The organism is Halomonas sp. ALS9, from assembly GCF_001651035.1.
Classification (GTDB): Bacteria; Pseudomonadota; Gammaproteobacteria; order Pseudomonadales; family Halomonadaceae; genus Vreelandella.
The window spans coordinates 112,979-224,095 of the sequence record NZ_LXRG01000065.1; the positions used below are offsets into that span (position 1 = coordinate 112,979).

A 111,117-nucleotide genomic window follows, 5' to 3' on the forward strand; every position below is an offset into this window, starting at 1 on the left:
GTTGGAAACGATCAGTCAGGTTATCTGGGAAGACCACTTCAACTTCAATGCCGGTATCTTCGAGGAACTGCTCGGCCACGAGCTGAATGCCTTCCTGGCCTTTGTTATCGCCCATCCAGATGGTTAACCGATTATCTTCAAAGGCGAAGGCGGGCAAGGTAGCGCTGGCAGCCAGCGTGGCGGAGAGTAGGGGTCTGATAACATAGCGTAGTGATGCCATTAAATAATAGCCTCGTTGTTGTTGTGGTCATTTTGGTGTTGTGGTCATTGATGTATCAACTTCCGCAGCGTGGCCAATTCTGCTCAAGGCTGCCTCCTCCTTAGGGGGCGTAGTAGTGGCGTATGTGAAAGGCGTAGAGTAAAAGTGGAAAATGGCATGAGGGGGAAGCGGAGTGTGCGTTGAAAGCGCAGCAGGCATGGTTATTTTGTAGTAAAATTACACGAAATATTGCGTATAATGCCCCCTTTACGGTAGATTTTAGGTAATCTAACTACATTAGATGCCTAATTATAAATAGGAGCGACGATGAGCCAGTCCACTGCTTCCCAAGGTGCACCGCTGGGCGATCCGAATCACGCTATTGATTTAGCGCTGTTTGGGGCGCTGGGTGATCTTGCCATGCGTAAGTTATTTCCTGCCTTATACCATCTTGATCGCGAAGGCTTGATGCCAGAAAGTACGCGCATTATGGGGCTGGCTCGCCATGAGCACGACGCAGCGTCATTTCGCAAAATGGTTAACGATGCGCTGCAAAAACGGCTAAAAAGTAACGAGCAGGATAAGCAGAGCCTTGAACGTTTTCTTGCCCGCTTGGATTACTTAAAACTAGATTTCTCCAGCGTTGAAGGGTACGACGCTATTCGTCAGTGGCGTAAAGGCTCACCGCGCCCCATGGTGGTTTATCTCTCCGTTGGTGCGCCCATTTATGGCGATATCTGCCGTCACTTGCAGGCCAGTAAAAGTCTGGATGATGAGTCCCGCGTGGTGGTTGAAAAACCCATCGGCTACGACCTGCACTCATCCATTGAAATTAACGACGCCATCGGTCAAGTGTTCCCTGAATCGCGGATTTACCGTATCGACCACTATTTGGGCAAAGAGACTGTCCAAAACCTGATTGCGCTACGTTTTGCCAACCCGCTGTTCGGCACCCAGTGGAACCAGAACAATATCTCCCACGTGGAGATTACCGTTGCCGAAAAAGTCGGCATCGAAGGGCGCTGGGGATATTTCGATGAGGCAGGCCAGCTGCGCGATATGGTGCAAAACCACTTGCTGCAACTACTGTGCTTAATCGCTATGGATCCGCCCTCGAATCTAGATGCCGATGCCATTCGCGATGAGAAAGTGAAGGTGCTTAAAGCGCTCAAGCCCTTTGTGGGCGAAGCGCTTGGCCGCGATGTGGTGCGCGGCCAATATATTGCCGGTACTAGTGACGGCCAGTCGGTGCCGGGTTACCTGGAAGAAGAGGGCGCCAACACCCAGAGCCAGACCGAAACCTTTGTGGCCATGAAAACCGAAGTGGCTAACTGGCGCTGGGCGGGCGTGCCGTTTTATCTGCGCACCGGCAAGCGCATGCCGGATAAGCTCTCGCAGATCGTCATTCACTTCCGCCAGCAGCCGCACTATATCTTCGATCCGGATCAGCGCGGCATCGCCTCGAATAAGCTGATTATTCGCCTGCAGCCGGAAGAGGGGATCGCTCTGCAGGTGTTGACCAAAGATAGCGGCTTGGATAAAGGCATGCGCCTACGCCCCGGCCCGCTGCATTTGGACTTCAACAATGCATTTCCCAAATCGCGGATACCTGATGCCTACGAGCGACTGCTGCTTGAAGTTATGAAAGGTCAGCAATATCTGTTTGTCCGCCGCGATGAAATCGAACACGCCTGGCGTTGGTGCGACCAGCTTATTGACGGCTGGAAAAAACGCGACACGCCGCCGCGCCGCTACCCGGCAGGCTCTTGGGGCCCGGTCGCCTCTATTGCCATGATTACCCAGGATGGCCGCAGCTGGTACGAGGATTATTGATATGAGTCAAGCACGTCAACAGTTGGCCGAGCAGCTTGCCGAAGCCGTTTTTCAGGCGCTGCACGACGACTTAAACCATCAAGAGCGCGTCCTGCTGGTGGTTTCAGGAGGTTCCACCCCGGTGCCTTTCTTTAAGGCGTTGGCGGCCAAACCGCTACCCTGGGAGCGCATTGACGTGACGCTTGCCGACGAGCGCTGGGTAGATGAGCAGAGCAGTGATAGCAACGCCAAGTTGGTGCGTGAGCATCTCCTTCAGGGCAAAGCAGGAGCGGCCACTTTTATACCGTTAACTTGCGGTGCAGCCACCCCCGAAGAGGGCGTAGATGAAGTGGCCAGGCAAGCGGAATCACTGGCGTGGCCTGCCAGCGTGGTGATTTTAGGTATGGGGGGGGATGGCCACACCGCATCACTGTTTCCCGATAGTCCTGAACTGACCCTGGCGCTCGCCACGGACGAATTGTTAGTGGCGGTAAGAACGCCTAGTCAGCCGCAGCCACGGATTACCTTTTCGGCCGACCGCCTGCATCAGGCGCGGCGGCATATTCTGCATATTACCGGTGATGATAAACGCGCCGTATTGGCCAAGGCATTAAACGGCGACGATGTCCGTCAGTTGCCTATTCGTGCTTTCTTAACCTGCCCACTGGCCATTTATTGGGCGCCTTGATCGTTTGCTGGCTTAGCCAATAATAAGTTGCTTGGAGACTCACTAATGACTATCGATAAACAGTTACCTTCTACCCGTACCGCAGAGCTGGATAGCATCTGCTTGAAAGCCGAAGTGATTCCGGTCATCACCATTGAGCGCTTGGAAGACGCAGTGCCGTTAGGGCGCGCTCTGGTGGAAGGCGGCTTAACCGTGCTGGAGATTACCCTGCGCACCGATTGCGCCCTGGACGCCATCAAGCGCATGAAAGAAGCGCTGCCGGGCGCCAGCATTGGGGTGGGTACCGTGTTAACACCCGCACAATATCGCCAAGCCGAGCAGGTAGGCGCTGATTTCGTTGTCACGCCGGGCGCAACGGAGGCCCTTTATCGCTATGGCGTGGAAAGCCCAGTGCCGATGCTGCCAGGCGTATCGACCATTTCTGAGCTGATGACCGGCTGGCAGTATGGCTATCGTCGGTTTAAGTTCTTCCCGGCGGAATCCAGCGGTGGTGCCAATGCCATCAAAGCATTTGGCGCGCCGATCCCTGAAGCACGCTTCTGTCCTACCGGCGGCATTACCGTTGACAATGCAGACTCTTATCTGTCCCTGCCGAACGTGATGTGTGTAGGTGGCTCCTGGTTGACGCCGAAAGCGATGGTGGAAGCCGAAGATTGGAACGGCATTCGTGAACTGGCCCGTCAATCGGCGGAGCGCTTTCATCACTAAACAGGCATTACCGAATAGGCATCCATAAGCAACCTATTGAAGATTACGTAAATGCTGGCCCTAGTTATGGTTTTTAACCATTGCTAGGGTTTTTTTATAGCGAAATTTTGTCATTCGCGTATCGTAGCCGCCTGCGTACGACCAAAGACGTATAACGGGCTATATTCAGCTCAACTAAAATGACGGCACGATTTGTCTGACATTTCGCTATACGCGCATACAGTAACGTGCGTGCCACTTACAATGATCATGAGGTGAGTCAAAATGCACGCTTTGACCCTGGCGTCCTTCCTGTTTTTTACAGGGCTTGTCGCCTTTATCACTTGGCAAATCACTCGCCGAGATGACCACTCAAGTACCAGCGGCTACTTTCTGGCAGGGCGTACGCTAACTTTCCCGCTGATCGCTGGCTCTTTGCTAATGACCAACCTCTCCACCGAGCAAATGGTGGGGCTCAATGGGGCAGCGTTTTCCGATGGTTTAAGCGTGATGGCCTGGGAAGTGGTTGCGGTTATCGCACTGGTGGCATTGGCGCTCTTCTTCCTGCCGCGGTTTTTGAAAAGTGGTATTGCCACGCTGCCACAGCTACTCGAAATTCGTTTCGATAAGACCACCCAGCTAATCACCAATATCATTTTCCTAATTGCTTATGCAGTGGTTCTGCTGCCGATTATTCTCTATTCCGGCGCCATCGGTCTGCAGGGGATGCTCGATCTTCAGGGGCTTACCGGTATCGAGTCTTCGGCGACGCTGCTTTGGTTAACGGTGTGGATCGTCGGTATTATCGGCGCGGTGTATGCACTGTTTGGTGGACTACGCACGGTTGCGGTTTCGGATACGCTTAACGGCGTTGGGCTATTGATCGGCGGTTTTGTGATCGTCTATTTCGGCCTCCAGGCCGTGAGTGACGGCAGCGGCATTATGGAAGGCTGGAGCATCCTCAAAGAAAGCGACCCGGATAAGCTTAATTCGATTGGCGGCGCTGATCAGCAGGTGCCGTTCTTTACTCTGTTTACCGGCGTTTTCCTGATTAACTTGTTCTACTGGACCACCAATCAGCAGATTATTCAGCGTACCTTTGCGGCCAAAAACCTGGCTGAAGGTCAGAAGGGCGTGCTGCTGACCGGTCTGTTTAAACTACTGGGGCCACTCTATCTGGTGCTGCCCGGCATTATTGCTTATCACCTTTATGCTGATCAGGGCGTGCGTGCCGATGAAGCCTACGGCCATTTGGTGTTTAACGTACTGCCGCCGTATCTCACCGGGTTTTTTGCCGCGGTGATGGTAGGCGCGATCCTGTCGTCGTTTAACTCTGCACTTAACAGTACCACCACGATTTTCAGCTTGGGCATCTATAAAGGTGTGCTGAACAAAGAGGCGACGGAAGAGCAGGTGGTTAAATCGGGTAAGGTGTTTGGCTGGATCATGGCCATCATTACCATGATTATCGCACCGTTGCTGGCCGGTCAGGATAGCCTGTTCGGTTACCTGCAGAAGATGAACGCGATCTACTTTATTCCGATTCTAGCAGTAGTGCTGGTAGGGCTATTAACCAAGCGTGTTCCACCGATGGCGGCCAAGATTGCTCTTGTGGGCGGCTGCTTGTTGATTGCCGCCGGTTACTTTGTGCCACCGTTTACACTGCTGCCGCAGATCATGCACGAGTTCCACTTCGTGGCGCTGGTCTTTGTGCTGCTAGTAGTCGTGATGCTGATTATTGGCAAGCTGCGCCCCAGGGAAACCGACTGGATTCAGCAGCACAGCGGCGATGTGGATCTAACACCCTGGAAAGGCGCAGTACCCGCCGGTATTGTCCTGGTCGTGTTAGTGATCGTGATGTATATAAGCTTTGCGGGTTAAACGGCTTTCTGAAGCATTTAGCTTGTGTAGCACCTAATTAGTTTGACCTCTATGTCGTCTTTGAACGCCCGCTGCATTGCAGCGGGCTTTCTGTCTTTCAGGGGCCAGATTAATGCGGGCTCGGCTATAACATTTGATTCATTCGTTGATCATGCTGCGTGCCTAGTTCAGTATTTTGAGATTTTCTGACTTTTCCTAGCCATAGTGGATACTCGTTTAAGAGTTTAAAGAGCACTTGACCGGTGCGTCGTGTACCAGCTTTAAAGGCACCTGCCTTTGCCGATAATCGAGGACGAGAGAATGACACAAGCCGGTGGGCCTGCTGCGATCAATGGCTTCCTTTACCAGATTCTCCATCACTTAGGATGGATTACGGAAGTTTCGCTCTCCGGCACTATAGATGGAGCGCTGATCGATGATGCATGTCTGGTTCTTGAGCCGCGCAATGGCGGTGACGCAAGAGCTGAGGCGGCTGGCGTATATCTCGTTGAGCAGTACAAGTCACGTAAAAATGGCACATGGTCTGTCAAGGATATCGTCTCTGTTCTTGTTGATCTGCGAAAGTCAATACCATCCCAGTATCCAGCTTATGCACGTTATCGATTTGTCACTGATGGTCAGGAAGGCCGTTTAGAGCCTTTAAAACTGTTTCTCACGGATGTTGAATCAGCAGTGGCACCTGATGATCTAGATCAGTTGATAAAAAGGAAATTCAGCTCAGAGCTAATCTGTACCAATAGCGAATTCTTCGACCATATTGTTGTGGCTAGCCGCGCAATTGGAAAACTACTGGAGGACGATGAGCGGATACAAGTATTTCATCTTCTTCAGCACCTGCAGCTAGAGTTTGAATCGGATGGCACTAAACAGGCTTATGCTGTAGATAAATTGCTGCGCCGCTATGCTCCTAACCTGGGAGACGAAAGCGGTATTAGGGAACGGCTTGTAGGTATTCTTGTTGAGAAATTAAGTAAGGGAGAAGCAAAGCTTGATCGCCAAGAGATAAACGATATGTTTCGCAATGTAGGGCTCAATCCCGATAGGATTGTTCGTCTTGAGCAACTAGCTGAAACGATGGGTGAGCGGACTCGCAATCGTCTTGATCGTATGGGTTATCGCCCTGAGTGTGATGTGCGGAACCCTCCGGATTGGCCAGATAGTAAGCCCGTTCTTTTGATCGCTGGCGCAAGCGGTATGGGAAAAACTTGGCAACTGGGTCGGCTTCTGGAGACTCTGGCGAAAAGCCGTGAGATAGTCACACTCGTACCTTCTAACAGCGCTTCGGAAACAGTGCTGAAAGATGCAGCACAGGATATCTGGCAAACCGGGCTCGACGAAACATCTGAGAAATCACTTGTTGCGGTTGCGCGATTCCTTTGCGAGCTTGTTCCAAACGCTGAGGGTCGAAAGATCACGATCGCCGTGGATGATGTTCAGGACGTGGATGTTGCCCGTGCTCTCATTCGACAGGATTGGGCCGAGTGGGGCATGCGTCTTGTCATTACAGTACCGCTTGAGTTGAGCGGAACGCTAAAGTTAGCTGACAGTGAACGTATTCATCTGCATCAGGTCGGGGATTTCTCGATCAATGATCTTGATTGCCTCTTGAGCCGGAATGGTAAAAGGTGGACTGAACTCCCTCCCGACCTTAAGAAGCTTCTGCGCGCTCCAATTTTGGCCGGCCTTTTACTCAAACTTCCTTATAGCTCCATACAACGTGCTCCTCGAAGCGAGTATGAAATCTTTGAGTCCTTTTGGGAGCGCATTGCTTCAAGGGGAGTTCTTAGTGATGTAGGCATCGTGCTCGCGCTCGCTGCTTTATACGTCGGTGGGGAGGTTTATCCGCTTCCCCGGCAGAGATGGAACGAAATCGATCTGAACGGTGAGAGTCGCGCCCGGTTGGAAGCGGCTGGATGGCTTCGAACCACTGAATATGGCGAAGTTGCATTTGCGCATGACCGTCTGCTGAATTGGGCTGTCGCTCAAGAGTTTGTCCGCCAGTATCAGCACAAACAACTTAGCGAGGAAAAGCTTGGTGAATTTTTTTCAGGTGGCAGTAGCAAAGACCAGTCACAGTGGCGTCGCCTCGGATATGTGCCGATGGATGCGATCTGGCTGCTCGGGAAAAACGATCAAAGCGCCGAACCGCTGGGCGTGATCGTCGCACGAATGGAACAAAGCCGAGAGTTCGGAAGCTATGGAGGAGAGCTGTACAAGTACCTGCTTCCGACATTGGGTCAGCGTGCGGTTCCAATTCTTCTCTCTCGCTTGCATTCTGTAGTTTCCTATGAGGCTGGAGATTACCGTGTGAGTCTGATCGGCCAAGCCTTTGCCAGTTTGGCTCGGCAGGATCATGTTGACCTGACGAATGTTGTAAGATCACTTCTCCGATCCAACTCATGGGATCTTCAGAGTGTGGCGATAGCGGTGTTAACAGTCGCACCGGATGCCGATTGGCTCGACAGGATTTGGGAAATTCACCAGCGTTGCGTCGCTATTTTAGAAGATCGATCGAACAGCGTACCGCACGATGGCTATCAAGCCAGTATGGCCGCCTTGCGCGCCGGGGTTGCCCAGAACCCCGCATGGCTTCAGCTACGAATCCTCTCTGTCAATCCCAGTACGGAATCCGTCTGGGATCTTGGATATTTATTAAATACCCTAGAACATCCCGATGCGCTGAATATCTGGAGAAAAACACGGGATCGTTTGATTGAAATGATGCCTGCGAGTAAGCCGCGTAGCCTGCTGCATTGCATCGCACGCTTTGGCGACCGAGAAAAGATAGATTTCGTTGCGCAGCATTTATCACTGCAGCAAGACTTCGCCAGCGGGGCCGCTCTCTACGCTCTGTCCGTTCTTGATCCGGGTGCCGCAATTAATCGGTTCATGGAGGTCAGTGAAGCGGAACGCTACTTATCTCGAAATCAATGGTTCCCTGGTTTACTAAACGTCGAGCCGGAATTGACCCGGCATCGCGTGTTTGAGCTAGCTAAAGCGCAGCCGAAAGGCCGCCACATTATTGAAATACTTTTCGGTGACCGGCCGGATGAAATCAACGAAGAAATGCTGCGGTTTGTGCTGCGCACCCTTGAGCAAGACTTGCGGGAAGATCTCGATGCGATCACCGTGGGAGATCTGCGCTGGCCTGATCGACCGCTAAGTTTTTTGGGGAGTATCACGCGTCCGGATCTTCTTTCCATCATAATGGCGGAGGAAGGGGGTGAGCTAGAAGCAATGCTCGTTACCATCGGCTGCTGTCGGCCACGAATAAATAGTATGGGTAACGAGCCTGTGCATGAGGGCCTGCGTAGGCTTCTCATCCTGATAGGCGGTGAAGGGATCACTACGCTACTCAAGCACGAGCTAGAGTCTGAGCACTACTGGGTACGCCATGGCGGTTTAAAGTGGGCTTTTGTACGTCAAGATTCTGGAGTTATAGAGCGATTAGCTGCCATCGCCCTCCGACCAATTCCACGAGATGCTATTGGAAAACTGGAATCGGAACCTTATAGCGATTTCCATAAAGCAGTAAGCGGACTGGCTGCATTAGGTGCTGATACCAGTTTGGTCGATGCTATTTTCGAGATCGGAATATCTGAAGTACCACTCGAACTTTTTCTTCTTAGATTACATCAAGGGCCAATGCCGATTGCTCTCCTAAACAGAGCTATTTTGACTCTGAAAAATAGAGCAGCAGTAGAAAATGAGCTTTGTGTCGCTGTGATTACTGCTTGGTTCAGCAATAATGAGGAGCTCATACCTATTGTGCGCGACTTGTTGGGGAGAACTGATCCTGCCAGTCGTTTGGCAATATATCTTTGTATCGCGCTCCGCGAGCTTGGTGATCAATCCGAAGAATTTGCCCAGTTTGCTTTTTTTGTAGCGCAAACGAAAGAGAATGTTCGGTGGGGTATTGATGCTCTTACAAGCGTAGGGGATGGCGGTGAGGAATTACTGCTGGAATGGCTACAAAATCAGAGCGTGGGTTTATGGAGCCGCTATGAGGTTTTCGTTATTCGTATGCTATATAGGCGTTCGGAGACGCGAGATCAAGCCATAGCAGCTGCAGGAATAGCCTGTGAGCGGGTTAGCTATTTCGATGAGACCCCTTATGACATAGCAGCTGAAGCGAATGATCCTGGGTTGCGGGATACAATTCTTGAAAAGGCGTTTTCTGAAAACTCTTTCTTCGTGACAGAGCCACTGAACGCCATCGAAGGCCTAGCCAAATTTAATATGCCGCGCGCTGTTGATGCAATTGAGTTGGCTTTCCAAACCCACCCAAAGATTGAGCGAGAGTTGGCGAGGCTGCTCGTTCGCCTCGCACCAGATGTAGCAGCCGAGAAGCTGATTAATGCGGCTGTTATGATTGAGCGGGATTCGATTAGAAGTGCCGTCGGACGAGCTCTGCGACAGCTCGATCCTGCAATAATTGCCCCGCTGTTTGCCGAGCGCGTAAAGGGTACAGCTTCCGAGAGAAAGGTCATCGCTGAATTAGCTGCTTGGTTGCCACTTCCTCAAATTAATAACGTCCTCGTCGGACTTGCTGACCAAGATAGCGCTAGCGAAGTCAGGCATTCGGCACTGCAGGCGCTCGAATACCATCGTAAGGAAGCAGGCCTAAGAGCGCTGCTAGAGGCCTTTAAAACTGCAGGTTATGACAAGCGGTGGAGTCTGCTAACGGCCATCCTGAATGGTGCTGATGCTCATTTGTTGAAGAGCCGTGATGATCCACTTTGGTTAGGCCACATCCTAACGGACGAACTCCCATTTATATTTGAACACCATGCTAATAATGTGCTGAAGCAAAGAGTCCAGCGAGGCAAGTAGTGGCAGACCCTAGTCCGCCAACAGTACGTATCGCCTTAAGGCAACACACTGAAACAAGGTCAACATGGCAAGCAGCTTCAATGAAGAAGGCCTGATCTTTTAAGTGGCTGTTCAAATTGATCGCGTAATTAGATCCGTAACGACCGAGTAGGTGATCGATTGTGCTGCAGGGGCAGTCAAATAAGAGATTCGCACTCAATAGTAGCCCCGCGATTGCGGGGCTTTCTCATATCTGGCTAAGCCAAGCGTAGCGGTGGCTCGGCGAGTCCAGTGATGCCGGTCTCGACCACATAAAGTGAGCCCGCGGTGGGCTCTTGGGCTAGCTGCTCTGCACTAAACCCCTCTTGCGCTGTGGTGATATAGAGTGTTTTTAGATCAGGGCCTGCAAAAGCCGGGCAGGAGGGTTGGCTGACGGGCAGTTCAACCCGGCCAATAATTTGACCATCGTGATCCAAACGCACCACCTGCCCAGCTCCCCACAGCGCTAGCCATAGGCAGCCTTCGCTATCCATGACTGCGCCATCGGGATTGCCCAGGCTGGAGAAAAAATCCGCCCAGGGCTGCGGCTCGCCCTGGGGCCAGCCGTCGCTATCCAGCGCCCAGCGCATTACTACCCCGGTCACCGTATCGGTAAACCAGGCAAACTCACCGTTTTCAGCAAAGCAGATAGCATTGGGAATCGTCAGCCCTGTACGCAGCCGCGATAGCTCACCGCGATGGAGGCGATAAAGGCTTCCCGCGTTTCTTTCCGCGCTTTTGCCCATGCTGGAAAGCCACAGGCTGCCGTGGCGATCAATGCGGGCGTCATTGCTGCGGGTGACCGGGTTATCGGCCTCGAAATCACACAGCTTTTCTGCCTTGCCGCTGTCTGGGTCGAAGCGGCTTAGGCGGTCTTCGCCGACTAACAGCAGGCCACCCTCTTCAAGGGGTGCAGCCAGTGACACTCGATGATCAAATTGAAAGTGGCCGCTCTCACCGCTGGCGGGGGAGAGCCAGTGCAACTGCTTTTCTAGAATGTCGCACCAATAGAGGCGTTGATTTTTGGCGTCCCACTGTGGGCCTTCACCCAGAGTGCAACGGCAATCAACCGCTAACTCTGCTTGCCACGTTGAAACATGCATACCTGTGCTCATTGTTGTTAGTTCTCCTTATTGTTCTCCTGCTAACCAAGCATCGACAAGGGCTTGAGCCTGTTGCCCTACTTGAGAAGCGCTTTGGCCGGGTTTATATAACGCGCTGCCCAGGCCTGCACCATCGACACCTGCTGCGCGCCAAGCGGCGAAGTTATCGACCCCAACGCCGCCAACCGCATACAAAAGGGTGCCTGTGGGCAGTACTGAGCGCACTGCCTGCATGCCCTCTAATCCTACCTGCACCGCGGGGAAAAGTTTAAGTCCGGTGGCACCTGCATCGAGTGCCTCGAAGGCTTCAGAGGGTGTCACAATCCCTGGCCAACTCGCCATACCGAGTCTATGCGTCTCTTCAATGACCGCAGGCCGACAGTTGGGAGAAACGATCAGGCGTCCACCAGCAGCGTGAACTTCACGCACCTGAGCCGGAGTGAGCACCGTACCTGCACCAATGACTGCGCTCTCGCCAAATGCGTCTACCAAGCGGCGAATGCTTTCCAGCGGGTTGGGTGAATTAAGCGGCACTTCAATCTGGGTAATACCCGCGTCCAGCACCGCTTTAGCAATATCAACCACTTCGTCGGGCGCCACGCCGCGCAAAATACCGATTAAGGGCAAGGTCATAGTCACTCTCTCCATTAACAGTTAGCCGCCTTAAGCGCTTGATGGGCAAGCCGAAGGCCAGCGAGTACCGCGGCGTCACCATCCACATGCTGCGCCTGATGGCCGATCGTATTGAGCGCCAGCGTATAGCGCTGGCTTAGGGCTTGGTTGCCAATCAGCATGATCGGCTTATCGGTGGGACATTCACGGCAGGCACCGGCAAGTTCAAGGCCAATAGCAAGTCCTGAGAGCCTGGCCGCCAGTACGGCGCCACGCGTGTCGCCAGTAGGTAGTCGACCATCGAGTAAATCCTGGGCGCGTAGGCCGAACAAGCGACTACTAAAGGTTTCGGGCGCCGCGTAGATCTCGCTAACGGCCGCAATAAACGTTTCACGGCAAACAGGGTCTTGAAGCCCATCGCTGCCGATTGAGTGGCGCAAAACTGATTTGTTGGCCAATAGCTGGTAGAGCTCGCCGGTTAAGTAGGTCGAAAACCCACTCACCGCGCCCGCTTCAAGAGTGGCCCATTTGGCGTGGGTGCCGGGCAGGCAGGCGAGACCCGTAAAGTCAGGTGAGTCAGCGACGAGGCCTGCTAGCTGTGTCTCCTCGCCACGCATTACATCAAAGTGAGTCGCCGTGCTGCGGATTTGGCTTAAACCGGGCAGTAGATAAACACGTAGCTGGTCGCCTGAAAGCGTTGGTGTGACTGCGCCTTGGCTAAGTTGGTCAAGCCGGGTAGGCACTGGCAAATAGGCGGCTTCCAGCCAGCCCTGGCGGGCGCCTGCCATACCGCACACCAGGACATCAGTCTGGCCGGTGGTGGGCAGCCAGTCGCCCACCAGCCGCAGCAGTTCGGCTTCGTATTCATCGGCTTTCAACGACAGCATACCTTTGTCGCTAGTGGCTTGGGTAATCACTTGGTCGTGTTGATCCAGCCCCCAGGCGCGCAGGTTGCTAGAGCCCCAGTCCACGGCAATCCACGCCAGCTGTTGCTCTAACGTTGCAGTCGTCGTGCTCATTGGGTAAGCCTCATCGTTGATTGCATGGCTTACCACTCCGCAATAGAGCCGTCTTCGTGGTTCCACACCGGGTTGCGCCAGCGGTGGCCCACTTTGGCGCGTTCTTCAACGAACTCTTCGTTAATCTCAACGCCAAGCCCTGGGCCTTGGGGAATGGCGCAGAAGCCGTCTTCAATCGCCAGGGCGGACTTATCGACCAGGTAGTCGAGTACATCGTTACCTTGGTTGTAATGAATGCCCATGCTCTGCTCTTGGATAAAGGCGTTGTGGCTGACCGCATCCAGCTGAAGCGAAGCGGCTAAGGTCAATGGGCCGAGCGGACAGTGGGGCGCCAGGGCGACATCGTAGGCGGATGCCAGCGCGGCAATTTTGAGGCCTTCGCTGATGCCGCCGCAGTGGGAAATATCCGGTTGGATAATATCGATCATGCCGTCGGCCAGCAGATCGCGGAACTGAAAGCGAGTGTGCAGCCGCTCGCCGGTGGCCAGCGGGTAGCCCAGACCTCCAGCAATGTCTTTCAGGCAGGGCAGGTGCTCGGGAGCAACCGGCTCTTCCACAAACATGGGGTGGAAGGGCTCTAGCTCGCGCAGCAGCGCTTTGGCCATGGGGCGGTGCACGCGGCCATGAAAGTCGATGCCAATGCCGACATCCGGCCCCACCGCATCGCGGGCTTCCGCAACACGAGCGACGGCTTCATCAACCTTGCGGTGAGAATCGACGATTTGCATCTCGGGGGTGCCGTTCATTTTGAAGGCCGTAAAGCCTTTTTCGACCAATGCTTTGGCACCTGCGCCCACATCGCTGGGGCGGTCGCCGCCCGTCCAGGCATACATGCGCATTTTATCGCGCACAGCACCGCCAAGCAGTTGGTGAACGGGCACACCCAGGTCACGACCTTTAAGATCCCACAGCGCCTGATCAATGCCGGCGATCGCACTCATTAAAATCGGCCCACCGCGATAAAACCCGGCGCGGTACATCGTGTTCCATAGGTGCTCAATTCGGTGTGGGTCCTGGCCAATCAGGTAGTCAGAGAGCTCATGCACGGCGGCCTCAACGGTCGCCGCACGGCCTTCAATCACGGGTTCTCCCCAACCGTAGCAGCCTTCGTCGGTTTCGATCTTGAGAAACAGCCAGCGTGGGGGAACTTGCCAGGTCTTGAGTTTGGTAATTTTCATGTTCGATTATCCTTCTGAATAGAAGTATTGATTGAATTTTTAACTGACGATGCCAAGGTCGATAGCCGTGCGGCGCAGTACTTCTCTCGCGGCGGTTTCTGCGGCGTTGGCATTGCGGCTACGGATAGCGTCAAGTACATGACGGTGCCGTGTAAGGCTGTCGTCTAAGGTGTCCGTGCGATCTTGCGAGCGGTGTATCAGCGCCATAATGGAGGGGCGCAGCAGATGCCCCATTTGCCGCCAGACTAAATTGTGGCTGGCCCGGTAAGTGGCATCGTGAAACGCGACGTCGTACTCGGCATGCTCGGCACGGGCTTCCACGCTGCTGGCCGTTTTTTCCATGCCTGTAAAGGCGCTCTCAAGGCGTTCAATGTCTTCAGCCTGGGCCTCCTGTGCCGCCAAGCCTGCCACCACGGGTTCGGCTGAGTAGCGGAACGCGTAAATAGCCCTGACCAGTTGCGGGTCAAGATTGACTAGGCCGGTCATCCATTCGCTCATCAGCGGGTCTAGCAGGTGCCAGTCGCCGATCTCGCGCACCATCGTGCCGCGCCCTGCGGTGCGCTCTAAGAGCCCCGCCGCGGTGAGGCTGGTCAGTGCATTGCGTACCTGATTACGGCTGACGTCAAAATGAGCGCCGATATCCAGCTCGCGGGGAAAAACATCACCGGGTTGCCAATGGCCTGCCAGTAGTGCCTGGGCGAGTAGGCGCGCTAATTGTTCAGCGCCACCTCGATGGGGCGGCAGAGCGTCTAGCGTCATCGGTTGTCTCTTATTATGTGTTCGATGACAGCTAGTCTAGTAAATGTCTGACATTTAGACAAGGCGTGCTGTGGTCGCCTTTAGGCTAACGATGAGTCTTGATCCAAGCAAAAAAAGCCCACATCTGTTGGCAACAGATGTGGGCAAATCGTGGTTAGTAAATCGTAGTTAGTAAGTCGTGGCTGAAACGTTATCCCTTAACGGCACCTGCGGTCATACCTGTAACGATATAGCGGTTGGCGAGCAGCGCAAAGATAATCACGGGCAGCACAATCAAGCTGGCATAAGCGGCAATAACCCCGTACTGGGCACCGGCTTCAACGCCGCCCATAAAGCGAGTAATCCCCACCGTGAGTGGCTGGGCGTCGCTGCCTGCAAGGAACAGCGCAAACAGGTACTCGTTCCAGGACATGATAAAAATCAGAATCGCCAATGCGTTTAGGCCTGGGCGAACGACAGGGAGCGAAATGCTCCAGAAAAGCTTCCAGGGGCCGCAGCCATCAACGATGGCAGCTTCTTCCATCTCTTTGGGCACGTTTTCAAAAAAGCCCACCATCATCCATACGGCGAAGGGTATATGAATCGCCAAATGGGCAAACAGCAGCCCCGTGCGTGAGCCAGATAACCCTAAGTCGACAAAGATCAGAAACAGCGGCAGCGCCAGCACCACGTGAGGAAGGAAGCGCATGGCCAGTATCGCAAACGACAGCGCGCCGCGTATTTTAGGGCGTAGTTTGTTAAGCCCATAAGCCATAGGTACGCATACCGCCACCGAAATAATCACCGATGCTACGGCGATAATCACGCTGTTACGGAAATAGAACCAAAAATCGCCAGCGTTAAAGGCAACGCTAAAGTTGTTAAGGGTAAAGTCGCTTAACGTTAGTAGCGCTAGCGGAGAGCGAAACATGGCGGTTTCGTTAAAGGCCGCCGCGAGCAGAATAACTGGTGGCAGCAGTGAAATAATCAGCCAAATGGTTAAGCCGACATACTGACCAGCGAGTTTTGCGTTGGCTTTGTTACGATCATTCATGCGCTGGCCTCCTTATTTACCTTGTAGACTTTAATATACAGCCAGGCCACTACCGCCATAATCATAAACATGGTAAAGGCGATGGTGTTGGCCATGCCCATATCTTGATTGGCGATGCCGCGGTTATAAGCCAAGATACTCATCACGGTTGTCGAGCGCCCTGGGCCACCGCCGGTCATGGTGTAGACCATGTCAAATTCGCGGAATGCACTGGTCATGATGATGATGGAGACAAACAGAATGTGTGCCCGAATCATGGGTAGTACCACGTACCATAGGGTCTGGAATGCACCGGCCCCGTCGACCTTAGCGGCCTCATACATATCGTCGGGAATCGTGGTAAGCGCCGCGTAGAGCACTAATATTGCCATCGGCGTTAAGTGCCAGGCATTGGTAAGAGCGGTGGCAAACAGGGCCGTTGAACTATCGGTTAGCCAGTAGGGGCCGGTAATGCCGAAAAAGCCTAGCAGTTGATTAATCACCCCAAAGTCCGGTTCCCACATAAATAGCCGCCAGGTGATCCCGACAATTACCGGGGTCATTACAAAGGGCAGCAGAAATAACGCCATCCAACCGGCTTTAAAGCGAATGCGCTTGCCGCTTAATAAAAAGGCAACCAGTAAACCGACGATTAAGCAACCGAGAGTATTGGCGAGGGTAAAGAGTAGCGTCACCTTGACGGAGTTAATAAAGAGGGGATCTGTCCAGGCGCGCGTGTAGTTTTCCAGCCCGACAAACCATTGGTTACTGAAATCATAAAGAAATACGTCGTGTAAACTGAAGCGTGCGGCGATGCCAAGGGGAAACGCCACAATCAGCAACATAACGATTAAGCCGGGCAATACAAAATACCAGCCCCGGGTATAGCGATTAAGGAGATTGTTTTGCATAGCGCAAACCTCGTTAAAGCATCAATTCAAAAGCAGTGGCGGCTTAGCCGGGTGTAGGCCAAGCCGCCACCGCCAAAGAGGTTAGGGTACGAGGTCGCCTAGCGTTCGAGGTAGCCTGCGCGCTGGAAGGTACGGGTCATGTTATCTACCCAGCGATCCTGCGCTTGCTCTGGGGTTAGGTCGCCGCTGAGCACTTCGGTGGCGAAGTCAACGGTGCCCTGCCACATAACGGTGCCGTATTCAGGAATGCCCTGACGAACAAATACGTGTTCAAGGGTCTGCTCGTAGGCGGGCAAGAAGTCAGCATAATGAGGCTCTAGGCTGCGCAGTTCTTCGCTGTTGAAGTGGGCTACGCGTGAAAATTGCTTGGTGCGTTTGCCCCACTCGATTTCGTTATCCTGCAACATCCATTTCAGAAATTTAAACGCTTCTTCGGAATTCTCAGTATCCATAACGAAGACCCCGCCGCCGCCTAAGAAGGGCACGCCTTGGGGGTAATCCTGCAGGTTACCTTCAAAGGCGGGGAGCGGCTGATAGCCCACGTTACCGGCGGCTTCGCCTTGAGGGTCTTCAACCGTAGAAAGCCCTTGGGGCCACATAGTGGCCATGGCTAAACGGCCATCGCGGAAGTAGCTTAGCCCTTCAAGAAAATCCCAGTTACGGGCAGCGCGGGGCGCCACGTCATTGGCAAGATCGACAAACAGGTTGGCGGCCTCGACTAAGATGGGGTGATCAAGGTCGGGTTGGTAGTTTTCGTCCCAGCCTTCAAGGCCCGTGGAGTAGAGCATGACGATAAAACTACGTGCCACGCCGCTGCCCGCACCTAAGGCGTCGGTCCAGCCGTATAGATCCTCTTCGAGAGTTTCACCGGCCACCGTTTCACCCGCTTCACGCGTGAAAAATTCCCCCACTTCGTAAAGCTCTTGCCAGGTGCGCGGGACTTCAAGCTCGCGCCCGTACTCTTCCTCGAAAGCTGCCTGCTCGTCCGGGTGTGAGAAGAAATCTTCGCGGACAATTAACATCGGCGCTGCGGGGGTGGTGGGCAGGGCGATAATTTCACCAGGGCGAGCGCTGCTCTCCATATGCGATTCGCGAATTCGCTCAGGGTAAGCGTCGATATCAAAATCATATTTTTCGATGTAAGGCGTTAAGTCGACCACATGGTCTTTGAAACTGCCAAACCAGCCGGGGCTGTGGTAGCCCATGTCCCAACGCCCGGTGCCGCCAATGGCTTCGATCGACATACGGTCACGTAACTGATCGGGTGGCAGTATTTCACCAATCACTTTAACGCCGGTTTGGCGCTCATATTCGGGGGCGAAGTAGTTCACTACGGCATCGGCTTCTTCACCCGGGTGAAGCGCCCAGCGGATGGTAACGTCTTCCGCCATTGCTGTAGCGCTGGCCGTGGCTATGGCCAGGCCTAATCCGGTGGCGGTGAGCATGCGTGTTGTTGTCATGTGTCAATCTCCTAAGGCTCTTTATTGTTATGCCCTTTCTCTCGAAAGTAAGCATCGCCGCTGCAAGGTTGAATCGCTAGAACCCACTATGATTATCGGTCAGGAATTGCTTCAAGACACTTTGTTGGCAGAGAGGGTTGATTTGAACTTCAAGCTAACCGACGTCCAACATAAAGGATTTGCAGAATCGTGTCACCTAGCGTAATTAATAGCTACAGGGTGAGCCGAGAATAAGTAACACTAGTGTTCTTTGATCGGTAACACAATAGCAGGATATGAATATAAAAATCATAAAAAACATGTGCTTATGTTTTTTATGGGGTTGAGGGAAGAGGCGATAATGATCTTTTTAAACATTGAGTATTTAAGTTTAAATAGATAATTCTTTGGACTAATGTCTAACGCTAAACATTGGATGCCGATACTTTTAGCCGTTTTACTGCTCTTATTAGACCAAAGAAGGATATAACAACGATGGCTAACATTACGCTGGAAAATGTGCAGAAACGCTTTGGGGAAGAACGGGTGATCCACGGTGTGGATATCGAAATTAACGATGGTGAATTTGTCATTCTGGTGGGGCCTTCCGGCTGCGGTAAGTCCACGTTGCTGCGCATGATTGCCGGGCTCGAGTCGATCAGCGACGGTAATGTGAAGATTGGCGGGACGGTGGTGAACGATATGTCACCCAAAGCGCGGGATATCGCCATGGTATTTCAGAGCTACGCGCTCTATCCGCACATGACGGTCGCTGACAATATGGGCTTCTCACTCAAGCTCTCCAAAGTGTCGAAAAGTGAGATAAATGACAAAGTGAATGCTGCCGCTGAGATTCTCAATTTAGAGCCCCTGCTAAAACGTTTTCCCCGTGAACTTTCCGGTGGCCAGCGCCAGCGGGTGGCGATGGGTCGAGCGATTGTGCGCGACCCGCAGGTGTTCCTGTTTGATGAACCGCTCTCCAATCTGGATGCCAAACTGCGTGTTTCCATGCGCACAGAAATTAAAGAGCTACATCAGCGGCTTAAAACCACTACCGTGTATGTTACCCACGACCAAATTGAAGCCATGACCATGGCTGACCGAATTGTTGTTTTACACCAAGGCTACGTTCAACAAATGGGCACGCCGCTGGAGCTTTACGACCATCCCGCCAATTTATTTGTGGCCAGTTTTATCGGCTCGCCGGGCATGAACTTGATTCATGGCCAAGTGGGCGACGGTGGGCAGTTCCAGGTGCGGGGCGGTGGCCAATTGCCGTTGGGGGATATTGATATCTCCAACTCGGCGGGCGACGCGGTCTACGGTATTCGCCCTGAGGATATGACGCTGGCAGATCAAGGCGTTCCGGTAGAGGTGATCACGGTGGAGCCCACCGGCGCTGAGATTCATGTAGTCGCTAAGTTAGGCGATCAACATATCACCATTGTGTTTCGCGAGCGCCATCAGGTTAAGCCCGGCGATACCATCCACCTGGCCATCAACGTGAATAAAAACCATCTGTTTGATGCGGCGAGTGGCGAACGCATTGCCTGGCACGCCTCCTCCCGGGCAGCCTAACCACAAGGCGGAAGGCCCCAATGAGTATGCAGACGTATTTAGGCTTGGATATTGGTACTTCAGCGGTAAAAGGCGTGCTGGTTGATACCCATCAGCTGTGTTTGGCTACCGCAAGTTCGGCTTACAGCGTTACCCACCCCCGCGCTGGCTGGGCGGAACAAGACCCTGAGCTGTGGTGGCAAGCCGTTGAGGAGGTGGTCGCGCAATTAATGCAGCAGGCTGGCGCTGCCATGGCCAAAGTAGCCGGGATAGGTCTCTCCGGCCAAATGCATGGGCTGGTGGTTCAGAACCAACACGGTGAGGTTATTCGCCCGGCTATTTTGTGGAACGACAGCCGGGCGAGCCAACAGTGTCAGCAGCTTAAAGAGCTCCTACCTTCCCTGGCAACGATAACCAGCGTTGAGCCCATGCCGGCCTTTTGGGCGGCCAAACTGTTGTGGTTAAAAGCTCACGAGCCGGAAACGCTAGCCAATGCCCACCACTTCCTTTTGCCAAAGGATTACGTGCGTTGGCGGATGAGTGGTGAGCGTATCACCGATATGTGTGATGCGGCGGGCACCCAACTGCTTGATCAAGCCAGGCGAGCGTGGAGTCCGGAAATATTGGCAGTGTGTGGGGTCGCAGAGCGCCAGTTGCCGCAATTGGCGGAGGGCAGCACCGCTTTGGCCACGCTCAAACCGGATATCGCAGCTCGATGGCGCATTGAGTGGGGTATTGAAAACCAGGTTCCGATTGCAGCCGGCGCGGGAGATGTAGCAGCAGGGGCGATAGGGTTGGGAGCCATTAACGAGGGGGATGCCTTCTTTACCCTGGGAACGTCGAGTCAGCTGTTTATCGCCACCTCTGGCTATCGCCCTGCGCCTGAGCATGCGTTACACGCCTTTGCACATGCGCTTCCGGAACGATGGTTTCAAATGGCGGCCATGCTCAATGGGGCAAGTGCTCTGGCCTGGGCAGCGAAGTTGATGGGAGTCTCAATTGACGAGGCGCTGACTGCCGCTGAGGAGCAACAGGGGAGTGCGTCGTCGCTACTGTTTTTGCCGTATTTAAACGGCGAGCGAACCCCGCATAACAACCCTGATGCCCGCGGTGTACTGTTTGGCTTACACCCTTCCAGTGGCGTCGGCGAAGTGATTCAGGCGGTATTGGAAGGTGTGGGCTTTTCGTTGCGGGAGGCGCGAGATGTCATCGAGCAGGCCGGTACGCCGATAGCGCGATTAACTGTGATTGGCGGGGGCAGCCGTAGTGATTATTGGCTACAGCTTCTGGCGGATATTTTAGAGCGACCAATTGCGCGTTGTGAAGAGAGTGAGTCGGGGCCTGCCTTTGGCGCCGCACGTCTAGCGCGCTTGGCGGTCACCCAGGAAAATCCCGAGGTGGTCTGTCAGCCGCCGCGAATTGAAAAGGTGTTTCAGCCGAACCTGGAAAATCATCGGCATAGCCATAATTTCGAGCGTTACAAGCGGCTATACCGTGCTCTAGCACATGAATTTGCCATAGCATCCAAACTTGATAATTAACCAGCCGCTAGCAAACGCCACCCGAATTAGGTGGCGTTTTAGATTAAGGGCTTTCAGCAGCCATAGCCTGACTTGATATCAACCTGCACGCAACGCTTCAATATCCGCGTGAGTAGGGAGTGAGGCGTAAGCGCCTGGGCGGGTAACCGCATGGGCGCCGCAGCGGCAGGCGGTATCTACTGCCCGATGAAGGAAATCGGCATCGCTCTGCCAGTTTTCATTGATGCCGTGGGCTGAGAGCTCAGCCAACAGCCCGCCAATAAAAGCATCGCCACCGGCGGTGGTATCGACTGCCTCCACTTTAGGTGGCGCAATGCGCTGGTCGATGCCGACGCCTTTGAGCAGGACGTCGTTGGGTCCATCGGTAATCAAGATAACTTTAACCCCAGCTGCCAGCCGTTCTGAAAGCCATGACTCTGCGGGGTGATCGGCGCGCAAATAGTCGAGCTCTTCCTGGGAGAGCTTGAGCAGCTCGGCGCCGTCCAGCAGCTGTGTGACTAAGCTGGCATCCGCTTCACCGCCGGGCCACAGGTTATGGCGTAAGTTGGCGTCTACGCTGACCAGGCAGCCTGCGCGCTTGGCCATGGTGGCCATCGCCAGGGTGACGTCGGCGATCTCAGGGTCAGTCAGGCTGTTACTGCACAAGTGCAGAATGGCCGGGTTCTCGAAGACGCCATGGGGTAGATGCTCAAGGCGATAGAGCAGATCAGCGGCGGGTGGGCGATAAAAATCAAAGGTGCGTTCGCCAACGTCATCCCGGGAAACGAACGCCAGCGCCGTGCGTGACTGTTTTGTGAGCATAACGCCGCTGGTGTCGACGCCATGACTTTTAAGTTCACGCAGCAAAAAATGCCCAAAGGTATCGTCACCCACCATACCCAGAAACTGGCTAGGTACACCCAAGCGGGCGCAGGCGACCGCCACGTTCGCGGGCGCGCCACCGGCGTAGGGGGTAAAGGTTTCCTGGGTATCAGTCGCGGCTCCCAAACGACTGGAGAGCATATCGACCAGCGCTTCCCCAAAGGCAATAACGGGTGTCATTTGTGGCTCCTTATTGTGATTAATGTATTTGTTTTAAAACAGGCAGTTTTGCACCGGGCTGTTTTTTACCTGACAGTGTTGCACTGGACAACTTTATGCCACGCAGTGGCCGCGTGCAGCTTCAAGCAGTTCGTACCACGCTTCCCGGGGGAGCGTTGCGGGGCCATTAAGCATATCGCTGATGCGCTCAGGTTTAACGCTGCCAATCACCGGTACCGGCGAGTTGGACAGGCTGCGCAGCCATGCCAGCGCTAAAGCGCTGGGAGCGCACTCAAGCTTGGTTGCCCACTTATCCAAACAGTCGCTAACAGCGCCTTGCATCAATTGCCCGCTTGCCAGAGGTGACCACGCCATGGGAGCGTGGCCATCGGCACATAGATCGTCAAAGCTACCGTCAAATAGCGGGGCTGTGTGAGCAATCGAGAGCTCAATCTGGTTGGCGGATAAGCGGTGATGCATGGCGCCTTGCAAGCGCCGCCACTGGCTGGGCAGGTGGTTGGAAATGCCTGCAGCGCCAATTTTGCCTGCTTCAATGGCATCGTCCAGCGCGCGACCAGTGGCGTCAGCGTTCATGAGCAGATCGGGGCGGTGGATCAGGAAATGATCGAGGCGTTCGACGTTTAAACGCCCAAGCGATGCGTCGATGGCGCTACTTAGATAAGCGGGGCTAGCGTTGTAGTGCTTTACCTTACTCGACCCGGGGGCTGGGTTGTCGTTGGCGATGCTTGCTTTAGTGACGATATGAACCCGCCGAGCCAGGGCAGGGCGGGTTTTTAGCGCGGCGCCAAACAGCGTTTCACCCTGGTTGCCGCCGTAGATATCGGCATGGTCAAACCAGTTTAGGCCCTGTTCCAGGCGTGCTTCGATCCAATCGGCCAACTGTTTAGGGTCATGCATGTCAGACGCTTCGTGCAAACGCATCATGCCGAGTACAAACGGCACATCAAAGGTGGCGGCGGGCATAGCAGGTTCCCTGTTGATTTTATTAGAAATGCTGTTAGAAAACTTCTTCGTTATGCAGCGCTTCGGCGGCGCCTAGCAGCCCCGTCCAGGGCGCGGTCACCACCCACACGGGAATGTCGGCGTTATAGGCGCCCATGCGGCCTTTATTGACAAAAGCGTCGCGTAGTTCGCTTTTTGGCAGCCACTCCAGTAGGCGTGGAAGAATGCCGCCGCATAGATAGACCCCACCCCTGGCGCCCATGGTTAAGGTGGCATCGCCGCACACATCGCCGAGTATTTTTAGAAAGCGCAGCAAGGCTGCGGTGGCCAGGCTATCGCCCTCGTTGGCCGCTGTGGTCACTTCTGCCGGGCTGGTAAGGCGTGGTTCAACTCCCTCAAGGCTACAGTGCGCTTGGTAAAGCTCCAGTAAACCCTGGCCGCATAGGATGCGCTCTACGCTCACCCGTTTGTGACGCTGGAGAAATACCTCCAACAGCGCCCGCTCGGTGCTATCTGTGGGCGCGAAAGTGACGTGGCCGCCTTCGGTGGGCAGCGGAATCCAGGCGTGCTGCCCAGGAAATACCCCGGCAACGCCCAACCCGGTGCCAGGGCCGATCACCAACCGCGTCGAGTGGGCTTGGGTCTGACCTGGCTGGATTTCCACTAAATCACTTTCAGCCACATGAGGTACGCCCAATGCCTGTGCGGTGAAGTCGTTGATGACTTTAAAAAGGGACAGATTCAGCGTCTGTCGAACGTCACTCTTTAAAAAGTCCCAGTGGTTGTTGGTCATTTTGACCCGCTCGTTATGTACGGGGCAGGCAAAAGCTAAGCACGCCTCTTGAGGCGCGTTGTCACCGGTGGCGCCCACGCGACTCAAGTAATCTTGAACGGCTTCTACAACGCCAGGGTAGTCGGCGCAGGGTAAGTTCAAAATATCACGCGGGGTTATTTCACCTGGCGACACCAACGCCAGACGTGCGTTGGTGCCGCCGATATCGCCGATTAAAGCCGGTCGCATCAGGCATCCTCTTGTGAGATTTGCCCCTGCTGGCGGGCGAGATCATCGGCTTCAAAACCACCAAATACTCCAGCGCCTTCTTCACCGCGCATGGCCAGGTGGCGAAAGCCTGAAAACAGCTCACGGCCCAGGCCGACGTGGTAGTGATCTAGGTTGCCAATTGCCAGTTCACGTTCTGCCCAGGTGGAAGGGGCAACTTTGGCTTCCAGCGTACCGGCGTTGGCATCCAGACGCACGATGTCGCCATCGCGGAGTTTGGCCAGCGGGCCGCCGTCCAGGGCCTCCGGGCTCATGTGAATGGAGGCAGGCACCTTGCCCGACGCGCCCGACATGCGGCCGTCAGTCACTAGCGCTACTTTATAACCACGATCTTGTAACACGCCCAGGAACGGCGTCAGTTTATGCAGTTCTGGCATGCCGTTGGCTTTGGGGCCTTGGAAACGGACGACCACGATCACGTCACGATCCAAATCGCCGGACTCGAAGGCCGCTTTCATTTCGTTCTGGTCTTCGAAAATCTTCACCGGTGCTTCTACAATGCGATGCTCCTCGGCCACCGCGGAGACTTTGATCACACCACGGCCCAGGTTGCCTTTCATAACGGTTAAACCACCCGTCGGCGCAAAAGGCGTGGCGACGGGGCGCAGCACGTTCTCATCAAGGCTGTTTTCGGGGCCTTCGTGCCAGACGACTTTGCCGTCTTCCAGAAAAGGCTCCTGGGTGTAGGCGGTCAGGTCGGTGCCAAACACGGTGGGAATATCGCCGTGGAGCAGGCCAGCGCCAAGCAGTTCGCGGAACAGGTAGCTCATGCCGCCAGCGGCCTGGAAGTGGTTAATATCCGCTTGGCCGTTGGGGTAGACCTGCATCAGGCTGGGGGTGACCGCAGAAAGCGCGGTGAAGTCATCCCAGTTCAGGGTAATACCGGCAGCGGCGGCCATGGCGATCAAATGCAGCGTGTGGTTGGTCGAACCGCCAGAAGCAAGAAGCCCAACGACGGCATTGACGATGGCGCGCTCGTCGATTTGCTTGTAGAACGGGCGGTAGTTGCCACCGGGCTCGGTGTTGCGAATCGCCTGCTCGGTGGCATAACGGGTCAACGCTTCACGCATCTCGGTGCCAGGGTTGACGAAGGAAGTGCCCGGCAGGTGCAGGCCCATCACTTCCATCATCAGCTGGTTGGAGTTGGCCGTGCCGTAAAAGGTGCAGGTGCCGGGGCTGTGGTATGAATCCGACTCTGCTTCAAGCAGCGCATCGCGACCCACCTTGCCCTCGGCATACAGCTGACGAACGCGGGCTTTTTCCTTGTTGGGCAGGCCGCTGGGCATGGGCCCTGCTGGCACAAACATCGCGGGCAGGTGGCCAAAGCGCGCGGCGCTAATAAACAGCCCGGGGATAATTTTATCGCACACGCCCAGGTAGAGTGCAGCGTCGAACATGTTGTGGGAAAGTCCCACGGCGGCGGCCATGGCAATCACATCCCGTGAGAATAGCGACAACTCCATGCCCGGCTGGCCCTGGGTCACGCCATCGCACATGGCCGGTACACCACCGGCAAACTGGGCCGTTGACCCCATCGCGTTGGCAGCGGCTTTGATAGTGGCCGGGAAAGTTTCGAACGGCTGGTGGGCCGAGAGCATATCGTTGTAGGCCGAAATGATCCCCAGGTTGGCACTGTTCATCAGCTTGAGGGAATCTTTGTCCTGCGGGTTGCAGGCAGCAAAGCCGTGGGCCAGATTACCGCAGCTTAACTCAGCACGGTGCACACCGCGTTTATGCTGGTCAGCCATGCGCTGTTCGTAGAGGGCGCGACGCTCTGCAGAACGCTCACGAATACGCTGGGTAACCTCAGCAACGGTAGGGTTTAAAGTGGCGGGTGTTGAGCTCGGCATAGGAACCTCTGCATGATAGAGACGGTGAGTAAATATTGTAGTTATTTTACATTTTTTAGCGTCGATTTAAGAGACTTTACGGTAATAAAAACCACATTTGTAGTTTTATTACCCGAATGTAGGGTGCCGGTCGCCTCACGTAAAGCACGCGATGGTATACATGGAACCCAACGAGGGTGGAATGATGGCCAGTGAAATAGCAAGTATAGCATCCAGGCTTTTGCTACCATTTTGAGCTTTAACTTTGAATGTTTGATGACCCTTACTGGGCCGGAGCCTGCATGCACGCCATTGTTGACCAGATTCAGTCAGTTGATCCCAGGGCTGGAGAAGCGACGCGACGCTACTTGGATACGTTGACCAAACCGCAAGGTAGTTTGGGGGCCCTGGAAGAATTGGCTATTCAGCTGAGCGCCATCACCGGTGAGCTTAAGCCCATTGTGATGCCGCCTGCGGTAATCGTGTTTGCTGCGGATCATGGCGTTGCCATTGAGGGAGTATCCGCCTTTCCCCAGGCAGTGACTGCCCAGATGGTGGCCAACTTCGACAACGGTGGGGCGGCAATTAATGTGTTTGCCCGGCAAATAGGTGCGCAGGTCGAGATAGTAGACGTAGGCGTAGCTTCGTCCTTAACAATGTCTGGCGTGACTTCTGCCAAAGTGCGCGCGGGAACCGCCAATATGGTGGTGGAAGATGCCATGCAGGCTGATCAGGCATTGGCCGCTATAGAGGTAGGTGTCGCCGCCGTTGAACGGGCAAAAAAGGCGGCAGCAAAGTGCCTTATTGTCGGCGAGATGGGCATTGCCAATACCACTGCCAGCAGTGCCATGCTGGCGGTGCTAACAGGTGAATCGGTAGCCAGCGTCGTTGGTGCGGGTACCGGGATTAACCCACAGCAGCAGGCACACAAAGTAGCCGTGATTGAGCGCGCCATCGCGGCGCGTAACGCTGATCCCCAGACCCCTCTAGAGGTGCTGGCCAAGCTAGGCGGCCTGGAAATTGCCGCGATGACCGGCGCTTATTTGGCAGCCGCGGCCAATCAGATGCCTGCGATTGTGGATGGCTTTATTGCCACCGTGGCCGCGCTCACCGCCTGCCGAATATGCCCCGCTGTGCGCGGTTATCTGATTTTTGGCCACCGTTCCCAGGAGCCAGGGCATGACGTAGCGCTAACGGCTCTAGAGGCTAGGCCGCTTCTCGATATGGGCATGCGGCTAGGGGAGGGCAGTGGTGCCGCGCTGGCGTATCCATTGCTGCAGGCGGCGACAGCGATGGTGGCGGAGATGGCGACCTTTAACGATGCCGGTGTTAGCGATAAGGCAGCGCCATGATGGTCGGCGATCCACTCGCTGGGTTGGCGCTGGTTGTTCTGGCGATAGTGATTGACTTAATGATTGGCGATCCGCGCTCATTGCCGCATCCAGTGGTATTGATAGGACGTTTTATCAGCGCCTTTGAGCGGCTATGGAACCGTGGCGTGGCGCAGCAGCGCAGAGTCAGTGGCTTCCTGCTAACCACTATTGTCGTCGGTGGCGTATGGGGGATTAGCTGGCTAGCGCTAGCGCTGCTAGAACGATTGCACCCAGGACTAGCGTTAATCGCCGAGCTTTGGCTGCTGTCTACTACGCTTGCGATTAAAGGTCTAGGCGATGCGGCCCGCGCCGTGGTTGAACCGCTGACAAAAGGCGATCTGCCCTCCGCACGCAAGGCGTTGGGAATGATAGTGGGGCGCGATACGCATAGCTTGGATGAAGCAGAAATCACCCGAGGTACGGTGGAAACTGTGGCGGAAAACACCGTTGACGGCATTACCGCACCGCTATTTTTCGCCCTAATCGGCGGGGCGCCGCTAGCGCTGGCGTATAAGGCGGTGAATACCCTGGATTCGATGGTAGGCTACAAAAACCAGCGCTATGCCGATTTTGGTTTCGCCTCCGCGAAGCTGGACGACCTAGCCAATTGGATTCCCGCACGCTTAACCGCACTGTGTTTGTGGCTCGCTGGTTTGCTATTGGATGTTTCAGGTGTTTTGAATCTGCGCTGGAAAGGCGCACTGAACGGCACCTGCCGTGATGCGCCGCGACATCCAAGCCCCAATGCGGGCTGGCCGGAGGCCATGGTGGCAAGGCTGCTCGGCGTTCAGTTGGGTGGCACTAATTACTATCAAGGCGTGGTGTCTCAGCGCGCTACCCTAGGTGAGCCGCTTGAAGTGCTGCAGGTAACGCATATCACTGCTGCGGTGCGTTTAATGCACGGCGCTTGGCTACTGTTTATGGTGCTGTCAGTGGTGGTGATAGCAGCACTTATGTTGATTAGAGGGCTGTTATGAACATGTCCCCATGGCCCGCGCACGGCGGCCAAGCTGAGGCGCTACTCGCGCACTTCGGCTTGCCCGCCGACCACCGCCTGGAAGACTTTAGCGCTAACCTTAACCCTTTGGGGCCTCCGGCCTGGGTAAGCGATTGGTTAGTGAAGCAGTTGGCAGGTCTCGAGCGTTATCCTGCGCCGGATTACTCCGTTGCTCGCCACGCTATTGCGGCCCACCACCACCTCCAGCCCGAACAGGTGCTGCTAACCAACGGCGGCGCCGAGGCGATTTTCCTCGCCGCTGCGCTGCATGCCGGTAAACGGGCGGCGGTTCTTACTCCCAGCTTTGGCGAATATGCCCGCGCTTGCCGCGCCCATCGGCTCGCGGTCACAGACATCGCGCTGTCCGCGCCGCACTTTGCGCTGGACGTTGACTCTCTATTGGCAGAGGTTGACGGCATTGATGTGCTGTTTCTATGCCGGCCCAATAACCCGACGGCGACGCTTATCGATGCCCCGGCAATGGAAGCGCTGCTGGATGTCACCGCTTCAATTGGCTGTCGCGTTGTTGTCGATGAAGCGTTCGTGGATATGGTGGGCGATACCCAACTGCAGTCGTCACTAGCACCTTTGCTGGCCCGCTATTCACATCTGATTCTGCTGCACTCGATGACCAAGTTTTATACTCTTCCGGGCTTGAGGCTGGGCTATATGCTGGCAGATGGGGCGACTATCAAAGCAGCAGAGTCTCACCAGCCGCCTTGGAGCGTTAACCATTTGGCGGCAGAGCTGGTGGCGCCGCTGCTGGCAGACCGTGGCTTTGCTCAGCGTACCCACCAATGGATCACCAATGAACGCCCGCGCATGGAGCAGGCGCTGACACAGTTGGGCTTGGAAGTCGTCCCTAGTCTCGCCTGTTTTTTCCTTATCCGCCCTGGTGCTGAACATGCAATGACCAGCGATGTGCTGTTTGAACGGCTGCTACGCCAAGGCATGCTGGTACGTCATACCCATAGCTTTGCTGGATTAGACGGCGGCTGGCTGCGCATCGCACTGCGCGATGGGCCCGCCAACCAGCGGCTATTAGAGGTGATACATGATTGTCTTTGTTAGCGGCGGCGCACGCTCCGGTAAAAGTGAGGCTGCCGAGCAGCTGGCGCTCAGCGCGGCTGGTACGGATAGCTGTTACTACCTTGCCACCGCCAACGTGTATGACGATGAGATGGCCGAGCGAGTGGCACGACACCAGCAGGCGAGGAACGCGCAAGGGCAAAGCGTCAATTGGATAACGATTGAGGCGCCGCTAGCGATTGATCAAGCGTTGGCAGGCGTGCCTGATGGCAGTGCGGTGCTGCTGGATTGCCTAACCCTATGGGCCAGCCAAGTGCTATACGCCAGTTCCCTTAGCGCAGAGGAGGGCTTGGAGCTGCTGCAACGGGCCATGCAAAGCGCTAAAGCTCGCCATATTCAGTTGGTGATTGTCTCCAACGACATTAACGAATCGCTACCGCCTAGCGATAATGAGACCTGGCGCTACCTGACGTTTCTTCAGCGTGCTCACCGCTGGGTAGCGGCAGAGGCGGACTCAGTGCTAGAAGTGGTCGCGGGCTGTGCCATTGAATGGAAAAATGACGGAAAGCTTCTTTGGAAGAGAGCACTGTGAAAAACGTTCTATTCGGTTTTGTGCTGGCCCTTCAGTTTTTGACGCGCATCCCGATTCCCATTGCCGCCCCCTGGACACCCGACACTCGTCGCTGGGCGGTACGCGCTTATCCCTTGGTGGGTCTGTTGATCGGCAGTTTGCTGGTGATGCTGGCATTTGCGATGCACAACGCTCCCACACCGATCACCGCGCTGGCGATATTAAGCGTCTGGGTGGCCCTCTCAGGTGGGCTGCACCTGGATGGTGTGATGGATGTCGCCGATGCCCTGGGCAGCAATCAGCCCCTGGCGCGCCGCTGGGAGATTATGAAAGACCCGCAAATCGGTAGCTTTGGTATCCTGGCGCTGGTGTTTCTACTCGCCTGGAAGGGGGTATTGCTATGGGCATTGCTTACCTATCAAGCGCCGCTCTGGTGGCTGCTGGTGGTGCCCGCGCTAGGGCGCTGGGGGGGCGTTGCCTTGCTAGTGCTGACGCCCTGCGCCCAGCCGAAAGGCCTGGCGAGGAGCTGGCAACAGTCGCTTAGCGGCCAGGATGTGGCACTGGGGCTGGTACCGCTGGCGGTTATCGCGCTATTAGCCTCCAGTCTGGTGCTGTGGGGGCTAACGGTCATGGTTTTTGTGGTACTAATGCGCTGGTTTATGTTGCGACTGTTTAATGGCATTAACGGCGATATGGTCGGTGCCACCATTGAAGGAGGAGAGCTTTGGCTACTGATCTTAATGTGGAGCTGGTGGCAGTTCGCCACGGTATCACCGCTTGGAATTTAGAACGCCGTTATCAAGGCCAGCAAGATATTCCGCTGCTGTTTCCCGATGCAGAAACAGGGTTGCTGGCGCTGCGTGATGCGCTGTTTGATGAGCGTTTAGATGCTATTTACTCTAGTGATCTGCAACGCTGCCAGCAAACCTTGGAATGGGCCCAGGCCGCAAAAGAGGGGCTTCCAGTAATGCTGGAGCCACGCCTGCGGGAGCTCGATTTTGGTGAATACGAAGGCAAGGTTTACGACGAGCTAAAGGATTTACCCCATTACCGCGCCTGGATTGATAGCGTCGGCGAGTTGCAGATTCCCAGCGGCGAATCGGCGGCTCAATTGCGTAAGCGTCTAGACGCTTGGCTGGATAACGTGGCAATAAATGCCCAAGAGGGTGGCCACAAAAAAATTCTAGTCGTTACCCACGGTGGCGTGATTCGTGAGCTGCGCCGCCGCTTTGAAACCATTCATTTTTGGGATGGCACGGTAGCTCAGGCCCAAGGCAGGCGCTGGCAACTGATTTATAAGCAAAACGAACAAGGCAAAGAGGAATGGCAATGCAGCTCTTCATCGGCGGTGCCTGCGCTGGAAAGCGCGACGCCGTAGCGGCTCGCTTTCCCGACGCTTTATGGCATCGGCTAATGCCGGGTCAGCAACTGGCGGCGTGCCAGCAAACGCTGATTGCTGATAGACCGCTGGTGATAAGCGGTGTGCTTGCCTGGCTAGAAGCCGCGTTAGTAAACGCGGAAAACGACCCTTTGCGCCAGCAGTGGCAGGGCGATATGACACAGCTCTGCCAGCGTGCCAAACAGTTAAATGCGGCGTTAGTTATCATCACTACCGAAGTCGGCCGCGGCATTGTGCCCATGCAGCCCGAACAGCGCCGCCTGCGTGATTTAAACGGCTGGTTTAACCAAGACGCCTCTGTTCAGGCCAAGCAGGTGTGGTATGTGCGGCATGGGCTGCTGATGGCGATTAAGTAGCCACTGAAACTTTTGCTTAACAGTGTCATGCCACCTCCAATTGACCGCCCCCCAACAAGTTGCTAGCTTACGCCCACTCTCAGGTGCTGGCGGTGTAAAAAGCCTCTAGTGAAACGGGAAGTTGGTGATTTACGTGATTCCAACGCTGCCCCCGCAACGGTGATCGAGATAACAACGGCTATAACGCCACTGTGCTTATGCACGGGAAGGTGGTCGTTCGGAAAGAATGGTTCTTTGCTAGAGACATCTTTCGCTCGTCAGCCCGGAGACCGGCCCGAGAGTAACGGTTCTCGCCTGAACCGATACATGCCGAGACGCGGTGGGTGCTCTCAGGGCGATTAACGGTGGCACGACGCAATTATGCAGTGCGACCGTGATTTCCTTGTCTTGTCCTGCGCTCGGTCAATAAAACGACGTTGTGCGGGTGAGCACGACGAGCAAGGGATCCTCCATGAACCACCGTTTCCACACCACCGCCAAACGGGCGGCGTTTAGTATGGCTGCTTTACCGCTAGCCTTTCACATCCAGGCCGAGGCCCAATACGCCGAAGCGACGACCGAATTAGCCACGCTTGATCCTGTCGTAGTGACCGCTGTGTTAGCGCCGCGCACTGCCAACGAGAGCCTTTCATCGGTTAGCGTGCTGGACGAAGCCACTTTTCGCCGCCAAGATCCCACCAGCTTGAGCGATCTTCTGCGCGGCCAGCCGGGTGTTGATATCACCAGCAACGGCAGCTTTGGTAAAAACAGCAGCGTTTACCTGCGTGGTACGCCCAGCGATGCCTCCGTGCTGATGATCGACGGTATTCGCCTGCGATCTGCCACGGCGGGCGGCGCCGCATTTCAGTATCTAGACCCACGCATATTTGATCGCGCGGAAATCGTACGCGGCCCACGCGGTAGCCTTTACGGTGCGGATGCGGTCGGTGGTGTCATTCAGCTGTTTACCCCTGATGGCGACGAAGAGGGCCCGCGCCCCAGAATCTCAGTGGGCGGTGGTTCCTTTAATACCCAGCGTTTAAGCGCAGGCGTTTCTGGCCGTGAGGGGGGCACACGCTACAGCTTTGCCGCTAGCCATTTCAATACCGATGGCCAGCCCGTTCGTCGCGGCGGTGACGACAAAGGCTACGACAATACGTCGGCGCTGGCCCGCGTTGCACATACCTTTGAGAGTGGCGCTGAAGTCGGCATGCTGGCGCTGCGCGCGCGCGGTAACAACGAATATGACGGTGGAGAGAATGACTTCGTCCAGCAGGTGACTGGCATCTACGGCGAGGTGCCGGTAACCGATACCTGGCAGAGTCGCCTGACCCTTAGCGAAGCCCGCGACGAGCTGGATACGCTAGATAATTTTGGCGACTCGATCATTGATACCCGCACCCGAGCCGCCCGCTGGCAGAACAACCTTCAGTTTGGCGCCCATGAATTGATCGCTGGCGCTGAAATCAGTGAAGACCGCGTTTCAAGCACCAACGATTTTGATGTCACCAGCCGCGATAACACCGCTGTGTTTACCCAAGGGCTGCTCGACTTCTCATCGTTTGCTATTCAAGCCAGCCTGCGTTACGACGACAACGAAGCCTATGGCGATGAAGTCACCGGCAGCTTGGCGCTAGGCTACGAGCTGGATAACGATCACACACTGCGTGCCAGTGTAGGCACTGCGTTCAAAGCGCCGAGCTTTAATGATCTCTATTGGCCGGATTCGGGTAACCCCGATCTCAATCCGGAAACCTCTGAAACTGTTGAAGTGGGTGTTCGCGGCCAATACAGCCAGTGGTTCTGGGATTTGGCCGCCTTTCAAAACGACTACGATGATCTGATTGCCTGGGCACCAACATCGAGCGGTTTATGGGCACCGCAAAACGTTAACCGTGCGCGTATACGTGGTGCCGAGCTAGCCAGCGGAGTCGAGGTCAACGATTGGACACTCCAGGCTGCCTTTACCTATCTGGATCCGGAAGATCGAGATACCGGTAATCGCTTAGCCCGCCGTGCCAGTCAAAGTGTGCGCCTGGATGCAGACCGCGAGCTTGGCGATTGGTCGTTGGGCGGCTCGTTAGTGGCGCAGAGTTACCGCTACGATAACGTCGCCAATACGCAACGATTAGGGGGCTATGGGCTGGTTAACCTGCGCGCAGGATGGCGGTTTGCGCCACTCTGGAGCGCTCGTGTTACGCTAGAAAATGCCTTTGATAAAGAGTATTCGACGTCACGTGACTATATTAACGCTGGTCGAGCAGGATTCTTGAGTGTTCACTTTGGCCAATAGAGCAAGGAGTGTTGCGCGTGGGGCCTTGGGCCTCGCGCTGTTGCTAATGTCGGCAGCGTCGTTGGGTCACGATCACTCGCGCTGCGTTGTGGATGATCGTGACCGTGAAGTGTGTCTTCATAACGCTGCCCAGCGCATCGCCACGCTCTCGCCCGGCGCCACTGAACTGACCTATGCGGCGGGCGCAGGGGATCAAGTGGTCGCCGTCGTCTCTTTTAGCGATTACCCGCCGGAAGCCCAACAAGTGGTCTCGGTGGGCAGCCATACCCGAATTGATCTAGAAACGCTGGTGAGGTTGGCACCTGATCTAGTCATTGGTTGGGTGACCGGCAACCCCGCCGAACAACTTGAAACCCTTGAAGCCCTGGGCATGCCTGTGTTCTATATCGAACCCCGCGATGTAGCAGGCGTGGCCAGTGCCATTGAGCGCTTGGCGCGATTGGCAGGCACTGAGGTGGTCGGGCAGACGGTGGCCGATAATTTCCGCGACACCATGGCCGCGCTTGCGTCGCGCTACCGAGATCGCGACCCAGTAACCACGTTCTACCAAGTGTGGGATGAGCCGCTAATGAGCATTAACGACCAGCACCTGATCGGTCAGGTGATCGAGATTTGCGGTGGTCAAAATGTGTTTGGCGGGCTGTCGCGGCGGGTGCCGCGTATCGATGATGAGGCCGTGTTAGCCGCGAATCCTGAAGCAATTGTTGCCGGGGGTATGGGCGAAGAGAATCGCCACTGGCTGACCCACTGGGAGCAGTACCCCAATCTGAAGGCCGTGGCCGAAGACAATCTCTTTTTTGTGCCGCCTTCGTTGATCCAACGGCCTACGCCGCGGCTGATGGAGGGCACACAGATACTCTGTGAGAAGCTGGATATTGCACGCCAAAAGCGTGGGCGCAGTTAATGCTTTCACGCTTGGGTCTGCCGCTTAGCCTGCTATTACTAGCGGCGTTGGCGTCGCTGATCATCGCCCTTGGAGTTGGCAGTGCGCAGATTTCTCCGGCGCAAATTTGGGACGTTGCACTTGGTCATATAGGGCAGAGTGGAGATGACGCTCTGGCGCGCACCATGGTGATGGAGTTGCGCCTACCTAGGGCACTCTCGGCGTTTGCTGTCGGCGGTTTGTTGGCGGTCGCGGGCGCCTTGATGCAGGTACTACTGCGCAATCCTCTCGCTGACCCTTATGTGCTGGGGCTTTCCGGCGGTGCCTCGATTGGCGCGCTGGCGGCCATGCTGGGTGGTCTCGGCGGGCTGGCGATTTCAGGTTCGGCCTTTGGCGGTGCGCTTTTTTCTACTTTTTTAGTGTTTGGCTTGGCCCACGGCAGCGGAAGTTGGACGCCTTCGCGATTACTGCTTACCGGCGTAGTGGTCGCGGCGGGGTGGGGCGCGGTGATTACGCTAATGCTGGCGATGAGCCCCGCCGAACGCCTGCCGGGCATGCTCTACTGGCTGATGGGCGATCTCTCCTACGCGCGAACACCTTGGCCGCCGCTTCTACTATTATTGGCTACCTGCGTGGTACTGATTCCGCTGGGGCGTAGCCTGAATGTGCTGGCCCGTGGCCCGCAGCAAGCCGCCGCGCTGGGCGTTGCGGTTAGGCCGCTGGAGTGGGGTATTTACGTTGCCGCCAGCCTGCTCACCGCTGCGGCCGTGACCACCGCAGGCAGCATTGGTTTTGTCGGGTTGGTGGTGCCGCATATGTTGCGCCTGCTGTTAGGCAACGACCAGCGACTGATACTGCCTGCCTGCGCACTGGCGGGCGGCACGCTTTTAGTGCTGGCCGATACTCTGGCGCGCACCATGATCGCCCCGGAACAGCTGCCCGTTGGGGTAATCACGGCACTATTGGGCGTGCCCACCTTCCTGTTCCTGCTCTACCGGAGCCGCTGATGAGCGTACTGGCTACCCGAGACCTCATCATCGACGTGCCCGAACGCGCAGGAGGTACGCCGTTAAACCTAGTCATTGAACCAGGCCAGGTGTGGGGAGTGTTAGGCCCTAACGGGGCGGGTAAAACCACGCTGCTGCATACCTTGGCAGGGCTGCATGCTCCACGTTCAGGCAGCGTTCAACTCAACGACACAACGCTTGGTCAACTGCGCCGCCGCCACATCGCCCAGCGTTTAGGCGTGGTATTTCAAGATCGCCAGGATGGATTCCCGGCGACCGTGCTGGAAACGGCACTGATTGGTCGCCATCCCTACCTATCCCCATGGCAGATGGAGGGCGCCGATGACTACGCCCGCGCCGAAGCTGCTCTGGAGTGCCTGGATGTGGCGCATCTACGTGACCGCTTGGTCAGCACGCTTTCTGGCGGCGAGCGCCAGCGGGTGGCAATAGCTACTGTACTGACCCAGGCGCCCAACCTGTGGTTGGCCGACGAGCCCACCAACCATCTTGATCTGCACCACCAGAGCGCTGTAATGACGCTGATGGCGGAGCAGGCTGCCAAGGGGCAAGCCGTGGTGATGTGTCTACATGACTTAAATCTGGCGGCGCGCTGGTGCGACCATATTTTACTGATCTATCCTAATGGGGAGGCGTGCTGGGGCCCGCGAGATAGCATGCTGGTGCCCAGTGCTTTAGTACGCCTCTACCGCCAGCGACTAGCAGTGGTAGAAGTGGATGGCGCGCCGGTGTTTGTGCCGATAAAAGGGTGATGCTGATTTTAATCCGCTGCCAAATCATCAAATGCTGCGGGAAAAGGTTATTTAACGCGTTGATTGGCAATCTTATTGACTTCTTCAACGCGCCTGGCCCCCACGGTGATAATTAATACCTGAATGGCGTCACCGTCCACTTTGTAAACAATGCGAATGTTGCCGGTGCGCATCCGCCGACATCCCGCCAGGGCACCCCGTAGCGGTTTTCCAAGTTTACCGGGTTCTCCGTCGCGGATGCGTTCCTCGATGACGTCAAGGATACGGTTAGCGGCGGCAGCACCCAGCCTGGTCAAATCCCGTTGGACGTCAGGGTGGTAAATAACCTGCCAAGCCATTGATTATTCGCCCTGGCTGAAGAGCAAGCGCATATCGTCGTGGGAGACCGCCTGGTCAGCTTGGAAGATTGCCAAGCGGTCTCGAGCGGCAGAGCTTCCAATTCGTCTATCAACTTCTGGTACTCCTGAACATTCATAAGGACGGCTGCTGACAGGTTGTCTTGGTACTCAATTAGAAAACGCTTTGACTTTAAATGTACGGTAGAAGTGATGGCCCACCATGAAAGCTCCTCAACCATCTAGTGAATGTATTGCACTCTGGGTCTACGTTCACCCAGCTATTGAAAAATAAATAATAAACCATTGGCTAAATTGTTTTCACGGAATTTTCTTTTTCTAAACAATTTATGTCTTAAGTGAAAAAGTCATTCGTTGAGTTTCAGGAGGATAATAAGCGTTGTGTTGTCAACCGTTATAAAGAGGCCGTACGAATGGAAAAGCTCATTATTACCGCTGCAGTAAACGGTGGAATAACCTCACGCGGAAAAAATCCAAGTGTTCCTTACACTCCTGAAGAAATTGCTGAGTCTGTCTACCAGTGCTGGCAGGCTGGTGCGAGTATTGCCCACATACATGCTCGCGACTCGGAAGGTAGCCCAAGCTACGACTTCAATGTATGGAGAGAGATTGTTGAGAGAGTTCGCGAACGCTGTGATATTTTAATTAATTTAAGTACTTCCGGACTAAATCTTCCTCCACATTTAGCTCCAGAAGAGGCATGGAATCATCTTTCTCTATGCCCTGAAATTGCATCTTTTAATTGCGGGTCAGTTAATCATGGGGCTAAGCCGTTTGTTAATCCACCTGCATTGGCTAAAAAACTTGCCGAAGATATTAATAGGTTCAACGTGATTCCGGAGGTTGAGGTTTATCACTCAGGTGTAATTAACGAAGCGGTATCTTTGGGAAAGGAGGGCTTTCTGAAATTACCGATGCTCTTCTCTTTTGCTATGGGAATTCATGGAGGTGTGACAGCCGAATGTAAAAATTTAATGAATCTTATAGATAATATACCTGATGATAGTATGTGGTCTGCTATAGGGATTGGTAGAAAACAGCTGCCAATTAATATACACACAATACTTCTTGGAGGTCACGTCCGCACGGGGCTGGAAGATAATGTTTATTATAATAAAGGGGAGTTAGCAACTGGAAGTGCTCAGCTTGTGGAGCGCATCGTTCGCATTTCACGTGAGCTTGGGCGTGATATTTCAAGTCCCGATGAAACCAGGGAGGCCATCGGGCTTAATTTTGAGAGGGCAGTTGCATGAATATAATTCATCGCCCCCGCCGGATGCGTAAAAATAATGAATTTCGTCAACTTGTTAAAGAAAACGGTTTAACTCTGAGTGATTTAGTACAACCTATATTTGTCGAGGAGGTTGCAATTGAGCGTACTCCTATAAAGGAACTCCCAGGTATTTGTCGAATACCTGAATCATTGCTTTGTGAAGAGATAGAGTCACTTTATGAGCTAGGTATCCGTTACGTCATGCCATTTGGAATATCCCATAATAAAGATGGTCTGGGTAGTGATACTCTTTCCAATGATGGGTTGCTGGCACGCATGATTCGTACCATTAAGGAATGTAGATCCGATATGCTGGTTATTCCAGATATCTGTTTCTGCGAATACACCACTCATGGCCATTGTGGAGTAGTTACGGAAGGACAAGTTGACAACGACAAAACTGTCGAAAACCTAGTTAAGCAATCCCTTGTTGCTGCTCAAGCAGGTGCTGATATGTTAGCACCATCATCTATGATGGACGGGCAGGTGGGGGCAATACGTCATGCACTGGATAAATCTGGTTATACCGAGGTTGCCATACTGGCCCATGCGGTAAAGTTTTCATCTGCTTTTTATGGCCCCTTTCGTTCCGCAGTTGACTGTAAGCTTGAAGGCGATCGTCTAGGTTATCAAGCGGATAATGCAAATGGCCGTCAGGCTATGATTGAAGCCCGCCTTGATGAGGAACAAGGGGCTGACATCCTGATGGTAAAACCTGGTATGCCATATTTAGACGTCGTTAGCCAACTTCGAAATCGCACTGATCTTCCTTTAGCTATTTACCAAGTAGCCGGTGAATATGCCGCTATCAAATTCGGCTCGCTAGCTGGTGCTTTAGATGAAAAAGAAACCGTCATGGAGGTCATGACAGGTTTCAAACGTGCAGGTGCCGACATTATAGTTAGTTACTATACGCGCCAAATAGCTCAGTGGATAAGGAAATAACCGCAATTAGGATATAAAGGTGAATATAATGGATGCATGTGATAATAAATATATCTCAAAGTATATTGGAGAGAAGCTTTCACCTGGTAAAAAGGTTGTAATACTTCTTCACGGGCGACGTCAATCTCCAGATGATTTTTTCGACATAGCAAAACAAATTGGTATTTTGGAAGCCACTTGGATCCTTGCATGTGCACCAGGGAAAACTTGGTATCCGCACAGTTTCCTTCGCGCTATAGAAAAAAATCAACCTCATTTAGATGATGCATTGAACTATATTGAATCTATAGTTGAAAATTTGATTGAAAGCGGCATTAGAGAAGAGAATGTCTTTCTAGTGGGCTTCTCTCAGGGTGCTTGTGTTGCCAGCCAATATTTATTTAAATTTAGAAGAAGATTGGGTGGAGCGTTTATCTTTACTGGTGGGATATTCGGGCCAGAGATAAATGTGAAGAAAGAGGATGATTCCAGTCTTTTAGGTATGCCCATTTTTATCAGCGGAAGCATGACCGATAGTTGGGTTCCTGCATCGCGAATTATAGATACAGCTAACTGTTTTGAAAATCTAGGAGCGAAAGTAAAAGAGATTGTCTTTGAGGAAAGGAAACATCTGGTTTCTAGTGAGGAAATTGAAGAGTCTAAAAGATGGTTTGAAAAAATACTGAATTCGATGCATGAGAAAGAGTGAGATTGACTATGACTAATTCCTTTATATGTGATTATGTTAGAACACCTATTGGTAAGTACGCTGGCTCACTTTCAAATATTAGAGCCGATGATTTAGCAGCTATTCCTCTGAGAACTCTTAAGTCTCGTTATTCTAACATAGAATGGAGTTGCTTAGATGATGTTATAATGGGATGTGCTAATCAGGCGGGAGAAGATAACCGAAATGTAGCTCGAATGAGTCTATTGTTGGCAGGATTTGATATTGGTGTTCCTGGAACCACCATCAATAGGTTATGTGCTTCAGGTATGGATGCCATCGCTATGGCCTCCCGTTATATCAAGTCAGGTGAAGCAGAACTATTGCTGGCTGGGGGAGTCGAGTCTATGTCCAGAGCACCATTGGTTCTGCCGAAGCCTGAACAGGCCTTCTCTCGACATGCTGAAATATATGACACTACGATTGGCTGGCGTTTTATAAACCCAAGAATGGACTCAGTGTATGGTGTCGATACCATGCCAGAAACTGCAGAAAACGTTGCAAGCCAATTTGGTATCGAACGAGAAGAGCAGGACAATTTCGCATTTTGGAGCCAACAGAAATACAAAGTTGCTTCAGAAGCAGGGGTGTTCAAGGAGGAAATCACTCCTGTTGAGGTCAAAATATCTCGCCATGAAACGCGTCTTATAGAACACGATGAACATCCTCGTGCTACCACTCTTGAAGGCCTTAAGCAACTAGCTACGCCATTTCGGAAGGAAGGTGGCACAGTCACTGCAGGCAATTCGTCTGGCGTTAATGATGGAGCCGCAGCGCTTTTGGTTGCTTCAAATAATGCCGTTTTGAAGCACAATTTAAAACCACGAGCGCGTATTGTCGCTAGCGCTGCTTCGGGAGTTCAGCCCAGCATCATGGGGATTGGGCCAATACCTGCCGTAAATAAGGTATTGAACATAGCAAAAATGACCCTTGATGATATAGATGTACTGGAGATAAATGAGGCTTTTGCATCCCAGGCGCTTGCCGTTGTCCGAAAGCTAGGATTAGACGATAAAGATCCACGCATCAATCCTAATGGTGGAGCCATTGCTCTTGGACATCCTTTGGGCATGAGTGGTGCCCGTTTGGTGGGCACCTCAATTAATCACCTCCATCGTATCCATGGGCGCTATGCGCTGTGCACTATGTGTGTAGGTGTTGGACAAGGAATGGCTATCATTGTTGAACGCTGTGACTAGCTAGACTTAATTTTCAAAGCTGTCCCGCGAGCATAATGTTTGCGGGACATGATGAACAAACCTGCACCTACCAACGCACCGCCTATAATCTCGTGCCATTCAGGGCGTTGTCCGATCAACATGAATGCAACCAGGGCAGCGAATAGTGGACAGAGAAACAGGAAGCCGCTCGTATGCACGGAGCCGCCAATCTTTAACGCCGCAAACCAAAGCCCTATCGCCCCAGTCGATGCGGGAATTGCCAGCCACATAAACATTCCCCAATGGTAAGCATCAGTGGGTAGGGAAAAAGGCTGTTTGCTTAATGCTGCTATCGCAATAAGCAGCAGAGAGCCAAGCAGCATCTGCCAGAAAGTGACTATCCAGGGAGAATGCGTAATTGCAAATTTCTTGCTTAACACGGTGGAGGATGCCCAGCAGGTTGAAGCTAACATAACAAACACTTCCCCATGCCCTATCCCATGGGTTCCGTCACTGTCGAGACCAATGCAGATCACCACGCCAACAAATGCAAAAGCTAAGCCTAACAAGGCAAGTGCCGAGGAGCGTTCCCCCAGAATCAGCCAGGCTAAGACAACCACTATTAGAGGATTACTGGCCATTAGGATAGCTGCTATTGAGGAGGTAGTCGCTGTTAGTCCAATATTGAGCAGCGACATTACTCCCGCAGTCTGAAACCCACCAATTATTAACAGTTTTATCCAAGGAAGGTCTTTAAAAAATATCTTATGCTTTCGCATTTGCATCAAAACAAAAGGCGATAAAGATACTGCTGCGATAAGGAAGCGAGCAGATGCTAACCACAAAGGCGACATATCTTCCATGACGATCTTTGTGCTGACAAAAGAAGATCCTTGCAGAAACGTGGATGCGATTATCAGAAAGTAATAGTGCTCAGTCAGTGGTTTTAGCGAAAGCTTCATATATTCCTCTACCTGCTATTTCAATAAGTAGAGGAACAATATCAATCTCATTCGAATCTTATTCTTCCGTACACGACAATTTTATTTGAGAACGGGACAGGTCGTTCAAATACTCTCGCGGGGATTTTCCCGTTACACGCTTGAACATGACAGTAAACGCTCCTTGTGAAGCATATCCCAGATTTTCAGCAACTTGGCTGACACGTTCTCCGGTGCTTAAACCCGAAATAGCACTTATGATGCGCACCTGCTCCCGCCATTGGCTAAAAGAAACACCTGTCTCGCTGCGAAATAGTCGGGTTAACGTACGAGTGGTTGCTCCCACCTCATTCGCCCAATCTGCCAATGAGCGTACATCCCCAGGATTTTCCAGCAACGTATCGCATATTTTTTTCAAGCGCTTATCTCTACCCATGGGAAGCTTTAATCCAGCCTCAAATGCATGCCTCATTTCTTCCAGTGTTAGTCTCAATAAGCGCTCTTCAAAACTGTCAGGCTGGTAATTTATCGGGAAATAAGAGGCTCGGATCAGTAGTTCCCGCAAGAGCGGGGTGACACCTATACCTACTGGGTGACTAGGTAGGCTTAAGATAAATGACTCGACATTGACATATAATGTTCGTAAAGACACCGATGTGCTGGCACTCATTTCATGGTCTACGTCAGGGGGCATCCATACGCCACGAAACGGAGGTAGCAACCAATATTCATCGCAAGTTTTTAGTCTCATGGTACCTGCGCTGGCATATATCAACTGCCCACGCTGATGTTGATGTGGAGGAATATGATGGCCCGCAGGGTACTCTTTGGACATTGATACCACTGGGTTTTTTGCATTTTCCCATTTGTCAAGGTGCTCATTTGGTGAGTGGTCAGTATTCATTCATTCGGGGCTCAATATTTGAAAAGAAATAGATGGTAATGCCTCTGTGATCGTACCAACTTCAATCAGTTTTCATATAGAGTCTGTTGACGCTGCCGCGCGCGCCGCGATGAAGCGTCAACAGAGCCTAGCATAACCCCTTATTTTCCCAGTTGGCTTTACTGCTCCATCTCATCCCGCCAGGAGTGGCGCGGTGCAAAGCCGACCAAGCGACGCGCTTTTTCGTTGCTGTAGAAGGTCTCAAATTCGCCCATTTCGCGCTTGATCGGTACGCCAGCGTAGAAGCGGTCGATGACTTCGGGGTTGGTCAGGCCCATCGAAAGGTCGTCATTGGCTACGTTGAATACCTGGTAGCCCAAGCCGTCTGTCTTCAGGCAGCAATCGACCATCTGGCCAAGGTCGCGGGCGTCGATGTAGGCGAAGATATTGCGCCGACGCAGGGCGGGGTTGTCCATGTAGGCCGGAAAGTTCTGGCGGTATTCGTGGGGTTCGATAACGTTGTTAATACGTAGGCCGTAGATGTCGATGCCCGAGCGTGCCTGGAAAGAGCGCGCCGTTACCTCGTTGACCACCTTGCTCATGGCGTAGCTGTCTTGAGGCACGGTGGGGTGCTCTTCATCGATGGGGAGGTAGTCAGGCTTCTTTTCGCCATCGGCGAAACAGACGCCATAAGTGGTCTCGCTGGAAGCGAAGATGACCTTGGGAATGCCCAGTTTGGTGGCGGCATCTAGAACGTTATAAGTGCTCAACGTATTGATACGGTAGGTCTCGTTGTCTGGCCGGTGCAGGATAGCGGGAATAGCCGCGAAGTGGACAATGGCATCGTAACGCGGCACGCCAGTGCCTGGCTCCAGTTCGTCGAACCCGGCGTAAGCCTGGCAAGCATTGAATACTTGACCTGCATCGGTCAGGTCGGTCTTCAGGGTGGTAATGCCGGGCACATCGGACGACACCCAATCCAGGTTGGTAACACGGTGGCCTTGATCGCGAAGATACGCCGTCGCATGACGACCAGCCTTGCCACTGCCGCCGGTGAATAAAAGTCGCATAGGAATATCCCATCAATTAATAGAATGAACCACTTCACCTTAGCAAAGAAAAGTCGGTTCCGTCGGGCTCTAAGCATGGGAAATGTTGCAGGGCCGTCTTGCTAAGCGTGATGTGATAAGTCACACTTGCAAGATGATCATCAGCTTTCGAAATAAAGGCTTGCGCGCCTTTTTTGAGACGGGCACGACTAAGGGAATTCGCGCTGACCATGCCAAACGTCTGGGGCGGATTCTTGCGCTGCTTAATCGCGCCGAAGACCCCGAGGCGGTGAATCTACCGGGCTGGCGACTGCATGCACTGAAGGGCGAGTGGACAGGTTTCTGGTCGATCACAGTTAGCGGCAATTGGCGGGTGATTTTTCGCTTCACGGGCTCGGATGTTGAGCTGGTCGATTACCTGGACTATCACTAGGAGATGGCATATGACTCACATGCACAACCCCCCGCATCCCGGTGAGACGCTACGCGAGGATGTGTTGCCAGCGCTAGGTATTAGTGTGACGGAAATGGCTCGACGCTTGGGTGTGGCGCGGGAAACGCTGTCGCGGATTCTGCATGGGCGAGCACCGATTAGCCCCGACTTGGCGGTTCGCCTGGAGCGGGCAGGCATTGGCCGGGCACGAGCCTGGCTGGCGGTGCAGAGCGATTACGAACTATGGCAGGCCGAACATCGCACCCAGCCGGTTATTGAGCGCTTCGCAGACCTAGCGTAAAGCTAGTTTTGGAAAGTTTTTACCCAAACAAAATAGATCAATGAGATAAGGCGCCCACCCACCAGACCCAGGGAGATATAAACATGCCAATCGTGACTATTCAGCAGTCGCCGCGTTCAGTCGAAATGAAGCGTGAACTGGCCCATAAAATCACCGAAGCGTTCGTGCAAGCTTATGAAGTTTCACCTGATGCGGTGCAAATTTTCTTTGCTGAAACCAGCCATGAGAATTGGGCAAAAGGGGGCGAGCTAGCGATTGATTGGAAAAAACCGTAGAGGCCTGCCACTTTTCCGGATGTCTGCGGTGGTCAATGGCGTGGTCGACGCTAACTGGCGTCGCTGTGGATACTCTCTGGGCGTATTTCTCACTAACAATGGATTAAAGCCTCTCCTAAAATAATGTTTGTGTTCTACACTAAATTTGATTCGGTGCTTTGTTGGTCTGCTCGATCAACGTCTGACCCTAACAGCCTGACCCTAATAACCTGATCCTAATAACAATGCATCTACAAAATCGGGAGGTCGTTATGATCCATCATGTTTGGGGGCTTCTCCATCATCCTGAAAAAGAGTGGCATTTGATCCGTGGCGAGCATGAATCTATCAGCCATCTCTATGCCCACCATGTCCTGTTACTCGCTGCTATTCCCGTCGTCTGTGCGCTGATAGGCACTACCCAGGTCGGCTGGACGTATGGTGGCTCTGAAACCTATAAAGTCTCACTTCCCAACGGTATTGCATTAGGCGTGGCTTTTTATGCGTTGATGCTAATGGCTGTGGGGGTGGTGGGCAGTATGATTCATTGGTTGGCCCGTCGTATAGAAAACCGCCCCAGCCGCCGTGATTGCCTTATTTTTGCGGGTTACATTGCGACACCGATGTTCTTGTGCGGCGTTTTTGCCCTCTATCCGGCTTTTTGGTTCTGTATGCTGGGGATGGTGATCGGGCTGCTCTACAGCGCCTATCTACTCTATAAAGGAACCCCCAGCTTTTTAGGCATCAGCCATGAGCGCGGGTTTATCCTGTCAACAACGACGCTGGGTATCGGTGTTTTGGTGCTGGAGGCGCTGCTCGTAGTGATCGTACTGCTGTGGAGTATGGGCACGGATCACAGCGTGGTGTGGCATCTTTTCCGTTAAAGGGTTTTCCTACATGCTTGAAGCAGGCGCTAGCTAAATCGCACTACGAAACCGCATGACCTGCTTGCCATCAACAGGGTCATCAATCACATGGGTATACACCCCAAAGGTTTGTTGTAGCCTGCTGGTGGTGAGGACGTCTTCTGGGGGGCCGCTGTCGATCAGGCGGCCGCCATCCATCACGCCGATGCGATCACACTCCATGGCCTGGTTAAGGTCGTGCAACGAGATAATCACCGTAATCGGCAACTGCCTGACCAGTTCAAGGATCGACAGCTGATGGCGGATATCCAGATGATTGGTGGGTTCATCCAGTAGCAGGATTTTCGGCTGCTGGGCCAATGCCCGGGCAATATGCACCCGCTGGCGCTCGCCGCCTGAAAGGGTGTGCCAAAGTCGATCCGCCATATGCGTCATATCGACATCCACTAGCGCCTGAACCACGATGGCGTCATCTTTAGTTGACCAGGGGCGTAGCGCGGTAAGAAAGGGCGTCCGGCCCAGCGCCACTACGTCGTGAACGCTAATTCTATCGGTAGTGTCGGCCTGCTGCTCGACTAAGGCAATAGACTGGGCAATCGCCCGTTGCTTGAGGGTGTGTAGAGGTTGGCCATCAATCAGTACTCGCCCTGCCTTGGGTTTGTTCAAGCCTGCCAACAGGCGAAGCAGCGAGGTTTTTCCCGAGCCGTTCGGCCCCACCAGACCATAGGTTTGGCGGGGTTCGACGGTAAGGTTGACGTCAATAAGCAGAGGCGTGCCATGCACCGCCCAGGCGAGTTGTTCAGTTGATAACTGCATTATGACCTCTTGCCGCGCACTAGAATCAGCGCAAAAGCAGGCGCGCCGATCAGCGAAGTAATCACCCCGATAGGGAGTACCTGGCCGGGCACCAGCACCCGGGAAAGAATATCCGAGCCGATTAAAAACACCGCACCGGCCAAGGCAGTTGCCGGTACCAGCCGGGTGTGGCGGCTACCGACGATAAAACGCATGGCATGGGGAATCACCAAGCCCACAAAGCCAATCGCCCCCACAATAGACACCATCACCGCCGTGACCAGTGCCATAGCAATAATCAGCATGCCACGCACTGGGCGCACCGCAATCCCCATGGAGGCGGCGCTGTCGGCACCGAAGGTAAAGGCATCCAGTGAACGCCGGTGCCATAGGCAAACCAGTAGCCCGAACAGTGCGGCAGGCACCGCCAAGGTCACATCGGCCCAGCGCACCCCGGAGAGATTGCCCATCAGCCAAAACATAATGCCCCGTGCCTGCTCGGCGCTTGCCGACTTGGTGATGATAAAAGCTGTCAGCGCATTGAACAGCTGCGAACCGGCAATGCCTGCCAAAATAATCGCCCCTGCAGCCTGAACGCCGCGCCCGCCGCCTACACCGCTATTGGCCGCATGGGCGAGCATCACTACGATGCCAAAGGCGAGGAGGGCGCCCACAAAAGCGCCCAGGGAAAGCGAAAGCGCTCCCGCGCCTAATCCGGCCACTGCTACGGCGACCGCGCCGGTAGAAGCCCCAGCAGATATGCCCATTAAGTAGGGGTCGGCCAAAGGGTTGCGAAGCAGCGCCTGAAGTACGACCCCCGCTAGCGCCAGGCTGGTGCCGCAGCAGGCGGCCACAACGGCACGACTAAGCCGGTAGTTCCAGATAATCCCTGCATCGATCCGGTCAACCGCGTAATCCGCACCCAGTAGCTGATTGGCGAGTACTTTGAGAATGGTATCAACGGGAATCGGCGTTTCGCCGATGGCGGTACCCGCGATTAGCGCCGCCACGAGCACCAGCGGCGTGATCCATAGCCAACGCAGCCCAAAGCCCGACGTTGATAGCCGCGTTAACGCTATGCTCATTGGTCAAATGCCATCGTCGATAGCGCCTCGGCCAGTGATTCCAGGCCGTAAATAGTGCGCATAGTCGCGCTCATGGCATGGGCATCCATCTCCACGATGCGGTTGTTTTTAACCGCGCTCATTTCGCTAGTGACCGGGTCACTGCGCAGGAACTCACGCTTGGCTTCAATATCGTCAGCGGGAAAGCGGCGGCGATCCATGTGGGCGATCACGAGCACATCAGGGTCAGCTCTTGCGATGCTCTCCCAGCCCACCGTGGGCCACTCCTCATCGGACTCAATCACATTATGAATGCCGAGTTTGTCCATCATATAGCCCGGCGCGCCCAACTGGCCTGCAACAAAGGGACTAACCCCTAGGTCTGTCGATGAAAACCAGAATGCCGCCGACAGGTCTTCCGGTAGATCAAGGCTGCTCGCTAGAGCAATAGCACGCGCTTCACGGTCAATAAGATCGGCCACCAGCGCTTCGCCAGCGTCTTGTACATCATAAATCTGGGCAAGCTCGGTAATGCCTTTATAGATCGAATCCGTTGAGAAAGCGGCCGTGCGGGTACCATCGCCACCGGTAGAGTTATCCTTGGTATCGCAGTCGGCGGGCATAATATAGGTGTTAATACCCAGCTCATGGAATTGCTCACGGGTGGCGACGCTTCCGGTGGGGCCTACGTGCCACTCGTATTGCACGGCCACCAGGTCAGGCCGTTTATTGACCACGGCCTCAAAGCTTGGGTCGTCATCGGCGATCCGCTCAATCGCTTCATTGGCTTCAGTAAACGCGGGCAGAACCGGGTTGAACCACACCGAGGTGCCGTTCACTCGATCAGCTAGCCCCAGTGAATAGAGGATCTCTGTGGCTGATTGGCCCACCGTCACCGTTCGCTCCGGGGGCGCCGTCACGCTGAACTCTACGCCGCAGTTGTTGAGCGTAAGCGGGTAGTCGGTGGAGGCGTAAGCCGCCTGGGCAAGGCCAACAGCGCTCGCGGCGATGGCCGTGGTCAATCTCAACATCATGTACACTCCCGTGCATGATGAGCTTGGGATTCGGCCAGCAAATACTGACCGAGCCACTTCGCTCAATGTAAGTAATATGTCGGCAGTTCTCCTGACTGACGGGTCATGGCTAGCTCGCCTTCCCAGACTATGTGTCCAGTGGCATTAAAGAGCATCGCTCACCGCCTACAGTTGCGGGGGCAGTTCCGTTTCGCGGCAAGCCGCGGCGGATTCTCTATTAAGTTCCGTGGGGAACACCGACACTGGCCATTCTAGGTGGCAGGTGGGTAGCGAACAACAGAAAGCCTAAGGATCTTATGAGACCCCGCAATATATGTAATGTTATAACATTATATTTTGAGTGCGTGTAAAAATCCAGCAGCATTCTTAACGTGAACTGACATACGGCCTCGCAAAGTTAACGGCTTGCAACAGATTGGCCTCCCCGCCATGCCTTCCTCTAAACTGAACGCCTTTTGTATTTCCACTTCTTTATGAATGGTTTTATTATCACTTGGCTAGTTAGCATGAATTATATTCAAGTGCCACATTCCCTGGATCAGTTGGCTAATAGTGATCGGTTAGTGGGCTTGGCAAGATCACGCGGTGGTTAGAGTTAGGCACAGGGCCACTAATAAGGCCCGAAACATCGAAGATTTAGTCGCGATTCATTACTCACCAGGACTGGGAAAGAGTCCTTCGCTAATAAATTGTTCGGTTTGGCTTCGGTATCGACTTGGGTCGCCTTCCACTACGTTCGCTTGCGCATTTTCAACGATGGGGGTGCTGAAATCCTGACTGCGATCTTGATCGCATTGCAAGCAGAATGCTTCCCACCACACAAGTGCTTCACCTTTCCCTGAAAAACCTACAATAAGTGTGTGTAGATAGTGAGGTTGTGGAAATTCCTCATACAACTCTTCAACACGATCACTAAAATCTTCTGGAAGCGAAAGATCAATTTGGTGAAAAGTTTTGGTTCTGTAAGAATACCAGCGCGCTTGTACCGATTTGGGAGCTGGCTTTGGCGATAATATTACCATTGCTCCCCCTGGTGGGCTGTCGTCGAACCCTCCTCTAAGGATGCCTCCCGGAGCACTCCAGTTATTGTCAAATGTGAGTTCTTCAACTCTGACTGGCCAAGCTGTGGGGCCACCTGCCACTGAAATAACAAAATTATATTCACGGGGTTCGCTGGAGCACGCGGTGGTTAGGGTTAGGGACAGGGGTACTAGCAAGGCTCGAAGCATCGAATATTTAGCCGTCATTCATTACTCACCAGGCCTGGGAAAGAGCCCTTCGTTAATAAATTGTTCGGTTTGGCTTCGGTATCGACTTGGATCACCTTCCACTACGTTCGCTTGCGCACTTTCAACAATGGGGGTGCTGAAATCCTCACTGCGATCATAGCCACAGTCCATGCACCTTACTCGCCACCACACAAGGGCTTCTCCTTTTCCGGAAAAGCCCACAATAAAGTAGTGTCGATATTTGGGTTCAGGGTACTTCTGGTACCACTCATCAACGCGGTCACTAAAATCTTCTGGAAGCGACAGGTCAATTTGATAAAAAGTTTGGGTTCTGTGTGAAAACCAGCGGGCTTGTACCGAATCGGGAGCCGCCTTCGGCGAAGCCAATACTACTAATGCCCCACCCGGTGGATTATGGTCAAAGCCAGCCCTGAGTATACCTGCCGGAGCCCCCCAGCTATTGTCAAATGTGAGCATCTCTACCCTGGATGGCCAGCCTGGGGGGCCACCAGCGACTGAAATGCCAAAATTATATTTACTTGGTTCGCCGGAACACGCAGTTGCTAAGGGTAGGCAAAAGGCTACTAGCAAGGCTCGAAGTATCGAAGATTTAGCTGCCATTAATCACCAGGTCTGGGAAAAAGACCTTCGCTAATAAATTGTTCGGTTTGGCTTCGGTATCGACTTGGGTCGCCTTCCACTACATTCGCTTGTGCATTTTCAACGATGGGGGTGCTGAAATCCTCGCTTCGATCATAGCCACAATCCATGCATCTCGCCCGCCACCAAATAAGGGCCTCACCTTTTCCGGAAAACCCAACAATTAAGTAGTGCCGATATTTGGGTTCAGGGTATTTTTGGTACCATCCATCAACACGGTCACTAAAATTTTCTGGAAGTGAAAGGTCAATCTGGTAAAACGTTTCGGTTCTGTACGAAAACCAGCGTGCTTGTACAGAGCTGGGTACCGCCTTTGGCGACGACAATACCACCATTGCTCCCCCCGGTGGATTGTGGTCGAAGCCACCATCTATACTGCCTGCCGGTACACTCCAAGTATTGTCAAATGTAAGCCTTTCCATCCAGATTGGCCATCCAATCGGCCCTCCAGCTACTGAAATGCCAAAATCATATTCACGAGGTTCGCCGGAACACGCGGTGGTTAGGGTTAGGCACACAGCTACTAGCAAGGCTCGAAACATCGAAGATTTAGCCGTCATTCATTACTCACCAGGATTGGGAAAGAGCCCCTCGTTAATAAATTGTTCGGTTTGGCTTCGGTATTGGCTCGCGTCACCTCCCACAACAGACGCTTGTGCATTTTCAACGATGGGGGTGCTGAAATCCTGACTGCGATCTTGATCGCATTGCAAGCAGAATGCTTCCCACCATACAAGTGCTTCACCTTTCCCTGAAAAACCTACAATAAGCGTGTGTAGATAGTGAGGTTGTGGAAATTCCTCATACCACTCTTCAACACGATCACTAAAATCTTCTGGAAGCGAAAGATCAATTTGGTGAAAAGTTTTGGTTCTGTAAGAATACCAGCGGGCTTGTACCGAGTTGGGAGCTGGCTTTGGCGATAATATTACCATTGCTCCCCCAGGTGGGCTGTGGTCGAACCCTCCTCTAAGGATGCCTCCCGGAGCACTCCAGTTATTGTCAAATGTAAGTTCTTCAACTCTGACTGGCCAACCTGTGGGGCCGCCTGCCACTGAAATGCCAAAATCATATTCACGAGATTCGCCGGAACACGCGGTGGTCATGGTTAGGCACAGAACCATTAATAAGGCTCGAAATGTCGAAGGTTTAGTCACCATGACTCACCTGCCCCCTTGGCTGTGCTGCACGCTGGGAATTGCTTAGAAAAAAGCGCCGTATCCGATTCGGCTCTGGCCTATGGGCAATAGACTCAAAACTGGTAATAGGCCCAACGCGGTAAGAAGTATGAATATAATCATAAAGATAATCACGTGCATTCATTAAGTCGCCACCAGTGGTCTGCCACTGATTAAGGGCATCTTGCAACGGGGCGGGTATGGGATAATCATCCATAGAGTCTAAAGGCACGCCCGCATTAACTGCGTAATCGTACATTTTATGCAAAGCGTAGTAAGACAGCTCCTTGCGGGTAGGGCGGCGCTCCACGGCGATAACATCGCTTCCTTCTACTCGTGGCTGAATATTTCGTGAGTCTGCGGCGTTAAGTTCCGTAATCTTCTGCTGGGCAGACTGAATTGTTCGAGGGTTAAGACCATGCCCCTGATACCGCCTTACCTCAAACCGTTCATAGTTATGAAAGTCCACTTCAGGGTTCTCATAACCCCCACCCACATCGGAATGAACCCCCGGCAAGGCTACTTCTATAAAGTTGCCGGGCAGGCCGTTACTCCCGCTTATCTTTGACAGCGGAAAGTTTGTGCGGATTTCATGAAAGGCGGTTAGGTGAACAACCTGCTCGGCGCTATGGGCTCCTATATTCAAGTTGAAATCAAAGTTCTGATCATTACCAGGAAAGTAAAAACTGCCCACCGTATCAAACAAGCCGACAAACCCGACGCTAGCGTTAACGCCTTGAGGAAAAGCAGCCACCTCCCTGTGCTCTATTCTCGGTTGCGGCCACCATTTAAGCTCAGGTAGCACTATGCTCTCCGGCCAAGCATTGACCAGATTGACGAAGTGCCTAGCCAGTGCAGCACCGCGGCTGAATCCAAATACATCAACTATAACTGTATCGTAGGTCTCACTTAATAGTATTCTGCGCAATCTATTTAATACAGATTCAATACGAGCATGCCCACCCGTGGCCCCCAAACCTAATGCCAGCCCCCAACTATCTTCCGGCGCAACAAAGCCGTCATCGGTCTCTTCACCATCAACTGTGCCGGGGCCCTCAACATATATCCTTTGCTCGGTTCCTCCAGAGCCTAAGTCACGGTAAAAGTCGTACAATCGAGCCACATTGGTAATATCACGATCCGTAAGCCGTTGGTCGTTCTGCATATGGTTGCCCGTGCCGTCGAAGAACACCCCCAGCCGTAGGGTTCTGGGTGAGTCTTCTTCCTCATTTGTCGCTTGGGATTGCGACGAGTCACCCGTCCCAGTCTGTCCTTCCTGCCCATTGTGCAGTGCGCTTGTACCCGGCTGGCGGGTAGTACGGAGAAGCAACGCTTGGTTAAGTCGAGCATTAGTGGCTGATTGGTGAGCGTTAGCACTGCTGGAATTAGCGTGCAATGCCGTCGCAGCCCCAACTCCAGCCCCTTGCAGAGAGCGAGAGGGTGTCGCTATCTGATCATCGCCGATGATCACACTGCCACTGCCTATAGTAACGCCACCACAGTCGACTGAGCCGCCGGTGAGGGCGGCGGGCCTGCCGTTGATAAGTACGGTGGTTGAGCCACTGGCGATAGAGCGCGGGTGAGGAGGATGGTTCGGCTTGGCGTGGGGTTCCAGAGGGTCACCCACCCGTCCTACGGGTTTGCTGTCAACAAAAACATCCGGCGAGCCAGCGGTGACTGGTGAGGGCGGAAAGTTCTCGTGATCCGTGCCCATATCACCCACGACGACAATTTTCTTACTCACTCCCTGTCTCCCTTCTTTCCTTTAAGAGTGCATATCATCTTTACTAACGGTTAATTAGCATTAGCTTAATGGAGCGCGGCGCAATATGAAAGTGTACAGGCAAGTATAATGAGCCTTTAAACCAGTACGGCTCATGGCAGCGGAACAGATTGGCCTCCCCGCCATGCCTTCCTCTATACTGAACGCCTTTTCTGTTCCCACTTCTTTATGAATGGTTTTATTATCACATGGGCAGTTAGCATGAATCATATTCAAGTCCCTTGCTCCCCTGATCAGTTGGCCAATATTGATCGGTTAGCGGGCTTGGCCAGCACGGGAGGTGCCGGTGAGTGAGTTTCCCTTTGCGGCGGTGGTTGGCCAAGAAGCGCTAAAAACGGCGCTGCTTCTTAATGCTATTAACCCGCGTATCGGCGGGGTGCTGATCAGTGGGCCTAGAGGCAGCGCTAAATCGACCTTAGCCCGGGCGCTGGCCGCCATTTTGCCCAGCGATAGCGAAGGGCAGCGTGCCCCTTTTGTCACTCTGCCATTGGGCGCCAGCGAAGATCGGCTAGTGGGCAGTCTGGATCTGCAAAAGGTATTGACCGATGGCGAAGCCACCTTTCATGCTGGGCTGCTGGCTAAAGCCGACGGCGGAGTGCTGTATGTGGATGAAGTCAATCTGCTACCGGATACCTTGGTTGATTTGCTGTTAGACGTCGCCGCCAGCGGCACCAATATCGTTGAGCGCGACGGCATTAGCCACTCCCACCCGGCGCGCTTTAGCCTGATCGGCACCATGAACCCGGATGAAGGCGAGCTGCGCCCTCAACTGCTCGATCGCTTTGGGCTTTGCCTTGAACAGGCGGGTGCGCTAAGCATCGACGAGCGGATCGCCATTGTGCAGCAGCGGGAAGCTTTTGACCGCGACCCGGCTGGCTCCCTCGAACGGGTTGAGCATGACCAAACTGCCCTGACCGAGCGTATTGCCAACGCGCAGCGCTTACTCAAGGAGATCACCACCGACCCCTGGGTGTACCGCACCATTGCCACCCGCTGTGAAGCCGCCGGGGTTGAAGGCCTGCGCGCCGACGTTACCTGGCACCGCGCTGCTCAGGCCCATGCCGTCTGGCGTGGCGTGGAGAGCGTTGAACAGCAGGATATCGATACCGTTGAGCCATGGGTGCTGGCGCATCGGCGTACTCAGCCGCCAGAGCAGAGCCCGCCGTCATTGCCGCCTAATCAAACCCCTCCGAATGGGGAGGGCGGTTCGTCGTCAGCTGACAACACACCCAGCGGCGGGTCATCCCATCAGCAAGGTGAACAGGGCCAGTGGGGCGCTATGCCTTCCATGGCTCAAGCGTCGATTAGCCAGCCAGCGGCGAACTTGCCCGATAGCGAAGACCTTTTTCAGCGGGCTGAACGCACCGATACCGCTTCTAGCGCGGGCAAAGGCGGTACGTTGGGCAGGGGGCGCTCTCAAGTGGCGACTTCACGGCTGGACGGATTTGCGACCGTGATCGCCAATCGCGGTCAGTGGCCCTGGCGGCAGTTAAAAATGCGCAAATCTCGCGCGGGGCAGGCAACGGCGCATCTGGTGCTGCTGGATACCTCTGGCTCGACCCTGGGCCAGCGCCTGTTGGGTCAGGCGAAAGGGCTGGTTGAATCGCTGGTGACCCAAGCCTACGCCGCGCGGGAGCAGGTAGCGGTGCTGGGATTTGGTAATGGCGGAGTGGTGCCAATACTCTCCCGCCGTCGTGCGCCCAAAAACGCTCGGGGGACTCTCGACAGTGCCAAAGGCGGCGGCGGAACACCCCTGCGGGAAGCGATTATCGAAGCCAGGCGGCTGATTCGCCAGTGGCAGCGCCGCGAGCCCGGCCTGCAGGTGCGCACCTACCTGATTACCGATGGCCGCACCCGGGAGTCCGTTGACGATCTCGCCCCGTTAGGCGAGTGTCTGTTAATCGATACCGAACAGTCCAAGGTCAAGCGCGGCCAGGGGGCACGCATTGCGCAGCAGTTGGGCGCGCTCTATTGGCCCGCTGATTTTGGAAAGCCTTCTTTTATAAAGCCATCTTTGAACCCTATTTGACCGACTAACCGGGGAAACCCCATGAGCGACGCTAGCCATCTAAACCGTATGCAGCGCAAAAAAGAGGTGGTCGATGAGCGAATCAGCCGCGCCACCGAAGAGCGCGGCGTACTGATTCTGCTCAAAGGCAACGGGAAGGGCAAAAGCAGCTCCGCCTTTGGCACCATGGCGCGCTCGCTGGGGCACGGCCAGCAGTGCGCGGTGATTCAGTTTATTAAAGGCCGTCGCGAAACCGGCGAGTACCTGTTTTTCCGCGATCATCCCAAGCTCGACTGGCACATTATGGGCCACGGTTTTACCTGGGAAACCCAAGACCGGGAGCGGGATATCGAAGCCGCCCAGGCCGCCTGGCTGGTTGCTAAAGGGCTACTGGAGAACCCCACTTATCATCTGATCGTGCTGGATGAAATGAGCTATATGTTCAAGTACGGCTATCTCGACCCCGAGCCGGTGGTGGAAGCACTCAAGCGCCGTCCGGCCCATCAAAACGTGATCATTACCGGGCGCACCATGGCCACGCCACTGCAGGAAATCGCCGATACCATCAGCACCGTTCAGGACGAGCGCCACGCCTTTCGGGGCGGTGTTAAAGCGCAGCTGGGGATCGAATACTGATGAGCACGCCCACGACGACTTGCCCCGCGCTATTTCTTTCCGCCCCCGCCTCGGGCCAGGGCAAAACCACCGTCACGGCAGGGTTGGCGCGGCTGCTGCGTAATCAGGGCAAAGTGGTTCGGGTGTTTAAGACCGGCCCGGACTATCTAGACCCGCAGATTCTCTCCCAGGCCTCCGGCCAGCCGGTAGATCAGCTGGATCTATGGATGGCCGGGGAAGCTTACTGCCGTCAGCGCTTTTATGAAGCCGCCTGTGAAGCGGACTTGATTTTAGTGGAAGGCGCTATGGGGCTATTCGATGGCGAGCCCTCCAGCGCGGATCTGGCGGCGCTGTTTGGCATCCCCCTGGCTATCGTCATGGATGTGAAAGGCATGGCTCAAACCGCCGCGGCGCTGGTCTCGGGCCTGGCCAGCTTTCGTGACGATATCCATATCGCCGGGCTGATCGCTAACGCCTGCGGCTCGGCGCGCCATCGGGAGCTGATTGAAGACGCGCTGCCGCCATCGATTCCGTTGCTGGCCGCCGTGCCACGCGACCCCGCGCTGTCGCTTCCCGAGCGCCATCTGGGGTTGGTGCAGGCGGCAGAGATTCGCGAGGATCTGGAAGCGCGCTTTGAGGCCGCCGCCAAAGCGCTGGAAGCGGCCGGGCTGCTGGAAGCGCTCGCAATGCTGCCGCCGGTGACCTTTAGTGCGCCTCAACAGCAGCTTGCCGCCGTTCAGCCTGTGCTTAACGGCCACACCATTGGCGTGGCCCGGGACGCCGCCTTTAGCTTTATCTACCAGGCCAATTTAGATCTGTTAGAGCAGATGGGCGCCACGCTGCGTTTCTTCTCGCCGCTAATGGATAGCCAACTGCCCGAGTGCGATGCCCTGTGGCTACCGGGAGGCTACCCGGAGCTGCACGCCCAAACCCTTGCCGATAACAGCGCCATGCGCGCGGCCATTCAGACGTTCTTTAACGCCGATAAGCCTATCCTCGCCGAGTGCGGTGGCCTGCTGTACTGCCTGGAAACCCTGACCGGCTATGACGATGTGACCCATACCCTGCTGGGCCTGCTGCCAGGGCAGGGCGCCATGCGTGGTCGCCGGGGCTGCCAGGGGATGCAAACCGCCGAGTTGCCGGAAGGGCGGGTGCGCGGCCATGCTCACCACCGCTCCATGGCGGAAGGCACGCCGGAGCCGATTGCCCACGGCCGCCGCCAACGCCACCCCGCACCGGGGGAAGCGATTTACCGTGATAAGCGCTTGACGGCTACCTATTTACATCTGTTTTTCCCCAACAATCCTGACGCCGTGGCGCGCTTGTTTTTATCAGATCCGTTTTTATCAGCTTCTTTGTCATCAACTCAGGCGCCCGCCGAACAGCAATTCGATAGTGAGGAGTTCATTCATGCAACTCAATAAGATTCCGGCCACAGTGGTCACCGGTTTCCTCGGCAGCGGCAAGACAACGCTGCTGGCCAATATTTTGCGCCAGGTGACCGGCAGGCGGATCGCCGTGATCGTTAATGAGTTCGGCGAGCAGGATATCGACTCCAGCCTGCTGCGTAGCTGCGCACTGGGTTGCGAGCCGGGTAGCGAAGGCGAGCAGCTAGACGGTGAAGATGGCAGTATCTATGAGCTGGCCAACGGCTGCATCTGCTGCACGGTGGAGGAGGAGTTTCTACCGGTGATGAAAAAGCTGGTCGCCCGCCGTAACGATATCGACCATATCCTGATCGAAACCAGCGGCCTGGCGCTGCCCAAGCCGCTGGTGCAGGCGTTTAACTGGCCCGATGTGCGCCAACACTGCACCGTGGATGCGATTATTACCGTGATCGATGGCCCCGCCGTGGCCGCTGGCCGCTATGCCAGCGACGTGGATAAAGTTGAAGCCCAGCGCCGCGCCGACGAAAGCCTCGACCATGACCCCAGCCTGCGCGAATTGCTCGACGACCAGCTTAGCGCAGCGGATCTGGTGCTGGTGAGCAAGGCAGACCTGCTTAGCCCGGAAGAGCGTACCCGGGTGGAAGCGGTGATTCAGGCGCGGGTGAGTGCGTCGGTGAAAACGTTGTTTATCGATCAGACAGTGACCGGCGATACCGCCCAGTTGGAAGCGCTGATGGGCATTGGCGCGGCCAGCGAAGAGAACATTGATAGCATCACCAATCACCACGATAAGCACCACGCCGAAGGCGCTCACCACGACCACGCCCACGATAACTTTGATTCCTGCGTGATTACCCTGGGTGAAGTAGATGGCGACGCCCTGGCCAGCAAGCTGCAGCAGCTGCTGATCGACCACGAGATCTATCGCGCCAAGGGCTTTGCGGCGATTCCCGGTAAACCGATGCGGCGAGTGATTCAGGCGGTGGGCGAGCGCCTGGAAGGTTACTTCGACCGGCTGTGGGCCCAGGACGAAACCCGCCAAACCCAGCTGGTGATTATTGGTAAAGACCTGGATATCCCAGCGCTGCGTGAAGCGCTGGCTGATATAGAGGTTCAAACGGCTTCTCAAACGGCTACCTAATGCACTTATTCGCCGCTAAGCCGGGGGGCTTTGTCGATGATGAAGGCATCATCGATCTACAGCAGAGCCCCGCCGAGGTCGTGATCATGTCCGCCGCCGATAGCAATCTTTCGGCGTTGGCCCAGGCGGTTGATCGCCTGGGTGAGGCGTACCCCTCGGTGCGGTTGGCCAACTGGATGAACCTGGTCAAGCCTGCCGCCTATGATCTTTACGAAGATCGGGTGCTGGAAAAGGCCCAGCTGGTGATTGTCTCGCTGCTGGGCGGCAAGGCCTACTGGCCCTACGGCCATGAGCGCCTGCTCGCCTGGGCGGCGGCGAAACCCGGTCGCCAGCTGATTCTGGTGCCAGGCTGCGACGCCCCGGATGATGCGCTGCTGGAAGACTCCACCATTGCCTTTGATGGCGCCTACCGGGTGTGGCGCTATCTACGCGAGGGCGGTACTGATAACGCCGAGCAGCTGCTGCGCTTTGTCGCCAGCGAGTGCCTGCCCAGCGAGTGCATAAATAGTGAGTTAGGCGACTGGCAGGAGCCCAAGGTGATTCCGCCAGCGGTGATTTATGCGCCGCAAGAGCAGCAGGCGTCAAGCCTAAGCGAGTGGCGAGATCGTCAGGTGCCGGGGCGGCCGGTGTGCCTGCTGCTGTTTTATCGCAGCCACCTGCAGGGGGCGAATACCGCCGTGCCCGACGGCATGATCGCAGCGCTTAAAGACCAGGGGCTGGAGCCGTTGGCGGTGGCGGTGGCGTCCTTAAAAGAGGGACCGTGCATTGATTTTATTAATCATCTAATTGAGCAGACCGGCGCCATGCTGGTGATTAACACCACCAGCTTTGCGGTCAATCGCAATGCCGATGGGTTGGATGCCCTGGGGGATACGCTTTTAGACAGCTTGTTTGTCGGTCGACCTGTGGTACTCCAGGCGATCCTAGCCAGCAGCACCACGGAAGATTGGCAGGGCATGGCCGCCGGGCTGCATAGCCGCGATGTGGCCATGCAGGTGGTGCTGCCGGAAATGGACGGGCGCATCATTACCCGGGCGGTGGGGTTTAAAGCCGAAGCCCACTATAACCAGCGCTGCCAACTGGCGGTCACCCATCATGTGGTGCATCCGGAACGCGCCGCCTTTGTCGCCGAGCTGGCCCGGCGCATCTGTTCCCTGCGGCTCACTCCCAATAGTCAAAAGCGCATCGCGCTGATCATGGCCAACTACCCCAATCGCGATGGTCGGATCGGCAATGGGGTAGGGCTGGATACGCCGGCCTCTACGCTGCAAATTTTAAACGCATTAAAAGAGGCAGGTTATCCACTCAGCGAGCTGCCGGAAAATGGCGATGAATTAATCCGCCAGCTTCAGGGGTCGGTGACGAATGACCACGCCAGTCTCGATCAACGCGCCTGCTGGCAGAGCATCAGCGTTGACGACTACCTGGCCTGGTTTAACACTCTGCCTGCAGAGCTGCAGGACATCGTATGGACACGCTGGGGCGCCCCGCAGGATGACCCAAAATGCCGTCAGGGGCGGCTAATGATCGCGGGTATCCGCTTGGGCGACACCTTTGTGGGTATACAGCCGGAAAGAGATTTTATCGACGATCTCACCCAGTCCTACCACGATATGCAGTTAGCGCCGCCCCACAGCTACCTGGCGTTTTACTTTTGGCTGCGGGAGCACTACCGGGTCGATGCGGTTATCCACGTGGGCAAGCACGGCAATTTAGAGTGGCTGCCGGGGAAAAGCACTGCGCTAAGCGCCGACTGCTGGCCGGATATTGCCCTGGGGCCGCTGCCGCACTTTTATCCGTTTATCGTCAATGACCCCGGCGAAGGTGCCCAGGCCAAGCGGCGCAGCCAGGCGGTGATTATCGACCACCTGATGCCGCCCCTGGCGCGAGCTGAACTTTACGGCGCCATGGCGGAGCTTGAAGCGCTATGTGACGAATATTACCAAGCGCTGGATATGGATCCCCGCCGGGAAGCACTGATCCGTGGGCAGATTTTAGCCCACCTGCGGGACACCGGGATTGATCAGGAATTGGCTCACGCCAGCGACGACGCCGAACTTCTCAACGAGCTGGATACCTTCCTTTGCGATATCAAAGAGTCCCAGATTCGTCATGGCCTGCACGTGCTCGGCACGCTGCCGCCAGAAGAGAAGCGGGCGGGCACCCTGGTGGCGTTACTGCGGCTGCCCAGGGGCGAAGCGGTGGCCCAGCGCGGCCTGCTGCACAATTTAGCCTGCGATCTGGGGCTGGCTGATCAACATGACGGCAAGCCTTTTGACCCGCTGGCCGCTGCCAACGAGCCATGGCAGGGGCCAAAGCCTGCCATTTTGATCGAACAGCTTGATGCCCCTTGGCGCACCGGCGCGGATACTAGAGAACGTCTGGAACTGCTCGCCGAACGCTGGGTAAGCGACTACGTATTAGCTCCATTAACCCCAGGCTGCCTGGATGAGCTGGCCCTGGATTACCCCGATACGGCGGAGCAGTTGCGCTACGCCCGCGAGCACTTATGGGTCGCCATGCAGCGGGGCGTAAAGATGGAGCTTCAGTCGCTGCTGGATGGTCTTGAGGGCATCTTTGTACCCGCCGGGCCCAGCGGTGCACCCAGCCGGGGGCGGTTGGATACGCTGCCCACCGGGCGTAATTTTTTTAGCGTGGACAACCGCTCGATTCCATCTCCCGCCGCCTGGACACTGGGCGAAAAATCCGCCCAGGCGTTTGTCGAGCGCTATCTGCAGGATAACGGCGACTATCCGCGACGACTGGGCCTATCGATATGGGGCACTGCCACCATGCGCACCGGCGGCGACGACATTGCCCAGGCTTTTGCGCTGATGGGCGTACGCCCTAAATGGTCGCTAGGCTCCCAGCGGGTAACGGACTTCGAGGTCATTCCCTCGATGCTGCTCAATCGCCCGCGGGTAGACGTTACGCTGCGGGTCTCCGGGTTTTTCCGCGATGCGTTTCCTAACGTGATTCGATTGTTCGACGCCGCGGTGCAGGCGGTCGCCGCCTATGAGGAACCGGGCAACAGCAATACCATCCGTGAGGCGGTGTTAGCCCGCCAGCAAACCCTGGAAGCCCAGGGGCTAAGCCCGGAAATGGCCGCCCAGCAGGCGAGCTACCGTATCTTTGGCAGCAAGCCCGGCGAGTATGGCGCGGGCCTTAACCGGCTGATTGAAAACCGCTCCTGGGACAACGCCGACGATTTAGCTGAAGCCTATCTGGATGCCGGGGCCTACGCCTACGGCCAGTTTAAGGAGTCGGGTACCGCTGCACGGGGTGCCTTTGAACAGCAGCTCCAAGGGCTGGATGCGGTGATGCAGAATCAGGATAACCGCGAGCACGATATTCTCGACTCCAACAGCTACTACGCCTTTCAGGGCGGGATGGCCAACGCCAGCCGAGCGCTAAGCGGTCAGGCGCCGGTGATCTACCACGCCGACCACGCCAATCCCGCCGCGCCCAAGATTCGTACCTTGAAAGAAGAGTTGGCCCGGGTGATTCGTTCTCGGGTGTTAAACCCCAAGTGGATCAACGCCATGCGCGAGCACGGCTATAAGGGCGCTTTTGAAATGGCCGCCACGGTGGACTACCTGTTTGCCTACGACGCCACCACCGATTTGGTCGCAGATTACCAGTACGCCCAAGTCAGCGATGCGCTGGTGCTCGACAAGGCCAATCAGCAGTTCCTCCGTGAGCACAACCCGGCCGCGCTAGAAGAGATGGCCGAACGCTTACTTGAAGCCGCCCAGCGGGGCATGTGGCAAGCCCCCGGCGAGCACGGCGATGCGCTAAAAGACCTGCTGCTGGAAATGGATGAAGCCAAAGAGACCGGCGGTTATGTTGCCCAGCCCGCGCATTAAAGGCTGGTGCCCCGGCGCATGGCGACCCATGGCCACCGGCGATGGCCTGTTGGTGCGGGTGCGCCCGCCCATGGGCGAGCTATCGCGGACTCAAATGCTGGCGCTATGCGAGGCCGCCGAGACCTTCGGCAGTGGTTTGATAGAGCTCACCAGCCGGGCCAATTTCCAGCTGCGCGGCGTGACCGACGACAGTTGGCCGCCGTTAATGGCCTTTTTAATCGAGCATCAGCTGGTCAGCGCCGACCCGGAAGCGGAACGCCAGCCGCAGCTGATGCTGGCGCCGCACTGGCAAGCGGGGGATGACTCGCCTACCATTGCCAGCCTGTTGCAAACGCGGGGCAGCGAATTAGCCGCCATGCCCGGCAAGGTGGGTATCGCCATCGATGCGGGAAAAGCGCCGGTATTGAGCGATAGCGCCGCTGATTTTCGCATTGAACGCTCGATGGAAGGCGGCCTGATGGTGCGTTGCGATAGCTCTGCACTAGGCACCGCAGTAAGCGATGTTGAAGCCGCCGTTGAGCAGCTAATCCGCCTCACCCACTGGTTTGTGGAGAGCGGCGGCTGGGAGGCCGGACGTATGCGTCGCCATACAGCGCCATTGCCGAATTGGGCGCCCGCTGACACCGCCCCAGCAGCCTCCGGCGCCAAGCTGGCGCTGGGCAGCCATCCCGCTGGTCAGGTGGTAGGGCTGCCCTTTGGACGTGCCACCGCCGCAACGCTGCGTGAGTTGGTAGCGCCCACAAGTATCACCGCCGTTCAGGTCACGCCCTGGCGACGCTTGCTGGTTAAGCAGACATTAGTGCAGGGCGATACTGCGCCAGCGGTGGATGGCTTAATCCGGCATAATAGCGACCCGCGGCTATCAATAGATGCCTGCCCCGGCGCGCCTTACTGCGAGCAGGCGAGTGTCGCCACTCAGCCGCTCGCGGAGCGGCTAAGCGGTCTGCAAAACAGCAGCGCCCATATATCCGGCTGCGCCAAAGGCTGTGCCCGCCAACAGCCAGCGGCATTATGCCTAGTCGGCCGCGATGGGCGCTTTGATTTGATTGTCAATGGCCGCGCCGATAGCGCTCCGAAGGCCTCTGGCCTGAGTGAATCTGAAGTCATAAGTTATTTGGAGAATTTGGGTGCCCTATAAGTACGAAACAAGCGGCCCGGCGATTTACCGGCAGTCATTTGCCATTATCCGCAGCGAGGCCGAGCTTGCCCGCTTTTCAGCGGAGGAAGAAACTGTAGCAGTGCGCATGATTCACGCCGCCGGGCTGGTGGAGCTGGCCGCGCATATTCACTTTCAAAATGACGTGGTCAATAAAGCCCGCGCCGCGTTAGAGCAGGGCGCCCCGATTCTTTGCGATGCACGAATGGTCTCGGAAGGCATTACCCGTAAGCGGCTGCCTGCGGATAACCAAGTCATCTGCACCCTCAACGATGAGCGCACCCCCACGCTCGCCCAGGAAATGGCCAATACCCGCTCGGCAGCGGCGCTGGAACTGTGGCGCCCAAACCTCGAAGGCGCCGTGGTCGCGATTGGCAACGCGCCCACCGCGCTGTTTCACCTGCTCAATATGCTCGAAGACCCAGACTGCCCCCGCCCCGCAGCGGTTATCGGCTGCCCGGTAGGCTTTGTCGGCGCAGCGGAATCCAAGGAAGCGCTGCTGGCGAATACAGAGCTTTCCAGCTGTATCGTGCGCGGCCGTCTGGGTGGCAGCGCAGTGACGGTAGCGGCCATTAACGCCATGGCGGATCGCATCGAATGAGCCAAGGGACGATTTATGGGGTTGGCTTAGGGCCAGGCTGCCAAGACTTGATGAGCGTGCGCGCCGACCGCTTGATTCGCGGCGCCAGTCACGTGGCCTATTTTCGTAAGAAGGGTCGCTGCGGCCATGCCCGCTCCATCGTGGAGGGCTTGATTGCACCAGATGCAACCGAGCTGCCTATGGAGTACCCGGTTACCACGGAAATCCCCTTTGACGATCCCCGCTACAACGAACTGCTGTCAGCCTTTTACGAGCGCAGCGTGGCCCAACTGATCGAGATGGCCGAGGCCGGGTGCGATGTGGTGGTGCTGTGCGAAGGCGACCCGTTTTTCTACGGCTCCTTTATGCACCTCTACACGCGGCTACTGAACCGCGTGCCGGTCTCGGTGGTGCCGGGCATTACCGGCATGTCGGCGGCGTGGACGGCTACCGGCCAGCCGATTACCTGGGGCGATGACATCATGACCGTGCTGATGGCCACGCTACCCGAAGAGGCCTTGGCCGAGCGCATCGCCCACACCGACGCGCTGGTGGTGATGAAGATTGGCCGCAACCTGGCCAAGCTACGCCGGGCGCTGGCTCAAGCTGGCCGTGAAGAGCAAGCCTGGCTAATCGAGTACGCCGCCATGACCCAACAACGCGTATTGCCACTAAGCGACGTTGGCGAGAGCGTGCCGTACTTCTCGATTGTGCTGATCCATGGCAACGGGCGGCGTCCATGAGCGGCTGGCTGAAAATCGTCGGCCTAGGGCCGGGTTCAGAAGCGATGATTACCCCGGAAGTCACGGCCGCGCTGCAGGATGCCACCGATGTGGTGGGCTACGTGCCCTACGTCAATCGGGTCGCGCCAAGAGCAGGGCTGGTTCGCCACGGCTCGGATAACCGCGAAGAGATTCGTCGGGCAGAGCATGCGCTACAGCTGGCGCTTGAGGGCCACAGAGTAGTGGTAGTCTCCTCCGGCGACCCCGGCGTCTTTGCCATGGCGGCGGCGGTGTTTGAGGCCTTGGAAGCCGGTGATGCCCAGTGGCGCAGGCTGGATATCCAGGTGCTGCCGGGTATCTCCGCCATGCTGGCCGCCAGCGCAAGCGCCGGTGCACCGTTAGGCCACGACTTCTGCTGCATCAATCTATCCGACAACCTCAAGCCCTGGGCGCTAATTGAAAAGCGCCTGCGTCTGGCCGCGGAAGCCGACTTCGCCATGGCGTTTTACAATCCCCGCTCCAAGGCGCGGCCAGAGGGTTTTACGCGCACCCTAGAGGTACTGCGGGAAGCCTGCGGCCCGGAACGGTTGATCATCTTCGCCCGCGCGGTTTCCACCCCGGAGGAGTCGATTCGCGTCACTACGCTAGGCGAGGCAACGCCGGAAATGGCCGATATGCGCACGCTGGTAATCGTGGGTTCCCAGCAGACGCGGTTAATCGAGCGGGATGGCGCGCCGCTGGTGTATACGCCGCGTTCCTCCCAGTGAGTATGAAAGGGCTAAACAGGTTTATCGCATTTAAAAATAGCTACTGTTACAAATATACGACAACGGGGCGAGGGCAGGTTGATGCGAGGGTCTTTTCCCAGGGATGGGAAAAGTAGCGCCCAAGGACGGGTTCACAGCGCCCTCGCAGCAACCTGCCCTCGCTACCGAGATGTGCCGCTGACTGCGGTAGCCCTGTAGGGTTAAGTTATCCAATTGATAACCTCATCAACAGTATGAGCTTCATGGCGAGATGGCAGGTGAGGCCGTTCGATCATCACAATGGGTAAGCCGAGCCTACGGGCAGCAATAAGTTTGGAGGCCGCGCCTTCGCCGCCGGAGTTTTTACATACGATACGCTCAATCCGCTGGGTTTCCAGCAGGGCCAGGTCGCCCTCCAGGGTAAACGGGCCTCGATCAATCACGGCGGTATAATCAGCAAGCGAAGGCGGGCTGGTAGGCTGATCAACCAGGCGAAGAACGTAATGATGCTGGGGCTGGGCGGCAAAGGCAGCCAGGTGCATGCGGCCAATGGCGAGCAGTACACGCTGGGGTGGGCCAGCCAGGGCGCTAACCGCCTCATCAATACTTGCCACACTCTGCCACTGGTCGCCATCAACAGGTTGCCAAGCGGGCCGGGTAAGGGCAATGGCTTTAACCCCGCACTGTGCTGCAGCGGCGATGACGTTAGCGCTCATCTGCACGGCAAAGGGGTGGGTGGCATCGACAATATGGGTAATGCGCTCCTGGGCTAAAAAAGCCACAAGCCTACTCACGCCGCCAAACCCGCCAATGCGGGTGGGTAAGGGCTGGGGTTTTGGCGAGTTCACCCGCCCGGCATAGCTGAAAATAGCGGGAAGGCCGCGCTTCGCGATAGCGTCGGCCAGGGCGCTGGCTTCAGAGGTTCCCCCAAGAATTAGGATTTTGATCATGGCAGAGGTTAACAACGCTCCCTGGTTGACGCTATTAGGCTGGGGGGAGAGTGGCATAGCGGGGCTAACCCCGGCAAGCCGTGAAGCGCTGGAAAATGCCCAAGTGGTATTCGGTGCCCGCCGCCATTTACGCCTGCTGCCACCCCTGAACACTGACCTGCATGAATGGCCGGTGCCCTTTGCCGACGGCATTCCCATGCTGTTAAACCAGCGCGGCTGCCGGGTCGTTATGCTGGTTTCTGGCGACCCTTTCTGGTTTGGAGCGGGCACTTCCATATCACACCACCTGGCGGCAGACGAGTGGCAGGCGCTGCCATCGCCCTCCACCTTTAGCCTGGCGGCTTCCCGTTTAGGCTGGCCGTTGGAACGCTGCACCTGCCTGGGCCTGCACGCCAAACCGCTAACGCGCATTCGGCCTTACCTTCATGCGGGCAGGCGTTTATTGGTGCTGGTGAGAGACGGCGAGGCGGTGGCCGAGTTAGCTGCGCTGGTGAACAGCTTCGGCTTTGACGACTCCCAATTAACGCTGCTGGAATCCCTAGGCGGTGCCAACGAACGCATTCGCCATTGTCGTATTGATACCGCCTTGCCCGATGATATTGCCCACCCGGTCGCGGTAGCGCTGGACGTCGCAGGCGCTGGCCCCGCCTTACCGCTTACCCCCGGCCTGCCGGATAGCTTCTTTGACCATGATGGCCAAATCACCAAACAGGCCATTCGGGCGATCACGCTATCCGCGTTAGCCCCCATGCCGGGGGGGCGGCTATGGGATATCGGCACCGGGTCTGGCTCCATCGCCATTGAGTGGCTGCTTGCTCATGGGGATAATCAGGCGATTGGCTTTGAGCGCCACCCCGAAAGGGCAGACAGGGCGCGAGCTAACGCAGCGAACCTGGGCGTTGACTGGCTTGAGGTCAAAGAGGGCAGCGCGCTTGAAATGCTCAATGAGGCACCGCTGCCGGATGCGGTGTTTATCGGCGGCGGGTTATCGGCAGCGCTGTTAGATGCGCTATGGCAGCGCCTACCCAAAGGCGTGCGCATCGTCGCCAATGCTGTGACCCTGGAATCCGAAGCGCTGCTGGCCCACTGGCATCAGCAGGCAGGCGGCGAGCTGCTGCGCCTTGAACTGGCTAACGCTGCCCCCATCGGCACCCGCCGGGGCTGGAAAGCCAGTTACCCCATTGTTCAGTGGCGGGGCGTTAGATGAAGGGGCAGAAGATAAAAGTAGCGGGGTTTGGCTTTCGCAGTGAAGCGCCGCTGGCGTCCCTTGCCCAAGCACTGGATCAACTGATCGAGCAGTATGGCGCCATCGACCAACTAGCGGCGGCCCACTCCATGCTGCCCTTGGTTCAACAGCTGGGCCGACTGCGCAGCCTGGAGGTTATCGCCGTGGCGGACTCCGAACTCTCTTCAGCTGCAACGCTCACCCACTCGGCACGCAGCAGGCAGGCCCGAGGTGCCGGCAGCGTGGCCGAAGCCGTGGCGCTGCTGGCGGCAGGCCCAGGGGCAACGCTGCTTGGCCCAAGGATTATATCAGCGGATCGACAGGCGACCGCCGCGGTGGCAGAAGGCGCTGACTAGAGGAATGACGCAATGACCGTACACTTTATCGGCGCAGGCCCCGGCGCGCCGGATCTGCTTACCCTACGCGGGCGCGACTTAATCGCCGCCTGCCCGGTGTGCCTCTATGCCGGCTCACTAGTGCCGGAGCAGATACTGGAACACTGCCCGCCAGGTGCCAGGGTGATCAACACCGCGCCGCTCTCGCTAGACGAGATACTTCACGAAATTCAAACCGCCCACGCCGAAGGCTTGGACGTTGCCAGGCTGCACTCGGGGGATCTTTCGGTATGGTCAGCCATGGGCGAGCAGCTGCGCCGCCTGCGCGAGCTGGATATCCCCTATAGCATCACCCCCGGCGTGCCATCCTTTGCCGCAGCGGCGGCGACGCTAGGTCAGGAGCTAACGCTACCCGGCGTGGCCCAGTCGGTGGTGCTTACTCGCACGTCGGGGCGGGCCAGCGCCATGCCCAGTGAAGAGACCCTGGCCAACTTTGCCCGCACCGGCGCCACGCTGGCGATTCATCTCTCTATCCACAACCTTGCCCAGGTAGTGGAAAGCCTGACGCCTTACTACGGCGAGCAGTGCCCGGTGGCGATTGTATGGCGGGCCAGCTGGCCGGACGAGCGGGTGGTGCGGGGGCGGCTCGCCAGCATAGAAGGGCTGATTGATAACACTATGCAACGCACCGCGCTGATACTGGTGGGGCCAGTGCTGGAGAGCGAAGACTTCGATGAGAGCAGCCTCTACGCGGTGGGCTACGACCGCCGCTTTCGCCCCCAGTCGGCGGATTCGCCCTTTGCTACACCCACTTATAAGAGCGAACCATGATCACGCTGTCACTGATTGGTATCGGCACCGGCAATATTGACCACGTCACCCTGGCAGCAGTGCGCGCCCTGAACAGCGCCGACGTCATCCTGCTGCCCCGCAAAGGCGATGCCAAATCCGACCTGCTCGACCTGCGCCGCTTGCTATGTGAGCGGCTGTTAGAAGCGCCGGTGACCACCCACATCGTCGAGTTCGATCTGCCTAGTCGTGATGATGGCCGGGATAGCCGCAATGACTACCTGGGCGCAGTGGACGACTGGCACGCTGCCATTGCCAGCGTATGGGCGCAGCTAATCGATCAACACCTCCCCAACGGCGGGCGAGTCGGCATGCTGGTGTGGGGCGATCCATCACTCTATGACAGCAGCCTGCGCATTACCCAGCGGCTAAGCGCAGCGGGCAGGGCGGTTGAGGTAGAAGTCGTGCCAGGCATCACCAGCCTGCAGGTGCTCACCGCCGAGCATAAAATCCCCCTTAACGCCCTCGCCGAGCCGGTACAAATCACCACCGGCCGCCGCCTACGCGAACGCGGCTGGCCTAGTGATGCCGCCACGGTAGCGGTAATGCTCGACAGCGGCGGCGCCTTCAGCACGCTGCCGCCTGAAGATACCTACATTTGGTGGGGCGCCTACCTGGGCATGGAGAAACAGTGCCTGATCAAAGGCTGGCTAAATGATGTCAGCGACGAAATCATCCAGCGCCGCGCCGAACTGCGCGAACAGCACGGCTGGATTATGGATATCTACCTGCTAGCCAAACAGCCCCTGCTATAACGCAGGTATGAATATGGAATATTTTTCCATAAAATAACGCTACCTACTCCTAGCCAGCAGAAAGGAAAAATCATGAGCTTTTACGTCTACCTATCCGGAGAGATCCACACCGACTGGCGCGATGAGATCCAACGCGGCGCCGACGCAGCGGGCCTGGATATCGTCTTCACCGCCCCGGTCACCGACCACGACGCCAGTGACGCCGCAGGCGACCACCTGGGCGAGCAAAGCAGCCAATTCTGGCGCGACCACCAATCATCCAAGGTCAACGCCATCCGCACCCGTACCATGATCGAACAGGCGGATCTGGTCGTTGTGCGCTTCGGCGACAAATACAAGCAGTGGAATGCCGCGTTTGATGCAGGCTACTGCGCCGCACTCGCCAAGCCCTACATTACCCTGCACAGCGAAGACATCATCCACCCGCTGAAAGAAGTCGATGCCGGTGCGCAAGCCTGGTGCACGACTACAGATCAAGTGGTTGAAACCCTGCGTTACGTCCTCAAAGCTTAAACCCCTGCGACTCCCACAACCCCGTCACCACCTCAGTGCTGTTGCACCGGTGTTGTGGGAGGGCGCTTCAGCGCGCGAAGAACCTGCCCCATAAACAATCCAGCCCAATAGAGTGCCATGGGCCACGATTGCGGGCATGCTCCGCTTGCTACGCACTACAAACCCCTTAAAATCAAACGATTGCACACTTGTAGCGCGGCGTAACGCTTGGCGAGGAACGAGCCAAAAGGCACCCGCGAAGGCAGCGCCAGCTGCCCAATGTCTGCGCCAGCACATTTTTCTGCAAAGCTGCGTGACCTCAGCCAATTTTATGAATACAGTATGATTAGACCAGCAAAACAAGCGCGCACTCGAATTTTGGATATACAGCCAAGCTATTATTAATTAAATATTAGATGGTTAGGTCTATTCCGGCGTGCGTGATAAGAATATTGAATAGAGCAGCTCGTTGATTCAATATCAGAACGTGTAGTCTAATTACTGTTATGCATTTAAAGGATAGCTATGGAGTTTATACGCGGCATTTTAGAAGAGTTCGGGCTTGTATCTGTAACTTCACTGCTTGGTTTTGCGTGTGTGCTCCTTATTGCCTATTACAAAAAGCATGAGAGCATTTTGAAAGAGCGCATTGAAGGATTGAAAGATCAAGTCGAGCTTCATAAATCTATGAGTGTGATGGATTTTGTTGACAGGACTAAAGCATACAAGCAATTCTCCGAAGAGGAAGTAAGAAGAGCTGAAAACAAGTTAGCACAGTTACAGAAAAGGCTCGAAAAAGATAATGATGAAACTAATCGGTATTTCGACGAAGCTCAAAAACTGAAAGATGATGTTCGGGCGCTTCAGGATCAAGTTGCTGAATCTGAGAGAATAATTCAAAAGCTTTCTCGCGACAACAACTTGACTGTTGGCAACGAATTTGTCCTTGCTGCTGGCACCTTTCGGTATAGCGGGAAACAGTTCGTTGCAGGTGTCGTGAATGGAATACACATGCACTTTGCTGTTGATCATGTCAAAGATGTTTTAGTTGGGGTCTCTACAAACCCAAATGCACCTTTATCGAAATTTCCCGACTCTGATAAATACGTCCTCACTTTATGTCCAGAGGGTAGCTTCAAAATTACGATTACTGAAGAAGAAGTGCAGGCTCTTCAGAATCAAGTTAGGAATATAAATGCATAACAAGGCGGATAAACGAGAGCGAAAAATATACGAAGGGTATAGGCATGCGTGAGCATTACGATTTTTCAGAGTCAGTCAAAAACCCATACGCCAAGAAGCTTAAAAAGCAGGTCACGATCCGCCTGGATGAAGATACCATCGCGTATTTCAAGAATCTGGCGGAAGAAAAAGATCTTACCTATCAGAGCTTGATTAATCTCTATCTGCGTGACTGCGCACAGTCACATAGAGACCTTAAGCTTGAGTGGCAATAAACGGTGCGGCACTAGCCAAGCCCTACATCACCCTGGACAGAATGCTGTTGCACCAGTATTGTGGGAGGGCGCTTCAGCGCGCAAAGATTTGACCACATAAACAATCTAGCCAATAGAGTGCCAGGCCGCTATCGCGTTTCACTTTTCAGGCTTTGAAAAAGCCCGGAAATCAAGCCATTGCACACCTGTAGCGCGACGTAACACTTGGCGAGGAACGAGCCAAAAGGCACCCGCGAAGGCAGCTCCAGCTGCCCAAAAGCCCGCTTCAGCTCAATTTTTCTGCAAAGTCACGTGACCTAAGCCGATTTTATGAATACAGTATGATTAGATCTGCAAAACAAGCACATACGTGAATTTTGGACATGCTGCTAAAATATTTTATTAATAATGTCAAATGGTTAGGTGGTTTTTTGACGCGCGTGATAAGAATGTTGAACAGCGCAGCGCGTTTATTCAATATCAGAACGCGCAGTCTAATCACTGTTATGCCTGAGGAGGATGTCTTGCAAGAAAGTGCCGATAATAGACGCAATAAGCTATTGCAGATTCGTTCGAACGCGCTTTCTGCTGACTATATTTATTCGTCTGAGCTGTCTAAAATTAACTGGATCACAAACGCGATAACTATCTTGGCAATAGTTGTACCAATTATCACTACTTTCTCATTGGTGCTAGCCAAAGATACGAGTTACACCACATTGCTTAATACATTTTCGTTTATTTTTTCAGGCTTTCTATTATGCTTATCAGTGCTCGCTCTGATTTTTCGGCTAGAGCACAAGAAAGAGCTTTATCTGATTTCTCGAAGAGCCAATATTTACATTAGCAATGAAGCTAGCGAGCTTCTTGAAAACTCCTCAGTAGATCCGCGATGGTTCTACAACTATGTGTCAGATCAAGATGCCCGTGACAAGGAAAATATAAGTAAAGTCAGGGAGAAGAGGAGGCAAGAGGCATACCGATATTCAATGAAACTCCTCCACCCAAGCGACAGTGGTGTGGTGTGCTCTGTTTGTGGGTCTTCACCTTATATTTTTAAAAAGGGGGCGTGCCAACTTTGTGGTAATACGCCTTCAATAACTGGAGAGAAAAATGTCAAATAAAGAGACGTTTGATAAATGGTTCAATAATTTAAGCGAGCAGGAACAAGACGAAATTATCAGTTATATCATCAGCACCAAGCTAAGCATTTCAAATGAAGGATTTTTTTCTGGCCCTACCGGAAAAAGGCTTGAAGAGGGGCTGTTTTCTGGGCCCGCTGGAAGCTCATCCAGAGAAGTGTGTGGCGGGTGCGGGCGTCCGATTTAGCGGGCATAACAATTGGTTGTTGCTGGACGTGCCTACGCTACGCTTCGGCACGCTGCAAAACCAAGCGTAATACAAAGCGTCCGTCTTGACGTACGTACTTTAAAGCGTACACTTGGCGGATAGCTTAACACGCAAGAGGTGCGTCATGACCGGAATCACAGCGACTGAGGCGCGCAGCAACCTTTATAGGTTGATTGACGAAACGGCCGAGTCCCATCAACCAATTGTCATCATGGGCAAGCGGAACAAGGCTGTCTTAGTATCTGAAGAAGACTGGTCAGCCATTCAAGAAACACTTTACCTGCTATCTGTACCTGGAATGCGTGAGTCTATTCGTGAGGGGATGGATACCCCCGTGGATGAGTGCGATGAGGAGCTAGCCTGGTGACATGGAAGTTGATCTACACCAAACAAGCCCAAAGAGACGCAAAGAAACTAGCTTCTAGCGATCTCAAGCTAAAAGCTCAGGAGTTGTTGGAACTGGTTGCAGAAGACCCCTACCGCAAACCGCCTCCATTTGAGAAGTTAATTGGCGATCTTGCGGGAGCCTATTCTCGCCGAATCAATATCCAGCATCGCTTGGTGTACCAAGTACTCGAAGATGAGCAAGTGGTAAAAGTCCTCCGGCTTTGGAGCCACTACGAATAACGCGTAACGAGTCGCTGTTGCCGGACAATTTCTCTATCGCTTTCTCTATCGCTGCGCGGCTCCAAAATTGCCGCAAAGTACGGACGCCGAGGGTGTAGAAAAACGCCGCAGATGGCTAAGTTCTGGTGGCGATCAACTACCAAGATCAGTTCCACCCCGTTACCTTTGAGCATGCGGTGTATTATCTGATTGAGCGCAAGTTGGACTTATCCGTATTCCATGCCAAGTACCGCAAAGCTGCGACAGGTCGGGTGGCCTATGAGCCACCCATCATGCTGAAAATCACTGATAGCAAAGGCACTGAAGTTTTTCCCAAAGCTTTCTGATCGCTCGCAAACGTGCATCGCCTATATAAGTGTTAAGAGGTAGGATAAAAATATGTCTATCGGAACCTGGATTGAAATTACAAAGCTAGCTCTTGGGTCGTTAACTCTTTTATCAGTGTTAATTGCATTTCTAGCGTATCGTGCAAATGTCAAAAAACAAGAGGATGACCGTGTTCGGGAGCGAGATAGAGAGTTGACTTCACAGGCCAAAAAGTCATTTCAATGGGCGTATAATGTCCTTACGGACAACGGCGAGAATATCCCACCAGTTGCAGATAGGCTGAATTGGCTTACTGCTGCTAGGCATTTACTGCGTGCAAAAAAGCTTGGCGAAAAAGTGACGCACTCCACCTATAAAATTATATTTGACGAAATAGAAGAATATTGGCGCCACAGGTTTTATGTGGCGCTGTCGCACGAACCACTCCGTCGATGGACATATTTTGCTGATGACGATAATCCAGATTGGCCAGAGAATATAGAGATAAACTCAGCGCTTATTATTATTGATTTTTCCAACTGGAAAGATGATGTAGAAGACCCAACCGATAATGTAGATAGAGCTGAGATGATTCAAAAAGGAGTTTTAAAGGGACAAGCAGGGCGAGGGCTTAAATCTTACATGCAGCGCTTTGAAGAAATTAGGGCTCAGTGGAAATAGTGTGACTGATAGCTCTATAGCCGTTAAGTAGTTTTTTGGCCGACGCGTATTCTTTTTCGCTTCGACCGCATTTTAATAGCTGGTGCTAACAATGAGCTGTTAAAGGTGGCAACTTTCACTCGATGGATATGAAGAGGTGTTGGGTTCTCGCTTTTGGTGCAGCCTGATCCAGAAGCACCGGGCCGCTGCCTGCAAGACCAATATCATTTTTAAAGCGCTGCAGCCATTCTATAAATTCAAGTTATTCAAGGCGATCCATCAATATTATGGCAAGAAAAACACTAAGTCTGAAGACGAAAAAACAGGTAGATGACACGCCCACCGACGAAGTGGAAGATCAATTCCCTGATGATCCCGAACAACGGTTTTTAAATGGCGTCGCTGTTCATCCTTCCCCGCGCATTTACTTAGAGCCTGGTTCTCAGCAGCGTACTGTGCGAGCGATGGATTTGATTACGCCCATTGGGATGGGACAACGTGGGTTGATTGTGGCGCCGCCAGGCTCCGGCAAGACGACGATGTTAAAACATATCTGTCAGGCCGTGGCCGAGTCCCATCCGGAAATAAAGCTGTATGCCTTGCTGATTGATGAGCGCCCGGAAGAAGTGACCGATTTTAAGCGCAGTGTGTCGGCAGAAGTGCATGCATCGTCTTCAGACGAAAGCTACACACACCATGTCAATATGGCAGACAAGCTGCTTGAGACGGCGCGTAAGCAAGCAGGCGAGGGGCACAATGTGATGATTGTGATCGACTCGCTTACCAGACTCTCGCGCGTTCATAATGCCGAGCAGCGAGGCAATGGTCGCACTATGTCGGGTGGGCTGGATTCCCGCGCGATGGAAATACCCCGAAAACTGTTTGGCGCGGCGAGAAAGATCGAAAACGGCGGGTCGCTCACCATTCTGGCCACCGTACTGGTGGATACGGGAAGCCGAATGGATCAGGTGATTTTCGAGGAGTTCAAGGGTACGGGCAATATGGAGCTGGTGTTATCACGTGATGTGGCCAATCAACGGATTTTCCCGGCGATAGATATTGCCAAAAGCAGTACCCGTCGAGAAGAGCTTTTGATTGATGCAAAAGATATTGAAAAAGTAAGGACATTGCGTAGAGGTTTGACAACGCTTAAGCCCGTAGAAGGCGCGCAGAAGCTGCTTGAGTTATTGGATAAATATCCTACGAATGCCGAGCTATTAGAGGCATTTTTACCCGCCTCTTGAAATGTCTATGATAAAGAAGCTCACCTTTGGTTTTTTTTAAGAATCCAGGGAGGTGAGCTTCTTTGGTAAGTATTAACGATTACTTTGTTTATTAAAATTCAAGTTCGACTCGGGTACTGCTTTTCGAACCGGAAAGCCTGCAATCTCTTTGCGCTCAATAGTGCTTTTTAATCGTCTTTCAATGGCACAAAGATTTTTAAAGTCACTCATGTCGACAAAAGAAATGGCTTCACCTGAGGCACCCGCGCGACCGGTTCGGCCAATGCGGTGGACGTACTCTTCGGGCTTAAAAGGTAAATCGTAATTCACCACACGGCTCAGTTCACCAATATCCAAACCACGCGCGGCAACCCCCGTAGCGACCAAGTACTTTAATTCGCCAGATTTGAACTGAGCCAGAATCTTTTCGCGCATCGCTTGGCTTCTATCGCCATGAATGGAGTCCGCTTTGATGCCGCGTTTTTCCAGTTGAGCAACAAGCTTGGCTGCATTGTGTTTTTTCTCGGTAAAAATAAGTGCCTGATCCCACTGTTGCTCGTTAATCAAGTGACTCAGCAAAGCGGATTTAGTGTCCTTGTCGACGGTGATCAGCCACTGTTTGATATTAGCGGCGGCGCGAATGTTGGGCGAAATGGATATTTCAGCCGCCAGATCGGTCATCTTGCTATCTGAAAAATCGTAGGCCAGCGCCCGAACGTCATCGGTCATGGTGGCCGAAAACAGCAGGTTTTGACGGTCTTCAGGGAGGCGATCTATGATTTTATGGATATCGTCGACAAACCCCATGTCGACCATTCTGTCGGCTTCGTCCAATACCAAGACTTTAAGTTCATCAAAGTGCAGCGCACGCTGATGCGCCAAATCAAGCAACCTGCCCGGCGTGGCGACCAGAATATCGACCCCTTTGATCAGGCGCTCTTTTTGAGCTTCGGTATCCACACCGCCATACATCGCCATAGAGGTTAGGTGCGTGCGTTTAGCGTATTGAGCCACATTGGCTTCGACCTGAACCGCTAACTCACGGGTCGGCACGAGAATCAGCGCACGGATGCGTTTGCCGCGTAACGTTCCCGCGTTGCTGAACCGTTCCAGCAGAGGCAGCACAAAGGCAGCGGTTTTGCCTGTGCCTGTTTGTGCAGTGGCGATTAAGTCGTTACCCGAAAGAATGGCAGGAATCGCTTGTTCCTGGATGGGCGTTGGCGTTTTGTAACCTAGTTCGGTAATCGCTTGAACAAGAGGAGTGGATAATCCTAGTTTTGCAAATGGCATAAGGCGCCCTGACAGATCGTCGTAAGGTGTGTCGAAAATAAAAGATGGGGCAGTATAAAGTAAAAGCAGCCGACCGCTGAAACCGATTGAGGCGTTTGAAGCTCTTACTTGGCTTCACAATTCCAACATTAACCCGCATAAGGCCAGTTTCTGCACGTTAACCTGTCTAGCGATTCACCCTGGCCTGCTGCTCAGCCTGATCCAGAAGCACCGCACCGCTACCTAATTCAGCCAGCTTGTCATCGGGGTTGTAGAGCGGGCAGCTGGTCATGCTCAGGCAACCACAGCCTATGCAGCCAGCCAGCTTATTGCGCAGCTTTTGTAGGTAAGCAATACACCTATCTAGTATCTGTTGCCATTTTTTCGCAAAAACTACTTTACCTAAAGTTAAGTTGAGGTTTTATCCTGCCATTTCACCTAACGCAAGGAGACACTAATGTACTTAGAACACGTTAATCTGGTGGTTGCTGATATGGATGCCATGCTGGATTTTTACCGCGCCGTGTTCCCGCATTGGCGGGTGCGCGATGAAGGCCATGGCGAGTGGTATGGCAAGCCACGCAAATGGATTCACTTTGGTGACGATGGCCACTACCTGGCGTTAAGCGATCATGGCGAAGGGGTAAACCGTGATCTGAAAGGCTACACCGTTGGACTGGCCCATTTTGCTTACGTGACCGATAACCTTGATGCCGTTGTGGCCAGGTTAAATAACGCCGGTTTTGCCATTGCCAAACCTGGCGCTAAAGAGCCATTTCGCAAAAATGTCTATTTTGTCGATCCGGCCGGGTTTGAAGTGGAGTTTGTCGAGTACCTGAGTGACATCCCGGCCGAGCGGAATTTAAACCGCGATGCTCAGTAGCATGCGGTGCAGGTAGAAGCACAACAACCAGAAGCGCAGAAACGGCAGGGTGAGGAGAGATGAGAACTGCCGTTTCGTAACCGCGTTTGCTGAGCGGCGTTAAGTAATAGGAGAGTTTATGAACTCGAATGTAGCCCGCTACGGGGTAATCCTGAACACTGAGAACTACGCGGAGTGCGTAGCTTTCTACCGAGATCTATTAGGTTTGCGTCAATTGTTCGAGAGAGAGGACGACGGCTTTAAGCTGACTTGTCTTGAGTTCGGTCATGGATATTTAATGGTCGAGCAGGGCGGCAAAGCAAAGAACGGCGTCAAATCGCCAGAAGAGGGTAGCTTTAAATTGCGATTCAACGTGGACGACATGGAGGAAGCGCTGATGGAAATCAGGTCCTGGGGCATTCAAGCTGCCATTACCGAAAACACGTGGGGCAGAACCATCAATATCAGCGACCCTGATGGCAACCGGGTTGGAATCAGAGATGAGGCTGGCTTCGTACACCAGATCAATACCCGTTGCTGAATGTGGAATAACTACGTGCTGCGCTCTCTCAATTTTCCGATGAGTAACTCGTTAGGGCTATGAGCGAATACATGACATTAGTTGAGTTTTTCATATTGCTGGCATGGTGGTTCGCTCCGCCATTGATTATTGCGTCAAGTATTCACATTTTGTTGTACTGTAAATGGACACCACTTAGAAACAAACCGGCTTTGGCTCTGATTGGAATCTTCGGCGTCATCATCATTAGTCCGGTACTCGGGGTCTTTGGGTTGATTTTGCCAATCTCTATGCCGCGATGGCTGGGCGCGACTGACAACCTGCTTTTTTTACCCATGGCATTCATCATCGTTGGCGTATCCACCGCTGTAATGTTGTTCACTGTTTCGTTGCTTCATAGGCGCACTTCCGCGCCCTAATAACTCAAGGGCAAGGTATACTAAGCCTTGAAGAACTTTCGGATCAAAAGAACCTACAACTTTGCCGTACCACTATTTCGAGCGAAGCGGTTCAGTGGTTACAAGACAATCTAGCCACTAACAATGCACTGTATTTTTGCATCATTAGTACGAGTCTAATTAGGTGCGTCATTTGGGGCCTATGGCCCCGGCGGTGCGCACAAATTCGTGCGAAGGCGCACGGCGTAATGCTAAAGGCGATTAAAGTGCGACACAGACTGATAGCAATTTTATTAATTGTTCTGGTTCTTGGGGCAGGTGCCTACTTTGCAGATTCCCGCTTGCCAGCGTTGCTTGCTGAAGAACTTCCGCAGGCAGAGGCAGTGCTGGTTATCAAAGAAGAGCGGAAACTTTATCTATTAAGGGATGGTGAGCCCTACCGTGAATACGGGATTGCACTCGGGGGTAATCCGGTCGGGCATAAAAAGGAGGAAGGTGATCAACGGACACCGGAAGGCGACTATGTACTCGATTGGAGAAACCCTAACAGCATGGCGCATCTGTCTCTCCACGTTTCATACCCAAACGAGGAGGATCAAGCTCAGGCGGAGGCGCGTGGTGTTTCGGCTGGGGGGATGATCATGATCCACGGCCAGAGAAACGGATTTGGCTGGTTGGGTCGTCTACTCCAACGGTGGGATTGGACTGATGGTTGCATAGCCGTGACAAATGTCGAGATGGAAGAAATTTGGCACGCGGTGCCAAACGGAACACCAATTCGTATTGAGCCCTAGATGCATGCTAAGTCACGCCACGCCTAAGCTCGCTCTAAAACACGAAGTTTCTGCAAAGCAACGCTAGCTAAGCCAAACCTATCAATTCAGGTTGGTTAGCTGCCTTTATGAGTCTAGAAATCAATTATGAGTGTGCACCGGCTGATTTCGAAATCGTAGCGGTTAATGGTTTGGGCGGGGTTTGATAAACGCTTAAGCGGGGGAGGCTGGTTATTTTGTAAAAGGTAGCAGTTCAGTTTGAATAGATGAGGCCCAAATTAAATTTTACCTTTTGCGGTGAATAAGTGGCTGTCTTGTTCTATCTTGGTAGGCAGCAATGTACCGCTTCGCCAGTCGTACTATTTCTTCAGTTTCAGTTCTGAGATTCATGAGCCTAAGCGGCGCCAAAGCGACTAGCTTCTTGGTGTCGTTCCATACAAAAAGGGAGTGACAGATGACTGAGATCGCCTACGCCAAAATCCACCCGGCCATTGGCATCGCCAGGGTTGGCAATTCCAAGCAAACTGACGGTTTCTACATCGGCCCCCAGGTCACAGAACCCCTGCCTAGGGAGTCGGGCGCCTATCGGGACGCCACCGGTGCCTTGAAGCGCGAGGTGGCTGAATTCCGAATCTACGCTTACGACGGCAACGGTAGGGTCGTGCGGGAGCTGACCATGGATTCCGCCACCGAGATTACCTGGACAGTGGAGGTAGCTAACCATAAAGCAGCTTGGTACAACTTCGAGCTCGCGCTGGATATCCCCGAAGCGGAGAAGGCAGCACCTTCCACGCGTCGTAACGCCGAGGTGGCTCTACGGGATAGGCACAGTCTGTCCATCATCCCAGGCGCTCGCAGCATCAGTACCTGCTCCGGCGAGGCTCAGTTTCAGGGCGGCAAGTTCATGGGAATAGAGGTGCCTCTGGGGGAGATACGCACCGACGACGTCGGTCGCCTGCAGGTCTTCGGCGGCCATGGGCACTCCGCCTCCTATCAGGAAAAGCCTCCCACCACCTTCGCCAATAATGACGGCTGGTATGATGACACCAGTGACGGCCCCGTGACGGCCACCGTATTGGTGGATGGCCGTCCGGTTGCCGTGACGCCAGCCTGGGTGGTGGTGGCGCCGCCCAATTACGGCCCCCAGCAGAAGGCGGTGCGTACTATGTACGCGCTGATGACGGATGTGGCTATCCAGGCTGGCCAGTTACCGGCACCCACCAGGCCCTCTTTCAGCGACGACATACTGCCCATCCTCAAAGCCATGTGCGATCTACAATGGATGAATGCGGGTTTTGCCGCTGGCTTCGGCTATGGTATGCCCCAGCACTTCCTGGAGCCCCGCTACCTGTCGCAACTGGCCGAGCCGGGTGAAACCTACGCCGAACTCAGGCGCACCGTGTTTAATAGTTTCCGCAATCCTCAGGTTGGCGATATCTCTATGAAGCCCTGGCCCTGGGTCTATGGCGATGCCATGGATGTTCCCATGCCCAGTGTGCCCGACGCCATGAACGCTCTGACCACTACCCAACTGGCTCTGCTGGACAAGTGGGCGGAAGGGGATTTCGAGGCGGACTACGATCCGCATCGGCAATCACCTGAGAGCATCGACAAGGTACCGTTGGAGCAGCAGCCCGCCATGCTGGACAGGGCAGCGATGGAGTTCTGCATCGCCGATGCTTTCCATCCAGGGTGTGAGATGACCTGGCCGGTACGCCACAGCACCATGTATATGGAACCCTACCGCTGGCGCCACCGTAGTCCCGAAGATCCGGAGCCGGACTATGGCACGACCCTGACGCCGGCCATGGTGAAGTCCTATAACGGCCCCCTTTACGGCCAATTTCCTGGCTCCGTTACCCGTTGGATGGCCATCCCCTGGCAAACTGATACCGCCAGTTGCCGCTCCGGCTACGACACTGAATACGATCCTTATCTGCCCACATTCTGGCCTGCCCGGGTACCTAATCAGGTGCTGATTAAGGAGAACTATGACAAGGTGATGAACGACTCGTTGTCGAGGGAAGAGCGTTTGGCTGCTTACCATCAGCGTTCCGACTGGGATCGCACCCTGGGCGCTGACCACAATAAACAGTTGGCGAGAATGGTGACTGATTTTGATCAGATGGGGATTGTGGAGGTGCAGCCAGGGCTCAGTGGGGATTCCGACTTCCCACCTCAGATGCAGGTCGAAGATAGAGGCGGCCGTGACTTGACGCCCGAGGAGCGGCACAACATCGACAAGGGCATGCGTAAGCTGTTGATCGCCCAACGACGCGGCCGCTAATGGCCAACTATCGTCCCTTCGACGTGGTGATTGTTGGAGCCGGGCCCGCGGGACTGGCGCTAGGCACTTTGCTGCGGCCGGAGCAGCGAGTGCTGGTATTGGAACGTCGTGCTCTCCCAGCCAGCTCACCTCCCATCGGGGAGTCCCTGCCGGGAGCGGCCGCCGTGCTGCTGCAGCGTCTTCAATTGCTGGCGGCTTTTCGAGAATCTGGGCACCGGGAACGGGGCGCTGCAGTATCGGTGTGGGACGAGGACAGGCCGGTCTGGCGGGATGCCATCCAGGATCCGGCTGGCCCCGGTTGGTATCTGGATCGGCGGAAATTCGAGCAGATGCTGCGTCGGCGAGCCCTGGATGTCGGGGTGACGCTGGAGGAGGGCTGCAAGCAAATGGATATCCGCCACTGTCAGGCCCAGTGGCAGTTGGATACCACACTTGGGTCGTTCAGTGCGCCGGTGTTGGTAGATGCCACGGGGCGTAGTGGGCACTTGGGGCGCCGATTGGGATTGCGGCGCTACGCTGATGATCCTCTGCTGTGTCTCTACTGTTTTCTGGATCAGGCGGCCGAGAGCCAGGACGCTACTATGCGCATTCAGGCGGATTCCCATGGCTGGTGGTATACGGTGAACCTGCCTTACGGGCAGCGGGTGTTGGCCTACCATATGGATGTTGATGATCCGCTGTGCCGTCGACTGTTGCGCCGCCCTGACGCCTTTCTGGCCCGAGCCAGGGAACATGCCTTGTTGGCAGAGGTACTGGCGGGGCTGGCACCTGCCCGTGTACGTGGCCGACCAGCGGGCTCTTCCCTGTTGGAAGTAGAGCAGCTACCGAAGGCAGGGCCGGGGTTTCTGGCCATCGGGGATGCACTGCTAGCCTTTGACCCACTGGCTTCCCAAGGGCTGTTTCATTCCCTGGCTTCTGCAGCCAGTGCGGCCAAGGCCATCGAATCTGGCTTGCACCAATCACTGGGTGCCTATCAGCAGGAGATGCAAGCGGTCAGTCAGCGTTATCTCTGGCACCTCAAGGCAAGCTATCAGGGGCCAAGGCGTTTCAGTCATTCAACTTTCTGGCAACGGCGGCAGCAAACAGCAAATTGGGGTCGAATGGGGTGATAAATATTATAAATCGCCTGATATTTTCACAGGTAATTCTGGGTCTTTAGCTTGTTAATAAGGGATAAGGCAGTCTCATTCACGTAATTTTTCCTTTTTGCGTGACCCATTAAAACATCATAAATAAAATATGGCTGCTCAAATTAATTAAAAGGGACTGAGATGAAAATTTGGCTGCGACGCTTATTAGGAGCTATCACCATTGGTGGGGGAGGAGCGGGGGTCGCATCTGTCTTACCATCTTTCATGAATGCGGGACATTTCTTTGACTGGCTTTTCTGTATAGGTTTTTTACTACTCTATGCTTGGGGAGTGTGGTGTGGTATTCAGTTGATTGAAAATCATGCTAAAGCTGCCCGCTCGAATTTTAGGTTTTGGCTGGTTCAAGTGCCTCTCTTCAGCTCGCCTCTCTTAGGCTATTTTTTTGCTTCAGGTGCTTTCTTTACCGTCTGGATAGGCCTTGATACATGGGACTATAGCTTTAATTTTGTACTGGGCAGCTCATTTCAATACTCATTTTTGAATTCTTATTTTCCGCCTTTCGTAGGCGTAAATATACTGGCTCTGCTACTGAGTGGTTGGTTTTATAGAAAAGCTTATGGTAGTGAGTCGGAGTCAACGCCTAATGACTTTGCCAACTAATCTATCAATTAATTACTTGCCTTTAGAGCTGGAGGATGTGGCTGCGCTAGAATCGGTAACGCTGCCGGTTCTAGCGCAACTATGTGCTTAACATGGAGGATGAAATGTCAGAAGAGCTCTTTTTCCCGGTTATTGAAACCGAGCGATTAACACTAAGGCCTTTAGAAACCGATGATGCGGTGAGTTTACTAGCAATATTCTCTGACCCTGAGGTCATGAAATATTGGAATACAGCACCTTGGGCGGGCGTCAAGGATGCTTACAGCTTTATAAAGGACAGCAACGATTCGATGCTACGTCAGGAATCACTTGTGCTCGGCATATATGCCAAGTCTACAGGTGAGTTGGCTGGAAAATGTATGCTGTTCAGTTATGACAAAGGATCCAAACGTGCGGAGATCGGTTTTGGTTTAAGCCGATCCTGTTGGGGGATGGGCTATATTGGTGAGGCCGGGGAAGCATTAATTCAGTATGGGTTTAAGTCATTGGGGCTGCGTCGAATTGAGGCTGAGATCGATTCCGATAATTACCCCTCAGCGAAAGCATTAGAAAAGCTTGGTTTTTCTAAAGAGGGTCTGTTAAAGCAGCGGTGGGAAATCAACGGGGTTGTCTCGGATTCCGCGCTATATGGCAGACTGGCGAGTGATCGGCTCCCCCTTCATATATGAGGAAATGGGCGCGACAACCTCATAATGATGACGTTAGGAGTCTCAAATGATCACCGACCCTTGGCTCGAACGCTGGTTGCCGCTATTGCGCGAACGCGCTGGCAAAGATGTTGTCCTGGAAATCGGATGCGGGCATGGAGATGACACGGCCATACTGGCTAGCGCCGGACTTAGCGTCTTCGCTTTTGATCTGTCTCGTACGGCAGTGGGTGTCACCAGCGTCAGAGTTCCGTCTGCTACGGTTAAGTGCCGAGATATTCGTGAACCATTCCCTGAGCAGGTTCGTGAGGTCGGCGCCATTGTGGCAAGCCTATCGCTACACTATTTCGCTTGGGATGAAACTCAAGCCATTGTTCAGCGGATTCATTCCGCATTACGACCCGGGGGCATTCTGCTTTGCCGTCTCAACTCCACACAGGATCATAATTTTGGGGCTAGTGGTCATGCAGAGCTCGAACCGAACTTATTTCTTGTGGAGGGCAGTCCTAAGCGCTTCTTCGATAAAGTCTCAGTTGAATTACTGTTCGGCGAAGGCTGGAACAAGCTTTCAATGGAGCACTATGTCACTAGCAAGTATGTCAAACCGAAAGCGCTGTGGGAGATCATACTTGAGCGAAGCGACGCCTAACTCCTTGTTTCAAGCTTTATAGCGAGTTGCCGTGCGATAAAAATAGGGGATTGATTCAGCAAAACATACAGTATGATATCAACATACTGCCGCTGGGTTTGGAGCCTCGCTATGAGCATGCATCTGAAAACGATCACCTTGACCGAGCAACAAGACAGCTGGGTAAGAGGTCAGGTTGAAAGCGGGCGATTCGGCAATGATGGTGAGTATATCCGCTATCTTATCCGTCGCGACCAGCAGGCCCAAGAGCGTCTTACCACGCTGAGGAAAGCTCTCATTGAGGATGAATTAAGCGAGCCCAAGCAGCTGGATATATCGGCTACCAAGGCAGCTGGGCGAAAGCGGATGAAGGCAGTTAAGTAGTGGTCAAACGCAGCATTGGTAACCAAATGAACCCCGTCATTCAAGAAGAAACATCAGGTTGTGGTATCGCGGCATGCGCGGTACTTGCGGGCAGCACCTACGCGCAGACAAAAGAGACAGCAAACGCCTTGGGTATCTATGCTGAAGACACCGCGCTTTGGTCAGACACCGAGTACGTTCGTAAACTTTTACGTGCTTTGGGTATCACGGCTGCACCCACCGAAACACCATTCGATACTTGGGATAGTCTGCCAGATAAGGCGTTGTTAGCGATCAAATGGCGTATGGAGCAGGGGAGGCCTTTCTGGCATTGGGTGGTATTTGTTAGAAATGAACGGGATACGGTGGTACTCGATTCCAAAAAAGCCTTGAAAACAAACACCCGTCGAGACTTCGGGCGCATCAAGCCCAAGTGGTTCATACGTGTAGATTAAGGCTTAGTGGCTATTATTCAGGTTTGCTATTCAGTGCTATGAACTGGCGTTTGGTGCTTGTTGGGTTTTCTGGGCTTTCGCCTTCTGTTCTGCCTGATCCAGAAGCACCGCGCCGCTACCTGATTCGGCCAGTTTGTCATCCGGATTATAGAGCGGGCAACTGGTCATGCTTAGGCAGCCACAGCCGATACAGCCTGCTAGGTTATTGCGCAGCTTTTGCAGGTAAGCAATACGTCCATCTAGCATCTGCTGCCAGTTTTTTGAAAGCTGCTGCCAATCTTCAACCGTTGGCGTGCGGTTATTGGGCAGTGATTCAAAGGCCAGTTTAATCTCTTCCAGGCTGACGCCGACTTTCTGCGCGGCTTTAATCACCGAAATCCGCCGTAACACTTCAGGTTTATAGCGGCGCTGATTGCCTGCATTGCGCGAGCTTTGGATCAGGCCTTGCTGCTCGTAAAAATGCAGGGTGCTGACGTTTATACCGCAGCGCTTGGCAACCTTGCCGACACTCCAAATCGTTTCTGCCATTACTTTCCCCTGAATCTTTTTTGTCATTCTTTCGCAAAAAACACTTTACCTCAAGTTGAGTTGAGGTTTTATCCTGCCATTTCACTTAACGCAAGGAGACACTTATGTACTTGGAACACGTTAATCTGGTGGTTGCTGATATGGATACCATGCTGGATTTTTACCGCGCAGTCTTCCCGCACTGGCGGATCCGCGATGAGGGCCATGGCGAATGGTATGGCAAGCCACGCAAATGGATTCACTTTGGCGACGATGATCACTACTTGGCGTTAAGCGATCATGGCGAAGGGGAAAACCGTGATCTGAAAGGCCACAGCGTTGGGCTGGCCCATTTTGCTTACGTGACCGATAACCTTGATGCCGTAGTGGCCAGGTTAAATAACGCCGGTTTTGCCATTGCCAAACCTGGCGCAACAGAGCCATTTCGCAAAAATGTCTACTTTGTCGATCCGGCCGGGTTTGAGGTGGAGTTTGTCGAGTATCTGAGTGATATTCCTGCCGAACGCAATTTAAATCGTGATGCCCAATGATCAGGATGTCAGCACCACTCAGGGGGCTGACCTGTGTTAGGTTTCGATTTTAAGCACCATCAAATATTCTGCGCATAATCTGTTAAAATTCTAGCGCTTTCGGTAAGGATTGGGAGCAAAAAGCTTTTATAACCTGAAGAAAACTTGCCAATTCCAATGCAAGCAAAGTATCTACCCCAAGGAAGGCAAAGCATTTCTGCCTTATTTTATAAAGCTGCCTAGCCCTGGAACAGATGTGAACCTATCCCAGGACTAGGCAGCTTTTAGTTACGCCTTTGGCGCATTTGACCATCATTAGGAACCTCTAGATGATACGTGAATACCGGAAGGCAGATATTGAACAAATTTTGGATATCTGGCTTTCCGCATCGATTAAAGCTCACGACTTTGTTGGGCCAGCATTTTGGAAGTCAAAAGTTAGCGATATGCGTAATGAATATATCCCTGCATCGGAGACCTTTGTATTTGAACTTGATGGGCAGATAGTCGGGTTTTATTGCCTCTATGGAAGTACGTTGGCTGCCATTTTTGTGTCGCCAAGCTTGCAGGGTAAAGGGATAGGTTCAGCGCTGATGGATGATGCCAAGAGCAGAAGGTCGTGCTTACAGCTAAGTGTCTATAGCCAAAATACCCCCAGTATCAATTTTTATAAGCAGCATGGCTTCATTTCATTAGGCGAGCAGGTTGATGAACAAACGGGTGAACCTGAGTTCATCATGGAGCATTACTGTTAATAGCGGTAGAGCGATTATTTTGGGCCATTCTGCACGACGTACTGAAGGAACGATTGATGAAAGGTGAATGTCTCTGCGGAGAGGTGGTGTTTGAAGTTAAGGGTGAGCTACCAAACCTCTACCAATGCCACTGTTCCTTATGTCGCAAAGCGACTGGGTCTAACGCTAACGCTGCCACGTTTGTGGATGGAAAACACTTTCATTGGTTGTCCGGTCTGTCGAGCATACGCTCTTTTCAAAAGCCAACTGGCTACCGCAGTGACTTCTGTTCGGTCTGCGGTAGCCCAGTACCTAATAAGTTAAGAGACACTGATTTGATATGGGTTCCAGCTGGTTTGCTTGATGAAACGACGGCAGCTCAAGTGGCTGTGCATCTCCATCTGTCTTCAGCGGCCACATGGGCGCAAGATTTAGACAGCTGTGTTCGGCTGGCAGGTGGCCCTGATAGCTTGGAATCACTTCACGACGCATTGCAGTGGAAACGAGATTAGCTTGTATATTATGGGCAAGCGACTCGGCAATGATGTTTCACCAAGTGCCGACTAGTTGCGCTTGTAACTTGCAGGCAAGCGGCAAATAAAAGTGAGGGTTTATGGGAATGGAAATTTGGTTCTTGTATGTGAGCACGGTATTTATCTTGATGAGCACTCCAGGGCCCAGCCAGCTTTTGATGCTCTCTAACAGCATTGCCAGTGGTTTCCAAAAATCGCTATTTACAGCCGCTGGCGATCTGTCTGCTAATTTTTTGCAGATGATAGTCGCATCGATAGGTTTGGTTAGCATTGTGCAGCAATCAAGCGATTTTTTTGTCGTTGTGAAATGGGCAGGGGTGGCATATTTATCGTACTTAGGCTTGCGGTTGATTTTCTCCAAAAAAGCCAACAGTGCCAATCTGGCCAGCCAGGTAAGGTCGAGCCGTAGCTTGTATTGGCAAGGCTTTGTCACTTCAGCTGCTAATCCTAAAGCGGTTATCTTTTTCGCTGCTCTTTTCCCCCAATTTATTAATCCAACAGAGCCGCTGTTGAGTCAGTTTGCGATATTGAGCGCTACGTATCTGATTATGGATGCAATGTTCCTGTTTTCCTACGGCAAGTCAGCCGCGTGGATTAGCGCGAAGTTAAAGTCATCGGCACGCCAGCACTTAGGTAAAATATCAGGTTCCTTTTTGATTGGAGCGGCAGTGCTTTTAGGGTTGAAAGAAGTAGATACAAGCCTTTAAAAAGAGCCCCGTCAGTGAGGGCATCAACAATGAAGCTGACCAGTAGCAGAAGGGCCGAGAGTTAGGTCTCGAAATGGATGATGAAGCAGTGATCAAAAGTTGGGCAAGGAATGAGTCCGAGCGAATGGGGCGCTAGCCATAGCGGCTACGCAGAAACTGCTACTTCTCAGCGCTGGCGCAACAGGTATCTTACGATCGCCCGGATAAACTGTTGTTTAGCCTGACGCTGTTCCCGCCGCACTTTCTCAATATCAATACCTCCCAGCCTATCTTGGTAGCTAAGCGGGATGGCTGACTTGTCATCGACACTTTCTTTTTCCGCCACTTCTTCATCGCAACGAGCTAGCGGATCGCCGTCATTAAAATACGCTTTCTGTTTTGAAGCTATCATGCCCCTGATCTCCATAACGTCGCCCTGGGGATCAGGACGCTTGGGTTATCTTGTTGTGTCAGGGAGATGTTAGTGTTGTTCTATTACGCAAGCTATTCCATAAATGTGAGTGCAGACTTTGCAAAAAAGAACAGCCAAAAAGAGCGGGCAGTCCTCTATCTCTACACAAAAAACACGCAGTTACCTGGCGTGGAATGATTTTGAGGTCATTCTTGCCATCGCGACTGAAGGTTCTCTTTCTGGAGCCTCGCGCGCCTTGGGGGTGAGTCATGCCACTGTTTTTCGGCGGCTGGGCGAGGTGGAGCAGCGTCTAGGCGTTACTCTCTTTGAAAGGAGTCGTACCGGTTATCAGCCAACGCTGGCAGGGGAAGAACTCGCCGATACGGCTAGGATCATGGATGAAGCAGCCCTGGCGGCGGAGCGTAAAGTCGCCGGTCGTGACCTAGAGCCGAGTGGCGAAATCTATACCACCACAACGGACTCCTTGCTGATGGGGTTGTTGGCACCTTTATTCACGCAATTCCGTTATCAATATCCGGCCATCATGCTGGACGTGGCTATCTCGAACCAGTTGTTCAACCTAACTCGCCGGGAGGCGGACGTCGCGATTCGTCCCTCCAACCTGCCGCCTGAAAACTTGATTGGTCGACGACTGACCACAATTGGCCAGGCTGTTTACGGGCATCGCAGCCTCGGTCTAACCCCGGGGGCCTCTATTGAGACTCTTGCCAGCCAACCATGGATTGGAGCTGGGCCACGATTGCAGGATTCAGCGCTAGACCAGTGGATGGATAAAAATGCGCTGAAGGCGGCCTGTGTTTACCGTGTGGATACCTTGGTCAGCATACTCAGCGCGATACATGCGCGCATGGGGTTGGCCGTTCTGCCATGTTACTTGGCGGACGAGGATCCGGACATTATCCAGCTTAGCGACCCTATCCCCGAGCTGGAATACGGGCTGTGGTTTCTGATGCACCCAGACCTGAGAGGCGTTGTTAAAATTCACGCTTTAAAAGACTTTTTGACAGATGCTATCCAGGCACAGAAACAGCGCCTAGCCGGGCCTCTGTTGGGCTAGGCTGCATTATCGCCATCATAAACACTTCACTTTGGACTCCGGTGAAGAAAGCGACAAAACGGCCGCCCGAAAAAGTGTGATCTTGGGCTATAATGGCGCGGTTCGGGTGGAAGTCGCATCAGGTGAACCTGGAACGAGTTAAGGTGTGTTGCAATTGCCCGCCTATGGGTACGGTTAACGGCCTGATCATCTAGATTATAAAAATCAGTCGTTAAATGAGTAAATGCTCTGACTTGTTAATTATTTTTTATTGTTTTTTCAGTAGATAAAAGGTTTTTAGTAATGATTAATACCAAAATATACAAGGCAGTTTACGACCTCGCTGAAAAACTCATGAAGGCTGCTGATAAAGAGGATAGAGACGCTTTTGATGCGCTCTATGCGCAGTTGGAAACGGTCTGCACTGAGAACGAAAACACCGATAAAGATCACCCCGAACAGTGGGAAACGCTGGCAGATTTTACTGAAGAGCTCGATGAGGCGCTGGCTGTCTACGAGAAAGCCTTTGAAAAAGCTGTCGCGATTAATTCGACAGACCATATGTCATCCATCGCGTTCTCCATGGCAAAATTGCAAGTTGAACTGGGCCAAACTGACGCGGCGATCAGCAATCTTAAAAATGCCCAAATCACCGCCAACAAAATTGAAGATGGCGAGCTGAAAGAAGAAATCAATGAGCTGCTTGAGAAGCTGACGGCAGGCTAGGCTTGTTACGTTACTGATTTTACGACCAATCACGATTGACGCGGATGTACATAACGCCTGATTGTGCTGGGTTTGCCTAAGACTAGGGACACTATTTTGACCAATAACGATATTTTTCGCCGCATACGTTACACCTTTGATTTAAAAGACAGCACCATCGTGGATATCTTCGCCTTGGCAGAGGTCAGCGTGGCTCAAGAGCAGGTCACTGCCTGGCTGAAAAAAGATGAAGACGATGCCTTTGTGACGATGAAGAACAAGGAATTGGCGGCGTTTTTGAACGGCTTTATTAGCTTTAAGCGCGGCAAGCGCGAAGGCCCACAGCCCGTGCCAGAATCGCAGCTGAACAACAATATGGTGTTTCAGAAGCTGCGCATTGCGCTGAATCTGAAGGCTGAAGATATTTTGGCTGCGTTTGAACTAGCCGGCTTCAATCTAAGTAACCATGAATTAAGCGCGTTTTTCCGCAAGCCGAGCCACAAAAATTATCGCGAGTGCAAAGATCAGGTGCTGCGCAATTTTTTGCTCGGCATCCAGCTTCAGTTGCGGCCTAACCAGGACGTTTCAAGCGCTGAGTCCTGAGTTCATAGCCTGAGTTCACCGAACAGCTGCAGCATTTTTTGTCATAAGGTAGAGGCCAATTTTGGTTTCGATGGTACGTTTTAATAGCCGTCGAATCAGGCCATTATTGGCCGTTTAGCAGGAGAGTGTGATGTCTATTGATCCAATGGCGGTATGGGCGAATATGACATTGAAAGTCTGGCCTGAACGCTACTGGATGCTGGATCTTAGCGATACATCTGCTCAAGAGGTGGCTAACGTGTTCGTGGCCAGCGATGCTCGGTACAGTTGCTTAATTCGCGATCAGTCCGGTATATCAGCGATTGTCGAAGAGGCTGCTGTCGAAGGCTTAAAAACTCAGGTCTCGATAAGAGGTAGTTTCGGCCCGTTTCGAGTTATATCAACAGATGGGGAGCTTCCTTTCGATGTGATTGGTTTCCTTGGCCCTGTTCTGCGAGCGCTAAATGAACAAGGCATCAAAGCTGGCCCGCAGTGTGGTGCCGTATTCGATCACCTGTTTATTTATGAACGGGACGTTGAGAGAGCGGTGGCTCTTCTAGAAGATTTCATTAATCAGGCTAGGGAGAGTCACTGAGTTGCTCTGGTAAGGCGCTTAACAGGGCATTTGATGCCTGTTAGCTTGGCTGTAGGTATGAACTGTGACTAGACTCCCAGATTTCGCTACTCACTACTATTTGCGAGAGTCCGGCCCGTTTCGGAGTCTCTCAGAGCTTCCTGCGGGCTCGGAAAACCCTGTGTTCCTTGACCTCCTGACTCGCCATCAGCGTGATCCTGGGTACCGGCGGCGCTACGGTAGGAACTATATAGGAGTCCGGCGTGAGGTTGAGGCTCGGCTGCGCGAACTCTTCATTGCGCGTGGGGGTAAGCCGCGCCGCGATCATCCCTTCTATCTGGTGCTTGGAGAATCATCTTGGTTTCACAACCTGAACGCGGATCAACGTGAGCTTAGAATCCCTCTCTCGGAGCTTGATCCCGAAGTAACGTCTTTGACTTACCCTGATAGCTTTATTGCGTTAACCCGAGACGACAAGCCTTACTACAATCAAGTGTTTCTGCTTAGCGAAGTGAATAAGCTCGTTACACGCTTCGGTATTCCTGCCAATGATCACTTGATCCCTTACGAGCGTTATTGGGAAACTGATTTTGAGCTCTATATCGAGGTGCAGCTTTGGGACACTCCATCCATAATCAATGTCTAAACAGTGATAACAATTCAGCCTTTTGTGACCAAAAGCAGAAAAGCTATGCAGTCGTTGCGAACGATAGGCATCCAAACCGGATTGCCGTTTCCAAACAGCTGGAATTGAGGTACTACAGATCAGAAGATATCGCACGTATCTTTGAAAGCTATACGGGCGACTTAAGCTCAGCAAAGTACCTTGCGCGGCGCCCTCACACGGAAGTCGAACAAACCGAAACGATGCTCCAAAATCTTTCCATTCCTGAAAGCATGGCATTAACAGGCAAGTGCATTTGGGTTGTAGATGCCATTAGCGAGGGGGAAGGTGCCATAGGGCTGGTAACTATTGTGAACGATAATGACTCAATGGCTGTTCACTTTGGTATCGGTAGACCCTATAGAGGTCGCGGTTACGCAGCAGAGGCGTTGTTACTTACCGCACAGTACTTACTCGCAACAGGTCAGGCAACAAGCGTTAACTCTTTTACTGACGTTGAAAACGTGGTTGCTCAAATGGCTTTAGAAAAAGCGGGTTTTATATACACCACAAGAACCGATAAGTTTTATCAGGCCCCACAAATGAACGGCGAGTATAGGGACGTTTTCCATTACAAGTTCAGGGCTTGATAAAGGCTTGCCTACGGCTGCTTATGCGCTGTGTAGGCCCTCGCAAAAAAAAACAGTAGTGAGTCAGAGGGGAGGGTTCTCAGTGCTCAGGCAAGTGGATGGCGTTAAGATGCAACCTAAGCACAGAGCCATCTGACAATGTGACATGGTTGAGCTTGAACTCAATCTCCCGATGGCCTTGTTGATCCGAAAAGGCTGGACCGAAAGAATCGTTTTACGTTCGTTTGTTGCAAACCGGTGAACCGGAGACGTTGCGAGATATGCTTTCGCTGGCTTATGGTGTAGTTGGTCGTGTTCGGAAACATCGCACGCTGTACCTTGTTGACAGGATACGTATACATCTCGATAGGGTTAAGGCCCTTGGGCACTTTATTGAATACTTTCCTCCAGCGAGTCATCTCAGCTCTTTGAAGCCTCTTATGTTGATTTGTTTGAAAAAAAACGGGGAGCTAATCATTTATTCTACAGGGGCTAAGTGGCTCCATATAAGTTACCGCGCATTTCAACCATTACAACTCAATGGGTTACAAGCTGCCGGTGCTTGTTTATTTTTGCGCAACCACTTAAGCAAGAAGTCGCGAAGGTCAATGAATCCAGATGTTAAGGCAACGGCTATGGGAATCGAAGCGGATCTGATAGAAAAAGAAAGGGCATTGCTCAGCTTTGGTGTGCGCAGCTCACCGGAGATACTGCGCTCTTTGCTGTCTCCGGAATTTTTGGAGATCGGAGCGTCAGGCGATTTTTTTGGGTTAGATAGTGTTCTTGATAGTTTGCCACTCGAGTCTTCGTGGTCGGCTGTATCCCAGGACTTTGAACACCGGAGATTGAGCTCTGATCTCATTCAGCTCTTTTATCGAGTTGTGATCAGTCGTCAAAATGGCTTAATGACAAGCTATTCTCGGCGAACGTCAATATGGCGGAAAGAGGAAGGGGGATGGAAAATGATTTACAACCAAGGCACGGCTATTTCTCCTTTTGACCTTCATTCTTAAATCGTCGATCCTGCGAGTGTTAGACATTTAAATTTTTAAAATTGATATACAATCGTTAGGAAATAAATCTATGGAAATTGCTAGCATAGATAAAGAAAATATCGATGATCTTTATGGCTTAAATGCCAAGCTTGCCGAATCCGAAAATCAAAGCCACTTGTTTACTGCTGATAGACAAAGTTACGCTGACGCTTTTTTGGCCACTACGCCTGCTTGTTTTTGATTCTTGGTTTATCAAGACAACCAACCCATTGGTTTTTATATATATAATTTTAAGTTTGCGAGTTATATCGCTTCACGTGTTCTTTATATTGAAGATCTGTACTTGATCGATGGCTTTGCTACTGAAGAAAATAAAAAATTACTTCTGCAACATGCTGTGAGCATATCACAATCTGAAAATTGCTGTAGAGTCGAGATGCGCGTTCTTAAAGAGGTTAATTTTGGGTATGATCCTATAAAAAGCTTTGGCTTCAGTGAGATCAAAAAGTGGGATGTGTATCGTCTAGATCTTTAACCCTCAATAGCATAGATGTGGAGCCTGTAATGAAATCAACCGTAGAAGAGTGTATCCGCTCATTGGGCTTGGAACTACCCGTCGTTACAACGCCTAGGGGCAACTTTCGTTCCTATGTTATTTCGAACAATATGCTCTATCTGTCAGGTAAGGGCGCTCCGTTGCGAGAAGAGGGAGTGGCTGTCCCAAAAGTGGGGCAGGAAGTGACTGTTGAGCAGGCTCGGGCCTACGCTCAAGAGGTTGGTCTGTATCTCCTCGCGCTCATCAAAGAAGCTCTGGGAGACTTTGATCGGGTTCAACGTGTTGTGAAGATGTTTGGTATGGTCAATGCTGATCCCAGCTTTACTTCCCACACTGAAGTCATCAACGGTTGTTCCGATCTGTTTGTTACTGTGCTTGGTGAGCGCGGTGAGCATGCACGCTCTGCCATTGGCGTTGGATCACTGCCAAAGGGGTTTGCTGTGGAAATTGAGGCCATCGTTGAGTTTTCTTTGCCACACGATCGCTATGCTTAACCTCTTCATTGAACTGCACCCACGTCTGTTAGCTACTTTTATAAAGCGCTGAGGCCGATAAAAGCCCAGCGAGGATCGGCAAAGGAGAAAAGGCTTGTGATCAGGCAAGTAGGCAGGGTGAAAATTCAACCTAAGCACAGGGCGACATGCCACTGCGGCATAGTAGAGCTCGAACTTGATTTGCCTGAAGGGCTTGTCGATCCGAAACGGTGTAACTGCTCTATTTGCAGGCGCAAAGGCGCTGTCATGGCCTATGTGCCATTGAACGGTCTTCGTATTCTCCGCGGCGCTGAGCATTTAAAGCTATACCAGTTTAATTCAGGCGACGCTAAGCACTACTTCTGTTCAAACTGCGGCATCTACACTCACCACCAAACGCGCTCGAACCCTACTGTGTATGGATTTAATGTCGGGTGTATGGAAGGTATTAATCCCTTCGACTTGGATGATTTGCCAGTTAGTGATGGTATCAACCATGAGTCTGATCAATAACAAGGGATAAGGAAGGCTTAGCATTTTGTTTGATTGGTTTTTCGTGGCTTCGTAGCTATAAATAAGCGTATGAGTTAGGTATTTAGATGGATCAGGGAGCAGTGATCAAACATTGGGTGACGAATGAACCGGTGCGGATGGAGGCGCTTACTATAGCGGCTGCTCAGAGACTGCCGGGTTGGTGCCTCGCTGCTGGGTTCGTTAGAAATTTGGTGTGGGACAAGCTACATGATTTTTCAGCGAGTACACCGCTAAACGACATTGATTTAATTTATTTCGATTTACACGACACCAGCGATTCTCGTGATCGGGAAATTGAAGGCGAGTTAAGGGCCGCTTTGAAGCTCCCGTGGTCGGTAAAGAATCAGGCCAGAATGCACGAGCGGAATATGGATCGTCCATATACCTCAACTGAAGATGCTATGAGTTTTTGGGTTGAAGTAGAGACTGCCGTAGGTGCTTCTTTGGCTGATGATGGAGAAGTCATTATTGTGGCTCCCTTTGGTGTTAAGCCACTGTTTGACTATACCGTCACATTAAATCCCAAAAGGCCAAAGCGAGCAGATTTTGAGGCACGTATATATAGCAAACGGTGGCTGCAAACCTGGCCAAAATTGGTCGTAAATACGGTACTTCCCACGACAATCAATCGTGTTCGGGGCTAGCGCTTGCCGAGAGCATCATCAACAAGGAGGAAGTGGTGCAAACTTGCGAAACGGAAAGGCTATTTATACGGACATTATCCCTAGATGATGTTCCCGAGCTGACCACCATCCTCAGCGATCCTGAGGTGATGAAATACTCGATCCGTGGCGTTTGCGATGAAGCGGCGACCCGGCGATTTATTGAATGGTGTTTGAAGAGCTATGCCTCTCACAGTATCGGGCCGTTGGCATTGGTAGAAAAGGTTTCCGGTAAGCTTGTCGGCTTTTGCGGTGTCGGTACCGAAGAGGTAAATGGCGTTGAGGAGAACGGTTTAGGGTATCGGCTAGCCAAACAGTACTGGAGTAAAGGTCTGGCGTCTGAAGCAGTGCAAGCGGTGCTCAATGATGCATTTAGTCAAAAGCAACTATCGTCGGTGGTGGCGATTATTGAGCCTGAGAATATTGCGTCACTTAAGGTTGCAGCAAAAGCAGGGTTTTCTACGTTCGACATCTATGACTTCCATGGCCGCCCAGTGAGGTTGTATCGGTTAAATCAGAGTCAGTGGGACGCACTTCATACTAAGGGCATGAACGCGACAATTGCACGATGAGTAGCCCCAAGAGTTGGAGACCGTCAGCTGACTCGATTATGCCAGTACCCTGGCTTTCTCGAATGATGGGCGAAAGCAACAATGGTAATTGTTTGGTTATTGACCACAGTCACAAGGGAAAAAGGAAATTGTTGAAGGATCAAACCCTTTGCGCCAAGTTTTCTTGCTTGGCCTATCCCATCAAAATTAGTTCCTTATCAGAGCTCGGGCACGTTTAAGGGCTTCGCTTACTTCTAACGATTCGGTTTTGCCAGATTCCAGATTATTGATTCTGCGACATATCTCCTCGTCCCAGGCTTCCGATACACTGATTTCAGCCATACCGTCCAAGCTTGCAACCAAATCATGAGCGAGTTGAGCCCGTTCCTTCTCCGATAGGGTCATTGCTTCGCTCGTGATAGTTTCGAGTTGCGCTGTATTCATTTTTCACTCAGCCTTGTGAAACGGCAATTTCAAAATCATGCAGTAGATTAGACCTGATGACAAGGCCATCAAGCCCGTCTATAGACTGTTGTTGGAGCCACATTATCGGCCCTGGTAGTGGATTATGCGTCGAGGAAAATTCAATGCCAAAGGTCATACTGAAAGGATTTATTATCGTCCCCGAACAGGATCTGGACGCCGTTAAAACAGAGCTCATCAACCATAAGCGGTTAACCCTGGCTGAGCCAGGCTGCCTCGTTTTGAGGTTGTTCAATGCACTACAAATCCCTATCGATTCGATGTGTATGAGGAATTTTTAAATCGAGAATCTTTTGCGTTTCATCAAGTTAGAGTGAAAGCTTCCGCGTGGGGGAAGATATCAGCCAATGTTGAAAGGCATTACAGTCAGTAAGCCGCTGGGTAGCTAAACCCCAGCGGCTATATCAACGTCCAATGTTGAATCAATTAGCCGCACTTCTTACCAGCATTTCTCAAACTCATTGCGTAAATAATAAACATGGTCAGTGACCCCAGCACAAAGCACCATACGCCTACGGTTGCATAGATCGCGCCTGCGGGAAGAAATAAAAGACTGCCAAAGAAGAAAAATAAGCTTGATAAGAGACCGAGTAGATTGGGTAGCTGTTGACGCTGCGTCGTCTCATTGTTCATTTTATTTCCTTGTCTGCAATATTACTTTCAAGTGCTTCACCGGGTTTAAATACTGATGTCGGGGGCAAACTGAAAGCCCACCGATATCCGATTCCAGCTGTTGATTTGAACAATAATGGCGGTGAGGTCAATCAGCCCCTGCTCGCCAAACGCATCTAGGGCGTTTTGATAGTCGTTGTCACTCACAGCTTGCTGGCTGACAAGTGTGAGCGCTTCTGCCCAGGCGAGTGCGGCGCGCTCTTGTGTGCTGAAGCAGGGAGCTTCACGCCATGCAGGCAATACGTCCAGGCGAACCTGGTGCTCGCCGTCGTCTCTGGCCTCTTGCGAATGCATGTGCTGACAAAAGCAGCAGTGATTAATTTGCGAAACACGCAGTTTTACTAAGTGGATTATCGAGCGATTAACCGTTGAGTCTGAAGTAATGTTACCTAATGCGGTGAGGTGCTTAGCTAGGCTTGGGCAAAGACGATATACCGTCTGTTGAGACATACGAGTAGACATTTAGGAGACCTCGATGAGTAAGTTGAGGGCTCAGCTTAACGTCGAGGTTTTTTTACGCCTTGTAAATTTGCGACAGTTTGCGTTTGCGATAGGCGGCGGGCGTTTCATAGGCAAGTGATTGGAAGGCGTGGGTGAAGTGAGCCTGGTCATAGTAGCCGCATTGCAGCGCTATTTCCGCTAGGGGCAGTGTGGTTGCCAGCAGACCTTGCCGGGCACGGTTGAGTCGGGCATAGGCGACTAATTGGCCTGGGGTAACGCCCACCTCGCGTTTTAATTTGCGCTCCAGGGTGCGGCGCGTAAACCCTAGCTTGGCGCCTAACTGCTGGGGTGGAAGCTGTAGCTCTCCAATGGCTTGAACAAGCGAAGTGATACGGCTATTGGCAGGTGGCTGGCTTTTTAGTCGATCTAGCAGCCATGTTTCCAGCAGTCGTAAGCCTTGCTGTGAGTCCGATTGGTAAAGGCGCTCTACCACGGGCATTAATCCTTGCAACTTTAATTTTTGCAAACTTAGTGCTTCAAGCTCGTTTTCCAAGCGATGGTATGTATCTGTGAATGCTTCGGGTAGTAAGCCCAGCAAGCTGTGGGCACCTGCAGCTCTAAAACGAATGCCCAAACAGGGGGTGGTCGTATCGAGCGTCTCTATCAACGTTCGCCTGTTGAAACAGAGCGTGATGACAGGGTGGGAACTGGCGAGCTTTATGCTAAGACTAGCCCCGGCATCGGGGTAGAATTTTTCGGTTCTGGGCTCGGTGAGGTGACCAGGGCCTCCCATTGACCAAAAGCATTGAACCCAGGGGGTTAATCGCTTATCAGGCAGACGATACCGAAAGTTTAGATCGTTAGCGTTGCCTGGCAGAATAAGGTTGGTCATGGTGTCAATCAGCGAGAAGTTTTATTAATGATAGCCTCTTATTGACTCAATCAGGCCGTTTTTGGGAGCTGGCCCGCCGCCATACGCTAGGCGGTGCTTTTTCCTGGCGTGCCCATACGCGCCTGAGCTGGCGCTCATCTCCGAATCCGGACGCTTCGGCTATGCGCGCTAGCGTCCAGGTCGTTTCGGTCATTAACGCTTTGGCACGCTGCAAGCGTAATCCCGTGATGTAGTCGCCCACCAGCATGCCGGTGAGACTTTTGAATTGGCGCCGAAAATGCCGCTCGCTCATGGCTGCCTGAGCCGCCAATGTTTCGATACGCCAGGTCTGCGAGGGCGCGGCGCATATGGCATCTTGAACGCGATGCAGCCGCTCATCCACATGATTGCGACCCTCAAGCCAGGCGCCCAGTTGAGGTTCCTGACCACTGCGACGCAGATACAGCACCATCTCCCTTGCAACCGCCAGGGCCAGCGAGTGTCCACACGCGCGGGTAAGCCAGTAGAGCATGGTATCAATACCGGTTGAGATCCCCGCGCTGGTTAAGTAGCGCCCATCCTCAATAAAGATACAGTCGCTCTGTACTTTAGCTTGTGGGGCTTTAAGGCGTAACTGTTCGATGAGAGCGTGATGGGTGGTGCAGCGTCGCCCCTCTAATAGCCCCGCATCCGCAAGTAATAGCGTGCCGGAGCAAACGGTCATTAGCGTATCTGCATATCGGGCGTTCGCCTTGAGCCAACCGACACACTCTTGTTGCGCCAATGGCTCAAGGCTATTGCGGTATTGCCCCGGAATCAGCAGTAAATCTTGAGGAGCAAGCTGTTCGGGTAATGGGTCAATGCCGCTAAGGGTTAGCGGCCCTAACCACTGCATGGCCGTTTTGGGGCCTATATAGCGCACCTGAACGTCTATAGAGAGCCGGTCAGCACACTGCAAAACCTGAAGTGGGCCAATCAAATCGAGCGGCACCTGGCCGGGCATCATCAGCACCGCAATCTGCAAGGTTTTAGCTCTTGCAGATTGCAGCTGGCTAGTTTGTTGCTCTTCACTCACGCGTATTTTGCCATTCGTTGATCATGTCATGTGTACTGATAATACGTGCAAAGCGGCCTTCCAGTACCAGTTCGGTGCGGGCTTTAATCTCATCGGCTGACCAGGTGACGCCGTGGCGCGTCATGGGGAAGGTGAGGGTAGCATCGCTGATAAAGTCGACGCTAAAGCCTAAATCTGACGCCACCCGTGCGGTGGTTTCACAACATTGCTCGGTGCGAATACCGCTAATCGCCAGCCGCTCAATGCCGCGCTCCCTTAACCAGCCTTCAAGCGAGGTATCGGTGAAGGCGTTATGGACACGTTTATTGTAGGTCACCGTCACTTCATCGTTAAAGCCATCAAGCGGACGAATCAGGCCATTATCAGGGTCGAAAGCTCCTTGGCTGCCAAGCTCTTCATGCAGAATGCGCACTACGGGAATATTGTTTGCCTGTGCGGCGTTCAGCACTGCACGTTGCTTCGGGCGCCACGCCTGAGCCATCGATTCTACCCAGTAATCGCGAGCGGGGAAGGAGGCTTGAACGTCAATTAATAGCAGCGCCGTTTTAGACTGGATCATGGCTAATCTCATCGTGTGGAAGTGAGATTACAGATTAGCTTTTATACATTCTGCCAACGATGCGTTGTCCGGTCACAAAGGGGGCAGATTCGGCCATGTCTAGGCATTGTCTTCTAGTTAACACCACGGCAAAGGGAGATCCCAGGCGCAAGTAGGGGTTATTTCTTCACGCAGACAAAAATAGCGTTTCCAGAGGTCGTATCCCAGGGCTTGATGGTCTCGTAGTTGTGCTCAAACACGTGCACTTCAAAGTAAGGCGCTAGCAGGGCAGTTAACTCCGCAAAATTGACCGCCACCATGGGGTGTTCGTCGTTCCACACTTGCTTCGCGTCTGCATTGGCTTTCTCAATGCTCAGCCTAAGTGACTGTTTTTCGCCTTGACCGCTGTAGTGCCATCCAGAGCGGAAGGTAAATAAATCGTTTGCTTGTTTGGCGGTGTGCTTAACAAATAAATCGTTATTGATTTTGTCTTTATCGACCGCGTTAAAACAGAAAATACCGCCGGATGCTAGCGCGCGATGCGCGCTGGATATACACGCTGTGAGCTTTTCAATCCCATCGTTGTAGTGGATGGAGTACAAAAAGCAGGTGATTAAGTCGCTGGGTTCACCAACCTCAAAATGACTCATGTCTTGGCGCGTGAACTGAGCTTCTGGGCAACGCGCGGCGGCGATATCTAGCATGGGTTGATTGATATCAAGACCGCTGCTGGTATAGCCAAAATCTATGAAATGGCGCACGTGTGGGCCGGTGCCACAGGCTAAATCCAGGTGCGTAGTTCCGCCGTTACCGAATATCTGATGCAGTCTATAAATGGCGTTGCTTTGCGCGGGATAGTCGATGTCCACGCACATCAAATCATAGTAGCCAGAAAGGTCGGTATAGAGGGCGTTGGCGGACATGGTGGCCTAATAGTGGCAATTGAAAAATGGTGGGTGGCGCATAGTAAACGAGCGGGTAGGGTTTTAGAAGCGTGTACGGCAGGTAGCATTGGTGTTAGTCAAATACCTTCTGTGGCCCTAAAGAAATCCTGACATTTACCGATATATAACTAAGGCCATGAAGATTTCTCTGGTCGTTGCTAAATGCCAAGAGACCCTGCTATGCCTAAAACGCTGATCTTTATTTTTGCTACCTTGTTTCTCACGCTACCCTCCCAAGCTTATGCACACACTAGTGATGCAGAGGCGGCGGCGTTGGCGTGGCTGGAGGCCATCGATAGTGGCCAGTATGAACAGGCATGGGAATCATCATCTCCGCTACTAAAGAAGCCGCTTTCGCCGCATATGTTAGAACGTACGATTGGGGCGGCGCGTCGCGACTTTGGGGCCGTTCAATCGCGTCGGCGAGTGGGCGTTGTCCGTGAAACGTCTATGCCAGGAGCTCCACGAGGCGACTATGCAGTGCTAACCTTTCAGACACGCTTCGAGAACAAACCTCAAATCACTGAGACCATCACTCCTCACTTGGAAGAGGGCACTTGGCGGGTAAGCGGCTATTATGTGAACTAATCGTTTCTGCATAATGGTTAACCACACTGCATGAATAAAATGATTTCGCTACTGTTCGCTTTCGTTTCATTGTCAGCGTTTGCGACAGATGCTGCGCCAGATTGCCAAAACGCCACGACGACGATGGAAATCAATCAGTGTGCGCTGTTGCAGCTAGAAATGGCTGAGGCGGAAATGTACCGCTATTTAGATGCGGCGCTAAACGACCATGAAGCAGATGCCAGCTTAGTGGAGTCGATTCAGCTGGCTCAAGAGGCTTGGGAAGGCTACCGCGAAGCCCATTGCGATGCGGTGTATACCCAGTGGCGTGATGGTACGATAAGGGGCGTGATGTCGCTTTCATGTAAAAAACAGCTTACCCAGGCGCGTACACATACGTTATGGGCGAGCTTTTTAATCACAATGGAAGGCGAGTCGTCACTTCCGGAGCCTGAGCATTAAACTGGGCTTATTGGTGCGAGCTTCATTCCTTTTTTAACCGCGACGAGGCCTATGCTATATATCGCTGACACCCCTGAACCTCCTTACTACGCGGTTATTTTTACCTCACGACGCACCGAGGTCGATGATGGCTATGACGAGATGGCGGCAAAAATGGTTGAGCTTGCAGCCCAGCAGCCGGGATTTTTGGGGGTGGAATCCGCCAGAAATGAAGTGGGTGTGACCGTTTCCTACTGGGCTGATATAGCATCTATTAAAGCGTGGAAAGCCCATGCAGAGCATCAAGAAGCCCAGCGGCTGGGGCATCAACAGTGGTATCAGCACTTTAAAACCCGTATCGCCAAGGTAGAGCGGGATTACGGCATTTAAGAGATGAACCACAGGTTCAGTTGCCTATACTACCATCCCTGCCAGCGCCTGCATCCCTAGCGCTACTACCAGTACAATGACCCCTGCTACCAAACTGGTTACCAAGGCGTGGCGTTTCCATAACACCAGAACGTCATGGCCAAAGCGGTGAACCAGCCAAGCCAGGCCGAAATAGCGTAAGCCGCGGGCGATGAGCGCCGCCAGGGCAAAAAGCAGAATGGGGTAGCCAGACAGCCCGGCGGTAATCATCGCGATCTGAAAAGGAATTGGCAAAATGCCAATGGCCAGAATCGCAGCAAAACCGTACTGGTCGAAGAAGCTTTGGAACGCCTGATAGCTCTGCTCCATCCCCATGAATTCGATAAACCAGGTACCAACGGATTGGAATAGCACCATGCCCACGCCATAGCCGATGAGCGACGCCACTAAGCAGCCCAGCGTGGTGGCCGTGGCAATTGCCCAGATGCGCTGTCGGTTCGCCGCCATCAGCGGTATCAATACCAACTCGATGGGAATGGGCAGAATAATTGTCTCCAGAAAGGAGAGAGTTCCTAGTAACCACAGCATGTTCTTTGAGCCATTAATGCGCTCGAACCACTGTTTAGTTCGCTTTGAGGTTATGGCCATGGTGGTGACTACATCTCGGGATTAATGCGACGGTAAATAGCTGCTAGCACACTATAAAGACCGAATGCGAATAACCCTAAAGCGACAAATGCAAGCAGCCACTGGCCGTAGGGTTGTCCTCGCAGCGTGCTAAACACTTCACCCATCCCGCCTGCTTCATTGGGGGCGATTTGATAAGCGGCGATGATAAAAAAGCTACCCACGATTACAAACACAAGTCCACGAATCACTAAGCCAAAGCGGCAGATGGGATAGGCCCATTGTTGAGTTTGTGGTGGCATTGCAAAGTGTTTGTCGAATTTGGATTTGTAGCCTTTCAGCGCGTGGGCAATACCTACGCCAATCATGACTAAACCAACCCCGCCTACCAGCCAACGCCCGAAAGGCTGCTCCATTAGCCAGCCGGCCACACCCTGCGAGCCGCCACCTGAATCACCCGAAGAACCCGCATATTGGAAGATGAGCGTTGCGGCAAAAAACGCTAATAGCGTATGGGTAATGGCGCTGGCTAATAAGCCCGCACGAATCGCTAAGCCTTTGGCGCCATTGCCGTGGTGGTCGGCGTCTTTAACCGCTTGGATAGTCCGCCACATAGCGTAGCCCACCAAGCCAACGGCAATGAAACCTAGCAACACGTTACCAAAGGGGGCGGTGAGCACGCGTTCCAAGGCGCCCCGACTGCCCTCGGTCTGACCGCCTTGGCCAAGGGGTGCCAGCGCTGCAAGGCCGCCTACTAATACATACACAATACCGCGAGAGGCGTAGCCCATACGGGCGAAAAGGGTAATCGCATCACGATGGTCGGGTTTTTTCATACTGTCGGCCATGGTGTCCTCCTGACGTATTTGGCGTTGCATATCCTATGCAATCTAGTTCATATAGTGCTTAACAGCGGCCCATACTGTGCTTGTGCTGTGCTATTGTCCAGCTTAGGTCAAGTAACAGAGCTAATCGCTGTTTTCACTATTTTTTAATATTGTGAGCAGAGCATGAGTAGAGTTTCAGCACCTATTTCAGCACCTATTTCAGCATCTCTTTCAGCATCTACCTCGGCACCTATCTTCTGGCGCGATGCGCGTATGCCCTATGTGGAACTGCGTAAAATCAGCGATGCTCGACAGGTCTGCTATGCACCGCACAGCCATTCGCATTGGTCGCTGGGGGCTGTGACCGCAGGTAAAAGCACCTTTTGCTATCGTGACGCGACGTATCAGATTAGTGCGGGTGACATCGTGATGATGAACCCCCACTGGGTGCATGCCTGTAACCCCATCGAGAATCAGCCCTGGGCTTACTTGATGCTCTACGTCGATACCGCGTGGCTGAGTGAGTTGCGCTATCAATTGGGCCTGCTGGATGCGCCTAACTGGCAGGACATTGCTACCGCCGTTATTACCCAGCCAGCGCTTTATGCTGGGTACTGCGATATGGCCGCTTGTTTGCTGGATGAACAACGGGAAATTGTTGATAAGCAGGCGACGCTAATCGAGTACTTGTCTACCATGATGCAAGTGCTTGCCCAAGAATCCCCTGCGGCATTGCCCCAAGCGCCCAGTGCGTTAGAACAGGTTGCGGCCTATTTGCGTGCCAATTGTGCCGCTGATATCTCGCTTGAACGCTTATGTCAGCAGTCGGGCTATAGTGCTGGGCACCTGATTCGTGCCTTTAAACAGCACTTCGGGCTGACGCCTCATGCCTACCTGATTAACCAGCGAATCCAACTGGGGCAAAAAGCCCTCAAGCAAGGGCAGCCGATTGTTGAGGCCGCTTTGAACGCAGGCTTTAATGATCAACCCCACTTTCAAAGAACGTTTAAGCGGCTGGTGGCCGCAACGCCCAACCAGTACCGCTACCCGCTTCCCAAATAACAGCAGTCACATAAAACAACAGCCACTCAAAACAACAGAACAGCCACTCAAAACAACAGAAACAGTGCACTAGCGGCCAGACAAATAGCCAATACGCGGTTAATCGTCAGCAGGACGATGGGGCGGTGCACATAGCGTTTGAGAAAAGCCCCAGCAGCTACCCAGCTGGCTAGCGAAAGCCAGCAAATAGGCAAATAAAGCGCAGCGAACAGCCATAGCAGGAAGGGCTTGCTACCACTGGTATAAGCCCCAATGCCAGCGGCAGACGCCAGCCATGCTTTAGGGTTAAGCCACTGCATCATTGCGCCTGCCCAAAACCCTGGTGCGTTGTCGCCGCCTCGTTCCTGTACTCGTCCATCGTGCTGAAACAGTTGATAGCTAAGGTAGAGTAAAAAACCAATACCTGCCCAACGTAAAAGCGCTTCCAACAGCGGCGCCACACTCAGCAGTGAGTAAAGCCCCGCGCCGATGGCTAAAAACAGCGCAACAAACCCCAGCGTGGCGCCGGTTACAAAAATAAGCCCTTTGACAATGGGGTAGTGCGTGCCGCTACTCAAGCAAACAATGTTGACCGGCCCCGGCGAAATAGACGCGGCGAGAGCAAATGCAGACATGGGTAGTAGCGTCGGCAGCAGTAGGGTAGTGCTCATTGTTATCCTCCTTGGTAGTGCAAGGAGTTTGCAGGGGTGCCCACTGGCGGTATTGAACAAAATTGAGGTGGCTACTTAAGCGACTGCCTTTTACGCTTAGCTTTTAATAATGCCCAAACACCGACCAGCCGGTACGCTGCACAAACATTTCCAGCGCCTGGGTGCCCAGTAAACTATTACCATAGGCGTCTAACCCCGGCGACCAGACGGCAATAGAACCGTGTCCCGGTGCAATCGCCAGAATGCCGCCGCCGACGCCACTTTTGCCGGGTAGGCCGACGCGGAAGGCGAATTCTCCCGAGGCGTCGTAGTGCCCGCACATCATCATCAATGAGTTGATCCGGCGGGCCCGCTGGGGCGCTACCACGCGTTTGCCACTGGGTTTGTTGATACCATCCGAGGCCAAAAACAATCCTGCATGGGCAAGCTGCTCGCAGCTCATAGCGATGGCGCACTGGTGGAAGTAAGTGCCCAGCACTTTATCGACATCGTGGCGTAGATGGCCAAAGGCTTTCATAAAGTGCGCCAGTGACGCGTTGCGGTCGCGGTGGGCCATCTCTGAGGCGGCCACGGCGTGGTCGAAATAAATGCTGTCGTCATCGGCGATATAGCGCACAAAGCTGAGAATCTCGCCCAGTGTCTCTTTGGGTTCATGGCCCATCATGATCGCATCGACCACCGCAATAGCCCCGGCATTGATAAACGGATTACGCGGCTTGCCGCTTTCATGCTCTAGTTGAACGATGGAGTTAAATGGATCGCCTGAGGGCTCCCGGCCGACTTTCGACCACAGCGAATCACCCACTTGCCCCAGCGCTATAGTCAGCGTAAATACCTTGGAGATACTCTGAATGGAGAAGGGGGTTGTGGCACATCCCGCCGAGTACACGTTGCCATCTACGGTCGACAGCGAAATGGCAAACTGCTGTGGGTCAACGTGGCCAAGCTCGGGGATATAGTCGGCGACCTTGCCACGCTGTTCGGCATTTGCCATGGTGGCCGCGATGTCATTGATCAAGTCTTGCATGGGCGTATCGTGTACCGTCAGTGGAGGCGGGGCATTACCCTAGCGGAAAAGTCGGGAGCTGTCTGCTAACGCCATTAGCAAGATTCGGGTCGGCAACTCGCTTGTGAACGCTTAGGCTGATGAAGATAGGCAGTCCCAAGGCACAGAGATAACACAATGAACGACTATGCGCGTATCGAAAAAGCCATGGCTTATATGGTGGCCCATGCAGCGGAGCAACCCAACCTGGAAACAGTGGCCGCGCAGGTGCATTTAAGCGCCTTTCATTTCCAGCGGCTATTTTGTCGTTATGCGGGTATCAGCCCCAAACGCTTTTTGCAGGCGCTGACGTTAGAGCGCAGTAAGCAACTGATTCAGGCATCGACATCCCTGCTGGATATTGCCCATACGCTGGGGCTAAGCGGCGGCTCCCGGCTCTACGATCACTTTGTGCAGTTAGAAGCGGTCACCCCGGGAGAGTATAAGCGCCAGGGTGAAGGCGTGGAGATCGCCTACGGGGTTCATGAAACGCCCTTAGGTAGCATGTTTGTAGCGGTAACCCCCCGGGGTATCTGCCGTATGGGTTTTGTCGATGCGACGAATTCAGAGGAGTTACTGGCTCGGCTTGCCAAAGAGTGGCCGCGCAGCATGCTGTGCCATAGCCCCGATGCTACCCGTTTTGCGGTGGAAAAGCTTTTTAATCAACCCGAAGAGGGAACTGCTGCTTTGTCGCTGCACGTGACCGGCACTAACTTTCAAATAGCGGTTTGGCGGGCGCTGCTGACGATTCCCGAAGGTCAGTTGGCCAGCTATTCGCATATCGCCCAGGCATTGGGCACGCCTAAATCGTCCCGTGCAGTGGGCAATGCGGTGGGCGCTAACCCCATCGCGGTATGGATACCCTGCCACCGGGTGATTCAACAAAGTGGCGCACTGGGTGGCTATCGCTGGGGGTTAGACAAAAAGCAGATGGTACAAGCCTGGGAGTTGGCAAAGGTCAACGACGAATCGCTTTCTCCCATGGCCGCGTCTTAATCAATTAGCCCATTCGCATCATAAAACGGAAAAGGGCCGGGGTAGGAATCAATAAACCCTTGGTGAGTCACCATGCCGTTAGCTGCCGACCAGTGGTGCAGCAGGTAACCGGGAGGCTCAAGCTGAAAGTGGGCGGGGCCGTCTGGGGTGAGATCCAGGCTAACCTGATGGGAAACCCCGGGGCAGCTAATCGCCAGGGTGTTCGCAAAGCGGGCTTGGATCGAACGGTGCAGATGCCCACAGAGCACGCGCTCGACCTGGGCATGCTGGCCAATGACGTCGGCTAGCGCTTCTGGTCGTTTGAGCGGCTGGCGATCCATATGGTCGATGCCACTCACGAACGGGTGGTGGTGCACCATGACCAGCGTCGGTTTATCGGGCTGCGCTGCCAGCGTTTTATCCAGCCACTGCAGGCTCTCATCGCTTAGCTCCCCGTGGGGTTTGTCCGGCACCGATGAGTCGAGACCCACTAAGCGCACCGGGTAATCATCCACCACCCACTGCAAGTAGCCGTTATGCTGAAACAGGTAGCGGTGTTCCGGAAAGGCGGCGCGCAGGTGCTGGCGGTCATCGTGATTGCCAGGGATCAAGTACACCGGCAGCACCAGGTCAGCCAGGATTTGCGTAAAAGTGGCGTACTCGTCGGGATGACCAAAATCAACCAAGTCACCGCTAATCAGCACCAGGTCGGGCCGCGGCGCTAGCTGATTGAGCGTGCTGATCGCTTGGCGCAGCGCATTGGCGGTATCCACCTGACGGTAAGAAAGTTTTCCACCCGCCTTGATATGCGGGTCGCTAATCTGGGCGATAAGGCATTGCCGGGTAGGATCAGGCGTTGAGCTTTTAAGACAGTGATCAGCCATTGGCCATCTCCTTGGCATTAACAGAGGGTGTGAGCTTATCTGGATGAAAAAGCACGCGGGAGGGGAGTGCCAGGCCAATCGCGGTACCGTTGGGCCAGCGCTGGCGGGAAGGTGCCTCAATCTGGAGGGGTGAGGCGTTGCCAGTGTCCACCATCAGGCGTTGGCTCTGGCCCAGGAAAATGCTTTGCACTACCGTGCCTTTTACATCGGCTTGGTCCAGCGGCACTACCTGAATATCTTCTGGCCGGCAGTAGACCGTGGGTACGCCCTGCAAGTGAGAGGCAGAGAGTTCACCGCCATGCACGATTAACCCGCCATCTGCTCGGCTGCCGATCACGTCCAGGCAGTTAACCGCGCCAATAAAATCGGCCACAAAGGCATTGGCTGGCTGATGGTAAATCTCTTGGGGTGTGCCTAACTGGGCAATACGTCCGGCTTGCATTACCGCGATGCGGTCACCCAGGGCCATCGCCTCGTCTTGATCGTGGGTGACGTACACGGCGGTGGTGCCCAATTCACGCAGCAACTGGCCAATCTCGATGCGCAGGCGGTCACGCAGCTTGGCATCGAGCGCCGCCAATGGCTCGTCAAACAGCAGCACCTTGGGGCGCACGGCAATTGCGCGGGCGAGGGCGACGCGCTGCTTTTGCCCGCCGGAGAGGGCGTCGATACGCCGATCGCCAAAGCCTTGCAAATCGACCATGTGCATCACTTCGTCAAGCCTTTGGGCAATCTCGGCCCGCGGCAAACGCTGTATTTTAAGACCGTAGGCAATGTTGTCGGCAACGCTCATGTTGGGAAATAGCGCATAGTTTTGAAACACCATTCCCACGTCGCGCTTCTCAATCGGCAGGGCGGTGACATCGCGCTCGCCAAACAGCACTTGCCCACCTTTGTCGGGGCTTTCCAGGCCGCTGATAATACGCAGGGTCGTGGTTTTGCCGCAGCCGGAAGGGCCCAGCAGTACCAGGGTTTCGCCTGGATTAACCTGCAGATCCAGCGGCTGTAGCGCCGTGTTGCCGCCAGCGAAGGTGCGGCTGCATTGGTTGAGCGTAATGCTCACAGATGAACTCATAATGGATTCTCAACTAAAACAGTCAGGTGTCTTTCAATAGGCATTTAGCGACGCTGCTCGGTGAGACGACCTGCCCACTGAATCGCCACCAGCAAGGGCACCACCATCACTAGAAATATCAGCGTGTAAGCCGAGCCGATTTCCAGGCGCATCGAGGCGTAGCTGTCGGCTAGCCC

General features: G+C 53.7%; 124 protein-coding genes and 2 riboswitches (2 of these 126 only partly in view). Of the genes, 81 read left to right on the forward strand and 43 right to left on the reverse strand.

Translation table 11 applies throughout. The annotated features are described in order from the left end of the window. Positions 1-220: the start of a maltose/maltodextrin ABC transporter substrate-binding protein MalE gene (gene malE / locus A6R74_RS04650; RefSeq protein WP_064233294.1), read on the reverse strand. It extends 968 nt beyond the left edge of the window; the window shows 220 of its 1,188 coding nt (coding positions 1-220); it begins with the start codon at positions 218-220; its stop codon lies off the left edge, out of view. Positions 221-526: 306 nt separating this feature from the next. Here malE and zwf point away from each other — a divergent pair, with 306 nt between their 5' ends. The 5 genes from zwf to A6R74_RS04675 all read left to right on the forward strand — a co-directional run bounded on the left by zwf (position 527) and on the right by A6R74_RS04675 (position 10,100). Continuing rightward, entirely contained in the window at positions 527-2,032 is a 1,506-nt protein-coding gene (zwf, locus tag A6R74_RS04655) for a glucose-6-phosphate dehydrogenase (RefSeq protein WP_064233295.1), read from the forward strand. Between the two features lies 1 nt (position 2,033). After that, on the forward strand, positions 2,034-2,699 hold the full coding sequence (gene pgl / locus A6R74_RS04660) for a 6-phosphogluconolactonase (RefSeq protein WP_064233296.1): 666 nt from the start codon (positions 2,034-2,036) through the stop codon (positions 2,697-2,699). A gap of 45 nt (positions 2,700-2,744) precedes the next feature. After that, on the forward strand, positions 2,745-3,407 hold the full coding sequence (locus A6R74_RS04665; protein WP_064233297.1) for a bifunctional 4-hydroxy-2-oxoglutarate aldolase/2-dehydro-3-deoxy-phosphogluconate aldolase: 663 nt from the start codon (positions 2,745-2,747) through the stop codon (positions 3,405-3,407). Positions 3,408-3,671: 264 nt separating this feature from the next. Continuing rightward, on the forward strand, positions 3,672-5,267 hold the full coding sequence (locus tag A6R74_RS04670; protein ID WP_064233298.1) for a solute:sodium symporter family transporter: 1,596 nt from the start codon (positions 3,672-3,674) through the stop codon (positions 5,265-5,267). 300 nt (positions 5,268-5,567) lie between these two features. After that, entirely contained in the window at positions 5,568-10,100 is a 4,533-nt protein-coding gene (locus A6R74_RS04675; RefSeq protein ID WP_125410285.1) for a HEAT repeat domain-containing protein, read from the forward strand. A gap of 236 nt (positions 10,101-10,336) precedes the next feature. Here the strand turns inward: A6R74_RS04675 and A6R74_RS04680 are convergent, their stop codons facing one another. The 8 genes from A6R74_RS04680 to A6R74_RS04715 all read right to left on the reverse strand — a co-directional run bounded on the left by A6R74_RS04680 (position 10,337) and on the right by A6R74_RS04715 (position 18,172). After that, positions 10,337-11,221, reverse strand: a complete 885-nt coding sequence (locus A6R74_RS04680; protein ID WP_240488164.1) for an SMP-30/gluconolactonase/LRE family protein — start codon at positions 11,219-11,221, stop codon at positions 10,337-10,339. A gap of 27 nt (positions 11,222-11,248) precedes the next feature. After that, complete coding sequence (locus tag A6R74_RS04685; RefSeq protein ID WP_064233301.1) at positions 11,249-11,854, reverse strand: 2-dehydro-3-deoxy-6-phosphogalactonate aldolase; 606 nt, start codon at positions 11,852-11,854, stop codon at positions 11,249-11,251. Between the two features lie 14 nt (positions 11,855-11,868). Further along, the gene (locus tag A6R74_RS04690; RefSeq protein WP_064233302.1) at positions 11,869-12,852 is read right to left on the reverse strand and encodes a 2-dehydro-3-deoxygalactonokinase; all 984 of its coding nucleotides are present in this window, start codon (positions 12,850-12,852) and stop codon (positions 11,869-11,871) included. 29 nt (positions 12,853-12,881) lie between these two features. After that, positions 12,882-14,030, reverse strand: a complete 1,149-nt coding sequence (gene dgoD, locus A6R74_RS04695) for a galactonate dehydratase (RefSeq protein WP_064233303.1) — start codon at positions 14,028-14,030, stop codon at positions 12,882-12,884. A gap of 39 nt (positions 14,031-14,069) precedes the next feature. After that, positions 14,070-14,789, reverse strand: coding sequence for a FadR/GntR family transcriptional regulator (locus tag A6R74_RS04700; RefSeq protein WP_064233304.1), 720 nt, complete (start codon positions 14,787-14,789; stop codon positions 14,070-14,072). Positions 14,790-14,979: 190 nt separating this feature from the next. Beyond that, the gene (locus A6R74_RS04705) at positions 14,980-15,822 is read right to left on the reverse strand and encodes a carbohydrate ABC transporter permease (protein ID WP_064233305.1); all 843 of its coding nucleotides are present in this window, start codon (positions 15,820-15,822) and stop codon (positions 14,980-14,982) included. Next, positions 15,819-16,712, reverse strand: a complete 894-nt coding sequence (locus A6R74_RS04710) for a carbohydrate ABC transporter permease (RefSeq protein WP_064233306.1) — start codon at positions 16,710-16,712, stop codon at positions 15,819-15,821. Before A6R74_RS04710 ends, A6R74_RS04705 begins: the two co-directional genes overlap by 4 nt. A 98-nt stretch (positions 16,713-16,810) precedes the next feature. Next, complete coding sequence (locus tag A6R74_RS04715) at positions 16,811-18,172, reverse strand: ABC transporter substrate-binding protein (RefSeq protein WP_064233307.1); 1,362 nt, start codon at positions 18,170-18,172, stop codon at positions 16,811-16,813. A gap of 474 nt (positions 18,173-18,646) precedes the next feature. Here A6R74_RS04715 and A6R74_RS04720 point away from each other — a divergent pair, with 474 nt between their 5' ends. Continuing rightward, on the forward strand, positions 18,647-19,729 hold the full coding sequence (locus tag A6R74_RS04720; protein WP_064233308.1) for an ABC transporter ATP-binding protein: 1,083 nt from the start codon (positions 18,647-18,649) through the stop codon (positions 19,727-19,729). A gap of 20 nt (positions 19,730-19,749) precedes the next feature. After that, a complete protein-coding gene (gene xylB / locus A6R74_RS04725; protein WP_205634140.1) occupies positions 19,750-21,249 on the forward strand; it encodes a xylulokinase in 1,500 nt (499 codons plus the stop codon). 78 nt (positions 21,250-21,327) lie between these two features. On the opposite strand, the gene A6R74_RS04730 is transcribed toward xylB, so the two are convergent. The 4 genes from A6R74_RS04730 to edd all read right to left on the reverse strand — a co-directional run bounded on the left by A6R74_RS04730 (position 21,328) and on the right by edd (position 26,142). After that, the gene (locus A6R74_RS04730) at positions 21,328-22,290 is read right to left on the reverse strand and encodes a carbohydrate kinase family protein (protein WP_064233309.1); all 963 of its coding nucleotides are present in this window, start codon (positions 22,288-22,290) and stop codon (positions 21,328-21,330) included. Between the two features lie 93 nt (positions 22,291-22,383). Further along, entirely contained in the window at positions 22,384-23,253 is an 870-nt protein-coding gene (locus A6R74_RS04735; RefSeq protein ID WP_064233310.1) for an aldo/keto reductase, read from the reverse strand. A gap of 34 nt (positions 23,254-23,287) precedes the next feature. Further along, on the reverse strand, positions 23,288-24,253 hold the full coding sequence (gene glk / locus A6R74_RS04740; protein WP_064233311.1) for a glucokinase: 966 nt from the start codon (positions 24,251-24,253) through the stop codon (positions 23,288-23,290). Further along, positions 24,253-26,142, reverse strand: a complete 1,890-nt coding sequence (gene edd / locus A6R74_RS04745) for a phosphogluconate dehydratase (RefSeq protein ID WP_064233312.1) — start codon at positions 26,140-26,142, stop codon at positions 24,253-24,255. Before edd ends, glk begins: the two co-directional genes overlap by 1 nt. A 281-nt stretch (positions 26,143-26,423) precedes the next feature. Between edd and cobT the strand changes: the two genes are divergently transcribed. The 11 genes from cobT (at position 26,424) to A6R74_RS04800 (ending at position 36,778) form a co-directional block, all read left to right on the forward strand. After that, on the forward strand, positions 26,424-27,473 hold the full coding sequence (gene cobT / locus A6R74_RS04750; protein WP_064233313.1) for a nicotinate-nucleotide--dimethylbenzimidazole phosphoribosyltransferase: 1,050 nt from the start codon (positions 26,424-26,426) through the stop codon (positions 27,471-27,473). Next, positions 27,473-28,471, forward strand: a complete 999-nt coding sequence (gene cbiB / locus A6R74_RS04755) for an adenosylcobinamide-phosphate synthase CbiB (RefSeq protein WP_064233571.1) — start codon at positions 27,473-27,475, stop codon at positions 28,469-28,471. Before cobT ends, cbiB begins: the two co-directional genes overlap by 1 nt. Next, on the forward strand, positions 28,468-29,562 hold the full coding sequence (gene cobD / locus A6R74_RS04760; RefSeq protein WP_064233314.1) for a threonine-phosphate decarboxylase CobD: 1,095 nt from the start codon (positions 28,468-28,470) through the stop codon (positions 29,560-29,562). Before cbiB ends, cobD begins: the two co-directional genes overlap by 4 nt. After that, positions 29,546-30,112 carry a bifunctional adenosylcobinamide kinase/adenosylcobinamide-phosphate guanylyltransferase gene (locus tag A6R74_RS04765; protein WP_064233315.1) on the forward strand — a complete coding sequence of 189 codons (567 nt, stop codon included), beginning with the start codon at positions 29,546-29,548 and terminating at the stop codon, positions 30,110-30,112. The genes cobD and A6R74_RS04765 overlap by 17 nt, the downstream gene beginning before the upstream one ends. Then, positions 30,109-30,879, forward strand: a complete 771-nt coding sequence (cobS, locus tag A6R74_RS04770; RefSeq protein ID WP_064233316.1) for an adenosylcobinamide-GDP ribazoletransferase — start codon at positions 30,109-30,111, stop codon at positions 30,877-30,879. Before A6R74_RS04765 ends, cobS begins: the two co-directional genes overlap by 4 nt. Then, the gene (locus tag A6R74_RS04775) at positions 30,816-31,469 is read left to right on the forward strand and encodes a histidine phosphatase family protein (protein WP_064233317.1); all 654 of its coding nucleotides are present in this window, start codon (positions 30,816-30,818) and stop codon (positions 31,467-31,469) included. The genes cobS and A6R74_RS04775 overlap by 64 nt, the downstream gene beginning before the upstream one ends. After that, positions 31,421-31,846 carry a bifunctional adenosylcobinamide kinase/adenosylcobinamide-phosphate guanylyltransferase gene (locus A6R74_RS04780; RefSeq protein ID WP_064233318.1) on the forward strand — a complete coding sequence of 142 codons (426 nt, stop codon included), beginning with the start codon at positions 31,421-31,423 and terminating at the stop codon, positions 31,844-31,846. Before A6R74_RS04775 ends, A6R74_RS04780 begins: the two co-directional genes overlap by 49 nt. A gap of 64 nt (positions 31,847-31,910) precedes the next feature. Further along, a riboswitch (cobalamin riboswitch) is annotated at positions 31,911-32,138 on the forward strand. 159 nt (positions 32,139-32,297) lie between these two features. Continuing rightward, positions 32,298-34,118, forward strand: coding sequence for a TonB-dependent receptor domain-containing protein (locus A6R74_RS04785; protein WP_064233319.1), 1,821 nt, complete (start codon positions 32,298-32,300; stop codon positions 34,116-34,118). Between the two features lie 46 nt (positions 34,119-34,164). Continuing rightward, positions 34,165-35,022: a cobalamin-binding protein gene (locus A6R74_RS04790; protein WP_251041205.1), complete on the forward strand. Its 858-nt coding sequence runs from the start codon at positions 34,165-34,167 to the stop codon at positions 35,020-35,022. Beyond that, the gene (locus A6R74_RS04795) at positions 35,022-36,008 is read left to right on the forward strand and encodes a FecCD family ABC transporter permease (protein WP_064233320.1); all 987 of its coding nucleotides are present in this window, start codon (positions 35,022-35,024) and stop codon (positions 36,006-36,008) included. The genes A6R74_RS04790 and A6R74_RS04795 overlap by 1 nt, the downstream gene beginning before the upstream one ends. After that, complete coding sequence (locus A6R74_RS04800; protein ID WP_064233321.1) at positions 36,008-36,778, forward strand: ABC transporter ATP-binding protein; 771 nt, start codon at positions 36,008-36,010, stop codon at positions 36,776-36,778. The genes A6R74_RS04795 and A6R74_RS04800 overlap by 1 nt, the downstream gene beginning before the upstream one ends. A gap of 47 nt (positions 36,779-36,825) precedes the next feature. Here the strand turns inward: A6R74_RS04800 and A6R74_RS04805 are convergent, their stop codons facing one another. Further along, positions 36,826-37,116 (reverse strand): type II toxin-antitoxin system RelE family toxin, encoded by a 291-nt coding sequence (locus A6R74_RS04805; protein ID WP_064233322.1) that lies wholly within the window; start codon positions 37,114-37,116, stop codon positions 36,826-36,828. Positions 37,117-37,547: 431 nt separating this feature from the next. Here A6R74_RS04805 and A6R74_RS04810 point away from each other — a divergent pair, with 431 nt between their 5' ends. From A6R74_RS04810 to pcaF, 4 genes are read left to right on the forward strand one after another with little or no spacing between them, the layout of a single operon-like run. Continuing rightward, complete coding sequence (locus tag A6R74_RS04810) at positions 37,548-38,387, forward strand: 3-keto-5-aminohexanoate cleavage protein (RefSeq protein WP_064233323.1); 840 nt, start codon at positions 37,548-37,550, stop codon at positions 38,385-38,387. Then, entirely contained in the window at positions 38,384-39,352 is a 969-nt protein-coding gene (hemB, locus tag A6R74_RS04815; RefSeq protein WP_064233324.1) for a porphobilinogen synthase, read from the forward strand. Before A6R74_RS04810 ends, hemB begins: the two co-directional genes overlap by 4 nt. Positions 39,353-39,380: 28 nt before the next feature. Then, complete coding sequence (locus A6R74_RS04820; protein ID WP_064233325.1) at positions 39,381-40,040, forward strand: alpha/beta hydrolase; 660 nt, start codon at positions 39,381-39,383, stop codon at positions 40,038-40,040. Positions 40,041-40,048: 8 nt separating this feature from the next. Next, positions 40,049-41,257, forward strand: a complete 1,209-nt coding sequence (pcaF, locus tag A6R74_RS04825; protein WP_064233326.1) for a 3-oxoadipyl-CoA thiolase — start codon at positions 40,049-40,051, stop codon at positions 41,255-41,257. On the opposite strand, the gene A6R74_RS04830 is transcribed toward pcaF, so the two are convergent. The 3 genes from A6R74_RS04830 to A6R74_RS04835 all read right to left on the reverse strand — a co-directional run bounded on the left by A6R74_RS04830 (position 41,254) and on the right by A6R74_RS04835 (position 44,112). After that, positions 41,254-42,180, reverse strand: coding sequence for a DMT family transporter (locus A6R74_RS04830; RefSeq protein ID WP_064233327.1), 927 nt, complete (start codon positions 42,178-42,180; stop codon positions 41,254-41,256). The genes pcaF and A6R74_RS04830 overlap by 4 nt on opposite strands. A gap of 58 nt (positions 42,181-42,238) precedes the next feature. Continuing rightward, a complete protein-coding gene (locus tag A6R74_RS22180) occupies positions 42,239-43,063 on the reverse strand; it encodes an AraC family transcriptional regulator (protein ID WP_082906598.1) in 825 nt (274 codons plus the stop codon). A gap of 158 nt (positions 43,064-43,221) precedes the next feature. Continuing rightward, positions 43,222-44,112, reverse strand: a complete 891-nt coding sequence (locus tag A6R74_RS04835; RefSeq protein ID WP_064233328.1) for an NAD-dependent epimerase/dehydratase family protein — start codon at positions 44,110-44,112, stop codon at positions 43,222-43,224. Positions 44,113-44,245: 133 nt separating this feature from the next. Between A6R74_RS04835 and A6R74_RS04840 the strand changes: the two genes are divergently transcribed. From A6R74_RS04840 to A6R74_RS04855, 4 genes are all read left to right on the forward strand, one after another. Further along, positions 44,246-44,524: a type II toxin-antitoxin system RelE/ParE family toxin gene (locus tag A6R74_RS04840; RefSeq protein ID WP_064233573.1), complete on the forward strand. Its 279-nt coding sequence runs from the start codon at positions 44,246-44,248 to the stop codon at positions 44,522-44,524. A gap of 19 nt (positions 44,525-44,543) precedes the next feature. Beyond that, complete coding sequence (locus A6R74_RS04845; RefSeq protein ID WP_064233574.1) at positions 44,544-44,825, forward strand: HigA family addiction module antitoxin; 282 nt, start codon at positions 44,544-44,546, stop codon at positions 44,823-44,825. A gap of 83 nt (positions 44,826-44,908) precedes the next feature. Continuing rightward, positions 44,909-45,100, forward strand: a complete 192-nt coding sequence (locus A6R74_RS04850; RefSeq protein WP_064233329.1) for a tautomerase family protein — start codon at positions 44,909-44,911, stop codon at positions 45,098-45,100. 251 nt (positions 45,101-45,351) lie between these two features. Beyond that, positions 45,352-45,963: a Yip1 family protein gene (locus A6R74_RS04855; protein WP_082906599.1), complete on the forward strand. Its 612-nt coding sequence runs from the start codon at positions 45,352-45,354 to the stop codon at positions 45,961-45,963. A 33-nt stretch (positions 45,964-45,996) separates the two neighbouring features. Here the strand turns inward: A6R74_RS04855 and A6R74_RS04860 are convergent, their stop codons facing one another. From A6R74_RS04860 to A6R74_RS22190, 8 genes are all read right to left on the reverse strand, one after another. Next, positions 45,997-46,761, reverse strand: a complete 765-nt coding sequence (locus A6R74_RS04860; RefSeq protein WP_064233330.1) for an ABC transporter ATP-binding protein — start codon at positions 46,759-46,761, stop codon at positions 45,997-45,999. Continuing rightward, positions 46,761-47,825: a FecCD family ABC transporter permease gene (locus tag A6R74_RS04865; protein ID WP_064233331.1), complete on the reverse strand. Its 1,065-nt coding sequence runs from the start codon at positions 47,823-47,825 to the stop codon at positions 46,761-46,763. The genes A6R74_RS04860 and A6R74_RS04865 overlap by 1 nt, the downstream gene beginning before the upstream one ends. Continuing rightward, positions 47,822-48,838 (reverse strand): ABC transporter substrate-binding protein, encoded by a 1,017-nt coding sequence (locus A6R74_RS04870; RefSeq protein ID WP_064233332.1) that lies wholly within the window; start codon positions 48,836-48,838, stop codon positions 47,822-47,824. Before A6R74_RS04870 ends, A6R74_RS04865 begins: the two co-directional genes overlap by 4 nt. A 64-nt stretch (positions 48,839-48,902) precedes the next feature. After that, positions 48,903-49,094, reverse strand: a riboswitch (cobalamin riboswitch). A gap of 394 nt (positions 49,095-49,488) precedes the next feature. Continuing rightward, a complete protein-coding gene (locus tag A6R74_RS04875; protein ID WP_064233333.1) occupies positions 49,489-50,085 on the reverse strand; it encodes a DUF2931 family protein in 597 nt (198 codons plus the stop codon). Positions 50,086-50,088: 3 nt separating this feature from the next. Continuing rightward, positions 50,089-50,544, reverse strand: coding sequence for a DUF2931 family protein (locus A6R74_RS04880; protein WP_240488166.1), 456 nt, complete (start codon positions 50,542-50,544; stop codon positions 50,089-50,091). 143 nt (positions 50,545-50,687) lie between these two features. Beyond that, positions 50,688-51,287 (reverse strand): DUF2931 family protein, encoded by a 600-nt coding sequence (locus A6R74_RS22185; RefSeq protein ID WP_082906600.1) that lies wholly within the window; start codon positions 51,285-51,287, stop codon positions 50,688-50,690. Between the two features lie 3 nt (positions 51,288-51,290). Further along, a complete protein-coding gene (locus tag A6R74_RS04885) occupies positions 51,291-51,887 on the reverse strand; it encodes a DUF2931 family protein (RefSeq protein WP_064233335.1) in 597 nt (198 codons plus the stop codon). Continuing rightward, positions 51,877-53,649, reverse strand: coding sequence for a type VI secretion system PAAR protein (locus A6R74_RS22190; protein ID WP_240488167.1), 1,773 nt, complete (start codon positions 53,647-53,649; stop codon positions 51,877-51,879). The genes A6R74_RS04885 and A6R74_RS22190 overlap by 11 nt, the downstream gene beginning before the upstream one ends. A gap of 325 nt (positions 53,650-53,974) precedes the next feature. Here A6R74_RS22190 and A6R74_RS04895 point away from each other — a divergent pair, with 325 nt between their 5' ends. The 9 genes from A6R74_RS04895 to cobJ are packed head-to-tail and all read left to right on the forward strand — an operon-like array spanning position 53,975 to position 65,931. Further along, positions 53,975-55,717 carry an AAA family ATPase gene (locus tag A6R74_RS04895; RefSeq protein WP_064233336.1) on the forward strand — a complete coding sequence of 581 codons (1,743 nt, stop codon included), beginning with the start codon at positions 53,975-53,977 and terminating at the stop codon, positions 55,715-55,717. Between the two features lie 21 nt (positions 55,718-55,738). Then, positions 55,739-56,332, forward strand: a complete 594-nt coding sequence (cobO, locus tag A6R74_RS04900) for a cob(I)yrinic acid a,c-diamide adenosyltransferase (protein ID WP_064233337.1) — start codon at positions 55,739-55,741, stop codon at positions 56,330-56,332. Next, positions 56,332-57,735: a cobyrinate a,c-diamide synthase gene (locus tag A6R74_RS04905; RefSeq protein ID WP_064233338.1), complete on the forward strand. Its 1,404-nt coding sequence runs from the start codon at positions 56,332-56,334 to the stop codon at positions 57,733-57,735. Before cobO ends, A6R74_RS04905 begins: the two co-directional genes overlap by 1 nt. Continuing rightward, positions 57,722-58,840, forward strand: coding sequence for a cobalamin biosynthesis protein CobW (gene cobW, locus A6R74_RS04910; RefSeq protein ID WP_064233339.1), 1,119 nt, complete (start codon positions 57,722-57,724; stop codon positions 58,838-58,840). Before A6R74_RS04905 ends, cobW begins: the two co-directional genes overlap by 14 nt. After that, on the forward strand, positions 58,840-62,706 hold the full coding sequence (gene cobN, locus A6R74_RS04915) for a cobaltochelatase subunit CobN (protein ID WP_064233340.1): 3,867 nt from the start codon (positions 58,840-58,842) through the stop codon (positions 62,704-62,706). The genes cobW and cobN overlap by 1 nt, the downstream gene beginning before the upstream one ends. Then, on the forward strand, positions 62,684-63,844 hold the full coding sequence (locus A6R74_RS04920; protein ID WP_064233341.1) for a cobalamin biosynthesis protein CobG: 1,161 nt from the start codon (positions 62,684-62,686) through the stop codon (positions 63,842-63,844). The genes cobN and A6R74_RS04920 overlap by 23 nt, the downstream gene beginning before the upstream one ends. Beyond that, positions 63,834-64,463 (forward strand): precorrin-8X methylmutase, encoded by a 630-nt coding sequence (locus tag A6R74_RS04925; RefSeq protein ID WP_064233342.1) that lies wholly within the window; start codon positions 63,834-63,836, stop codon positions 64,461-64,463. The genes A6R74_RS04920 and A6R74_RS04925 overlap by 11 nt, the downstream gene beginning before the upstream one ends. Beyond that, the gene (locus A6R74_RS04930; RefSeq protein ID WP_064233343.1) at positions 64,460-65,185 is read left to right on the forward strand and encodes a precorrin-2 C(20)-methyltransferase; all 726 of its coding nucleotides are present in this window, start codon (positions 64,460-64,462) and stop codon (positions 65,183-65,185) included. Before A6R74_RS04925 ends, A6R74_RS04930 begins: the two co-directional genes overlap by 4 nt. Further along, on the forward strand, positions 65,182-65,931 hold the full coding sequence (gene cobJ, locus A6R74_RS04935; RefSeq protein WP_064233344.1) for a precorrin-3B C(17)-methyltransferase: 750 nt from the start codon (positions 65,182-65,184) through the stop codon (positions 65,929-65,931). Before A6R74_RS04930 ends, cobJ begins: the two co-directional genes overlap by 4 nt. A gap of 200 nt (positions 65,932-66,131) precedes the next feature. On the opposite strand, the gene A6R74_RS04940 is transcribed toward cobJ, so the two are convergent. Continuing rightward, complete coding sequence (locus A6R74_RS04940) at positions 66,132-66,860, reverse strand: cobalt-precorrin-6A reductase (RefSeq protein ID WP_121499352.1); 729 nt, start codon at positions 66,858-66,860, stop codon at positions 66,132-66,134. Between A6R74_RS04940 and A6R74_RS04945 the strand changes: the two genes are divergently transcribed. The 14 genes from A6R74_RS04945 (at position 66,859) to rho (ending at position 76,139) form a co-directional block, all read left to right on the forward strand. Next, positions 66,859-68,067 (forward strand): bifunctional cobalt-precorrin-7 (C(5))-methyltransferase/cobalt-precorrin-6B (C(15))-methyltransferase, encoded by a 1,209-nt coding sequence (locus A6R74_RS04945; RefSeq protein ID WP_064233346.1) that lies wholly within the window; start codon positions 66,859-66,861, stop codon positions 68,065-68,067. The genes A6R74_RS04940 and A6R74_RS04945 overlap by 2 nt on opposite strands. Continuing rightward, positions 68,064-68,441 carry a cobalamin biosynthesis protein gene (locus tag A6R74_RS04950; protein ID WP_064233347.1) on the forward strand — a complete coding sequence of 126 codons (378 nt, stop codon included), beginning with the start codon at positions 68,064-68,066 and terminating at the stop codon, positions 68,439-68,441. The genes A6R74_RS04945 and A6R74_RS04950 overlap by 4 nt, the downstream gene beginning before the upstream one ends. 12 nt (positions 68,442-68,453) lie before the next feature. Next, positions 68,454-69,251, forward strand: coding sequence for a precorrin-4 C(11)-methyltransferase (gene cobM, locus A6R74_RS04955; RefSeq protein ID WP_064233348.1), 798 nt, complete (start codon positions 68,454-68,456; stop codon positions 69,249-69,251). Beyond that, entirely contained in the window at positions 69,248-70,024 is a 777-nt protein-coding gene (gene cobF, locus A6R74_RS04960; protein WP_064233349.1) for a precorrin-6A synthase (deacetylating), read from the forward strand. The genes cobM and cobF overlap by 4 nt, the downstream gene beginning before the upstream one ends. 72 nt (positions 70,025-70,096) lie before the next feature. After that, positions 70,097-70,537 (forward strand): YtoQ family protein, encoded by a 441-nt coding sequence (locus tag A6R74_RS04965; RefSeq protein ID WP_064233350.1) that lies wholly within the window; start codon positions 70,097-70,099, stop codon positions 70,535-70,537. 504 nt (positions 70,538-71,041) lie between these two features. Continuing rightward, entirely contained in the window at positions 71,042-71,719 is a 678-nt protein-coding gene (locus tag A6R74_RS04970; RefSeq protein ID WP_064233351.1) for a DUF4398 domain-containing protein, read from the forward strand. A gap of 44 nt (positions 71,720-71,763) precedes the next feature. Continuing rightward, the gene (locus A6R74_RS04975; protein ID WP_064233352.1) at positions 71,764-71,973 is read left to right on the forward strand and encodes a BrnA antitoxin family protein; all 210 of its coding nucleotides are present in this window, start codon (positions 71,764-71,766) and stop codon (positions 71,971-71,973) included. Between the two features lie 362 nt (positions 71,974-72,335). Further along, positions 72,336-73,076, forward strand: coding sequence for a mobilome CxxCx(11)CxxC protein (locus A6R74_RS04980; protein ID WP_064233353.1), 741 nt, complete (start codon positions 72,336-72,338; stop codon positions 73,074-73,076). After that, positions 73,066-73,281, forward strand: coding sequence for a hypothetical protein (locus A6R74_RS04985; protein ID WP_064233354.1), 216 nt, complete (start codon positions 73,066-73,068; stop codon positions 73,279-73,281). Before A6R74_RS04980 ends, A6R74_RS04985 begins: the two co-directional genes overlap by 11 nt. Positions 73,282-73,426: 145 nt before the next feature. Continuing rightward, complete coding sequence (locus tag A6R74_RS04990) at positions 73,427-73,669, forward strand: type II toxin-antitoxin system Phd/YefM family antitoxin (protein ID WP_064233355.1); 243 nt, start codon at positions 73,427-73,429, stop codon at positions 73,667-73,669. Further along, on the forward strand, positions 73,666-73,929 hold the full coding sequence (locus A6R74_RS04995) for a Txe/YoeB family addiction module toxin (protein WP_064233356.1): 264 nt from the start codon (positions 73,666-73,668) through the stop codon (positions 73,927-73,929). The genes A6R74_RS04990 and A6R74_RS04995 overlap by 4 nt, the downstream gene beginning before the upstream one ends. A 125-nt stretch (positions 73,930-74,054) precedes the next feature. Further along, entirely contained in the window at positions 74,055-74,255 is a 201-nt protein-coding gene (locus A6R74_RS05000; RefSeq protein WP_240488168.1) for a transposase, read from the forward strand. Between the two features lie 52 nt (positions 74,256-74,307). Next, positions 74,308-74,916 (forward strand): hypothetical protein, encoded by a 609-nt coding sequence (locus A6R74_RS05005; protein WP_064233358.1) that lies wholly within the window; start codon positions 74,308-74,310, stop codon positions 74,914-74,916. A gap of 266 nt (positions 74,917-75,182) precedes the next feature. Continuing rightward, positions 75,183-76,139, forward strand: coding sequence for a transcription termination factor Rho (gene rho / locus A6R74_RS05010; RefSeq protein ID WP_064233359.1), 957 nt, complete (start codon positions 75,183-75,185; stop codon positions 76,137-76,139). 72 nt (positions 76,140-76,211) lie between these two features. Here rho and A6R74_RS05015 read toward each other — a convergent pair whose 3' ends face one another. Continuing rightward, a complete protein-coding gene (locus A6R74_RS05015) occupies positions 76,212-77,408 on the reverse strand; it encodes a DEAD/DEAH box helicase (RefSeq protein WP_064233360.1) in 1,197 nt (398 codons plus the stop codon). Positions 77,409-77,844: 436 nt separating this feature from the next. Between A6R74_RS05015 and A6R74_RS05025 the strand changes: the two genes are divergently transcribed. The 11 genes from A6R74_RS05025 (at position 77,845) to A6R74_RS05075 (ending at position 86,071) form a co-directional block, all read left to right on the forward strand. Continuing rightward, positions 77,845-78,270, forward strand: a complete 426-nt coding sequence (locus A6R74_RS05025) for a VOC family protein (protein ID WP_064233361.1) — start codon at positions 77,845-77,847, stop codon at positions 78,268-78,270. 118 nt (positions 78,271-78,388) lie between these two features. Next, the gene (locus tag A6R74_RS05030) at positions 78,389-78,790 is read left to right on the forward strand and encodes a VOC family protein (protein ID WP_064233362.1); all 402 of its coding nucleotides are present in this window, start codon (positions 78,389-78,391) and stop codon (positions 78,788-78,790) included. Between the two features lie 71 nt (positions 78,791-78,861). Next, positions 78,862-79,188 (forward strand): hypothetical protein, encoded by a 327-nt coding sequence (locus A6R74_RS05035; RefSeq protein WP_064233363.1) that lies wholly within the window; start codon positions 78,862-78,864, stop codon positions 79,186-79,188. A gap of 227 nt (positions 79,189-79,415) precedes the next feature. Then, a complete protein-coding gene (locus A6R74_RS05040) occupies positions 79,416-79,961 on the forward strand; it encodes a L,D-transpeptidase family protein (protein ID WP_064233364.1) in 546 nt (181 codons plus the stop codon). A 433-nt stretch (positions 79,962-80,394) separates the two neighbouring features. After that, on the forward strand, positions 80,395-82,227 hold the full coding sequence (locus A6R74_RS05045) for a LodA/GoxA family CTQ-dependent oxidase (protein ID WP_064233365.1): 1,833 nt from the start codon (positions 80,395-80,397) through the stop codon (positions 82,225-82,227). Continuing rightward, positions 82,227-83,336, forward strand: a complete 1,110-nt coding sequence (locus tag A6R74_RS05050; RefSeq protein ID WP_064233366.1) for an NAD(P)/FAD-dependent oxidoreductase — start codon at positions 82,227-82,229, stop codon at positions 83,334-83,336. Before A6R74_RS05045 ends, A6R74_RS05050 begins: the two co-directional genes overlap by 1 nt. 162 nt (positions 83,337-83,498) lie before the next feature. After that, on the forward strand, positions 83,499-83,978 hold the full coding sequence (locus A6R74_RS05055; protein ID WP_125410286.1) for a hypothetical protein: 480 nt from the start codon (positions 83,499-83,501) through the stop codon (positions 83,976-83,978). A 104-nt stretch (positions 83,979-84,082) separates the two neighbouring features. After that, the gene (locus A6R74_RS05060; protein WP_064233368.1) at positions 84,083-84,646 is read left to right on the forward strand and encodes a GNAT family N-acetyltransferase; all 564 of its coding nucleotides are present in this window, start codon (positions 84,083-84,085) and stop codon (positions 84,644-84,646) included. Positions 84,647-84,692: 46 nt separating this feature from the next. Next, positions 84,693-85,274 (forward strand): class I SAM-dependent methyltransferase, encoded by a 582-nt coding sequence (locus tag A6R74_RS05065; RefSeq protein ID WP_064233369.1) that lies wholly within the window; start codon positions 84,693-84,695, stop codon positions 85,272-85,274. A gap of 111 nt (positions 85,275-85,385) precedes the next feature. Then, the gene (locus tag A6R74_RS05070) at positions 85,386-85,637 is read left to right on the forward strand and encodes a type II toxin-antitoxin system ParD family antitoxin (protein WP_064233370.1); all 252 of its coding nucleotides are present in this window, start codon (positions 85,386-85,388) and stop codon (positions 85,635-85,637) included. A 26-nt stretch (positions 85,638-85,663) separates the two neighbouring features. Further along, positions 85,664-86,071, forward strand: coding sequence for a hypothetical protein (locus tag A6R74_RS05075; protein ID WP_064233576.1), 408 nt, complete (start codon positions 85,664-85,666; stop codon positions 86,069-86,071). Positions 86,072-86,107: 36 nt separating this feature from the next. On the opposite strand, the gene soxR is transcribed toward A6R74_RS05075, so the two are convergent. After that, a complete protein-coding gene (soxR, locus tag A6R74_RS05080; protein WP_064233371.1) occupies positions 86,108-86,599 on the reverse strand; it encodes a redox-sensitive transcriptional activator SoxR in 492 nt (163 codons plus the stop codon). Positions 86,600-86,703: 104 nt separating this feature from the next. Between soxR and A6R74_RS05085 the strand changes: the two genes are divergently transcribed. From A6R74_RS05085 to A6R74_RS05095, 4 genes are all read left to right on the forward strand, one after another. Beyond that, complete coding sequence (locus A6R74_RS05085; RefSeq protein ID WP_064233372.1) at positions 86,704-87,129, forward strand: VOC family protein; 426 nt, start codon at positions 86,704-86,706, stop codon at positions 87,127-87,129. A 308-nt stretch (positions 87,130-87,437) separates the two neighbouring features. After that, complete coding sequence (locus tag A6R74_RS05090; RefSeq protein WP_064233373.1) at positions 87,438-87,863, forward strand: N-acetyltransferase; 426 nt, start codon at positions 87,438-87,440, stop codon at positions 87,861-87,863. A 56-nt stretch (positions 87,864-87,919) separates the two neighbouring features. Continuing rightward, positions 87,920-88,354 carry a GFA family protein gene (locus A6R74_RS22195; protein WP_082906601.1) on the forward strand — a complete coding sequence of 145 codons (435 nt, stop codon included), beginning with the start codon at positions 87,920-87,922 and terminating at the stop codon, positions 88,352-88,354. Between the two features lie 101 nt (positions 88,355-88,455). After that, a complete protein-coding gene (locus A6R74_RS05095; protein ID WP_064233374.1) occupies positions 88,456-89,082 on the forward strand; it encodes a LysE family translocator in 627 nt (208 codons plus the stop codon). 166 nt (positions 89,083-89,248) lie between these two features. Here A6R74_RS05095 and A6R74_RS05100 read toward each other — a convergent pair whose 3' ends face one another. Beyond that, positions 89,249-89,473, reverse strand: coding sequence for a hypothetical protein (locus tag A6R74_RS05100; protein ID WP_064233375.1), 225 nt, complete (start codon positions 89,471-89,473; stop codon positions 89,249-89,251). 118 nt (positions 89,474-89,591) lie between these two features. Between A6R74_RS05100 and A6R74_RS05105 the strand changes: the two genes are divergently transcribed. The 12 genes from A6R74_RS05105 (at position 89,592) to A6R74_RS05155 (ending at position 97,416) form a co-directional block, all read left to right on the forward strand. Continuing rightward, complete coding sequence (locus tag A6R74_RS05105) at positions 89,592-90,551, forward strand: LysR family transcriptional regulator (RefSeq protein ID WP_064233376.1); 960 nt, start codon at positions 89,592-89,594, stop codon at positions 90,549-90,551. A gap of 282 nt (positions 90,552-90,833) precedes the next feature. Continuing rightward, a complete protein-coding gene (locus A6R74_RS05110; protein ID WP_064233377.1) occupies positions 90,834-91,256 on the forward strand; it encodes a hypothetical protein in 423 nt (140 codons plus the stop codon). Positions 91,257-91,352: 96 nt separating this feature from the next. Continuing rightward, the gene (locus A6R74_RS05115; RefSeq protein WP_064233378.1) at positions 91,353-91,838 is read left to right on the forward strand and encodes a DUF1456 family protein; all 486 of its coding nucleotides are present in this window, start codon (positions 91,353-91,355) and stop codon (positions 91,836-91,838) included. A gap of 130 nt (positions 91,839-91,968) precedes the next feature. Further along, complete coding sequence (locus tag A6R74_RS05120; RefSeq protein WP_064233379.1) at positions 91,969-92,412, forward strand: hypothetical protein; 444 nt, start codon at positions 91,969-91,971, stop codon at positions 92,410-92,412. A 64-nt stretch (positions 92,413-92,476) separates the two neighbouring features. Next, positions 92,477-93,037 (forward strand): hypothetical protein, encoded by a 561-nt coding sequence (locus A6R74_RS05125; protein WP_064233380.1) that lies wholly within the window; start codon positions 92,477-92,479, stop codon positions 93,035-93,037. Continuing rightward, on the forward strand, positions 93,007-93,645 hold the full coding sequence (locus tag A6R74_RS05130) for a GNAT family N-acetyltransferase (RefSeq protein WP_064233381.1): 639 nt from the start codon (positions 93,007-93,009) through the stop codon (positions 93,643-93,645). The genes A6R74_RS05125 and A6R74_RS05130 overlap by 31 nt, the downstream gene beginning before the upstream one ends. 260 nt (positions 93,646-93,905) lie before the next feature. Beyond that, entirely contained in the window at positions 93,906-94,637 is a 732-nt protein-coding gene (locus tag A6R74_RS22905; RefSeq protein ID WP_205634141.1) for a nuclear transport factor 2 family protein, read from the forward strand. A gap of 70 nt (positions 94,638-94,707) precedes the next feature. Continuing rightward, positions 94,708-94,860: a hypothetical protein gene (locus A6R74_RS22735; protein ID WP_165603355.1), complete on the forward strand. Its 153-nt coding sequence runs from the start codon at positions 94,708-94,710 to the stop codon at positions 94,858-94,860. A 323-nt stretch (positions 94,861-95,183) separates the two neighbouring features. Further along, positions 95,184-95,669, forward strand: coding sequence for a RidA family protein (locus tag A6R74_RS05140; RefSeq protein WP_064233382.1), 486 nt, complete (start codon positions 95,184-95,186; stop codon positions 95,667-95,669). Between the two features lie 96 nt (positions 95,670-95,765). Next, positions 95,766-96,161, forward strand: a complete 396-nt coding sequence (locus tag A6R74_RS05145; RefSeq protein ID WP_082906603.1) for a GFA family protein — start codon at positions 95,766-95,768, stop codon at positions 96,159-96,161. An 86-nt stretch (positions 96,162-96,247) separates the two neighbouring features. After that, on the forward strand, positions 96,248-96,826 hold the full coding sequence (locus tag A6R74_RS05150; protein WP_064233383.1) for a nucleotidyltransferase family protein: 579 nt from the start codon (positions 96,248-96,250) through the stop codon (positions 96,824-96,826). Positions 96,827-96,861: 35 nt separating this feature from the next. Beyond that, entirely contained in the window at positions 96,862-97,416 is a 555-nt protein-coding gene (locus A6R74_RS05155; RefSeq protein ID WP_165603356.1) for a GNAT family N-acetyltransferase, read from the forward strand. A gap of 186 nt (positions 97,417-97,602) precedes the next feature. On the opposite strand, the gene A6R74_RS05160 is transcribed toward A6R74_RS05155, so the two are convergent. The 7 genes from A6R74_RS05160 to A6R74_RS05195 all read right to left on the reverse strand — a co-directional run bounded on the left by A6R74_RS05160 (position 97,603) and on the right by A6R74_RS05195 (position 102,398). Beyond that, on the reverse strand, positions 97,603-97,839 hold the full coding sequence (locus A6R74_RS05160) for an addiction module protein (RefSeq protein WP_064233385.1): 237 nt from the start codon (positions 97,837-97,839) through the stop codon (positions 97,603-97,605). A 465-nt stretch (positions 97,840-98,304) separates the two neighbouring features. Continuing rightward, on the reverse strand, positions 98,305-98,511 hold the full coding sequence (locus A6R74_RS05170) for a YrhK family protein (RefSeq protein WP_064233386.1): 207 nt from the start codon (positions 98,509-98,511) through the stop codon (positions 98,305-98,307). A gap of 45 nt (positions 98,512-98,556) precedes the next feature. Continuing rightward, the gene (locus A6R74_RS05175; RefSeq protein ID WP_064233387.1) at positions 98,557-99,012 is read right to left on the reverse strand and encodes a carboxymuconolactone decarboxylase family protein; all 456 of its coding nucleotides are present in this window, start codon (positions 99,010-99,012) and stop codon (positions 98,557-98,559) included. A gap of 52 nt (positions 99,013-99,064) precedes the next feature. Then, positions 99,065-99,883, reverse strand: a complete 819-nt coding sequence (locus A6R74_RS05180) for a helix-turn-helix transcriptional regulator (RefSeq protein WP_064233388.1) — start codon at positions 99,881-99,883, stop codon at positions 99,065-99,067. 46 nt (positions 99,884-99,929) lie between these two features. Next, complete coding sequence (locus A6R74_RS05185) at positions 99,930-100,937, reverse strand: GlxA family transcriptional regulator (protein ID WP_064233389.1); 1,008 nt, start codon at positions 100,935-100,937, stop codon at positions 99,930-99,932. Next, a complete protein-coding gene (locus tag A6R74_RS05190) occupies positions 100,930-101,496 on the reverse strand; it encodes an isochorismatase family protein (protein WP_064233390.1) in 567 nt (188 codons plus the stop codon). The genes A6R74_RS05185 and A6R74_RS05190 overlap by 8 nt, the downstream gene beginning before the upstream one ends. A 158-nt stretch (positions 101,497-101,654) precedes the next feature. Next, positions 101,655-102,398, reverse strand: coding sequence for a class I SAM-dependent DNA methyltransferase (locus tag A6R74_RS05195; protein ID WP_064233391.1), 744 nt, complete (start codon positions 102,396-102,398; stop codon positions 101,655-101,657). Between the two features lie 201 nt (positions 102,399-102,599). Here A6R74_RS05195 and A6R74_RS05200 point away from each other — a divergent pair, with 201 nt between their 5' ends. The 3 genes from A6R74_RS05200 to A6R74_RS05210 are packed head-to-tail and all read left to right on the forward strand — an operon-like array spanning position 102,600 to position 103,817. Next, the gene (locus tag A6R74_RS05200) at positions 102,600-103,007 is read left to right on the forward strand and encodes a DUF4019 domain-containing protein (RefSeq protein ID WP_064233392.1); all 408 of its coding nucleotides are present in this window, start codon (positions 102,600-102,602) and stop codon (positions 103,005-103,007) included. A 30-nt stretch (positions 103,008-103,037) separates the two neighbouring features. Next, positions 103,038-103,448 (forward strand): lysozyme inhibitor LprI family protein, encoded by a 411-nt coding sequence (locus A6R74_RS05205; protein ID WP_064233393.1) that lies wholly within the window; start codon positions 103,038-103,040, stop codon positions 103,446-103,448. A 51-nt stretch (positions 103,449-103,499) separates the two neighbouring features. Beyond that, entirely contained in the window at positions 103,500-103,817 is a 318-nt protein-coding gene (locus tag A6R74_RS05210; RefSeq protein ID WP_064233394.1) for an antibiotic biosynthesis monooxygenase family protein, read from the forward strand. 24 nt (positions 103,818-103,841) lie between these two features. Here A6R74_RS05210 and A6R74_RS05215 read toward each other — a convergent pair whose 3' ends face one another. Continuing rightward, complete coding sequence (locus A6R74_RS05215; RefSeq protein ID WP_240488169.1) at positions 103,842-104,384, reverse strand: YqaA family protein; 543 nt, start codon at positions 104,382-104,384, stop codon at positions 103,842-103,844. A 68-nt stretch (positions 104,385-104,452) separates the two neighbouring features. After that, the gene (locus A6R74_RS05220; RefSeq protein WP_064233396.1) at positions 104,453-105,271 is read right to left on the reverse strand and encodes a DUF1206 domain-containing protein; all 819 of its coding nucleotides are present in this window, start codon (positions 105,269-105,271) and stop codon (positions 104,453-104,455) included. Positions 105,272-105,433: 162 nt separating this feature from the next. Here A6R74_RS05220 and A6R74_RS05225 point away from each other — a divergent pair, with 162 nt between their 5' ends. Next, positions 105,434-106,312 (forward strand): AraC family transcriptional regulator, encoded by an 879-nt coding sequence (locus A6R74_RS05225; protein WP_240488170.1) that lies wholly within the window; start codon positions 105,434-105,436, stop codon positions 106,310-106,312. 47 nt (positions 106,313-106,359) lie between these two features. Here the strand turns inward: A6R74_RS05225 and A6R74_RS05230 are convergent, their stop codons facing one another. Both A6R74_RS05230 and A6R74_RS05235 read right to left on the reverse strand, forming a co-directional pair. Then, positions 106,360-106,962: a LysE family translocator gene (locus A6R74_RS05230; protein WP_064233398.1), complete on the reverse strand. Its 603-nt coding sequence runs from the start codon at positions 106,960-106,962 to the stop codon at positions 106,360-106,362. A gap of 103 nt (positions 106,963-107,065) precedes the next feature. Then, positions 107,066-107,989, reverse strand: a complete 924-nt coding sequence (locus tag A6R74_RS05235) for a glutaminase (protein WP_064233399.1) — start codon at positions 107,987-107,989, stop codon at positions 107,066-107,068. A 156-nt stretch (positions 107,990-108,145) separates the two neighbouring features. Between A6R74_RS05235 and A6R74_RS05240 the strand changes: the two genes are divergently transcribed. Continuing rightward, a complete protein-coding gene (locus A6R74_RS05240; RefSeq protein ID WP_064233400.1) occupies positions 108,146-109,003 on the forward strand; it encodes a bifunctional transcriptional activator/DNA repair enzyme AdaA in 858 nt (285 codons plus the stop codon). Here the strand turns inward: A6R74_RS05240 and A6R74_RS05245 are convergent. The 3 genes in view from A6R74_RS05245 to A6R74_RS05255 are tightly spaced (at most 44 nt apart) and all read right to left on the reverse strand, a layout consistent with a single transcriptional unit that may run on beyond the window. Beyond that, positions 109,000-109,866, reverse strand: coding sequence for a phosphodiesterase (locus A6R74_RS05245; RefSeq protein ID WP_064233401.1), 867 nt, complete (start codon positions 109,864-109,866; stop codon positions 109,000-109,002). The genes A6R74_RS05240 and A6R74_RS05245 overlap by 4 nt on opposite strands. Beyond that, a complete protein-coding gene (locus A6R74_RS05250) occupies positions 109,859-110,941 on the reverse strand; it encodes an ABC transporter ATP-binding protein (RefSeq protein WP_064233402.1) in 1,083 nt (360 codons plus the stop codon). The genes A6R74_RS05245 and A6R74_RS05250 overlap by 8 nt, the downstream gene beginning before the upstream one ends. Before the next feature lie 44 nt (positions 110,942-110,985). After that, positions 110,986-111,117, reverse strand: partial view of an ABC transporter permease gene (locus A6R74_RS05255; protein ID WP_064233403.1) — the final stretch only. It continues 657 nt past the right edge of the window; 132 of the gene's 789 nt are visible here — the last part of the coding sequence; the start codon falls outside the window, past its right edge — the gene reads right to left on this strand; the stop codon is at positions 110,986-110,988.

Bases quoted from the DNA above. Each gene is read 5' to 3' on its own strand.
- zwf (WP_064233295.1), top strand. From the start codon at position 527: ATGAGCCAGTCCACTGCTTCCCAAGGTGCACCGCTGGGCGATCCGAAT.
- pgl (WP_064233296.1), top strand. From the start codon at position 2,034: ATGAGTCAAGCACGTCAACAGTTGGCCGAGCAGCTTGCCGAAGCCGTT.
- A6R74_RS04665 (WP_064233297.1), top strand. From the start codon at position 2,745: ATGACTATCGATAAACAGTTACCTTCTACCCGTACCGCAGAGCTGGAT.
- A6R74_RS04670 (WP_064233298.1), top strand. From the start codon at position 3,672: ATGCACGCTTTGACCCTGGCGTCCTTCCTGTTTTTTACAGGGCTTGTC.
- A6R74_RS04675 (WP_125410285.1), top strand. From the start codon at position 5,568: ATGACACAAGCCGGTGGGCCTGCTGCGATCAATGGCTTCCTTTACCAG.
- A6R74_RS04680 (WP_240488164.1), bottom strand. From the start codon at position 11,221: ATGCATGTTTCAACGTGGCAAGCAGAGTTAGCGGTTGATTGCCGTTGC.
- A6R74_RS04685 (WP_064233301.1), bottom strand. From the start codon at position 11,854: ATGACCTTGCCCTTAATCGGTATTTTGCGCGGCGTGGCGCCCGACGAA.
- A6R74_RS04690 (WP_064233302.1), bottom strand. From the start codon at position 12,852: ATGAGCACGACGACTGCAACGTTAGAGCAACAGCTGGCGTGGATTGCC.
- dgoD (WP_064233303.1), bottom strand. From the start codon at position 14,030: ATGAAAATTACCAAACTCAAGACCTGGCAAGTTCCCCCACGCTGGCTG.
- A6R74_RS04700 (WP_064233304.1), bottom strand. From the start codon at position 14,789: ATGACGCTAGACGCTCTGCCGCCCCATCGAGGTGGCGCTGAACAATTA.
- A6R74_RS04705 (WP_064233305.1), bottom strand. From the start codon at position 15,822: ATGAATGATCGTAACAAAGCCAACGCAAAACTCGCTGGTCAGTATGTC.
- A6R74_RS04710 (WP_064233306.1), bottom strand. From the start codon at position 16,712: ATGCAAAACAATCTCCTTAATCGCTATACCCGGGGCTGGTATTTTGTA.
- A6R74_RS04715 (WP_064233307.1), bottom strand. From the start codon at position 18,172: ATGACAACAACACGCATGCTCACCGCCACCGGATTAGGCCTGGCCATA.
- A6R74_RS04720 (WP_064233308.1), top strand. From the start codon at position 18,647: ATGGCTAACATTACGCTGGAAAATGTGCAGAAACGCTTTGGGGAAGAA.
- xylB (WP_205634140.1), top strand. From the start codon at position 19,750: ATGAGTATGCAGACGTATTTAGGCTTGGATATTGGTACTTCAGCGGTA.
- A6R74_RS04730 (WP_064233309.1), bottom strand. From the start codon at position 22,290: ATGACACCCGTTATTGCCTTTGGGGAAGCGCTGGTCGATATGCTCTCC.
- A6R74_RS04735 (WP_064233310.1), bottom strand. From the start codon at position 23,253: ATGCCCGCCGCCACCTTTGATGTGCCGTTTGTACTCGGCATGATGCGT.
- glk (WP_064233311.1), bottom strand. From the start codon at position 24,253: ATGCGACCGGCTTTAATCGGCGATATCGGCGGCACCAACGCACGTCTG.
- edd (WP_064233312.1), bottom strand. From the start codon at position 26,142: ATGCCGAGCTCAACACCCGCCACTTTAAACCCTACCGTTGCTGAGGTT.
- cobT (WP_064233313.1), top strand. From the start codon at position 26,424: ATGCACGCCATTGTTGACCAGATTCAGTCAGTTGATCCCAGGGCTGGA.
- cbiB (WP_064233571.1), top strand. From the start codon at position 27,473: ATGGTCGGCGATCCACTCGCTGGGTTGGCGCTGGTTGTTCTGGCGATA.
- cobD (WP_064233314.1), top strand. From the start codon at position 28,468: ATGAACATGTCCCCATGGCCCGCGCACGGCGGCCAAGCTGAGGCGCTA.
- A6R74_RS04765 (WP_064233315.1), top strand. From the start codon at position 29,546: ATGATTGTCTTTGTTAGCGGCGGCGCACGCTCCGGTAAAAGTGAGGCT.
- A6R74_RS04780 (WP_064233318.1), top strand. From the start codon at position 31,421: ATGCAGCTCTTCATCGGCGGTGCCTGCGCTGGAAAGCGCGACGCCGTA.
- A6R74_RS04785 (WP_064233319.1), top strand. From the start codon at position 32,298: ATGAACCACCGTTTCCACACCACCGCCAAACGGGCGGCGTTTAGTATG.
- A6R74_RS04790 (WP_251041205.1), top strand. From the start codon at position 34,165: ATGTCGGCAGCGTCGTTGGGTCACGATCACTCGCGCTGCGTTGTGGAT.
- A6R74_RS04795 (WP_064233320.1), top strand. From the start codon at position 35,022: ATGCTTTCACGCTTGGGTCTGCCGCTTAGCCTGCTATTACTAGCGGCG.
- A6R74_RS04800 (WP_064233321.1), top strand. From the start codon at position 36,008: ATGAGCGTACTGGCTACCCGAGACCTCATCATCGACGTGCCCGAACGC.
- A6R74_RS04805 (WP_064233322.1), bottom strand. From the start codon at position 37,116: ATGGCTTGGCAGGTTATTTACCACCCTGACGTCCAACGGGATTTGACC.
- A6R74_RS04810 (WP_064233323.1), top strand. From the start codon at position 37,548: ATGGAAAAGCTCATTATTACCGCTGCAGTAAACGGTGGAATAACCTCA.
- hemB (WP_064233324.1), top strand. From the start codon at position 38,384: ATGAATATAATTCATCGCCCCCGCCGGATGCGTAAAAATAATGAATTT.
- A6R74_RS04820 (WP_064233325.1), top strand. From the start codon at position 39,381: ATGGATGCATGTGATAATAAATATATCTCAAAGTATATTGGAGAGAAG.
- pcaF (WP_064233326.1), top strand. From the start codon at position 40,049: ATGACTAATTCCTTTATATGTGATTATGTTAGAACACCTATTGGTAAG.
- A6R74_RS04830 (WP_064233327.1), bottom strand. From the start codon at position 42,180: ATGAAGCTTTCGCTAAAACCACTGACTGAGCACTATTACTTTCTGATA.
- A6R74_RS22180 (WP_082906598.1), bottom strand. From the start codon at position 43,063: ATGAATACTGACCACTCACCAAATGAGCACCTTGACAAATGGGAAAAT.
- A6R74_RS04835 (WP_064233328.1), bottom strand. From the start codon at position 44,112: ATGCGACTTTTATTCACCGGCGGCAGTGGCAAGGCTGGTCGTCATGCG.
- A6R74_RS04840 (WP_064233573.1), top strand. From the start codon at position 44,246: ATGATCATCAGCTTTCGAAATAAAGGCTTGCGCGCCTTTTTTGAGACG.
- A6R74_RS04845 (WP_064233574.1), top strand. From the start codon at position 44,544: ATGCACAACCCCCCGCATCCCGGTGAGACGCTACGCGAGGATGTGTTG.
- A6R74_RS04850 (WP_064233329.1), top strand. From the start codon at position 44,909: ATGCCAATCGTGACTATTCAGCAGTCGCCGCGTTCAGTCGAAATGAAG.
- A6R74_RS04855 (WP_082906599.1), top strand. From the start codon at position 45,352: ATGATCCATCATGTTTGGGGGCTTCTCCATCATCCTGAAAAAGAGTGG.
- A6R74_RS04860 (WP_064233330.1), bottom strand. From the start codon at position 46,761: ATGCAGTTATCAACTGAACAACTCGCCTGGGCGGTGCATGGCACGCCT.
- A6R74_RS04865 (WP_064233331.1), bottom strand. From the start codon at position 47,825: ATGAGCATAGCGTTAACGCGGCTATCAACGTCGGGCTTTGGGCTGCGT.
- A6R74_RS04870 (WP_064233332.1), bottom strand. From the start codon at position 48,838: ATGATGTTGAGATTGACCACGGCCATCGCCGCGAGCGCTGTTGGCCTT.
- A6R74_RS04875 (WP_064233333.1), bottom strand. From the start codon at position 50,085: ATGACGGCTAAATATTCGATGCTTCGAGCCTTGCTAGTACCCCTGTCC.
- A6R74_RS04880 (WP_240488166.1), bottom strand. From the start codon at position 50,544: ATGCTCACATTTGACAATAGCTGGGGGGCTCCGGCAGGTATACTCAGG.
- A6R74_RS22185 (WP_082906600.1), bottom strand. From the start codon at position 51,287: ATGACGGCTAAATCTTCGATGTTTCGAGCCTTGCTAGTAGCTGTGTGC.
- A6R74_RS04885 (WP_064233335.1), bottom strand. From the start codon at position 51,887: ATGGTGACTAAACCTTCGACATTTCGAGCCTTATTAATGGTTCTGTGC.
- cobO (WP_064233337.1), top strand. From the start codon at position 55,739: ATGAGCGACGCTAGCCATCTAAACCGTATGCAGCGCAAAAAAGAGGTG.
- A6R74_RS04905 (WP_064233338.1), top strand. From the start codon at position 56,332: ATGAGCACGCCCACGACGACTTGCCCCGCGCTATTTCTTTCCGCCCCC.
- cobW (WP_064233339.1), top strand. From the start codon at position 57,722: ATGCAACTCAATAAGATTCCGGCCACAGTGGTCACCGGTTTCCTCGGC.
- cobN (WP_064233340.1), top strand. From the start codon at position 58,840: ATGCACTTATTCGCCGCTAAGCCGGGGGGCTTTGTCGATGATGAAGGC.
- A6R74_RS04920 (WP_064233341.1), top strand. From the start codon at position 62,684: ATGTTGCCCAGCCCGCGCATTAAAGGCTGGTGCCCCGGCGCATGGCGA.
- A6R74_RS04930 (WP_064233343.1), top strand. From the start codon at position 64,460: ATGAGCCAAGGGACGATTTATGGGGTTGGCTTAGGGCCAGGCTGCCAA.
- cobJ (WP_064233344.1), top strand. From the start codon at position 65,182: ATGAGCGGCTGGCTGAAAATCGTCGGCCTAGGGCCGGGTTCAGAAGCG.
- A6R74_RS04945 (WP_064233346.1), top strand. From the start codon at position 66,859: ATGGCAGAGGTTAACAACGCTCCCTGGTTGACGCTATTAGGCTGGGGG.
- A6R74_RS04940 (WP_121499352.1), bottom strand. From the start codon at position 66,860: ATGATCAAAATCCTAATTCTTGGGGGAACCTCTGAAGCCAGCGCCCTG.
- A6R74_RS04950 (WP_064233347.1), top strand. From the start codon at position 68,064: ATGAAGGGGCAGAAGATAAAAGTAGCGGGGTTTGGCTTTCGCAGTGAA.
- cobM (WP_064233348.1), top strand. From the start codon at position 68,454: ATGACCGTACACTTTATCGGCGCAGGCCCCGGCGCGCCGGATCTGCTT.
- cobF (WP_064233349.1), top strand. From the start codon at position 69,248: ATGATCACGCTGTCACTGATTGGTATCGGCACCGGCAATATTGACCAC.
- A6R74_RS04965 (WP_064233350.1), top strand. From the start codon at position 70,097: ATGAGCTTTTACGTCTACCTATCCGGAGAGATCCACACCGACTGGCGC.
- A6R74_RS04970 (WP_064233351.1), top strand. From the start codon at position 71,042: ATGGAGTTTATACGCGGCATTTTAGAAGAGTTCGGGCTTGTATCTGTA.
- A6R74_RS04975 (WP_064233352.1), top strand. From the start codon at position 71,764: ATGCGTGAGCATTACGATTTTTCAGAGTCAGTCAAAAACCCATACGCC.
- A6R74_RS04980 (WP_064233353.1), top strand. From the start codon at position 72,336: ATGCTGCTAAAATATTTTATTAATAATGTCAAATGGTTAGGTGGTTTT.
- A6R74_RS04985 (WP_064233354.1), top strand. From the start codon at position 73,066: ATGTCAAATAAAGAGACGTTTGATAAATGGTTCAATAATTTAAGCGAG.
- A6R74_RS04990 (WP_064233355.1), top strand. From the start codon at position 73,427: ATGACCGGAATCACAGCGACTGAGGCGCGCAGCAACCTTTATAGGTTG.
- A6R74_RS05005 (WP_064233358.1), top strand. From the start codon at position 74,308: ATGTCTATCGGAACCTGGATTGAAATTACAAAGCTAGCTCTTGGGTCG.
- rho (WP_064233359.1), top strand. From the start codon at position 75,183: ATGGCAAGAAAAACACTAAGTCTGAAGACGAAAAAACAGGTAGATGAC.
- A6R74_RS05015 (WP_064233360.1), bottom strand. From the start codon at position 77,408: ATGCCATTTGCAAAACTAGGATTATCCACTCCTCTTGTTCAAGCGATT.
- A6R74_RS05025 (WP_064233361.1), top strand. From the start codon at position 77,845: ATGTACTTAGAACACGTTAATCTGGTGGTTGCTGATATGGATGCCATG.
- A6R74_RS05030 (WP_064233362.1), top strand. From the start codon at position 78,389: ATGAACTCGAATGTAGCCCGCTACGGGGTAATCCTGAACACTGAGAAC.
- A6R74_RS05035 (WP_064233363.1), top strand. From the start codon at position 78,862: ATGACATTAGTTGAGTTTTTCATATTGCTGGCATGGTGGTTCGCTCCG.
- A6R74_RS05040 (WP_064233364.1), top strand. From the start codon at position 79,416: ATGCTAAAGGCGATTAAAGTGCGACACAGACTGATAGCAATTTTATTA.
- A6R74_RS05045 (WP_064233365.1), top strand. From the start codon at position 80,395: ATGACTGAGATCGCCTACGCCAAAATCCACCCGGCCATTGGCATCGCC.
- A6R74_RS05050 (WP_064233366.1), top strand. From the start codon at position 82,227: ATGGCCAACTATCGTCCCTTCGACGTGGTGATTGTTGGAGCCGGGCCC.
- A6R74_RS05055 (WP_125410286.1), top strand. From the start codon at position 83,499: ATGAAAATTTGGCTGCGACGCTTATTAGGAGCTATCACCATTGGTGGG.
- A6R74_RS05060 (WP_064233368.1), top strand. From the start codon at position 84,083: ATGTCAGAAGAGCTCTTTTTCCCGGTTATTGAAACCGAGCGATTAACA.
- A6R74_RS05065 (WP_064233369.1), top strand. From the start codon at position 84,693: ATGATCACCGACCCTTGGCTCGAACGCTGGTTGCCGCTATTGCGCGAA.
- A6R74_RS05070 (WP_064233370.1), top strand. From the start codon at position 85,386: ATGAGCATGCATCTGAAAACGATCACCTTGACCGAGCAACAAGACAGC.
- A6R74_RS05075 (WP_064233576.1), top strand. From the start codon at position 85,664: ATGAACCCCGTCATTCAAGAAGAAACATCAGGTTGTGGTATCGCGGCA.
- soxR (WP_064233371.1), bottom strand. From the start codon at position 86,599: ATGGCAGAAACGATTTGGAGTGTCGGCAAGGTTGCCAAGCGCTGCGGT.
- A6R74_RS05085 (WP_064233372.1), top strand. From the start codon at position 86,704: ATGTACTTGGAACACGTTAATCTGGTGGTTGCTGATATGGATACCATG.
- A6R74_RS05090 (WP_064233373.1), top strand. From the start codon at position 87,438: ATGATACGTGAATACCGGAAGGCAGATATTGAACAAATTTTGGATATC.
- A6R74_RS22195 (WP_082906601.1), top strand. From the start codon at position 87,920: ATGAAAGGTGAATGTCTCTGCGGAGAGGTGGTGTTTGAAGTTAAGGGT.
- A6R74_RS05095 (WP_064233374.1), top strand. From the start codon at position 88,456: ATGGGAATGGAAATTTGGTTCTTGTATGTGAGCACGGTATTTATCTTG.
- A6R74_RS05100 (WP_064233375.1), bottom strand. From the start codon at position 89,473: ATGATAGCTTCAAAACAGAAAGCGTATTTTAATGACGGCGATCCGCTA.
- A6R74_RS05110 (WP_064233377.1), top strand. From the start codon at position 90,834: ATGATTAATACCAAAATATACAAGGCAGTTTACGACCTCGCTGAAAAA.
- A6R74_RS05120 (WP_064233379.1), top strand. From the start codon at position 91,969: ATGTCTATTGATCCAATGGCGGTATGGGCGAATATGACATTGAAAGTC.
- A6R74_RS22905 (WP_205634141.1), top strand. From the start codon at position 93,906: ATGCTTTCGCTGGCTTATGGTGTAGTTGGTCGTGTTCGGAAACATCGC.
- A6R74_RS22735 (WP_165603355.1), top strand. From the start codon at position 94,708: ATGGAAATTGCTAGCATAGATAAAGAAAATATCGATGATCTTTATGGC.
- A6R74_RS05140 (WP_064233382.1), top strand. From the start codon at position 95,184: ATGAAATCAACCGTAGAAGAGTGTATCCGCTCATTGGGCTTGGAACTA.
- A6R74_RS05150 (WP_064233383.1), top strand. From the start codon at position 96,248: ATGGATCAGGGAGCAGTGATCAAACATTGGGTGACGAATGAACCGGTG.
- A6R74_RS05160 (WP_064233385.1), bottom strand. From the start codon at position 97,839: ATGAATACAGCGCAACTCGAAACTATCACGAGCGAAGCAATGACCCTA.
- A6R74_RS05170 (WP_064233386.1), bottom strand. From the start codon at position 98,511: ATGAACAATGAGACGACGCAGCGTCAACAGCTACCCAATCTACTCGGT.
- A6R74_RS05175 (WP_064233387.1), bottom strand. From the start codon at position 99,012: ATGTCTACTCGTATGTCTCAACAGACGGTATATCGTCTTTGCCCAAGC.
- A6R74_RS05180 (WP_064233388.1), bottom strand. From the start codon at position 99,883: ATGACCAACCTTATTCTGCCAGGCAACGCTAACGATCTAAACTTTCGG.
- A6R74_RS05190 (WP_064233390.1), bottom strand. From the start codon at position 101,496: ATGATCCAGTCTAAAACGGCGCTGCTATTAATTGACGTTCAAGCCTCC.
- A6R74_RS05195 (WP_064233391.1), bottom strand. From the start codon at position 102,398: ATGTCCGCCAACGCCCTCTATACCGACCTTTCTGGCTACTATGATTTG.
- A6R74_RS05200 (WP_064233392.1), top strand. From the start codon at position 102,600: ATGCCTAAAACGCTGATCTTTATTTTTGCTACCTTGTTTCTCACGCTA.
- A6R74_RS05205 (WP_064233393.1), top strand. From the start codon at position 103,038: ATGAATAAAATGATTTCGCTACTGTTCGCTTTCGTTTCATTGTCAGCG.
- A6R74_RS05210 (WP_064233394.1), top strand. From the start codon at position 103,500: ATGCTATATATCGCTGACACCCCTGAACCTCCTTACTACGCGGTTATT.
- A6R74_RS05215 (WP_240488169.1), bottom strand. From the start codon at position 104,384: ATGCTGTGGTTACTAGGAACTCTCTCCTTTCTGGAGACAATTATTCTG.
- A6R74_RS05220 (WP_064233396.1), bottom strand. From the start codon at position 105,271: ATGGCCGACAGTATGAAAAAACCCGACCATCGTGATGCGATTACCCTT.
- A6R74_RS05225 (WP_240488170.1), top strand. From the start codon at position 105,434: ATGAGTAGAGTTTCAGCACCTATTTCAGCACCTATTTCAGCATCTCTT.
- A6R74_RS05230 (WP_064233398.1), bottom strand. From the start codon at position 106,962: ATGAGCACTACCCTACTGCTGCCGACGCTACTACCCATGTCTGCATTT.
- A6R74_RS05235 (WP_064233399.1), bottom strand. From the start codon at position 107,989: ATGCAAGACTTGATCAATGACATCGCGGCCACCATGGCAAATGCCGAA.
- A6R74_RS05240 (WP_064233400.1), top strand. From the start codon at position 108,146: ATGAACGACTATGCGCGTATCGAAAAAGCCATGGCTTATATGGTGGCC.
- A6R74_RS05245 (WP_064233401.1), bottom strand. From the start codon at position 109,866: ATGGCTGATCACTGTCTTAAAAGCTCAACGCCTGATCCTACCCGGCAA.
- A6R74_RS05250 (WP_064233402.1), bottom strand. From the start codon at position 110,941: ATGAGTTCATCTGTGAGCATTACGCTCAACCAATGCAGCCGCACCTTC.